This is a genomic window from Pseudomonas sp. LBUM1648, assembly GCF_059716145.1.
The window spans coordinates 2,590,649-2,704,412 of sequence record NZ_CP166808.1 but is presented as its reverse complement, the minus strand read 5'-3'; the positions used below and the strand labels follow the sequence as shown (position 1 = coordinate 2,704,412).

The following is a 113,764-nucleotide window of genomic DNA, read 5'->3' as shown; positions in this document are numbered from 1 at the left end:
CGCATGGCGCGGCGTGTGCTCACGCACGAACTGCTTGCCGCTGCCCGGTGGCGCCGGCGTGCTCCAGCCGAGGGCATTGAATTCATGGTTGCCCATGATGCACAAGGCCTGACCGGCCTCGACCATGTCGTGGACGATGTGCAGCGCCTCGCGAATCCGCGGGCCACGGTCGATGATGTCACCGACGAACACGGCCATGCGCGATGGATGCCGCCAGACCCCGCCCTGCTTGTGATAACCGAGACGGTCAAGCAGATGTTCGAGGGTCAAGGCGCATCCGTGCACGTCACCAATCAGGTCATAACTGCGCGCGGGATCGAGCATCAGTCGCCTCCACCGCCCAGCTTGCTGCCCCAGCCGAGCTTAGTGCGGCAGACTTCGTAGTAGTTGTGGTCGAGCGGGTGGATCAATCGCAGTTTCTGCGCTTTCTTGCTGACGGTGATGGTGTCGCCCGGCGCGCAGGTGAAGTGGTTCTGCCCGTCGCAGGAGACTTGCGGATAGATCTGCATGTTTTTCGACACGACGATTTTCAGCTCACTGTTGCCATCGACCACAATTGGCCTGCTCGACAACATATGGGGGTACATCGGCACGATCACAATGGCGTCGAGCTTGGGATGCATGATCGGCCCGCCGGCAGACAACGCATAAGCAGTGGAACCGGTCGGGGTGGCGACGATCAGGCCGTCGGCCTTCTGGCTGCAGACGAACTGGCCGTCAATGTACAGCTCGAACTCGATCATCCGCGTCGACTTGCCCGGGTGCAGCACCACATCGTTGAGCGCATCACCCTGACCGATGGCCTCGCCGTGGCGGCGGACTTCGGCTTGCAGCAGGAAGCGGTTTTCCACCAGATAGTGGCCGTCGAGGACCTTGGCGACTTCGACTTCCAGCTCGTCAGGGCGAATGTCGGTGAGAAAACCGAGGCTGCCACGGTTGATCCCCAGCACCGGAATATTGTGTTTTGCCAGCGCACGGGCGGCCCCGAGCAGGCTGCCGTCACCGCCGACGACGATGACCATGTCGCAGACTTCACCGAGCATCTTGCGCGACGAGGTTTGCAGGCCGTGGCCCGGCAGGACTTCGGCGATGGTGTCTTCAAGGATCACATGCAGGTGACGATCGAGCAGAAACCGTTTCAGTCGGCGGACGGTATCCAGCACCTGGGAACTGCCCAGGCGACCGATGATGCCGATATTACGAAATTGCTCCATGGGACCTCTGCGGACAATCGAAAACGCGAAAACCACGATTATGGGCGAAAGCCTGCGATAGACAAAATCCTTTCAGCCTCAAGGGTGGGCTCGTGTTTAAGGCTATGCTCGCAAGATGATCCTATTTCCCGACCTGCTGCAGTTGCCCCATCAATTACGCCATCCCGAAGTGCGTGATCTGGCGTGGGTGATCCTCGCCCCGCCGATGCTTGCGACTACACCGTGGCCGCAGCGTCATCCATTGGCCGGTAGCGACTGGGTTGCCGATCCCGAGCGTCTGGAGCAATGGCTACGTCAGCTTGATCGTGACAGTTACGAACTGCTGCACTGGTTGTCGCAGGCGCGCACCCGGCGTCTGGGCCTGTATTACGAGCGTTTGTGGCAGTTTGCCGTGGAGCATGCGCCGGGGATTGAGCTGATCGCAGCGAACCTGCCGATCCGTCGCGAAGGCCATACCCTGGGCGAGTTGGACATGCTGCTGCGTGACCGCGATGGCGTGCATCACCTCGAACTGGCGATCAAACTCTATCTCGGCCCGCAACAGGGTGACGGCCATGACCCGGCGCAATGGCTGGGGCCGGGCTGTCACGATCGGCTGGATCGCAAACTGGCGCATCTGGTCGAGCATCAACTGCCGATTTCAGCGCGCCCGGAAAGCCGCGAAGTCTTGGCGAAACTGGATATCGAAGTATTCAGTGCGCAACTGTGGCTGGGCGGGTATTTGCTGTATCCGTGGCCCGGCCCTTCGCAGTCGCCGGATGGCGCCCACCCGCAGCATTTACGTGGCAGTTGGTTGCATCAGAAGGATTGGCCGGCGTTCGTCGCGCAGCGTCCGGCAGGCCGTTGGCAACCCCTGCCCCGTCATGCCTGGCTGGCGCCGGCGCACTACCCGGCGGATCAGACCTGGGCTCCCGAGCATTTGCAGATGTGGCTGGAAGGCTTGGAACCGCTAGCCCCGGCGCAGTTGATGGTGCGCCTGACCGAGAATGCACAGGGCGAATGGGAAGAGGCGGAGCGCTTGTTTCTGGTGTCCGACCTTTGGCCGAATGTCCCTGGCCAAGCTTAAAGATCGCAGCCTTCGGCAGCGCCTACATTTGGAATGCGTGCACCCTGTAGGAACTGCCGAAGGCTGCGATCTTTTGATCTTGCTTCTAAAAAGATAACCGCACAGCCAAAGCCGCCAACGTCAGCAATAACACCGGCACCGTCAGCACAATCCCCACCCTGAAGTAATACCCCCAGCCAATGTGAATCCCCTTGCGCTCCAGCACATGCAGCCACAGCAACGTCGCCAGACTGCCAATCGGCGTGATCTTCGGCCCCAGATCGCTGCCGATCACGTTGGCGTAGATCATCGCCTCCTTGACCACCCCGCTTGCCTGACTGGCATCGATCGACAGCAAGCCGATCAGCACGGTGGGCAAATTGTTCATGATCGACGACAACAGCGCCGTCAGCACGCCAGTGCCCATGGCCGCGCCCCACACGCCATGACCGGCGAAGATATCCAGCCAACCGGCGAGATAGCCGGTCAAACCGGCATTGCGCAGACCGTAGACCACCAGATACATGCCCAGCGAGAAAATCACGATCTGCCACGGCGCTTCTTTCATCACTTTGCGCGTGGAAATCTTGTGTCCACGGGCGGCGATGCCCAGCAGCAATGCTGCGCACACGGCGGAAATCGCGCTGATCGGAATGCCCAGCGGCTCGAGGGCAAAGCAACCCACCAACAAGATCGCCAACACCGCCCAACCGGCATAAAACGTGGCTTTGTCGTGAATCGCGGTTTCTGGATGTTCGAGCTGTTCGGGGTCGTAAGCCTTGGGAATGTCGCGACGGAAAAACCACAGCAACATGCCCAGCGTCGCGGCGACGCTGACGAAATTCACCGGTACCATCACCGCTGCATAGCGATTGAAGCCGATGTGAAAGAAGTCCGCCGAGACGATGTTGACCAGGTTCGACACCACCAGCGGCAGGCTCGCGGTGTCGGCAATAAACCCTGCGCCCATGACAAAAGCCAGCGTCGCCGCCGGCGAGAAGCGCAGCGCCAGCAGCATCGAGATGACGATGGGCGTGAGGATCAGCGCTGCACCGTCATTGGCAAACAGTGCCGAAACCAGCGCACCAAGCAGCACCATGAAGGCAAACAACTTGCGCCCACTGCCTCGTCCCCACCGCGCCACATGCAATGCGGCCCAAGCGAAAAAACCCGCCTCGTCGAGCAACAGACTGATGATGATCAGCGCGACGAAGGTGCCGGTGGCGTTCCAGATGATTTGCCAGACCAGCGGGATGTCGCTCAGGTGTACCACACCGAAGATCAGCGCCAGCACGGCGCCCAACGTCGCACTCCAGCCGACACCGAGGCCTTTGGGTTGCCAGATAACGAGGGTAATGGTCAGCAGGAAAATAAGTGACGCAGCGAGCATCCGCGAAAACCTTCAATTGAAATGCAGTAATGAAGTGAACACAAAACCTGTAGGAGTGAGCCTGCTCGCGATAGCGGTATGTCAGTCGACTGATTGACATGCTATCGCGAGCAGGCTCACTCCTACATTTGTCCCATATAAGAATTACTTTTTGTGTTGTTCTACGAATTGTCCGTAAGCATCTATGAATTTTTGCAGGAACGGCTTCACCGATTCACTCAGTTTGCCCGCCTCATCGAACGCCGAACCCGCGCCACCCAGATACGCTTCAGGCTGCTGCATGCACGGCACATCGAGAAACACAAAGGACTGGCGCAGATGCTGGTTGGCGCCAAATCCGCCGATGGCGCCCGGCGATACGCTCATCACCGCACCCGGCTTGCCGCTCCAGACGCTCTTGCCGTAAGGCCGCGAACCAACATCGATGGCATTCTTCAAGGGTGCGGGCACCGAACGGTTGTATTCCGGCGTCACAAACAGCACCGCGTCGGATGAACCCACTTTTTGCCGGAAAGTGCTGTAGGCTGCCGGCGGAGATTCGCCGTCAATGTCTTCGTTATAGAGTGGCAGATCACCAATCTCGACAATCTCAAGCTTGAGGTTGGCCGGGGCCAGTTCCGCCAGCGCCAGAGCGACTTTGCGATTGATCGAAGCTTTACGCAGGCTGCCGACCACTACGGCGACGTTGTAGACATTGCTCATGGAAGACTCTCGATGTCCGTGGGAGGAGCCACAAGTTATAGATGATCCGGTGCCGGTTCCACCAGCAAACGAGGGAAATTCCCGCATGCTGATTATTTTTTTCCTGTAGGAAAACTTACAGGCCTTGATGAAGGTCTACCAAGCCGCAAATCAAGCGTTTTATCTCCAGAGGTTCTAAGCAGATGGCAGCAGTACTCGTCGGTCAGTTCCATGCAAGAGATGCGGAAGGCCGCGTTTATTCCGTGCATGAATTCCAGGAATCCAACCCGTCGGTAGACGGTCTCGCTGGCATGGAGCCTGTTACCACTTACAAACTGGCCATTGGCGATCGTGTCAACAAGGTCAGTGACAACGAGTTTTTGCTGGTTCAATCGGGCGTCACGATCGTTCGCGAGCCCGACACCTACGTCGGCAGCCTGACGGAAACCACCGTCGCCTCATAACCCTGTGTTATGAGCAGAAGTCATATGCGCAGACTTGGGGTAGGATTCAGCCTGCCCCCACCTGCTGAACATGGACTTCACGCATGCGTTTACGTCATATCGAAGTGATTCAGGCGCTCTTGCAGACCGGTCACCTGGGCACCGCCGCCGAATGGCTGCAGTTGCCGGTTACCGAAGTCGAAGAGCGCTTGCGCGAAGCCGAAAGTCAGTTGGGGTTCATGCTGTTCGCCAGCGTTCGCGGGCGTCTGCAATCGACGCCAGAAGCCCGGGCGTTGCAGGTTGAAATCGCGCACGTTTACGAAGCACTGGAGCCGGTGCAACGATTGGCCAGTAGCCTCAAGCAATACCTCGCCCCGCCCGTATGCATCATCGGCACTCCGCCGCTCACCCAGCAGTTGTTGCCGCAAAGCCTGGCCGCCCTGCGCCGGCGCTTGCCCGATGCACCTTGCAGCCTGCTCAGCGCACCGACCCGCGACATCGTCCGCAGCCTGTTGCTGCGCGAGAGTGACCTGGGCCTGAGTCTGCATGATCCTGAGCACCCCGACATTGATTGCCAGCCGCTGGCACAGGGCAAACTGCAACTGCTGGCACCCCACGGCTGGCTGCAACCGAAGCAGAAATACATTTCCCTGCAGGATCTGGCCGGGCAAGCGATGGTCGGCCTCGAAGGTCAGGACCCGCTGAGCCCGGCGCTGGAAAACAAACTCCAGGCACTGCGCCCCGCCCCAAGCATCCAGACCCGGGTACAAACCCACCAGATGATGCGCAGCATGGTCGAGGCCGGTGAAGGGCTGGCCATTGTCGATCCGTTTACCGCGTTAGGCGCCCGCGCTGCCGGGCTGGATGTCTGTCCGCTGTCCCCCGCCGTGCCAATCAGCCTCTATGCCTTGACCTTCAAGCACGCAGCGCCGTCTTCGGCGATTCAGACGTTACTGGCCATCCTCACGGAACAAGCCGAGGCGATGCTGTCGAGCTGAGCGGGTTTTCCAGCGGGTTATCGAACAATCGATACCAGAACAGCGCCACTTCAGCGGTGTTCGGATCAATGCCGCGATAACGCAACTGGTCGACACCGCCGATCACATAGCCACAACGCTCATACAACCGACAAGCCCCGAGGTTGTTGTTCTGGGTTTCCAGCATGATGCCGGGCAACTTCTTCTTGCGGCTCCAGAACTGCGCCACATCGAGCAACGCCTTGGCGACGCCATGACGGCGGGCCGGTGCGTGCACCGCCAGCTCATCGATATGGGCAAAGCCGTTCCAGTTGGTGCTGATCACCAGATGGCCGACCGGTTCGTCATCGAGGTAGGCCATGAAAATCGCGCTGTCGGCGGCATTATGAAAACTGCTGAACTCCTCGGGATCAATGCCGTAGCACTTGCGGTAAGGCACGATCGGCGTTACCAGCCACTGTTCAACGGGCTTGCCGATGACCGCGGCGCCATAGGCGGCGACCTCGAAACTGAAGTCGCTGCCCCAGATATAAGGCGCAAAGCCTTCATCGGCAACCCGCACCGACAGACCTGGATATTTCGGATTCATGACCGGTTGCATACTGGGATAAGTCCTCATTCCTTGACGCAATCGACGGTGTACTGCCGTCCATTGCCTTCATCTTCATGTTGCAGTCCATGCACATCCGCGACAAAACCGGGAAAGCTGCTATCGAACGTGCGGGCAAATTTCAGGTAATCGATGATCGAGCGCGTCGATTCGGTAAAGCGCTCGCCGGGCATGATCAGGGGGATCCCTGGGGGATACGGCACCAGCATCACGGCAGCAATCCTTCCTTCCAGCCTATCAATCGGCACAGCCTCGACCTCCCCACGCACCAAATGATCGTAGGCGTGAGCCGGTTTCATGGCGATCTCCGGTAGTACCGTGTACATGCGTTTGAGATGTTTGGCCGTCGCGTTGCTGCGATAGCAGGCGTGCAGTTGATCGCATAAGTCTCGCAGGCCCATGCCGCGATAGCGCGCCGTGTCTTCTTGCGCGACACATGGCAGGCACGTCGCCAGACTGACGTTGGCGTCGTAACTGCGCTTGAACTCCAGCAACTCGGTGAGCAGCGTACTCCATTTGCCTTTGGTGATGCCCATGGAGAACAGCACCAGAAATGAATACAGCCCGGTCTTCTCTACCACCAGCCCGCGCTCCCAAAGGAACTTGCTGACCACGGCTGCCGGTATGCCCTTCTCGCTCAACGCGCCACCGGCGTTCAGACCTGGCATCACCAGCGTGACCTTGATTGGGTCGAGCAATACGTAATCGTCGCTGACTTCACCGAACCCGTGCCATTCGGCATCCGGTTGCAGCAGCCAGTCTTCCGTTTGCACACGGTCAATGCCTTCGACGCCCGGTGGCTGCCAGATCGAAAACCACCAGTCATCAGCGGCAATGTGCTGCCGCAAATTGGCCAGCGCACGGCGGAAACTCAGGGCTTCATCAAAGGTTTCCTGCAACAGCGAGCGCCCGGCCGGGCCTTCCATCATGGCCGAGGCCACATCCAGCGAGGCGATGATGCTGTATTGCGGCGAAGTGGAGATGTGCATCATGAACGCTTCGTTGAACCGATCCCGGTCCAGTTGCCGCGCGCCGCCGTCCTGCACATGGATCATCGACGCCTGACTGAACGCGGCGAGCAGCTTATGGGTGGAATGGGTGGTAAACACCAGCGGACTGTCTTCGCTGCGCGAGGTGGCCATGCCATAGCGCCCCGCGAAGAATTCATGAAACGCCGCATAGGCGTACCAGGCCTCGTCGAAATGCAGCACTTCGACGCTGTTGCCCAGATTCTGCTTGATCAGTTCGGCGTTGTAACAGAGGCCGTCGTAGGTCGAGTTGGTGACCACCGCCAGTTTGACTTTAGGTGCGCGGCCCTTGGTCAAAGGACTCGCGTCGATCTTGGCCTGGATCGATTCGCGGCTGAATTCGCTCAGCGGAATCGGACCGATGATCCCCAGTTCATTGCGCTCCGGGCACAGGTACAACGGAATTGCACCGGTCATGATGATCGCGTGCAGCACCGACTTGTGGCAGTTGCGATCCACCAGCACCAGATCATCGCGAGCGACCATGGAATGCCAGACGATCTTGTTGGCGGTCGAGGTGCCATTGATCACGAAAAAGGTGTGATCAGCACCAAAATTGCGCGCCGCCCGAGCCTCGGCTTCGGCGAGCGGGCCGGTGTGGTCGAGCAGCGAACCGAGTTCCGGCACCGACACCGACAAGTCCGAGCGCAGGGTGTTTTCCCCAAAGAACTGATGAAACGCCTGCCCCACCGGGCTTTTGTGATACGCCACGCCACCGCCGTGACCGGGGGTGTGCCAGGAATAGTTGGAATCGGCGGTGTGTTGCACCAGCGCCTTGAAAAACGGCGGCAGCAAACCGTCCAGATACTTTCGCGCCGCCCGTGCGACTTGCCGGGCCAGAAACGGCACGGTGTCTTCGAACAGGTAAAGGATCCCGCGCAATTGATTGAGTTCGGCCATGGCATCGGCCGGGGCGTTTTCCAGAGTGACCTGTTCGCCCAGGGCAAAGATCGGCAGATCAGGCGCACGCACCCGAGCCAGGCCGATCAGTTCGGCCATGTTCTGCAAAAGATGCGAGTTGGTGCTGGCATCCTCGGCGGCGATCAGCATGCACGCGAGGCCATGGTGGGTCGAAGCCACCAGACGCCCTTCGGTGTAGTCGGTGGCCGAAACGATACTGAAACCTTCCTGCTCCAACTCCCGGGCGATGCCACGGATACGATCACCGGCGACGGTATCGGCCTTGATGTCGCGATGGACGATCAACACCGGAAACTTCAAATCTTTGTACATGGGGCTCAGTGTCCTGAGGCAGCAGCGGATTCAAATCCGCCAATGCACTCAGCGTAGAGGGTTGCAGTGAAAGTGGCGAGGGTGGCCACTTGTCAGTACTGCCAAAAGTAAAAGATCTTTTGCTCTTCAGGCCTGCGCGTCGGCTTCTGCGATCTGCGTCCACAGCGCCGGACCGCCAGCGGATTTGGCGATGATTTCCAGACGCACCAAGTGAGCAGCCAGTTCATCCTCCGTCGCGCGAATGATCCGCGCTGGCTGGCGATCGGCCGGCAAGCGACGGATTTCCGTGGCGGAGTTATCCGCGCCTTCCCCAGTACCATTACCGTCGGAAGCGTTGCCGGCCAACGACAGGCTGGTCTGGCCCCCGGTCATGGTCAGGTAAACGTCGGCGAGAATCTCCGAGTCGAGCAAAGCGCCGTGCAGTTCACGGCCGGAGTTGTCGACGCCATAACGTTTGCACAACGCATCGAGGCTGTTGCGCTGCCCCGGGTGACGCTCCCGGGCCATCATCAGGGTATCGAGGATCGAGCAGTGCTGCGTGATGTCGGCGCGATCCTGCTGGCCCATCAAGGCGAATTCGTTGTTGATGAAGCCAACGTCGAACGCCGCGTTATGGATGATCAGCTGCGCGCCCTTGATGAACTCGAAGAACTCATCAGCGACTTCAGCAAAGCGCGGCTTGCCCACCAGGAATTCGTTGGTGATGCCGTGGACGCCGATGGCGCCTTCATCACTCTCGCGATCCGGTTGCAGGTAAACGTGAAAGTGCCGGCCCGTCAGGCGCCGACCGATCAGTTCGACACAGCCGATTTCGATAATCCGGTGACCATCGGTCACCGGCATGCCGGTGGTTTCGGTATCGAGTACAACGGATCTGGTGGCCATCAGTGCTCAGCTCTCAACGGGTCTATCGTGCAAAAACGCGGATGTTAACACGCTCGCGGCACACGTCGCGCGCCGCCGGGTGATCGGCACTCACGCAGTTTTTAACAATCATTGGCAAAGTTCATAAAGTCTGCGGGGAATCGGCTTGATAGCGTTCGCGGCTGGTTTCCCACGGATTTGAATGCGTCATGAAGACTGCACAGGTTTTACTGCTTGGCGGCTGCTTGCTGGCGGCCGAAGCACATGCCACCAGTTTCGTCATCAGCACCGACATCACCCTGAGCCTGACGCTCAGCTCGAGTAAAGGGACGAGCGGATCGTTCAAGGACGACAAGGTTGTGCTGGCGGCCAAGGACGATGCGGCGGCGTTTGTGGCCAGTGCCGGAGAGATTCGCGGGGCGCGAATGGAGGCGGCATTTTTGCGGATTCGCGAAGTGCTCAAGGATTCGGATTACACCGATCAGCAGTTGGCTCAAGCCATATTGATCCTGTGAATCGGCGTTATTGTCGTGATCCGCTGCCAAACCCGCTACGCGGCTCTGCGGGAGAAGCCCAGAGCGCGAGAGTCGCGCTCTAGTCTGCATGCAGATAGAAGAGTTGCCGGTATTACTTATCGGACTTGATGCTGGTCCAGACCCGCGTGCGTACACGCTCAAGCTTCTGCGGCAATGGCTGAACCACGTAGAGGGTTTTCAGCGCTTCAGGGGTCGGCGTCAGATTCGGGTTGCCGGTAATCTCTTTGTTGATCAGCGCCATTGAATCCTTGTTCGCGTTCGGGTAACCGAGGAAATCACTGATCGGCGCAATCACCTTCGGATCGAGCAAGGTGTTGAGGAATTCGTGGGCTTCAGCGACGTTCTTCGCGCTCTTCGGAATCGCGAACGTGTCGAACCAGATCGGAGCGCCCTCCTTCGGCAAGCGCCAGTCGACCACCACGCCGTTGCCCGCCTCTTTGGCGCGGTTGCCGAACTGGTAGAAGCTGCCCGAGTAACCGATGGCCACGCAGATGTCGCCGTTGGCGATGTCGGTCATGTATTTGGCCGAGTTGAAATAGGTCACGTATGGACGAACCTTGAGCATTAACTCCTTGGCTTTTTCATAGTCGGCGGGGTTCTGGCTGTTCGGGTCGAGACCGAGATAATGCAGGGCCAGCGGCAGAATCTCCGTCGGCGAATCGAGCATCGCCACGCCGCAGGATTTGAGTTTTTCCATGTTCTCGGGTTTGAACACCAGATCCCAGCTGTCGACTGGAGCGTTCTCGCCCAGCGCAGCCTTGACCTTGGCCGGGTTGAAGCCGATCAGCACGGTACCGACCATGTACGGCACGCCGTACTGGTTACCCGGATCGTTCTTGCCCAGCAGCTTCAACAGTTCCGGATCCTGGTGGCTCCAGTTCGGTAGCTTGGACTTGTCGAGTTTCTGGAAAACACCAGCCTTGATCTGCGTATCGAGGAACTGGTTCGAAGGCACCACCAGATCGTAACCGGAGTTACCGGTCAGCAGTTTGGCTTCCAGGGATTCGTTGGTATCGAAGGTGTCCCAGGTCACTTTGATGCCGTTTTTTGCGGCGAAATCCTTGGGCACGGACGGCAGGATGTAATCCGCCCAGTTGTACACCCGCAGCTCGCGCTGCTCAGCCTGGACGGCGCTGGCCAGCAGCGTCAGCCCACACACGGTGGCACCCAGTATGCGTTTCATCGTGACCATGGTTGTTTCCCCAGAATGCGACGTGAGTTCGATGGTTTTTATGTTCTGTACACGGCAGCGGCTTTAAAGGTAGCCGAGGGCAAAAAAGGTCTGGCGTCTCGTTATGGCCCTGATTCTTGCTGACAGCGTAGACGGATCACAGAGGGCGATTGGCCAAAAGGGGATCGATGTGGCCAATTTGAATGTCCGCCAGAATGCGGAAACAATAATGCCCGGCGATTGGCCGGGCATTGTTTGTACTGCAGACGCAGATCAGTCGGTGTAACCCAACCTCGCAGCCCTGCTCTGCTGAGTCTGGCCGCGCGTCGCGAGGCAGTAATACAGCGGAACCGTCACCACCAGGCCGACCAGCCACGACAGGTCCGCACCCTCCACCAGATTGGCGTAAGGCCCGATGTACAGCGAAGTGTTGGCAAACGGCAACTGCACGAGGATGCCGATGAAATAGGCAATGATCGCGTGCAGGTTGAAGCGCCCGTAAATTCCACCGTCAGCACGGAAGATCGAGGTGATGTCGTAGCAGCCTCGCTTGATCAGGTAGAAGTCGATCAGATTGATCGTCGCCCACGGCACCAGTACCAGCAACAGCGCGAGAATCAGACTGATGAACTCGGAAATGAAATCCGCCGACGCGCCGAGTGCGACCACGCAGCAACCGGCCAATATCACACTCGACAGCACCACGCGTACCTTGATGCTCGGTGTCCATTGGCTGGCGAAGGTCTGGATAGACGTAATGATCGACAGCACCGCACCATACAGATTGAGCGCGTTGTGGCTGATGATATTGAGCAGGAACAGCACCATCAGAATCGGCCCCAGCCACCCAGTGGACTGCTTCACCGCGACCATCGCTTCAGTGCCTTCCGGCGTTGCCAGCACCGCCACCGCGCCGAAGCTGAACGACAGAATCGTGCCCAGCGTTGCGCCCAGATACGTAGCCCAAAACGGCTTGGCGATGCCGATGTCCGCCGGCAGATAACGCGAATAGTCGGACACGTACGGGGAAAAACTGATCTGCCAGATAATCCCCAGCGACACCGTCGCCAGCCAGCCGGACAGATTGAAACTGCCGCGCGTTAAAAAGTCCGCCGGCAAGTCATGGGCAAAGATGTAGATGAAACCGGCCAGCAACGCGCTGCCCATCACCCAGGTACCGATGCGGTTCAACGTATGAATGAAGTTGTAGCCGATCACGCCAATCGCCGTGGCGGCCAGCGCACCGATCAGAATGCTCAGCGGTGCCGGCACTGACGGCGCGATGCCGACAATGGATTTGCCCGCCAGCACGATGTTGGAAATGAAGAACCCGATGTAGATGATCGCCGCGAAGAACACGATCAACAGCGCACCGTAGCGTCCGAACTGACCGCGACTCTGGACCATTTGCGGAATGCCCATGCGCGGGCCTTGCGCCGACGCCAGCGCAATCACCACGCCACCGACCATGTGCCCCAGCGCAATCGCCAACAGCCCCCAGAGCAAATCGAGATGGAACACCTGAACCACCATGGCGCCGGTGACAATGGGCAGTGGCGCAATGTTGGTGCTGAACCAAAGGGTGAAAAGGTCGCGGGCCTTCCCGTGGCGTTCCGCGAGTGGAACGTAGTCGACCGTGTGATTCTCGATCAACGGATCTTGCCGGGACATCTGGGACATATGCATGAACTCGAGTTTGTCTGTTCTTATCGTTGTATGAAGCCAAACCGGGAGGACTCTCTGGTCGCCCCTCAGATGCGAACCATATTATGGTATTCCAAACATTTCACAAGACTGATCCGCAGTTTGCGGCGCTATCTGATCCGTCATCCTCGCTGAAACAGCGGCTTCTAGAACAGCCGAAAGCCCCGTAGATACACAGTTTCCGACGAACGCAGCACGTTTATCGGTTCAGCTTAAAAGCTCTTGCAAAGATTATTTTGTGGTATACCATCAGACCAACAAACACATAAAAACAGCGTCACACCACCCGAGGACTGTCCAATGATCGATGCCGCCATCTACAAACAAGTCATGGGCTCGTTCCCGTCCGGCGTAACCGTTATCACCACGCTGGATGATGACGGTCAGATTGTCGGCCTGACCGCCAGCGCCTTCAGTTCGTTATCGATGGACCCGGCGCTGGTGCTGTTCTGCCCCAACTACAGCTCCGACTCCTACCCTGTGCTGATCAAGAACAAGCGTTTTGCGATCCACTTTCTGTCCGGCGGCCAGCAAAACGAAGCCTACGCCTTCGCCCGTAAAGGCAAAGACAAGGCACAAGGCATCGAGTGGACGTTGAGCGAACTGGGCAACCCGATCCTGGCCAACGCGACGGCTATCATCGAGTGTGAGTTGTGGCGCGAATACGAAGGCGGCGACCACGCCATCATGGTCGGCGCCGTGAAAAATCTGATCGTCCCCGAGCAGCACACCGGGCCGCTGGTGTACTGCCACGGCAAGATGGGCGCCCTGCCCGCTTTCGCCTGATCCCTACGATTACCACTCAGTCAGGTCCGCACACGACCGGCCAATAACAAAAGATCCGAGGTAGCGTCATGAAATTTTCCCTGTTCATCCACATGGAACGCTGGGACGAAAGCGTCAGCCACCGCCAACTGTTCGAAGATCTGACCGAACTGACCCTGATGGCCGAGGCCGGCGGTTTCAGCACCGTGTGGATCGGCGAACACCACGCCATGGAATACACCATCTCGCCAAGCCCGATGCCACTGCTCGCCTACCTCGCGGCCAAAACCACCACCATTCACCTCGGCGCCGGCACCATCATCGCGCCGTTCTGGCACCCGCTGCGGGTCGCCGGTGAATGCGCCTTGCTCGACGTGATCAGCAACGGCCGCATGGAAGTCGGTCTGGCACGCGGCGCTTATCAAGTTGAATTCGATCGCATGGCCGGCGGCATGCCAGCATCAAGCGGTGGCCAGGCCCTGCGGGAAATGGTCCCGGTAGTCCGCGCCCTGTGGCAAGGCGACTACGCCCACGACGGCGACATCTGGAAATTCCCCACCTCCACCAGCGTGCCGAAGCCAATCCAGAAGCCCAACCCGCCGATGTGGATCGCCGCCCGCGACCCGGACTCACACAACTTCGCCGTGGCCAACGGCTGCAACGTCATGGTCACGCCGCTGATGAAGGGCGACGAAGAAGTCCTCGACCTGAAGAACAAATTCCAGACAGCGCTGGACAACAACCCCGACGTACCGCGCCCGCAATTGATGGTGCTGCGCCATACCCACGTTCACACCGCTGATAATCCGGACGGCTGGAAAGTTGGCGCGAAAGCGATCTCACGCTTCTATCGCACGTTCGATGCATGGTTTGGGAACAAGGAGACACCGGTCAACGGCTTCCTCGCCCCGAGCCCGGAAGAGAAGTTTGCCGGGCGTCCGGAGTTTGAGCTGGAAAGTCTGCACAAAACCGCGATGATTGGTACGCCGGAAGAGATCATTCCGCGGATCAAGTACTACCAGGAACTGGGCGTGGATGAGTTCAGTTTCTGGTGCGATAACAGCTTGCCGCATGAGGAGAAGAAGAAGTCGCTGGAGTTGTTTATCAGGGATGTGGTGCCGGCGTTTCGCTAAATGCCTTACTGATTGAACACGGCACATAAAAACGCCCCGACAGTGTTCGGGGCGTTTTCATTGTTTTAGCCTGACTGGATTTCAATCCGGAATCACATCCTACGCCTTTCTCAATGATGCTTAAATGTGGCCACTCCTATTCGCGGATTATTGGTCGCTTCAAATCACAGACCACTATACGGATCAGCGATATTATCACCCAGCTCAGCAATTGCCTCTTTAATCTCGACAGCTACTTCAGGTGAAAGCTCGGCAACACTTCGATTTGATATAAAATCAAAAAGTTCAACCAACCCAAGCATTGCAGCAACGATGATCGAGCCCTCAGCAAAATCGAAATCGTATCCATCCCACCAATTGATCAAGATTTTCTCGATCTGAGTCTTCAGTGGCTGGTCCATCCCTTTATAGGTGTGCCACTGACGATCGCTGAGCTCTAACAGAGCCTGGAGAAAATCATGTTTCAACCGCTCAGAACCAGGTACTTCTTGCAGAAGTTCATGAAATTCCTTTGTCACATCTTCTTCAGGCATCGAGTCCGGGAGCGAACGATAATAAGAAACGGCTTTCATGATTATTATTCAAACTCGATAGAGTCCAAAATGGATTGTAGTTTGACGGGATCGGCCACACCACCAAAAAAATACTCATTGCCACCCAAATCCTTTAAATCGTCCGGAGTTCCTTTCCAGTAGAGCACGAAAAATTTTTCATCCAGCAGGTCTTCCAGAGCCCCTCCGTCCTGAAATGATGACACCCGAATGTAGGGCCCATAAACATTGTCGATACAGACAAGAATGCGCTCACCTGTTACTGCGTTAATCATATTCTTTATACCGTTGAACCATTCGAGTTCCTCCTTCGTTGGAGCCCAAGGAAAAAAGGCAGAAAAAAAGGGGACAGATTTATTTTCAACCTTTTAAGTCAGCATAGGTAAAAATAGGTAAAAATAAATCAGCCCCCTTTTTCTCCAACACATGATTCAGCCATCTACGTACGGGAAAGACTTTAGCACGGCATCAACTTCCTGCCTTGCAAGCTCCGCCCATTCAGGCTTTATTTCACCAAGCAGTTGTACCAATCTGGAAAAATAAACTCTTCTCGTATCGCAATTACCCACTCTATTATCAAGCTCATACTTAACAGCCATCTGTCGCACGGCCCTGTTCACAACCCAATAAAGCAACTCATCCAAGGACTCAGTCGATTTATTATATATCTCAAAACCTCTCTCAGAAGACACATAGCTAAAGCCATTGTCATGAAGTTCGACATAAGGCGCCCCGTCATCTGCGGGAGCTGACAAGACGATCAACAATGATTTTGGTACATTAACTCTTCTTCCAAGCTCATCAACTATAGATTGTATTTCATGAATAGAGGCAACCATTTTTACCGCACCTCTCTTATAAAGTGATTATCAATAAGCCATTGCACGTTAACCCTCTCGGAAAAAGCCGGCAGAATTTGTATTCCTCCACCCGGCTGATTGAATGCATGGGCAATTTTCCCCTGTATTACAGGTAACGGTTTAAGTACTTCATATTCGTAGTATCCCCCAGCCCTTGAGCCGGGTGCCAATGCTCTTTGATCAAATGGAGTGCCTTTGGGCGACAAAATGAGCCATCTGGTCCGCCATAGCGGTCCAGCCTGGAGCCAACTTGTAACGTATTTTTAACAGGATCTTCAGCGAATCCGAGGTTTTTCGGCCAATCCCACCCCTCCATCGGCTTTCTTAAACTGATCGTAGTAGGAAAATCCTCCAGCCTCACTATCGGCTATAGCACCAATTGAGTCTGGACTCTTGGCAGTGCTGCCTTTTGCATCAACCCACTTTCCTCCAACCCACTCAACAGCTTTCCCACCAACGTAAGCAGATCCACGCTGCCTGCCCGCCAAGCGTTACACCCGGTTAAACAGGAAAGGAAATCCGCCGGGCGCCGAGAGCAGAGGCACTGGGGCTGTTTATCAAACATGCGGTGCCGGCGTTTCGGTAGACGCTGTGCTGGCTAAGTCCGATAAATGAAAACGCCCCGACAGGGTTCGGGGCGTGTTAGTTTTGAGCGGGCTCTTCGTCCCAGAAATTTCCGGGGGGGCGTATTGTCCATCTCGGAGAACAGCGCACCAACCAAAGCTTCGGTAGAACATTTCAAGATCAATGATCTCGTAAAGATCTTCGCCAATTTTGCTTAAGGTGATCAGGCTATTGGCATAGTGGGTGTATTGACCCCCCACCCCGGCGACCGCGCGTCGCTCCAGTTCCTCACGATTCCAGCCTGAGACGATCCCGGATGATTCAGGGACCGTGTCCGAGAAGACAATTTCGAACTGCGTTGAAACCTTGCAAAGGCATGGAATCCGTTGCTGTCTGAGCAAGTCGTCGGTGATCAGGTTGGCAGGGAAATCAATGCTTAATTTCAAGTGGTTCAAGCCCCGATGAGACTGCGTTGACCCGGCCGGGTGACATCGTAAACATGCTGCTCGCAACCCTGCCCGACAAACTGGAACTCCACCAGATAGACCTTGCTTCGTTCCGGCGTAAAGGTACTGTTCAGTGGCCCGCAGCTATAGGTATTCCCGGTACCCATGCCGTTCGAACGCCCCGACACCTCGAACGGTTCATCGGCATTGGCTTGCGTTTCCAACTGCGGGAAATGTTTTAACGTGGCGCTATTGGCCGCTTCGCTGAGCTTGGCGATCCAGCCGAACACCTTGCCCCGCCCCGAATCCACCACGGTGCCCAGCATTTCCATTCGCCGGTCAGGATCTGCCGCACGGCGGACCGAGAACTCGACGGGGTATGTGTAGCCCGACGCTTTCATGATGACTTTGGCGTGTTGTGCATCTTCCGTGACCATTTTTTGCTGCAACTGGATGCCATCGTTCAGGAGACTGGGGGAAGCGTCTCGGACGTTGGAATGGCAGCCCGACAGTATGAAAAATAACGTAAACAACAGACCGGTTCTGGCCACTTTTTACTATCCTGTGCAAGACGTAGCGGGCGGATTAATCGACTTAATAAACCTGCCGGGCTACAGAAACCATTAAATAATGTCCAACAACTGCAAGTCCGACTTGACCTGCTGAGCATCTTGATCAGACAACTGCGACATAAGGAACGCCAATCCATGCGCATCAATAATCTTCTTTATATCTGCAGAAGCAATATCGAAAGCAACCTCGGGTTCCCTTCCTGCCGACAGCACAAGCCCTGCAGTTTGCAGCATAAGATTTTCCACTGGATTAACAAAACTGTCTTCCATCTCATTTAACGCATAGCCGACTTCAAGCTCCCCTTCAACCCAGGACAAACCGGCTTTTTTGTTCTTCCTGATCTTATTCCGACAGTAAACAGGATAGTAGTAAAACATCCGCTGCATTATTTCTTTATAGCTTAAAACCACCGACATGATCAATCCCTCAAAATTCTATGGCCATTGGGGTTAGCCATCACATTCACATTGATATTTGGAAAGCGTTCCTTGAATTGCGAAATAGCGTTACTACAACTGGCGCAGACCTTTAGCTCGCTAAAAATGTCTATCGTCCCGCTGGCGTTTTTATAGCCTCCTAACATGTCAGAAATATTGTCAAGTATTTTGTACTCAGCATCTGTGTCTCTATCGATAGGGCGACCGGTTGCATTATTAACAACCTTAGACTCCAGGCTTCCGCTACCTCTACCCACGAAACCGCTCATGGCATCATCCACCCCACTGTGAGCAGCCATATTTGCAGGTAGGCCATCAATATGCACGTCTGCCACCGCCACGTTACCTTCGCGTTTGAGATTATCAGGTAGCAAAGCCCTTAGATCCGCAACTTGATCTTGCTTCACTTCCAACCATTTAGGATTACTAGGCCCCAGATTTTCAGCTCCGTACAGAATTCTATTGATCTCAACCCTTTGATCGACAGTTGCCGGATGATAAGGATCGCCTTCGACTGTTGGTTTTCCGCCGCTAAATCCATTCGGTTTGTCCTTTGCAACAACTTCGGCAATCGACTTTTTCGCCGCCTCCTTCTTCGCCAGCATCTCCAAAACCGCATCAATAACGGCCTTACCACCTCGAAGGCCGGTCATTGAAAGGATCGCGTCATCGATCGCGCTGACCGACAGGATTCCTTTACCCGCTATTGCCGACAATCGCTCCGCTGCATCCGCCACATCAGACGCGTAAGTGGAGATTTTGGTCAGATCATTTTCATACTGAGTCGTCTGAGACTTACCAAACTGACTCCAGTGCTGGTAAACCGCTCCCGGCCCATAAGTCCCTGCAGCGTTGAACAAAGTGGAGTCGTTGAATTGTGCATCTGTCGCATTGAACGCATAAACCGGTGCACCGTTGGCGATGATCGGTCGACCATCACTCCAAGTCAGCGGGATTTTCTGATCGGACAGTTGGGTGATTGCTGCATACGCATCGCCCATATCTTCAGCGAAGTTCCTTGACTCAGGATCATTGCCGACAGTTTTCTGCATGACGCTTTTCAAGTGCTCCAGACCCGCCGCATCTACTTCAGCACCCGCGGCGAGCAGCAGCAAATCTTCCCAACGAGCACCCGAGCGCGAGGCCCCATGCGCTTGCAAATCCTCTGCTTTTTTCTTCAGCAGCGGGATCTCCTGCTGCTTGTGCAATTGGCGGTTGAACATATCAACGCTGGAGGCAGCGTTAATCGCAGTGGTCGCGCCCGTTGCTCCACCACCAGACCCCGCTGCTGCGCCAAGACCCGAAGCAATCAAGGTGGCCAACGCATCCTGCTGCTTATCGTTCAGACCGCTATCTTTCAGTGCCTTGGCAATCATCGGCATCAAAGCAGCAGAGACGCCTGCGCCTAACGCTCCGGCTGCGACGCTGCTGCCCGACAACCCCATCACCGCACCAACCAGCGAGTGCAGCATGACGCGTGCAACCCCGCCTTCGGCCCACGCCGCTCGAGTGACGGCATCGGTAGCGTTGTGTTCTTGCTGCGTGGCGTAATCGCCGATTTTTTTGAACGCATCGTTAGCCGTGGTGTTGGCGATGACACCGATGGCTGTCGTACCGCCCACGCCTCCGAGGCCCACAGCAATCAAACCTGCCGCGACATCCGCCATGATGCGTTTATCACCGCCCACTCCCCAACTGATGTACTCATCGAGCGCGGCCTTACGCTCCTCGTCGGTCGTAGCTGACTTCAATTTGTCAGCGGCCGCTTGCTGCTGGGCGTTGGCCACTTTGCCGATGATGTTTCTCGACAGCGAGACCGTGCTCTGAATCAGATCAATCCGCTCTTGAATGGCTTTTTGATCAGGTTTGTCCAGAGTTTCATTGGCATTTGCGGTATCGCGATTCAGCCCGACCAGATCGTTTACGCCTGCCGAATTGCGAACGATGATGGTGCCTTCGCTAACGGCGCTGCGAGTCTTGCTCTGATCCGAATCTTCAAGCGCCAGCGGAATACTGCCGCCGACACTGGTGCCGGACTTGCCGCCATAAGACAGGGAAATGCCGGCCGACTGGGCACTGATATCACTCGTGTTTTTGATGTCACTGACGAACAGGCGATCAGTGCTGAGCAGGTTCTTGTCCGGTGTCGCTTCACTGGCAATGACCGCGCCTTGCAGGGTCGTATTTTTGCCAACGGTGATGTCGTAACCACCTTGGCCGGCGAACAGACCGCTCTGATCGGTCACGGCCTTGTAGTCGCTGTTCATGTTGCCCGCGGCAAGGCTTGCAGACCCAGTCACGGTTGCGCCATAGCAGAACGGCGGGATACAGATGCTCGCGCCGATACCGGCACTGCCCTGCTTGCTGCTCTGGGTCTCGGTGTCCTGACGCGAGGTAATGTTGAGGTTACCGTCAATCAGCGCCTTGATACTGTCGGCGCGGACTTGCGCACCCGCTAACGTTGTGTCGTTGCCGCTGTGCAACGAGAGAGATCCGGTATCAAGGGTTGTATTGACCTGGGTGACCGAGCTTCCGGTTCCTTTGCTCTTGGCAACAGACGCTCCGAGATCAAGGGTAAATCCGTTTTGCTCGCCCAGGTTAAAGCTAGCGCCGATGGCGGTTTTGTTATTGCTGCCGTTGTTGGCCCAGTCAGCCGTGTTCTGCGCGCTCTCCAGAACGATGTCGTTCTTGGCAATCAACGCAGTGTCGGCGGCTTTCAAGCTGCTTCCGATGACGTGAATATCACCGACAGTTCCCGGCGCACCGCCATCAGCGATGATCAACAGGTTCTGGCCGGCATTAATCGTGCTCTGTTTGGCGGTCTGACTGTTGTACTCGCTGGTGCTCTTGCTGTGGGTATTCGCCAGTTCCGTACCGATTTTTATCAACGAGCCATTGCTGGCGGAACCCTGTTTTTTCCCATAGTCGGAGCCTGCACCTTCAGCACTTCCCGCCATACCGCCAAGGTCGTTCAACGCCATGGCGGCTTGAGCGTATTTGACCGCTTTAAGGCGCGGATCATCGGCGTTTTTCGCTGCTTCGACCGAGTTGTGAATCGTGTTGACCGTATCAACGATCATGCCACCAATAACCCGGCCTACCCCCAGGCTGCTGGATTTGTCGGTACTGCTTTGGCTCGAGCTTTCCATGCCCGCAGCAATGGCCACCTTGGAGCCGGTCAGGCTCATGTTTTTAGTGCTGACCAGATCGCTGGCGATCACGCTAAGCTCACGACCACTGGAAAGGCTGACGTTGCCAGCACTAGAGCCAATGGTGCTGCCAGTCAAAGTGGTCTGGGACGATTGGCCAGTATGATTCTGACTACCGACAGACAGATGCTGGTTACCGGTGATGTCATCGACCCCAAGGTTGTTAGCGGTCAATATACCGGTCAGGTCGCGGTTCTTTTCCTTGTGCAGTTCATTACGGGTAAACGTGTTTTCCGCGGCGTTGATGGTCAAGTCGCGACCGGCCTGTACCTTTAGATCCTGGGTGCTGACCAAGGCTGAACCGGTAATCGTCGCGTCTCGACTGGCCACCACATCTACAGTGTTACCCGAAATCATGCTGCCGACTGCCGTCGTTTGCGTTTCGGAAACCTGATCCTTGACCTTGCTCGACTTCAAGCCGCCCCAACTACTTTTGCTGGAGCTGCTTTCATGGCGGACGCTTTGTGAGTCAGTGACAGCAACGATTTGCATGTCATTGCCTGCGACCAGTTTCACACCACCTTTTTCAGAGGCAACTTCACTGCCCTTGATGAGCATGTCGTTATTGGCAACCAGCGTTGCATTGCCCCCCGACGTTACCGAGCTGGCGATATTGGTGGTGCTGGATTGCTCGTCAAGGCGGCTTTTCTTACCGGAAGAGCTTTTCTTGGTCTTGCTGTAGAAGCTGTAATCCGTGTCTTGCGCCGATTGCAGCGCCAGATTGGCACCCGCCGTCAGATAAGCCTCATTCCCTGCACTGACCCGACTGGCAATCAGGCTCAAGTCTTTACCGGCGTTGAGCAAGACAGTCCCGCCAGCAGTCAGGGTTGTGGAAACCTGACTGACATGATCCTCCTGACTGGTCACCTTTTTGGTCTTGGTGTATGAGTGCTCTTCATCCGCCGCCGAGGCCAGGGTCAGGTCACCCACGGCGCTCATATCTACGTCGCGTTTGGCGCCGATCTGGCTGGCAATGGCGGTGACATCGCGACCTGCACTTACGATCAGACTCTGACCGGCATTAATGGCCGAACCATACTGAGTAATATTCTGATCCGTGTGCAGACCACGTTGCCCGCCTGAGACCTGCTCGGCCGAAACGAGGTTGACGTCACGCCCGGCATTGATCGTGGTGTCCAAGCCGCTTTTCAGAACGCCACCGGTGTTGTTGAAGTCCTGTCCAGCCTTGATGGTCAGACTGTTGGCCGCTTCGATACGCGCAGCACTGTCCACAAAGTCGCTGCGCTCACTGCGGTAGCCGCTGTCGCTTTCGTGGGTGGTGACGGTGCGCTCGTTGATGATGTCGCCACGGGTGGCGGTCAACGAGACTTCTTTACCGGCAATGACGCCGCCGGATTTGTTGATCAGGTTGTTGCCGGCCAGCAGGTCGAGGCGATTGCCTGCCTCGATCAGGCCGCTGTTGACCAGGTCGTTGGTGGCGCTGGCCGAAAGGTTGTTGTTTGCCTTCAAGGTACCGGCGTTGTTCAGGTCCTTGCCGGCGATCAGCGTCACGTCGCTGCCCTGGATCAGGGCGCCATTAGGGGCCAGGCGATTGTTGGCATTGGCCAGGTACAGCACTGGCACCAGTACTTGCTCGCCGTTCACTTCGGCGTTTTCCATCCAGACGATGTCGTGGGTCAGCGCCGCGACTTGTTCGGAGGTCAGGCTGACGCCCACCGAAAGATTGAGCTCGTTTTTGCTGGTGAGCGCGTTGTCCATCAGGTATTTGAACAACTCGCTGTTAGACGTTTTACCGTCGATAAAACGCTGACCGGTACGGGCGACCACGGCTTGCTGGATCAGGGTCTGCTCGTAGAGGCCATCACCCAGACGTTTGGCACTTTGATCAGGGTCGTAGCCGAGATTGGACAGCAGGTAGTCCGAACTCATGAACTGCTTGAGGTCGGTCAGTACCGGGTTGGTTTCAACCAGGTATTTCTGCGGATTGGATTTGCCCGTACTGGTCGGAACGCCCTGCACCCGGTTGATGGTGAACGCGGTGGAGCGACCCGGCAGGGTCGCGCCGCTGACGTCAGCTGCCGGCGTGCTGACGTCGATCGCACTGGCACCAACCCCCTGTTGCTGGGCCTGGTGATCGACGGTGCTCAGGTTGACGCTGCTGGCAGAGGCCGAAGCATTGTTGGTCAGGAGAATGTTGCGCGTCTGCACGCCTGGCAACGTTTGATCGCGCTGGCTCGGGTTGACGCTGGCGCCGCCCATGGTCCAGCTCTGCGGGCCGGTCGCTACCGGGGCGGTGCTTTCCTGACCGCTCAGGCGGAACAGGCCGTTCTGCCCGGTCGGCAGCGCGAAGCCCGGCAACACCACCGGATTGACCTGCTGCTGGGCGAGGTTCGGCGGCAGTTGCTGATTGACGGTGACGCGCGTTGAGAACTGGCTGCCACCCGCACCGGTGCCGGTGCGCGGACCGCTGCCGATATAGGTGTAGCCCGGGCGTACAACACTGTTATCAATGTTGTTCTGGGCGGTGATGTTGACCGCGCCTGCGGCCTGGATCACGGCGGCGTAGCTCTGGTCGCTGCCGGCGATTTTGCGGGTGCTGCCCAGCCCCGGGATTTCCCGTTCAGTCATGCCGATGAAGTTGGCGATACCGCCCTGCAGACCACCCAGATTATTGGCGTCGTAGCCGCTGCTTTCATACCAGTACTGGTTGGTGAAGGCGCTTGCGGCGTTGTACCAGGCACCGGCGCCGCGGGTGCGCTCGGACATGTAGATGCGGGTGGTTTCGGTTTCACCGGTTTCCACGCCACTGTTGGTCAGGTTCGCCACGTTGGCATTGAAGTTGCCCGCCGTGGCGATGGTGCTGCTCTGGTTGAGCAGGTCACCGCCATTGATGATCAGGTTGCTACCCGCGGTGATGCTGGACGCAGCGCTGGCCGCAGTGACCTCGAGTTTTTCGCGCTGCACGATTTCCCACGCGTGGTTCTGCTTGCCGCTGCAGTCACCGGCGTTGACCCCTTCGATACAGGTGACTTCACCGATGCGCGCGGTGTAGATGCCGGCGTTGTTGACCGTGAGCACGTCGCGGATGTTCTGGATCGAGCTCGCCGCCAAGGTCATGCTGCCGTCGCTTTGCAGCGATGCGGAGCGGTTGACGATAGTGTTGGCCAGCCCGCCCTGGCCATCGCGGTCAATCATCAGATTGCCGAGGCTGTAGACGTTGCCGTAGTAGTTATTGAAATCGGCGACCCGCAGCGACATGTTCCTGCCGCTGAAAATCAGGCCCTTGGCGTTGACCAGATTACCGGTGGTCAGAGTCAGGTCAGTGCCGGCAGCCGTGGTGCCGTAGTTGCGCACGCTGCCGGCATTGATGGTCATGCCCGCGCCGGAAGTCAGGCGACCGGCGTTGTCCAGTTGGCCACCGACATTGAGCGTGGTCTGGCCACCCCCGGCGATGCTGGAGGTGGCGCCCGTAAGGCTGACTTGCGCCGCGTTCAGGGTCAGGTTGCCCTGACTGGTGAGGCGCCCCGCGCCCCAATAAGCGGCACCTAGGCCGACGTTCATGCTGCCGTCACTGGCCAGCAGACCTTCGTTGAACCAATTGACGCCGTTGCCGGTGAAGCTGTCGGAGGCGAGCAACTGGCCGCTGGCGGTCTGGGTCAGGTTGTTGACGTTGACGGTCAGGCGCCCGGCCTGAATCGAACTGCTGTTGGTCCAGGTGTCGGTGTTGATGGTCAGGCCACCACGGGTCACGAGTGTGCCGCCGGCGTTGATGACGTTGTTGGTGGAGATGTCGAACATGCCGGTGCCGACGTGCAACAGGCTGCCACCGGTATTGAGGAAGCTGCCGGCGCCGAGCATCAGGTCGGTGTTGGCGGTTTCCAGCGTGCCATTGCGGTTGTCGAACAGGCCGCCAATCTGGAAGTTGGTTTTGCCGCTGGTGCCGAGGGCACGCAACTGGCCGGTCTGGTTGTCGAGGCTGGCGGCCTTGATGGCCAGGGTGCTGTCGCTCTCGATGATGCCCAGGCGGTTGTTCAGTGCTCCGGTCAGGTTGAGGTCGATCTGTTGGCCGGCGATTTGGCCGTCGTTGTCGCCGCTGTTGTCAAAGTTATTGCCGGTGACGTTGATTTTGCCTTTGGCGTAGAGCCCGCCATTGCGGTTATCGAAGTTTCCGGTGACGACGATAGCGTCGCCGCTTTGTGCGGAAATGCGGCCGCCATAGTTGTCGAGGCCCATCGCCGCATTGAGGTTCAAGCGCTGGCCCTGGATCACCCCACCCTGACGATTGTTGTTCAGGTCATAGCCGTTTTTCAGTACACCGGTCAGGCGTGCGGTGAACGCCGCTTGCAGGCTGGCGAGGACACCGCCACGGCTATCGAGATGATCGGCTTTGATGGAAAGATCACCGTTGGTAGCGAGGATCCGGCCGCTCTGGTTATCGATATCGCCGTTGCTGACAACGGTGACTGCGCCTTGGGCCTGTACGGTGCCCTTGGCGTTGGCAAGGCTGGCGGCCTGGACTTGGAGGTCGCCGTTCTGGCTGTAGATCAAGCCGTCGGCGCTGTTCTGAATGGCGCCCGGCGTGGTGATCGTCAACAGGCCGCTGGCGGCGACGGTGCCACGATTGCGGTTGTCCAGACCACCGCTCAACAGGGTCATCAGGCCCTGGCTGGCCAGTTGGCCGCCCTGGTTGTTGATCTGCGTGGCGCGTTGCAGCAGCAGCGCGCCACCACTGGCGAGTTTGCCGTTGGTGTTGGTCAGGGCACCAAGCAGGTCGAGGGTAACGGCGGCATTTCCGGCCAGACTGCCACCGGTGTTATCCAGGGTGGTGCCGGTGAAGCTCAAATCCTGCGTGGCGTTGACGGTGCCGCCGGCGTTGCCCAGCGTCATGGCTTGCATTGCCAAGGTCGCATCGGTGGCGATTAGACCACCCGCCGCATTGTTCAGCAGACCGCTGACAGTCAGGGTTTGCGCACCGGTGCTGGAGACCACGCCGTTGTTGCTGTTATCCAGATTCGCTGCGGTGACGCTGAGGTTCTTCTGGGTAACCAGTGCTCCGGCGCCGCTGTTGAGCAAGTCCCCGCTCAACGTCACGCTGAGGTTGCCATCACTGGCAGACAGCGTGCCCTTGTTGCGGTTATCGAGGCTGGCAGCGTTGACCGTCAGTCCTTGTACACCGGAGATCACCCCGTTCTGGTTGACCAGTGCACCGGTGTTGATATTCAGCAGATGATTGCTCACCAGCTTGCCGCCGCTGTTGTCGAGGCTGCGGGCGACAAGATCGATACTTTGGCTGCTGGCGATCTTGCCGCTGCGGTTGGTCAGGTCACGCAGGTGTTGAATGCTCAGCTGGCCTTCGGTGGTGATCAGGCCACCGTCGTTGTTCAGGTCAGCAGTGGTCGCGCCGAAATCAATGGCGATGGCACTGCCCAACAGGGAACCGCTCTGGTTGTTCAGGCCATTGCTGTTGACGGTCAGGCCAGTGGTGGCATTGATCAGCCCCTGGTTCTGGTTGGTGAGCAAGCCGTCGACGTTCAAGTCAAGATTCGCGCGGCTGGTCAGTGTGCCGCCGCTGTTGTCGAGGCTGGCGGCTTTAATGTCCAGCGCGGCGGCGGCAATCAGGCCTTTGATGTTGGTCAGCGCCTGATCGATGCGCAGTGTCACCGCCTGATTGCTGAGCAGTTTGCCGTTGCTGTTGTCGAGGCTACGCGCCGTCACGGTGAACGCCTGGGTGCTGGAGATCTCACCGCCGTTGTTGTTGACGTCTTGAAGATTCTTGAGCATCAGCAACGGCGCGCCGATCAGGCCGTTCTGGTTGTTCAGTTGACCGTGATTCAGATCCAGCGCCAGCGAGGTATTGCTGAACAGCTGGCCGCCCTGTTGATCCAGACCGGTAACGTTCGCGGTCAGCGCGGCGACGCTCGCGATGCGCCCGCCGTCCTGGTTGGTCAACTGGGTCGCCTTCAGGTCCAGCGTATCGCCACTGTTCAGCTTGCCGTTGTGGCTGTTATCGAGCGTACCGGTCTGCACCACTACCGCGCCTTTGGCGCTGAGGCTGCCACCGTTGCTGTTGTCGAGGCTGGCACTGGTGAGGTTGAGGCTGGCGTCGGTGACGATCTGGCCCCCGCGGTTGAGCACCACGCCGGTGGTGGTCAATGTCAACGGCCCGGCAATGGACAGGCTGCCGAGGTTGTTGGTCACACTCGCCGCCGTCACGCCAAGGCTGCCCTCGGCACTGATCAGGCCCTGACTGTTATTCAGGTCGCCGCTCAGGTCGAGTTTCAGATTGCTCTGGCTCAGGAGCGCGCCCGCAGTGCTGTCGAGGCTGCGTCCGGTCAGCGTCAGGTCGGTCTTGCCCGAAAGCAGGCCTTTGGCGCGGTTGAGCACTTCATCAACGGTCAGGCTCAACGCACCTTGCGCAATCAGCTTGCCGCCATCGCTGTTGTCCAGACGACTGCCGACCAGCGTCACGTCAGCCTGGCTGGACAGCTCGCCGCCACGGTTATCGACGGCAGCGACCGTCAGTTGCAGCGCATTATTCGCGCCGACGAGGCCGCCGTTACGGTTGTCGAGGCTGCTGCCGGTGAGCTTCAGCCCAGCGGTTGCCACCAACTCACCATGCTGGTTATTGAGAGTCGCCACGCTGGCGATAACCTCGGCTTTACCGGCGATGTGCCCTTCGCTGTTGTCGACGCTGTCGGCTTTCAGGTTCAGTTCATCATCAGCGATCAGCGTACCGCCTTGGTTGACCAGTTGACCGTCCACCGTCACCCCGAGGGTGCCACGGCTGGTGATCAGGCCGCCGCCGTTGTCCAGGCGAGCGCTTTTGACATCCACGCTCTGCGCGGAAATCAGGCCTTTGACGCTGGCCAGCAGTTGTTCGATGCGCAGGGTCAGGCCCTGATTACTGATCAACTTGCCGTTGCTGTTATCGAGGTTTTGCGCGGTCAAGGTGAACGCCTGGGCGCTGGAAATTTCACCGCCCTGGTTATCGACATCCTTGAGGTTTTTCAGCACCAGCAGCGGTGCGTTGATCAGGCCGTTACGGTTGTTCAACTGGCCGTGATTGAGGTCGAGGCTCAGGGACGTTTTGCTGAACAGTTGACCGCCCTGCTGATCGAATCCGGTAACGGTCGCGGTCAGTGCTTTTTCGCTGGCGATCCGGCTACCGGTGCCGTTGCTCACTCCAGTCGCGTCAAGGTCCAGGGTGTCGCCGCTGATCAAACTGCCGCCGGACGCGTTGTTGAAGACACCGGTGGTCAGCGCGGTCGCTTTCTTGCCGCTGATCAAGCCGCCCTGACTGTTATCCAGACTTTGTGAGCCAAGGATCAGTCCGCTGTCGGTGGCGATCAAACCCGCCTGGTTATTCAGGTTGCCCGTGGTGGTCAGCGCCAAGGCGCCGGCGCTCGCTAGGTGACCGCGCGTGTTATCGAGACTGCCCGCGTTTACAGTCAGCGTCCCCTCGCTGCTGATCAGACCCTCGATATTGCTCAAGGCGTTGTCGAGACGAATGTCCAGATTGCCCTGTCGAGTAACGAAGCTGCCGCCGCTGTTGTCCAGGCTCTGCCCGACCAGCGTCGAGGTGCCCACACTGAACAGTTGTCCGAGTGTCTGATTGATGACCCGGGCCACGGTCAGGCCAAGGGTGGTCCCGGCCAGGATCTTGCCGCTGTCGCTGTTGTTCAGGCTTTGACCGGTGACGGTCACATCGACGGTGCTGGAGATTTCACCACCGCGGTTGTCGACATCATCGACCGTCAGTTTCAGCGCGTTTGTGGCGGCTACCAGACCGCCCTTACGGTTATCCAGTGACTGGCCGGTGAGCAACAAGGTGCCCGGGGCTACCAGCTTACCGCCCTGGTTGACGAACTGCGCCACGTTGGCGGTGAGATCGGATTGGCTGGAAATGCGCCCGGCGCTGTTATCGATGCGCGTAACGCCGATAATCATCGGCCCTGTCGCACTGAGCAAGCCACCACGGTTATCCAGTTGCGTGCCGCTGTAGTTGACGGCGGCCTGGCTATCGAGCAGGCCCGTGTCGCGGTTGTCGAGTGTGCCAACGCTGAGTTGCAGGTCTTTGGTCGCGCGAACTTTACCGCCGCGGTTGTCCACGGAATCGCTGCGCAGGGTCAGGCGATCCTTGCCGACCACTCTGCCGCCGCGGTTGTCGAGGCTGCCACTCTGGACATCGACCAGCCCTTTGGCGCTCAGGTCGCCGTTCTGGTTGTCGAACACGCCAGTGATGCGCGCGGTCAGACTGCCGTCGCTGACGAGACTGCCCTCGTGGCTATTGTCCAGGCTGGCGGCGGTAATGCTGACGTTCGCAGCGGAACCCAACACACCGTTGCGGTTGTTCAGCGCACCGATCAAACCGATGTTCAGCGCCACGTCACCCGTGACCTGGCCGTCGCTGTTGTCGAGGGTGACCGCGTTGATACCGAGGGTACCCGTACTGGAAATCTCGCCATCGTGGTTGTTCAGCTCGCCGATATCGGCCTTCAGGTTGCCACTGCTGGTAATCACGCCCTGCGTGTTGAGAACTTTTCCGGCGCTCAGTTGCACGGTGGTATTAGCGAGGACGCTGCCGTTGTTCTGGTTGTCCAGCGTGCCGGCAACGATGTCGACGGATTGCGCGGCGTTCAAAGCGCCGCCCTGATTGTTCAGGGTTTGCGTTACGTTCGCCGTTACGTTGCGACTGGCGATCACGCTTTTGCCACTGTTGTTGAGATTCTGCGCACGCAGGCTCACATCGCCCGTGCTGTTGCGGCTGTTGTCGGCGTTGACCCCGGCTTCGATGATGCCGTTGTTGATCAGGGTGCCGCCGGCGCTGAGGCTGATGCTGTCGCGCGCGGCGAGGCTTTGCTGGTTGCTCAGGTCGCCCTGGGTTCGTACGTTCAGCGCGGTGCCGGCGTAGACCGGACCGTGGGCATCAAGGCTGCTGGCCTTGACGTTCACGGCAGTGGCCGCCGAAGTCTGCGCGAGGGTCAATTGACCGTTGGCATCGATCTGGATATCACCACCACTGGCGGCCAGATTGCCCGCCAGTTTCACCCCGACCCCGGCCTCGGTACCGACCAGTTTGATCGCCCCGGCGTACATGCCGCCCAGCGCCGAGGAGTCGATGGCCAATTGCGGTTTGACGCTGCCATCATCGGCGCGCGCCGTGGCATTGAGGGTTTGCGCGTTGACGTCGTTGCGCCCGGCGACGATGGTCAGGTTCTGCGCCTGAATCTCGGCGTTGATCTTCGCGCTGCGGGTGATGATTTCGAAGCGGTCGACGTTATTCGCGTTGAGGCCGGAACCTTCGATGACCACAGAGCCCTGATCGACCTGGAAGCGATCCAGGTGGCCGTTATCGAGCACCGGTTTACCGGTGGTCAACGTCACCCGTGGCGCGTTGATGAAACCGCAGCCATTACAGGTGATGCCATACGGGTTGGCGACGATCACCCGTGCCGACTGCCCCGCTACCTCGGTATAACCGCGCAACTGGCTCGGATTGCCGCTGACGACTTCGTTGAGAATCGCCTGCGCCGAACCGCTGTTTTTCAGGTTCGGGTTGCCGATGATGTGCCCCCCCAACTGGGTGTTCGACGTCTGGGTCGCACCGTTGTTGAGAATCACGCCCTGAGCGCCGACGTTGTAATCGTGAAACTGGTTGTGCGACAGCCCGCTGCCATTGGGCGTGGCGATGTTAATGATCGGCACGCCGTTGCCGGCCCGATCCAGCGAGGTGTTCGGGTTGGCCACGACAATTCCATCCGCCTGCGCCCACATCGGTTGCCAGAACATGACGTTCGCCAGCAGGAACGCCAGACCGCGTTTTGGCATGCCCAGGAAGTGTTCGCGGTGTTTTACGGCAGCAGAAGGCTGACCGGCCGGGTAGGCGAATTGACGGATGTCCATGTCAGAATCTCGGGGCAGGCAAAAATTAGATGAAGAAATCCAGGCGGAAATAGATCGGTGCTTCGCGCTCGGTCAGCGCATCCGGTCGTTCCAGGGAATGGGCGAACGTCACGCTGGCGGCGACGTGCTGGCCACGGGCGAACAACTCCAGCGAGTTGCTCGACATGCGCCCGTGCTGATCGCCGTTGTAACGATCGCCACGAATCACGCCTTGGTCGTAACCGAGGCTGGTGCCGTATTCAGCGAACACAGGTTGCAGCCATTCGAGGGTGACCGGACGCGCCCAGCGCAGGTCGTTTCGCCAGTAACCGCCGCTGTCGCCGGACAACGATTGGTCCTTGTAGCCACGGATCGACGACGACCCGCCAAGGCTGGTGCGCTGCGAGCTGAACAGCACGTCTTCGCTGCGCTGGCCGGTCATCAGGCTGCTGAAGCTGAAGGACTCACCCCACACCTTGAATGGCTGCAAGTAGCTCAGGGTGGCGGTGTATTTGCGGTAGCGTGCGTTCGGTTCGCCGGGACCTGGATCGTGGCTGCCCTGCGCATCGAATGCGCCGATGCCTTCCTGCATGCCGGCGTCGAAGTTGACGAACGCACTGCCGACACGGCGGCCGTGGTTGAAGCCGAACTGCGCTTCGCTGATGCGGTTGCTGCTCAGCTTGAGTTTGCTGTCTTCGATATAGGCGTTGGTGCGCAGGTAAGACAGGCCGGCGTTGAGCGAGGTCTTGCTGACGGCGTCGCGGTGGATCACACGCTCAGCGCGGATCTGATGGTTTTCGCTGTCGCCGGTCTGCTTGAAGTTGTAGCCGTTGGCAGCGATCTGCGAGCGGTATTCGCTCTGGCTGTAGGTGTAGCTGAAGTTCCACCAACCCCATGGCAGGTTGTAATTGAGCATGGCGTTGTTGGAGGTGTGCTGGTGATCGGTCATCGCGTCGTGACCGCCACGCAGGCTCAACTGATCGGCCAGACCCAACGGGCTGTCCCAATCGAACGTCGTGCCCCACTGTTGCTCGCCGGTGCTGCGCTGGCCGTCGTTGTTACGCGACAAGCCTGCACGCCAGGGTTTTTGTGGAGTGTTGTTGACCAGCACGGTGCTGCCGCCGACGTTCTGGCCCGGCGCCAGTTCCATTTTTGCCTGATTGGACGGCAGGCGATTGAGCTGATCGACCATCTGCTCGATCTCGCGCAGGTTGACCAGTTCGCCCGACTTGCCGGGAAACGCCATGGCCAGTTCGCGCTCCGACAGCTTGCTGTTCTCGGCGCCTTTCATGCCTTCAAGCTTGCCCTCGACCACCAGCACCTTCAGATGTCCGCCGGACAGATCCTGTTGCGGCAGGTAGGCACGGCTGGTGACCAGACCTTTCTCGATGTAGTAATCGGTGATGACTTTGAGCAACTCGTTGAGCTGCGGCACACCGAGGCATTCGCCGATGTAGGGTTTGAGCAGGCGAGCCTTGTCGCGCTCGGAAAGGCTGTCGGCGCCCTTGAGCTCGATGTCCTTGATCGGGAAGCAGCGGGTGTCGGTCGGCGCTGCCGGTTGTGCGGGTTTGACGTCCTTGCCGGGCAGGTCCTTGAGTTCTTCGAGACGCCGTTGCTGCTCTTCGAGCAGACGGTTCTGGCGTTCGCGGATCAAATCGGTGTCGCCGGGGGTGGGTGCAGCGGCGGCGAATTGGAGCGGAGACAGGCACAGCAAAGCTACGCACAACCTCGCCATGAGGGCGGGTGGGTACATGTTCGATCCCTCGAGACGGAGAATGACATCAAAATAGTGGCGCGATATTAGATGGCCATCATTTTGACGTCAAATCTATGTTGCAACCTTCCGTCAGTGCTCAACGCTCAATCGGGTGGCTACGTCCTCGGGTGCCAGCAAACGTCCGTCCTCGGCCATCAATTGCAGCTTGCGAATCGGCTGACGATGCTTCGCATCAACCATCACCGAGCCCGGCTCACCCGGCGCGTACATGAACTCGCCGCCCCATTGCGACAGCGCGACGATCACGGTCTGTAACGCCTTGCCGCGTTCCGTCAGCACGTATTCCTTGTAGGCTCCACCATCGGCCGCCGGCACCGTTTGCAGAATGCCCTGCTCAACCAATGCTTTGAGGCGAGCGCTGAGCATGTTCTTGGCGATATCGAGGCTCTTCTGAAAATCACTGAACCGGCGAATCCCGTCCAGCGCATCGCGAATGATCAACAACGACCACCAGTCGCCGATCAGGTCCAGTGTCCGGGCGACCGGGCAGGCATTGCCCTGCAGGCTTTTGCGCTTCACGTCTAAGTACTCCATCGAATCGGTGATCAGCCTCGCGGCTCAGGGTTGCATCATACAACCCTGAACGGCAATCGAACCCAGCACCTGCATACAAGTGGTTCGTCATGATTGCGCGGATAGTGAACGCTGCCATTTCGGCATGTCTTTCAAAAGAATCCTGACCCAAGGAGCTTCCATGAGCACGTTCACCACGCAAGACGGCACCGAGATCTATTACAAGGACTGGGGCAGCGGTAAGCCCGTGCTGTTCAGCCACGGCTGGCCGCTGGATGCCGACATGTGGGAATACCAGATGGAATACCTGAGCAGCCGCGGCTACCGCACCATCGCTTTCGACCGCCGCGGTTTCGGCCGTTCCGATCAGCCGTGGACCGGTTATGACTACGACACCTTTGCCGATGACATCGCGCAATTGATCAATCATCTGGACCTGCGTGAAGTGACACTGGTGGGCTTCTCCATGGGCGGCGGCGACGTCAGCCGCTACATCGCCCGTCACGGTAGCGAGCGCGTTGCAGGGCTGGTGTTGCTGGGCGCCGTGACGCCACTGTTCGGCCAGAAGCCGGACTTCCCGCAAGGCGTCGAGAAATCGGTGTTCGATGGCATCAAGTCTGGCCTGCTCAAGGATCGTGCGCAGTTCATCGCGGATTTCGCTGCGCCGTTCTACGGCACCAATCAGGGCCAGAAGGTCTCCGACGGCGTACTGACCCAGACGCTGAACGTCGCCCTGTTGGCCTCGCTCAAAGGCACCGTGGATTGCGTCACCGCGTTCTCGGAAACCGACTTCCGCCCGGACATGGCCAAGATCGATGTACCGACCTTGGTGATTCATGGTGACGGCGATCAGATCGTGCCGTTCGAAACCACTGGCAAGCAGGCGGCTGCGCAGATCAAGGGTGCCGAGTTGAAGGTCTACGCGGGCGCACCGCACGGTTTTGCGGTGACTCACGCGCAAGCGTTGAATGAGGATCTGTTGGCATTCCTTAACCGCTGACAGCAGGCACTGTTTTTTCGTCAATCAGGCCGGGCATGTCCCGGCCTTTTTCCGCCTACAGGCTGCAAACGTGGTCGACAGTGTTCCGGTGCCGGTCGGCATCGTCATCGGTGCCCTCGGTTCGGGGATCATCGGCATCATCGGCTATCGCTTCATCCATGCGCTCAACCGCATCGGTACGTGGGTGCAGGGGATCGGCATCGTCGTCGGCTTCGGCTATATCTTCACGCACATTCAGACCGATGATTTCCTCACCCGTGGCAGCTTCAACCTCTCCGTTGGCGAGCAGTCATTGAGGTTGCTTTGATGAAAACGGAAGGCCCGCCGTGTGCGGGCCTTCTGCATTGGAGTGTGGTATTTGTTTGCGACCAATCACTACCGGACAGGGAAATCCAATGCTGCGAATACTGGGCAGAGCTTCGTCGATCAACGTGCGCAAAGTGCTCTGGGCCTGCGCTGAACTGGACATTGCGTTCGAGCGTGAGGACTGGGGCACAGGCTTTCGGTCGACCGAGTCAGCGGAGTTTCTCGCCTTGAATCCCTGCGCCATGGTGCCGGTGATTCAGGACGGTGATTTCACCCTGTGGGAATCGAACACGATCATTCGTTATCTGGCGGCTAATTTCCAATGCTTGCACCTCTATCCAGCCGAACCACAAGTCCGGGCGCGGGTTGATCAGTGGATTGACTGGCAGGCTTCGGAACTGAACCGCTCGTGGTCGTATCCCTTCATGTCGTTGGTGCGCCACTCGCCGGACTATCAGGACAGCACCGCGCTGGCCGCCGGGATCGAGCAGTGGTCGAAGAACATGGAAATCCTCGACCGACAGCTGGAAAAAACCGGCGCCTACGTCAGCGGCGAGCAGTTTTCTCTCGCTGATATCCCCATCGGGCTGTCGGTCAATCGCTGGTTCGAAACCCCGCTCAAGCATCCGCACCTGTCGGCGGTTAACGCCTATTACGAGCGTTTGAGCCAACGGCCCGGCTTTCTGCTGCACGGACGCAACGGCACGCCGTGATCGACGCTATTTCGCCTTGAACGCCTCACGCCGTGCCTGCCGTTCGGCGGCGTAGGCTTCTTGCGGCTGGCTGATCAGATCTTCACGCCGCAACGGCTCGCCACAGTGATCACACAGCGGACCGAGACCTGCGCTGTGATTACAATTCTTGTGGGTCATGTTCACCGCCAGCCCTTCCTCCGGTGCCTTGCACCAGGTTTCTCCCCACTTTCGCAAAGCAATGACCACCGGGTAGAACGCCTCGCCTTTCGCGGTGAGGTGGTACTCGTAGCGTTTCGGCCGCTCGTTGTACAAGCGACGCTCGACCAGTCCGTCCGCCTCCAGGCTTTTCAGACGAGCGGCGACCATTTGCGGGGTGCCCCCGGTCTGCGCCTGGATCTCGTCATAACGATGGTTGCCCATGAACAACTCGCGCAAAACAAGCACCGTCCAGCGGTCGCCGACGATCGCCTCAGCCCGGTCAATCGGGCAAAGGGTCTGCGCAGGAGAGCTATCGTTTACAACCATCAGGGCTTGCCTCATTTACATTTACTATGATTATCATATCAACTCGATGTCGGGAGAAGTCCTGCGCAACGATCAATCCAATTGCCGGAGCAACAGCCATGTCGAATTCTCTCTATCCACTCGACCGCACCGCTTACCTGCTGGTCGATCCGTACAACGACTTTCTCTCGGACGGTGGCAAGATCTTCCCGCTGATCAAACCGATGGCCGAGCAGAATGGCTTGCTCGATAACCTGCGCAAACTCGACCGCGCGGTGCGCGAGCTCGACATTCCGGTGGTCATCGTACCCCATCACCGCTGGGAAAAAGGTGACTACGAAAACTGGGATCACCCCACACCGACCCAATGCAAGATCATGCACATGCACCATTTTGCCCGTGGCGAATGGGGCGGCGAATGGCACCCGGATTTCGCACCGAAGGATGGCGACATCGTCGTGCAGGAACACTGGGGCTCCAGTGGTTTCGCCAACACCGACCTGGATTTTCGGCTGAAGCAGAAAGGCATCACCCACGTGATCATCGTCGGCCTGCTGGCCAACACCTGCATCGAGGCCACCGCCCGCTATGCGTCGGAGTTGGGTTACCACGTGACCCTGGTGCGCGATGCCACCGCCGCTTTCAAAGCGGAGATGATGCACGCCGCCCACGAGCTCAACGGCCCGACCTTCGCCCACGTCATCGCCAGCACCGACGAACTGATCGCCAGCCTCAAGCCACAGGGTGGATCGAAATGAGTCTGGTGGGCGCTGCGTAGGTCGTTGCGGACTGCGAGGCGCCAGTCACTCCCCTGCCCGCACCACCCCACGCTCCTCCAGCAAGCGCACAAACATGCTCAAACTGCGCGACACCGTCCCGCGCCGCCACACCAGCCAGGTGGTCAGATAACGAAAATCTGCCGTCAGCGGCCAGACACTGACCGTTGCGCTGCCGGGCATGCTCTGCAGCATTTTGCGCGGCATCAGGGCCAGTCCGGCGCCCGCGCTGACGCAAGCGAGCATGCCGTGGTAGGACTCCATTTCGAAGATCTTGCCAGGCACCGCAGCGTCGGTGCTGAACCATTTTTCGAAGTGATGACGGTAAGAGCAGTTGGAGCGGAATGCATAAATGTTCTCGCCGTTCACATCCGCCGCACGCTGCACTGCGGCGTGATGGAGCGGCGCGATAATGACCATCTCTTCTTCAAACGCCGGCACGCCTTCCAGCGCCGGATGCAGCACCGGGCCGTCAACGAACGCGGCCGCAAGACGCCCGGACAGTACGCCTTCGATCATCGTCCCGGACGGCCCGGTGGACAGGTCCAGATCGACTTTCGGATGCAGTTGGTTGTACGCCGCCAGAAGTTCGGGGATGCGCACCGCCGCCGTGCTCTCCAGCGAACCCAGGGGAAACGCGCCTTGCGGTTCTTCACCTGCCACCGTGGCCCGTGCCTCTTGAACCAGATCGAGAATGCGCCGTGCGTATTCAAGAAAACTCCAGCCAGCAGGCGACAGTCGCAAACGACTTTTCTCGCGAATAAACAGGTCGACACCCAGATCCTGCTCCAGCTGCTTGATGCGCGTGGTCAGGTTCGACGGCACGCGATGGATCTGCGCCGCGGCGGCGCTGATGCTGCCGTGTTCGGCAACGGCTTTGAAGATTTCCAGCTGCACCAGATCCACAGTCATTCTCCAATCGTGAAAGAAACGATCTTTATTATTCAGTTTCCAGAAAACAAACACCACCCTACTCTAGGCCCATCACATTCGACACGCAGGACGAAAGCCATGAGCCAGATTTCCAGCCAGACCCACGCCATCTCGATCAACCCTGCCACCGGCGAGCAGATCGGTCAGTACGCCTTTGAATCCGCCCAAGCCCTCGATGCCGCGCTGACCCGGGCCGCGTTCGGCTTCTCGAAATGGAAGCGCAAGCCGCTGCAGGATCGCTCCCGCGCGCTGACCGCCCTTGCCGGCGCTCTGCGTGAAGGCGCCGAAGCCATGGCCACCATGATCACCCTGGAAATGGGCAAGCCCATTGCCCAGGCTCGTGGCGAAATCGAAAAATGCGCCAAGCTCTGCGAGTGGTACGCCGAACACGGCCCGGCCATGCTTGACGCCGAGGCGACCCAGGTCGAAGGCGGCAAGGCGCGCATCGAATACCGTCCGCTCGGCCCGATTCTGGCGGTGATGCCGTGGAACTTCCCGATCTGGCAAGTGCTGCGCGGCGCAGTACCGACGCTCCTCGCCGGCAACACCTACGTGCTCAAGCATGCGCCGAACGTGATGGGGAGCGCCTATCTGCTACGTGATGCCTTCAAGCGCGCCGGTTTCGCCGATGGCGTGTTTGAAGTGCTCAACGTCACCCCGGAAGGCGTTTCCACCGCCATTGCTGACCCGCGCATTGCCGCCGTCACCCTGACCGGTAGCGTGCGCGCCGGCATGGCGATCGGCGCCCAGGCCGGCGCTGCGTTGAAAAAATGCGTGCTGGAACTCGGCGGCTCCGATCCGTTTATCGTGCTCAACGACGCTGATATCGACGAAGCGGTGCAAGCCGCCGTGATCGGTCGCTACCAGAACTCCGGCCAGGTCTGCGCCGCAGCCAAGCGTTTGATTATCGAGCAAGGCGTGGTCGAAGAGTTCACCCGCAAGTTCGTCGAAGCCACGCGCAAGCTGAAAGTCGGCGATCCACTGTCCGCCGACACGTACATCGGCCCGATGGCGCGTTTCGATCTGCGTGACGAACTGGATCAACAAGTGCGCGATACCCTCGAAGAAGGCGCGACCCTGCTGCTGGGTGGCGGCAAGGCTGAAGGTGCGGGCAACTACTACGAACCGACCGTGCTGGCCGACGTCACCGATCGCATGACCTCGTTCAAACAGGAACTGTTCGGCCCGGTCGCCTCGATCATCACCGCCCGTGACTGCGCGCATGCCATCGCTTTGGCCAACGACAGCGAGTTCGGCCTGACCGCGACGATCTACACCGCCAATGTGCAACTGGCCCAGCAACTGACCAGCGAACTGGAAACCGGCGGCGTGTTCATCAACGGCTACTCCGCCAGTGACCCTCGCGTGACCTTCGGTGGCGTGAAGAAAAGCGGTTTCGGCCGTGAGCTGTCGCACTTCGGTGTGCGCGAGTTCTGCAATGCGCAAACTGTATGGCTGGATCGCAAATAATCCGGACACCTAAAACCCTGTAGGAGCTGCCGCAGGCTGCGATCTTTTGATCTTGTTTTTTAGGACAAGAGCAAAAGATCGCAGCCTGCGGCAGCTCCTACACAGGTTCGTCAGTTTTTGAAGTCGGTAGACAGTGCCAACTCGTTCCACTCGGCGAGTTCTTGCGCCACCAACCGATTCTTCGCCTCGATTCGCGCAACCGTGTCGCTACCCAACGCCAGGCGTTGTGGCGGATTCGGTGCGTTGACCAGCGCGAGGATCGCCTCGGCAAACTGCAGTGGATCACCCGGCTGCGAGTGGTTCGCGGCCTCGGCTAAGGTGCGCATTTTGCCCACGGTTTCGTCGTAATCCGGCAGCACCAGTGCGGTTTTGATCAGCGACTGTTCATCCAAAAAGTCTGTGCGGAAGAAACCCGGTTCGACCACCGTGGCATGGATGCCCAGCGGTGCCAGTTCCTGATGCAGCGCTTCGCTGATGCCTTCCACCGCAAACTTGGTGGAACCGTAAACGCCCCAGCCCATGTACGCCTGATAGCCGCCAATTGACGAGATATTGATCACATGGCCACTGCGTTGCGAGCGCATATGTGGCAGAACGGCGCGGGTGACGTTGAGCAGGCCAAACACGTTGGTGGCGAACAGGCGCTCGGTCTCGCTCGCGCTGGTTTCTTCCACCGCGCCCAGCACACCAAACCCGGCGTTGTTGATCAGTACATCGATGCGGCCGAACCGCTTGATCCCTTCCGCGACCGCTTGATGCGCTTCCTCTTCTCGGGTCACGTCGAGACGCACCGCCAGCAGATTCGGGTGATCGCCGAGGCGATCAGTGATGTCTTGTGGGTTACGGGCAGTGGCAATCACGGCGTCACCAAAACGCAAGGCGCGTTCTGCGATGAGAGTGCCAAAACCACGGGAAGCTCCAGTAATAAACCAGGTACGCATAGCAACTCCTCCTGTCAGCGACCCTTGGCGATGGTGCCGGGTCTTCTCGATGAGTTGATGCGACTTTAAGCGCGTGCTACTGATGTGATAATCCCAGCAATTTTGCATGACTTTGTGAAAGGTATTCACAGATGAAATCACCCTCAGCGGCAGACCTCTCGGTATTCCTATGCACGGCGCAGCATTTGAATTTCAGCAAAGCAGCGATTGAACTTGGCCTGACGCCGTCGGCCCTGAGCCACTCGGTCAAAGCGCTGGAGAATCGTCTCGGCGTGCGACTGTTCAACCGCACAACCCGCAGCGTGGCGTTGACCGAGGCTGGCGAACGCCTCTATGCGCGCCTGAAACCGGCGTTTCGCGACATCGATGATGCACTGGAAGACCTCAACCATTTTCGCGACAAACCCTCCGGCAACCTGCGTATCACCGCCGGCCGCCAGGCCTGTGAGCTGGTGCTGCTGCCAATTGCCAGTGAGTTTTTGCAGGTCTATGGGGATATTCGTCTGGAAGTAGTCGAAAGCGATGCACTGCTGGATATCGTCGCTGGCGGTTTCGATGCCGGCGTGCGCTTTGGCAATCGACTGGAGGCCGACATGGTTTCCCTGCCGATTGGTCCGACGATGCGCTCGGTGGTGGTCGGTTCGCCGGCATTTTTTCAGCGCCACGCCACGCCACAAAAACCCGAGGAGTTGCATGATCTGCCGTGCATCCTCCACCGCTTCCCCAGCGGCGCGATGTACCGCTGGGAGTTCGAACGCGGCGGCATCACCCAGGAAATCGAAGTCAATGGCCCGCTGACCCTGGGCGATGTCAGCCTGATGGTCGGCCCCGCGCTGCAAGGATTGGGGCTGGCCTATGTGTTCGAAGAAATGGTCAGCGAACATCTGCGTTCCGGGCGTCTGGTCCAGGTACTGGCAGACTGGTGCCCCTACTACCCCGGCCTGCATCTGTACTACCCGAGCCGCCGCCATGTGCCGGGACCGCTCAAGGCTTTCATCGACTTCGCCCGCAATCGCCCCCAAACCAGCCAGGAGCTGTAACAGGCTGCGATCTTTTGATCTTCGAACAGTGAAAAGCCCGCCCCTTCACATGACGGGGCTTTGGGTTCAGCAACCGCTTACTCAGACTTTCTGAGCAATCAGACCGCGGGCGACACACGGCACTTGTTGACCATCGACGGTGGCAGCTCCGAAGAACAGCAACGTGTCGTCAGTGAACAAGGCCGAAGCCATCCCGGCGGGGCTGACACTGAATTGCAACCAACCTTTACCCCCACCGAAGGTGTTATCCAGAACTCCCGCATCAGTGAATTTCGCGACCACTACCTGGCCGGGATCATAAAGATGTCCGTACACCAGAATGCTGCCATCTTTCTGGACACAAGCGTTATGCCAACTGGTTTCGCGGTCGCCCAGTTTCACCAGCAATGGTTTGCCGCGATTGAACTGGATGTTTGCACTGCCATCAGACTCCCGGCTGATCAATAGACCGCAATCATCCTCATCAGAGGTGTAACCAATCCCCAATAGACGTTTGTTCGTCTGCTTAACAAGGTTTTCCATCAGAAAGTTCATTTCGCCACTTCGCGGTTCAATCAACAGATAACCATTGTCGGCAAATGAGGTGTCGGTTTTACCCGTGGAATGCAATCTCGTGAACAGTGCCCGGGCATGCGGGATATACATTTCCTGGCAGTTACCGACCAGCACATACTTCCCATCGTCCGCCAGCAGAATGTCCGTGACTTGGGTATGGGTAAAGTCCGGATGAGCGACCCAGACGATGCCGCTCTCGTTGAAATCCGGATCAAGTACGCCATCAGGTGTCAGTCGAATGATCGCGGTTTGAGTTTCTTCTATGCCGTCATAAATCAGCTCATGCAACAGGATTCTACCGTCGGGCAGAATCGCGCTGTTGCCGGTGGCTCGCGCCATGGACGAACTGTGCAAGCTACCGAAACTGTCATCCTGCCCCTCACCGATACTGCCGAGCGCGATCAGCACTGTCCCGTTTTTGCCAAACGTCTGGTCCGGACTGCCATCAGGGTGCAGACGGATCAGGCCTTTCCAGGTATTGAAAGTGCCGTCGTGGTAGTTGCCGATCAGCAATAGCTTTCCGTCGCGCAACTCGACCACTTCGTTGATCTGTGAATAAGCGCGCCCACCGTTATTTTGCACAAACTCTGCGATCACATAGCCCGCCTGACCGAATGTCGGGTCGATCGCCCCGCTTGCCTTCAGCCTGACGCAGTAGTAGGCAAATCGCCTGGTAGAGGTGCGGATACTGCCGCAGACGTAAAAACGACCCGCAGAATCGACAGCCATACCTCGGGGGGAAATGTTGTCTCCTGGCTCATCGGGTCCTTTCAACAACACCAACCCGCCCTCCCCGAACGTCGGGTCGAGCTGACCTTCATCGCGCAAAAACAAGGCGTCGATTTTCATGCTGATTGCTCCTTGTGCGTTTAGCCGACGCGATGATCTGTCCTGATTCAATTTCGCCCGTGATAACGGAGTACCAGGCCTTGGGAATCTGGCGTGGATAGAAAGCCTGCGATCACGATTTTTCCATCGCCCTGCAGGTCTATGCCGTCAAAAGAGCCGACCCGCTCCAGTGAAGTGCTGACCCAGCCGACGCCGTTGAACGTGGTATCAAGCGAACCATCGCTAAGCAGTCTGGCCACAACCAATTCCCCTTGCTCTTCTGACCGTTGGATCTTGCCAAGCAAAACAAGGGTTCCGTCAGGTTGCATGGCGGCGCGGCGCCAGAGGGTGTCGACGTTATCCAGTCGGGTCAGCAACGGTTGACCACGGTTGAACTGAATATTGGGGCTGCCATCCGGCTCGAGGCTGATCAGCAGGCCTTGACCCGCAGCCGTTCTGCCGATCGCCAATAGCCGTTTGTTCGGTTGCCCGATCATCGCGTTGATCGTAGGGGTCTGCAGTGTCGGCGATGACACAACGACAAACCCGTCATCGCCAAAGGTTCGATCAAGGTGGCCATCGATGTTATAGCGCGCGAAAAATGGCGCCGGCGTACCTGAACGGGGCGCCAGATTGCCGCCGACCACGATCTTGCCGTCGGGATCAATGAAGCCGTTGCGCAGTTTCACATCCGCCGGGACGCCTCCCGGGTAAACCACTTGGACATGGCCTTTCTGATTGAAAGATTCGTCCGCAGAGCCATCGCTGTTCAGCAAAAAGATCAACGCACGGGTGTCCGCCTCATGAGAGACGACATAGTTGTGCACGACCAGGATTTTTCCGCTATCCAGTGCCGTGAGGCTACACGCATGGTCTTGAGTCTCGCCTTGCGATTGCGGGGCGCGTTGCGCCTGAATGTCTTCGGGCAATCGGAGAATAACCAAGCCTTCAGAGCCAAAATCGCTGTCCAGCGTGCCGTCGCAGAGGAAACGGGCCAGTGTGGGGATTGTGCCCACCTGTCCTGTCAGGAGAATTTTGCCGTCAGCGAGCAACGCGATGGATCTACCCGCAGAGTTCATGTTGAGGGCAAATGAGCCGCTGGAAATGCCCTCCACACCGAAGGATTCATCCAGTGTTCCATCCGGCATCAAGCGGCCCAATACGTACGGATAACCGAAAGCGCCTCCGATCGCATAGCCCGCAAAATAAAGGTATTCAAGGTTTGCAGAGCGTTGCACTGCGACGTCATGGATTAAGGTTTGCGACCCTACACGAGGAATATCCAGGCGAAAAATACCGGCATCGGCAAAGCTTTCATCAAGCGACCCGGGGGTCCGCACAGTGTTGTTCGAGTGGCTCATGGAGCGTTCCTTGAGGGGGATCTCGACTCAAGTAGCTACCCATCAGTCTTTTCCGTCTACTGTAAGGTCTGACAGTAGACACCGAATTTTATCTGTGTGTGCCGACGCTGCACCTACCGTCAAGTGAAGGTCTATAGTGGATTAATCCATTGCCCTCGTGGCCTGCTGTCGAGCGCTGTCCATGGTCAACACCGAACACCTGATCATTTGCGAACACTGCGATTGCGTGTATGAAAAAGTCGCGCTCGCCAAACATCAGAAAACCCTGTGCCAACGTTGCGGCGGGGTGCTCCAGCGCTACAACGGCCTGACGGTTGAACAACGTCTGGCCCTGACGTTCACGGCGGCGATGCTGTGGCTGTTCGCCAATTTCTATCCGGTGATGAGCATCAGCCTCAAAGGCCTGAAAAACAGTGCGACGCTGTGGGATTCGGTGCTCGCGCTGAGTCAGGGGCCGATCACGTTCATGGCGATGGTCGCGGCGATCTCGATCATCATTGCTCCGGCCTTTCAATTGGTGCTGCTGATCTGGGTGCTGAGTTTCGCCCTGTCGTCGCGCCGCGCACCGGGATTCAAGGTGTGCATGCGCTGGCTGGAAACCCTGCGTCCGTGGAGCATGCTTGAAGTGTGTTTGCTGGGAGCGATGGTGGCAGTGTTCAAACTCGCCGGACTGCTCGATGTCTTGCCCGGTATCGGCCTTTTTGCGCTGGCCGTGCTGAGCCTGATGATGATCCGTATTGCCGGCCGCGATATCCGTGACCTCTGGGACATGCCATGAATCGACCAGCGACCGCCAGCGAACTCAATCTGTGCCTGTGCCACAGCTGCGGCCTGGCCTGCGACATGACCGACGAACCGCATGAATGCCCGCGCTGCGACGCCCCCTTGCACCGGCGCAAGACCAATTCACTGACGCGCACCTGGGCCTATTTACTCGCTGCGCTGGTGTTTTATATCCCGGCCAATCTGCTGCCGGTGATGAACACCACCATGCTTGGCAGTGGCTCCGACAGCACGATCATGAGCGGCGTGCTCGAGTTCTGGCAGCACGGCGCCTGGGACATCGCCCTGATCATCTTCATCGCCAGTATCGCCGTGCCGGGCGTCAAGTTCGTCGCCCTGTCGCTGCTGCTGATTACTGTGCAGCGCGACAGTGGCTGGGCCCGCCGCGAGCGCTCGAAAATGTTCCGTTTCGTCGAGTTGATCGGCTACTGGTCGATGCTCGACGTGCTGGTGGTCGCACTGGTCGCGGCGCTGGTGAAATTCCAGGCGCTGGGCGATATCGAGCCACGCCCGGGCATCCTGTTTTTCGGCATGGTGGTGGTGTTCACCATGCTCTCGGCAATGAGCTTTGACCCGCGGCTGATCTGGGACAACGCCCCCGACGACGAACCGCTCAGCGATGAACAACCTCCAGCAGCACCTGCAATGGATGGCGTAGCGCCCGATCCGACTGGCGCTTGACCTGGCTGCGGCACGAATAACCGGTTGCCAATGCCTCGCCCTTCTCTGCCGGTGCATCGACTTGACGCGCCCACGATTGTTCGTAGATCACCGCCGAGGTTTCGCGGTTACGCGCCTCGTGACCATAGGTGCCGGACATCCCGCAGCAACCGGTGGCCTGAGTGGCCAGTTTCAACCCCACGCGCTCGAACACTTGCTCCCATTGCCGAGTGGCAGCCGGGGCATTGGTTTTCTCGGTGCAGTGCGCCAGCAAACGGAAGGTCTCGGCCCTGCTCTGGCTGGTCTGTTCCGGCATGACGTCGAGCAGCCATTCCTGCAACAACGCGACCTCCGGGCATTGCTCCATGCCCGGCACTTTCTGATATTCCTGGCGATAAACCAGTGTCATCGCCGGATCCAGACCTAACAGCGGCACGCCGACATCCGCCAGCGCTCGCAATTGCTGCGCGTTGCGCACCGCCGCACGGTTGAATGCCGACAGAAAGCCCTGCACATGCAGCGGTTTGCCGTTGGCACTGAACGGCGCCAGATACACCTGATAACCCAGACGCGAAATCAGCTCGACCAGATCCGCCAGCAGCGGCGCTTCGAAATAGCGGGTAAACGCATCCTGCACCAGCACCACGCTGCGTTCACGCTGTGCCTGGGTCAGGCCAGACAGGGTCGACACCGTCGCCGGTTGCACCTGCCAACGACGCATCGCCGCGTGGAAATCAAAGCGACTGAGCAACGGCACATCGACCATTCCACCGACACGCTCAAGCATGCCGCGAACCCACGAGGCGCCCATTAAACCGTTGTACAACGCCGGAATTCGCGCCATCCAGGGGATGGTGTACTCCAGCGAGGCGATCAGATAGTCCCGCGCCGGGCGCAGATACCGGCTGTGATACAGCTCAAGAAAGCGTGAGCGAAACTCCGGCACATTGACCTTCACCGGGCATTGCCCCGCGCAGGACTTGCACGCCAGGCAACCGGCCATGGCGTCGTAGACCTCATGGGAGAAGTCTTCGGACTGCGCGCGGCTATTGCGCCAGCGCTGCCACAACGAAGAGAAAAATGCCGGTCGGCGAACGGCATCCGACAATACATCTACACCCGCCTCGCCCTGCAACCGCAGCCACTCACGGATCAACGATGCCCGCCCCTTGGGCGATTGCGCGCGTTCGCGGGTGGCTTTCCATGACGGGCACATCGCATCGTCAGGGTCAAAGTTGTAGCAGGCGCCGTTGCCATTGCAGTGCATGGCCGCGCCGTAGCTCTGCCAGACTTTTTCGTCGATCTGCCGATCCAGTTCGCCACGCAGAGTCACTTCGTCAATTTTCAACAACGCCGCGCCGGTGTTGGCTGGGGTGGCGATCTTGCCCGGGTTGAACTGATTGAACGGGTCAAACGCCGCCTTCAACGCTTGCAGGGCCGGATACAGTTCACCGAAAAACGCCGGCGCGTATTCCGAGCGCAGGCCTTTGCCGTGCTCACCCCAGAGCAGGCCGCCGTAACGTTGGGTCAGCGCCGCAACGCCATCGGACACTGGACGCACCAGCGCCGCTTGCTGTGGATCTTTCATGTCGAGAATCGGCCGAACGTGCAGCACGCCGGCGTCAACATGGCCGAACATGCCGTACTGCAAACCGTGGCTGTCGAGAAGTTCGCGCAACTCGGCGATGTATTCGGCCAGGTGCTGCGGCGGGACGGCGGTGTCTTCGACAAACGGCTGCGGCCGGGCTTCACCGGCGACGTTGCCGAGTAGACCGACCGCACGTTTGCGCATGCCATAGACCTTGTTCACTGCCGCGTGACCGACGGCCAGGGTGTGGCCGAGTCGCTCGACAGTGCGGTCACTGGCCAGGTGCTCGATGAAGGCTTCGACCCTTTTCTGCAAATCCTCGGGATCATCACCGCAAAATTCGACGAGGTTGATCCCCAGGGGCGGTCGCTCGGCGCTCTGCGGAAAATACTCGGCAACGCCGTGCCAGACGATGTCCTGCATTGCCAGCAGCAACACCTTCGAGTCCACGGTTTCAATCGATAGCGGCTTGAGTGCCATCAAGGCGCGAGCGTCGCGCAGCGCGTCCATGAACCCGGCGTAGCGGATGTTCACCAGCATGGTGTGCTTGGGAATCGGCAGCACGTTGAGCCTGGCCTCGACCACAAAACCCAGCGAACCTTCGGCGCCACACAACACGCTGTTGAGGTTGAAACGATTGTCTGCCTCGCGCAGATGTGCGAGGTCGTAACCGGTCAGGCATCGATTCAGGTCGGGAAAGCGCTCTTTGATCAGTGCGCCCTGCTCATCAATGATCTGCCGCGCACAACGATAGACTTCGCCCACCCGATCCTCGCGCGCGCACTGTGTCTCAAGTTCGCTGTCCTCAAGCGGCAAACCGTGCAGACGCTCACCGCCGCGCAGAATCATGTCGAGCTCGAGTACGTGGTCGCGGGTCTTGCCGTAGGTGCAACTGCCCTGGCCGCTGGCGTCGGTGTTGATCATGCCGCCGACGGTGGCACGGTTGGATGTCGACAATTCTGGAGCGAAAAACAGTCCGGCGGACTTCAGCGCGGCGTTGAGCTGATCCTTGACCACCCCGGCCTGCACCCGCGCCCAGCGCTCTTCAACATTGATTTCCAGAATACGGTTCATGTGCCGCGACAAGTCGACCACGATGCCGTCTGTCAACGATTGGCCATTGGTGCCGGTGCCACCGCCACGCGGGGTGATGACCACTTGTTGGTAGGCCGGTTCGGCAATCAGTCGTGCAACGCGCGCCACATCGTCGGCGTCCATGGGAAACACCGCAGCTTGCGGCAAGCGCTGATAGATTGAGTTGTCGGTGGCCAGCACCACGCGACTGGCGTAGTCGGCGCTGATTTCACCGCGAAATCCACTGGCCTTCAGGGCTTTGAGGAACTGCTGATAATCGGAGGTCAGAGCGGTAGCGGGCGACAGCTGGGCAATCATCGGTCAGGGTATCTCGGGTCAAAATCAGGCCGTGTGGCGGTGAACAGTTGTACGCAACGAATGATTGCGTCAGGCTCCGCCATCTCATGTTGTCCATATTCATTGCTGAAGGATCTTGGGACAACCGTAAATTCGACCCGCTATTAATGACTTTTACGAATGAATCCGCGAACGCTCACCCCGTCCATGTCGCTATTGCTCGCCTTCGAGGCTGCCGCGCGCCACGAAAGCTATACCCGTGCCGCCCATGAACTGTCGCTGACGCAAAGTGCGGTCAGCCGTCAGGTGCAGATTCTGGAGAAAATGCTCGGCATGCGCCTGTTCAATCGGGAGGGCCGCAAAGTGGTCCTGACGGATGTCGGACGCATGTATCAACGCGAACTCGCCGAGGCCCTCGGGCAAATTCGCAGCGCGACCCTGCAAGCCATGGCGTTTGGTTCGGGCATCCACAGCTTGCGGCTGGCGACGCTGCCGACTTTCGGTTCGAAATGGTTGCTGCCGCGACTCAAGGACTTCTACACAGCCCACCCGGGCATGACCGTGCACCTTCATTCACGCATTGAAGCCATCGACTTTGATACCAGTGAAATCGATGCGGCGATTTGTGTGGGCGCGGGGGAATGGCCGGGGCTGAGCGCCCTGCCCCTGCACACTGAAGAACTGGTAGTTATTGCCAGTGCGCAATTGTCCGTCGCCGAGCGCGATGACGCCGAAAAGCACGTCGCCGGGCAATTGCTGCTCAATGTCAGCAGTAACGCCCAAGCCTGGACCGAGTGGTTCACTCATCACGGGTTGCCGCATCGGAGCATGCGCATCGGCCCAAGTTTTGAAATGACTGCGCATTTGATTCAGGCGGTGCGAGCGAATATTGGTGTCGGCTTGGTGCCGCGCATTCTGGTCGAGGATGAATTGCTCAGCGGTGAGCTGCTGCAACTCGGAGAACCGATCACCAGTCGTCGCAGCTATTATCTGGTGTATCCGCCGCGCAATGAAGCGCTGCCATCGCTGAAGGCGTTTCGGGATTGGTTGGTGGATACGCTCTGACCCGCATCAGCGCTTTAGCGGTGGAGGCGCACTCGGCCCCTTGAACAGTGGTTTCTCCAACGGCTTTCCGTCGGGCCCAAAGAATAGATATTCGTATTTCTTTGGCATTAACTGCATAGCTCTGGCGGTCATGACGAACCCTCTGATGCCGGGCTGAACTCAACCCATTTAACCTTCGCGGAATCTATCAGCAAAAACTCAGCGCCAAAAGGCACCGTTTGGCCATTGCCATCGAGCCAACGCGGATTATGGATCAGGAACTGCCCATTGGCTGACTCCGGCGGCCACTCGGCCGGCCAGCCAGCGACGCGCCTTTCGTCATGCAAATGCAGGGTGATGAGCCGATCAAATTGCGCAAATGCGCAGAACCATTCACTCGGGTAGGAAGATTGTTTCGTTACGTTTCTGCGACGCAACCAGCCATGCAACCTGTCATTGGTAGCAAAATAACAGGACAGCAATCCAAGTAACAGCGAAGAAAGGAATGCCCATGACGTCTGCGCCTTGCCATCCCATATTCCTACAGAAAGTCCCTTCGCCCCCAACCACAAACAGACCACACCAATACCTGTTACCGCCCCATGAATCACAAACGTAAATATCAACGCCTGCACAATCTGCCCGAAGGTATCAGGCCGCTTGAATGCGGTAAGCGTGTAAAAAATCCAGGTTGAGACAAATCCGGGGATGAGGTACTGCAGCAACGGAATAACTTCTTTGACCAGATCATCCATGATCTGCGGCTCCTTGAAAGATATGCCGCCCTCGATTGAGGGCCGGCACTCAAAAGCCTAGTGCACGCTGAAAAAATGCTCGCCGCCAACTGTCACAGGTCATTACCCGAGACTGAAAAACCTAAGCATCCTGCAAGATCAGATCGGCTCCCTTCTCCGCCACCATCAGCACGGCCGCGTGAGTATTGCCCGACGTCACATTCGGGAAAATCGACGCATCGACAATCCGCAACCCTTCAAAACCATGCACCTTGAGACGGTTGTCGACCACTGAAGTCTGCTCGTCCGCGCCCATCGCGCAAGAGCCGCACAGGTGATAGATCGAGCCGCAGTTGTCGCGGAAGTACTGCAACATCTGTTCGTCGGTCTCTACTGCAGGTCCCGGCAGAACTTCGTCGACGGTGATGCTCTTGAGCGCCGGGGCGTTCATGATTTTGCGCATCAGGCGACTGCCCTGGATGACTTCGTCGATGTCCTTCTGCGTGCTCAGATAATTCGGATCGATCAGCGCCGCATCACGGGGATTTTTTGAAGCTATCTCGATGTGCCCACGACTGGTCGGGCGGCACGGGTTGAAACACAACAGGAAACCGGAATACGGCTCGGGCTTGAGACTGGCCTTGTTGTTTTTCGGGATCTGGTACGAAAGCGGATTGAAATAGAGCTGCAAATTCGGATGATTCTGTTGCTCGTCGCCACGGAAGAAACCGCCTGCCTGATTGACGCTCATCGCCAGTGCACCTTTGCGCGTCAGCAGGTACTTCACACCGAGCTTGAGCTGGCCGAACAGCGAACTCAGTTCATCGTTGAGCGTCGGGATATTGGCCTTGTAGTAGTAACTGGCGCACAAGTGATCCTGCAGGTTCTGCCCGACCGCCGGCAGATGTTTGACCAGAGGAATCTGGTGCCTGGCCAGCAACGCGCGGTCAGCCACACCGGACAGTTGCAGAATTTTTGGTGTATCGACTGCTCCCGCGCAGAGGATCACTTCCTTGCGCGCTGTGAAGGTTCGCACCACGCCGTGCTGGGTAATGGCAATGCCCGTCGCGCGCTGCCGGGTTTCGTCGAACAACACCCGATCCACCAACGCGTAATGCTCAACCGTCAGGTTCGCACGCTTCAGTGCCGGATGCAGGTGGGCGAAGCTGCTGGAGCAGCGCTGCCCATTTTTGGTGTTGACGTCATAAAGGCCGGCGCCTTCGAATTTCGCACCGTTGAAATCTTCGCTACGCGGATAGCCGAGCTCAGAGCAGCCCTCAAGGAATACATCACAAATCGGATGAGTCTGGCCCTTCATCGGCGTAATGCTGATCGGGCCGCTGCCGCCGTGGTATTCGCTGTCGCCCAGCGGATGGTTTTCCAGTTTGCGGAAGTACGGCAGCACATCCTTGAAGCCCCAACCGTCATTGCCATTGGCTGCCCAATCGTCGAAATCATGAGCCTGGCCGCGCACATAGATCATGGCATTGATCGAGCCCGAACCGCCCTGGACCTTGCCGCGTGGTGCATAGATTTCGCGGTTGCCCAACTGCTTCTGTGGCTGGCTGTAATACATCCAGTTGAAGGTCGGGTTGTAATACATTTTGGCGAACCCGACCGGGATCTTGAACCACAGGGAGCTGTCCTTGCCGCCCGCTTCCAGCAGCAGCACGGTGTGTTTGCCAGAGGCCGAGAGCCGGTTGGCCAGCACGCAACCCGCGGCGCCTGCGCCAGCGATGATGTAGTCGTATGTCATGCACGGTTACCGCGTAAGTCGTTGTACAAAAATCGGAATGAACACTGCGATCCCCTGTAGGAGCGAGCCTGCTCGCGATGGCGGCGTGTCAGTCGACATTTGCATGTCTGGCACACAGCTATCGCGAGCAGGCGAAGGCCTACAGGAACCGTGTCAGCCTCGGGCCGGCGATGTGTCTTTGACATCCACCGGCGTCGGCGCCATTTGCAGGTGCAGACGTTCGCCGGTGTAAGGCGAATGCTTGCGCACCACGTCCATGTTCAGCTCAACCCCAAGGCCCGGCTCGGTGGACGGGATGATGTAGCCGTCCTCCCACTGCAACGGTTTGGTCAGCACCTCGGCGTGGAAACCGCCCCAGGTCTCGATGCTTTCCTGAATCAGGAAGTTCGGCGTGCAAGTCGCTAACTGGAAACTTGCCGCTGCACCGATCGGCCCGTTGTAAAGGTGCGGGGCGATTTGCGCGTAATAGGCCTCGGCCATGCTGGCGATCTTTTTGGCCTCGAGCAGGCCGCCGCAGCGTGCGACGTTCATCTGCAAAATCGACGCACCGCCCGCCTGCAACAATTTGAAGAATTCGTACTTGGTGGTCAGACGCTCGCCGGTAGCAATCGGGATGCTGGTCTTGGCCGCGACTTGCGCCATGGCCTCTTCCTGGCCCGGCGGTACGGGCTCTTCGAACCACAGCGGATCGTATTTTTCCAGGCGCTTGGCCAAACGGATCGCCGACGACGGCACCATCTGCCCGTGGGTGCCGAACAGCAGGTCACACTTGTCACCCACTGCTTCGCGAATCTTGCGGCAGAAGGTTTCGCAGCGCTCCAGCACTTCCAGTGAGATCTGGTGCCCGGAGTACGCGGTATACGGCCCGGCCGGGTCGAATTTCACGGCGGTGAAGCCTTTGTTCATATTCTCGATGGCGCATTCGGCCGCCAGATCCGCATCGTCGTAGTCGTATTCGCCGCGACTGTTGAGCGGGTACAGATAGGTGTAGGAACGCAGGCGCTCGTTGACTTTGCCGCCTAACAATTCGTAAACCGGCTTGTTCGCCGCCTTGCCGATGATGTCCCAGCAAGCCATCTCCAGGCCGCTGACCACGCCCATCATGGTCAGGTCGGGACGCTGGGTGAAACCGCTGGAATAGGCCTGACGGAAGAAGCGTTCGATATGGTGCGGATCCTGATTGAGCAGATAGCGCTCGAACACGTCCTCAATGATCGGCAGCATGGCTTTGGGACCGAAAGTAGCGGCGTAGATCTCGCCGACGCCTTCGATACCGCAATCGGTCTTGAGTTTGACGAACAGCCAATACATGCCGCCAATGTGCGGCGGTGGTACGGCGACGATGTGAGTTTCAAGGGCGATGACTTTCATCTCAGGCACCTGTCTTTTTCAGTGATTTGCGGTTGATCCGGGCACGCAGGGTCAGCGCGGCAAAAGTGCCGAGCAGACCGACGAAGGCGATGTAGCCGAAATACAGCTGGTAGCCGAGGGCGCCCGGGTAGTGTTCGGTGAGGTAGCCATTGATCAGCGGAATAAAGGCATCCGGCATGTAACCCACTACCGAGACGATGCCGATGGCCAGGCCTGTGATGCGCAGCGGAATGTCACAGCTGTCGAGGATCGCCCAGTACAGACCACGAATCGCGTAGGTCATCAAACCGATGAAAATCACCGTGGCAATCAACAAGCCCATGCTGTTGAGTGCCGGAAACACGATCAGCCCGATCATCGCCAGCGAGGCCAGCAGCAGAGCAACGATCAGCACCGAGATGTTGGAAAACTTGTCGCCCAACCAGCCCCCGCCAATGCCACCCAGCGGGCGCATCCACAACTTGATCGTGGTGATGGTGCCCGCCATGACCGCCGTCAGACCGCCACCTTGCAGGTAATCCGAGAAGCTGTAGGTGGCCCAGAAGATGTGGTAACCGCAGAACACGATGGCGGTGACGAGCCACAACTCAGGGATTTTCACCAGCGTCGTCAGATCCTGGAGCAGGTTGAACTTGCCCTTCTCCACCGCTGGCGTGTCCTCCATCGATTTCGGATCCTTGATCAACACCAGCACACAGCCGATGGCGATACAGGTAAAGGCGTAGAGATAGACCACATGCTTGAAGCCTTCGGCAGTGGACTCGCCACGGGTCTCGGTGGCGAACGCAAACAGTGCCAATGCAACCGTCGCCAGCAACGCTTCAACCAGACCGCGACCACCATCAAGGATGCCGAAGAAACGCCCCTGCTCGGTGTGGTGAGCAATCATCTTCACCCGCTTGAGCACCGAGGCCCAAAAGGTCAAACCGGTGGTCAGGCCCCAGCAACCAAAGATGATCATCAGCCCGGTCATCGACGGCGCGGTCGAATACCAGAGCCCCAAGGCGCCGGTGGCAACCAGCGAGAAGAAAATCAGAAAGCGTGGCGCAATTCGGTCGGCCAGCCAGCCGCTCGGCAAATAGCTGAGCAGGAAGATCGTGCCGAGCATCGAGTACAGATAGCCCAGTTCACTGTGGCTGATCTGAAACACCTCGAGCATCGTGGTCTGGTAGACCTGGCGCAGGTACAGAATCGGATAGATCGCGCCGGCGGCGAGCACCAGCAACATCAATTGGAAATAGCGACTTCCCTTGTCACTTTGGCTTTTCACAGCCGAATTGGAACCCTGAACAGCGGCAGCAGAGGATGCATGCTTGGACATTGAAGTGACCTCGGGCAACCCGGTGCTCCGGGCGCCCCTGATAATTGTTTTTATAGGTGCAGCGTGAGGCGTGTTGCGGTGGATCAGTACTTCATGACCACGAGTCGGGTCTGGGTAAATTCGAGCATGCCGTGCTTGCCGTCATCGCCGCCCAGACCGGAACGTTTCCAGCCGGCGTGGTAGCCCTGATACGGATCGGCCGGGGTGCGATTGACGTACAACTCGCCTGCCTCGATGGCGTTGGCAACTTTCTGCGCGGTGCGATAGTTCTCGGTGTAGAGCACCGACGCCAGGCCGAACTGGTGGTCGTTGGCCATGGCCAGCGCCTCGTCGATATCCCGATACTTGAGCACCGGCAGCACCGGGCCGAAGATTTCTTCCTGAACGATTTCCATGTCCTGACGGCAGCCGCTCAGCAGCGTTGGCGGGTAGAAATGCCCCGGCCCTTGCGGCAGTACACCGCCACTTTCGAGGATCGCGCCTTGTGCAACGGCGCGCTGGACCATGGCGTGGATGTTCTTCTGCGAACTGGCGTTGACCAGCGGGCCCATGAGGTTTGCGTCGGTCGCGCGATCGCCGAATTTGACGTTGGCGATTTTGGCCTTGAGCAGACCAAGGAACTGCTCATAGATGCTTTCCTGCACATAGACACGCTCCACCGCCGTGCACAACTGGCCGCAATGGGTGGTCTTGGAGGCAATGATCGCGCTCGCGGCAGCTTCCAGATCGGCATCCGCCTCGATGATCGCCGGGGTCTTGCCGCCCAACTCCAGCGACGGCTTGGCGATGTTGGTCTTGCAGTAGTCGAGCACGATACGCCCGGCGTTGACGCTGCCGGTCAGGGTAATCAGGCCCACCGCTTTATGAGTGCAAACCGCCGCTGCGGTGGCGTGATCCATGGTCAGGATATTGATGACACCCGCCGGCATGCCCGACTGCTGCACCGCTTTGGCGATTTCGAACGCCGAAGTCGGTGTGTTGTTGCTCGGACGCACCACCACGGTATTGCCGGCAATCAGCGCCGGGGCGATTTTGCGCAGCAAGGTATAAACCGGGTAGTTGAACGGGATCAGGCAGGCCACGACACCAATGGGCTCGCGGTGTAGAAACAGGTTCTCGTCGGGACTGTCGCTGGGGATGATTTCGCCTTCAATACGCCGCGCCCACTCGGCGTGGTAGCGGGTGATCTGTGCGGCGTAGCGGGCTTCGTTGCTGGCATCGCTGATGCTTTTGCCGGACTCCGCTGCCAACGCGGCGCCGATGGCCTCGGCGCGATCCTCAAGAGCCGTGGCGAGCGCTCGCAGATGTTCGCCGCGTTCGATGCTGGTGAGTTTGCCCCAGACCTTTTGCGCCGCTGCGGCGGCGTCGACGGCGGCGGTGGCCTCTTCAGCAGTGGCGCCCGACACATGGCCGAGCAGCGCTTCGGTGGCCGGGTTGTAGACCGCGATCAGCGCCGCGCTGGCAGGCTCGATGAATTGGCCGTTAACAAAATTTCGCTCGGTTCGCATGTGCATCGCCCATCGTTGTTTTTATCAATGCCACCAGTCTTGTCATCGATGGCAGGTTGAACAAACGATTTATCGGGCGCCAGAACATTCGAAAAATGCAGGTTACTCCCAATAGCGATGTCTCAGATGGCCGCAGTCGAAGGCTCCAACTGGCGCTGGGCCAACCAGATCTCTTCCTGCAACCACTGACTGAACACCTGCAACTGCGGCAGTTCAGTCTGCTCCGGCCGGGTTACCAGCCAATACGACTGATGCCCCTCAACATGCACGTTCAGCACTTGGGTCAACTGACCGCTGGCCAACTCTGCGGCGACCATGTGCCAGTCGGCAATGGTAATCCCCAGCCCATCGGTCGCCGCTTGTATCGCCAGATCCAGCAGGTCGAACTCATAGCCGCCCTGGGTATCGACACCGCTGATACGTGCCGCGTCGAGCCAGTGTTTCCAGGTCAGGTAACGCTGATCTTCCTTGGCCAACACATGCAGCAGTGTCAGGCGATTGAGATCGATGCCCTGCTCGCTACCCTCGCGGGTGTATAGAAAAGGCGCACACACGGCGATATGTCGCTCCTGGATCAGCAAAGAGCTGTCGAGCCCGTCCCACTCGCCGTCGCCAAAACGGATCGCACAGTCCAGGTTGCTGGTTTCCGCCAGGCTGTCCTGCAAGCGCGTGGTGATGCTCAACTCGAGTTCCGGGTGCTGCTCGCGCAAACGCCCCAGCCGCGGCATCAACCAGCGACTGGTAAAGGTTGGCGGCGCGTTGATGTGCAGACGATTGGAGTGGGTTTTCTGCTGGATGCTGCGCACCGTCAGCTCAATCTTGTCGAATGACTGATGCAGTGCCCGCAGCAGAACCTTGCCGGCACTGGTCAGCTCCAGATGATGATGGCGACGCTCCAGCAGGCTTTCGCCGAGCTGCTCTTCCAACTGCCGGACCTGACGGCTCACTGCGCTTTGGGTGACATTGAGCAACTCGGCGGCGCGGGTGAAGCTGCCGGTGCTACCGGCCACTTCGAACGCTTTGAGCGCATTCAGGCCGGGCATTTTGCGTTTCATATCAAGGCACTCGAAAACCACTGACAAGACGCGAAGCATCCCACGAGTTTGACGGACTGTCCTACAGGAATTTCCGAGTAACATGCATTCGACGCAGGTTCTTCCGTCGTTTTTATCGTTTGTTCAAGATCTGTCGGATGGCAAAACTGCGCGGCATCTCTAATAAAAACAATCGAGAGCCGCTCCATGCCCTTCCCCTCTTTGTTTCGCCTGCGCACGACTTCCATCGCTCTGTTCTGCAGCTTTGCCGCTCCGGCAATGGCGGTGCAGGTCACCGATAATCTTGACCTGGGCGGCGCCATTCGCGCGCGCTGGGATGTCGATCCTGATCGCGACATTCAAAAGTTCGGCCTCGACACGGTGTTCCTCAGCGCCAAGTACAACTCCGATACCTGGATCGGCGAGGCGCAGTATCGCTTCTACGGTCGCTCCTACCCTTACCAGTACAGCAAAAACTACGGCGACATCCGCTTCGCCAAGTTCGCGTGGGCCGGGTACAAATTCAATCCCGATCAGCAAGTGCAGGTGGGGTTGAACACGGTGCCGTTCGGTTTGCAGCCCTACTTCGGCAGCACCTTTTACGAAACCCTGGGCAACGTCATCGGCCTGGAAGATGTGCAGCAGGTCGGCGCCAAATACATCCAGCAAAGTGGCGACTGGAATTTCCAGGCCGGTTACTACCTGCGTCCTGCCTGGCAAGGCAAAGGCACCAGCAATGGCGTGACCTATTCCAGCGTGGTGTCCGAGGCTGACAGCTACGTCGCTGACGGCAGCGACAACCAGGAGCGCAACACCCTGGTGCTGCGAGTGGCCAAGGCCATGGATCTTGGCCCCTGGAAATCCGAAGTCGGCGTCTCGGGTCTGACTTCAAGCCTTCAGAACAGAGACACCGACAACGATGGGCGACGCAACGCCGTCGCCGTCCACTATCTGGGCAAGAACGGCCCGTGGGGCGTGCAACTTCAGGCGGCGCGACAGCAGATGTCGCCGCGCAACCCCGGCAGCGATGAAGTGGTAACGCTCGGCGGTTACGACGGCACCTACAACGTTGCCAGTCGCGGCAATTTGTACGTCGCGGATGTGAGTTATGACGTCGCCGGCAAGTACCTTTTCGATCAAGTCAGCGGGATCAAGCTCTACGCCAACTACAGCGCTTTCGACAAGTCTGCCAGCGGCTTCAAGACGTCGGAACGAATGATCCTCGGCAGCTCGTTTTCGGTCAGCAAGTTGTGGGTGGCCGCCGAATGGCTGATCGGCAAGAACGATCCCTACATCGGCGGCAGCAGTTACACCCAGAGCCTGGGTGCCGGCGGACTGGATCAGTGGGAGAACCAGATGTATGTGAACATTGGGTATTACTTCTGATCCGGGATTGACTGCGTATCAAAGTCAGCCTTCGCGAGCAAGCTCGCGAAGGCGTCCTGCCAAACACCACTTGCATCCGCCCCTCACCAATAGTCAGATAGGCCCTACAAACCAAACTTACAAAAATAAAACCGAGCTAAACGCTCGATCCGGGGTTCTGCCTCCATGCGTCAACTGCCCTCGCTCAACACCCTGCGCGTGTTCGAAGAAGTCGCGCGCCATCGCAGTTTCAGTCAAGCCGCACAAGGACTGAACGTCACTCAGGGCGCAGTCAGTCGCCAGATCAAACAACTCGAAGACTACCTGGGCGTGGCGCTGTTCGTCCGCACCCCGCAAGGCCTGTCACTGACCGAAGCCGGTAGCAACCTCAAACCGCATCTGGCCGAAGCGTTCGACCACATGGAACGTGCGCTGCAAGCGGTGCGCGTGCCCAACCTGCGTCAACGCCTGCGCGTGCTCGCACCGCCAACCTGGGCGACACGCTGGCTATCGCCGCACTTGCGTGCGTTCTGTCAGCGCTATCCAGACATCAGCCTGAGCGTGACCAATCAGGCCAGCCACGACAGCGCCGCAGAAATCGACTGCCACATCCGTTTCGGCCTTTGCGCCTCTACGCATTGCGCCAGTCAATTGTTGGTGATGGAACGGCACATCGCAGTGGCCAGCCCTGAGTTATTCAATGGCGATCAAGCGCCGGATTTGAGGGAGTTTCCACTGTTGCACATCCTCCACGACGGCAAGCGCCTGAAGGTTTGGGAGAACTGGCTGGCGGCCATGGGCCGGGAGGACATCGATGCCGGGCAGGGACTGGAATTCAGCACACTGGATCAGGTGATCCACACCGCGCTGTCCGGAGGTGGCCTGGCGGTGATCGATCGGCAGATGATCGAGAAGGAACTGGCTAACGGCAGCCTGTTACCGATCACCCCGATTGAAGTGATCGGCCCCTACGGTTACTGGCTGGATGTGGCGAATGACAAGCAAGGCTTGTCGAAAGTGAAGCTGTTTACTGACTGGTTGAGTCTGGTCAGTAATCCTTGAACATCTCACATCATCTGTAGGAGCTGCCGCAGGCTGCGATCTTTTGATCTTGAAAGTCAAAATATCGCAGCCAGCGGCAACTCCTGCAGAGTGGTTTGTCAGATCGGGGTGGCGACCTTGGTCACGACAACCGCGCTGCCCTCCACCGGACTCTGCGCCTTGCACGCCTGACTCAACGTCAACGACTTGGTCTCCGGCGCCCATGCCCACGACAGCAACGCACCGATCGCCAGAATCGCTGCCAGAATGCCCATGGTCGGACTCAGGCCAATCCCCGCAACACTGACCGGCAACAGGAACGTACTCACTGCCGAGCCCAAGCGACTCACTGCTGTTGCCAGGCCAATACCGCTAGCGCGCACTTCGGTCGGGAAACTCTCTGCCGGGAACACCCCGACCAGATTGCTCACCGCCGACAACACCAGTGTGAACACGCCGAACACCAGCACCATCAGCCACGCCGCGCTGCCCGGCAACACCGCCAGCAGGAGCAACGCCACCGCAAGGATGATGAACGAGTTGATCAGAAATCCGCGGCGGGTGAACTTGATCGTGCACCAGATGCCGATCAGCGCACCGAGGATCAACAGCATGTTCAGCATCAGTTCGGTGCCAAAGCCTTCCGCCAGGCCCATCTGCTGCAGGATCGACGGCAGAAATGTGTAGATCGCAAAGTACGGCATCACGATGCACACGAAAAACAGGCAGTTGAACGCGGTGCGTTTGCGGTACTCGCGGCTGAACAACACCGCATAGCCGGAACGGGTTTCCGTGGAGCGGGTTTCATCCAGCTCTACGTTATCGCCCAGATGTTTTTTGACGATCGCCCGCGCCTCGTCCACCCGCCCTTGATTGACCAACCAGCGTGGCGACTCCGGCGTGCCGATCCGCGCAATCAGAATCAACGCAGCGGGGATCGCTGACGAGGCCAGCATCCAGCGCCAGGCATCGTCGCCAAGGCTGAGCATCGCGGTGCCGACGAAGGTGGCGGCAACGTAACCAAACGTCCAGATCACGCTGAACGACCCGAGCAACACGCCACGATGCTTCTTCGGCGAGAACTCGGCCAGCATCGCGTGACCGACGCTGAAATCACCGCCCAACCCAATGCCGATCAGCACGCGGCAGAGAAACAGGCTCATCGCCGTTTCAACGTAGAACTGCATCACCGAGGCAACAGTGATGAGCACGAAACTGACCAGGAAGATTTTCTGCCGGCCGACCTTGTCCGAGATCCAGCCGAAAAACAGACTGCCGAAAAACAGCCCGATCAACGCCGAAGCGCCAATCAATCCCTGCCAGAACGCATCCAGTTGCATTTGCGGGCTGAGCAAGGTGAACGCAATGCCGATCAGGCCAAGGATATAGCCGTCGGTGAAGTGCGCGCCGAAGGTCAGGCCGGCGATTTTGATGTGGAAGCGACCGATGGGCAGGTCGTCGATTTTTATCGGTTGAGCGGACATGTTCATCTCCAATTGTTGTTATTGACGGAGAAATCGATTGCTCTTGTTTTTACGGTGGACGCGATCCCTGTGGCGAGGGGATTCATCCCCGATGGGGTGCGAAGCAGCCCTTCTTTTGAATCAAAAAGCAGGGGAGTACTGCGCAACTCATCGGGGGATAAATCCCCTCGCCACATAACGCCTCACAAGGTTTCATCAGGAGAAGTCAGAGACCGCCCATCAACAAGTATTTGATCTCCAGATAGTCATCCAGACCGTACTTCGAACCTTCGCGCCCGAGGCCCGATTCCTTGATCCCGCCGAACGGCGCTACTTCCGTAGAAATGATCCCTTCGTTGATCCCGACCATCCCGGCCTCAAGTCCTTCGGCCATGCGCCACACCCGGCCAATGTCGCGACTGTAGAAATACGCCGACAGCCCGAATGGCGTGTCATTGGCGCGCTGCAATACTTCGGCTTCATCCTTGAAGCGGAAACACGCGGCGACCGGCCCGAAGGTTTCGTCCTGCGCGATCAGCATGTCGCCATTGACCTCGGTGAGGATGGTTGGCTCGTAGAACGTGCCACCCAAGGCATGACGACGCCCGCCGCACAACAGCGTGGCGCCCTTCTCCAGTGCATCGCTGACATGGCTTTCAACCTTGGCCAGCGCGGCAGCGTTGATCAATGGGCCTTGCTCGGTATCACCTTCCAACGCACTGCCGACTCGCATCGCCGCAACGGCTTCAGCCAGTTTGCCGGTGAAGGCCTCGTACACACTGTCTTGAATGAAGAAGCGGTTGACGCACACACAGGTCTGCCCGGTGTTGCGAAATTTGGAGGCCATCGCACCTTTGACGGCAGCGTCCAGATCGGCATCGTCGAAGACAATGAACGGCGCGTTGCCGCCCAGCTCCAGCGAGACCTTTTTCAACGTGTCGGCGGCCTGCCGCATCAGCAATTTGCCAGTGCGCGTAGAACCGGTGAACGACAGTTTGCGCACCACGCTGGAAGCTTGCAGCGCGCCACCAATAGCGACGGCATCGCCGGACACTATATTGAGCACACCCGCCGGAATGCCGGCCTGTTCAGCCAGTACCGCCAGGGCGAACGCCGACAATGGCGTCTCTTCCGAAGGTTTGAGAATCATCGTGCAACCCGCCGCCAACGCCGGCCCCACCTTGCGGGTGACCATTGCCAACGGGAAGTTCCACGGGGTAATCGCCGCAACCACGCCGATGGCTTCCTTGACCACAATGATCCGAGCATCGGCCTTGTGGCTCGGGATCACATCACCGTAGGCACGCTTGGCCTCTTCGCCGAACCATTCGAGGAAGCTTGCGGCATACACTACTTCGCCCATAGCCTCGGCCAACGGCTTGCCCTGTTCACGACTGAGCAGTGTCGCCAGATCTTTCTGGTTGGCGAGCATCAAGTCACTCCAACGCTTGAGCCGTTGGCTGCGCTCCTTCGCCGTCAGTTTTCGCCACGCCGGCAACGCACGGTTGGCAGCCTCGATGGCCAGAACGGTTTCCTCGGCACCGGCCTTTTGCACCTCGGCAATCAACTCGCCATTGGCCGGATTGCGCACCGGATAAGCCGAGCCACCCCTGCCCCATTGGCCATCGATGAAGTTGCCGTACCGGATCAAATCGCTCATGCCACCGCTCCTTGCAGGGTGAACCGCTCCAGCCCCGGACGGGCCATGCGCAAGATGCGTTTGCCAGCGGTGTAATCGTTGATCACGTCGCACGGCGTGTAATTGCGTTCCAGTTCATGCAACTCGTCAGCGTCGAGCCTGGTTTCCAGCGCGGCCAGCGCACTGTCGAACTGCGCCGTGGTATCAGCGCCGACCAGCATGCAGTCGACACCGGGGTGATTGGCCACCCAGGCCTGGGCGATTTGCGCATTCGACACGCCGCGAGCCCGGGCTACGCGCTGCACCGAATGGGCGATCTCGAACGAGGCTTCGTCGCTGTACATCTGCTGGGTAAAGAAGTCGGTCTGGTTGCGGGTCGACTGCACGTCACCGGTCAGCAAGCCGCGAGCCAGCGGACTGAACACCGAGACGCCAATACCCTGGTCGCGGCAGAACGGAATCATCTCGCGCTCTTCTTCGCGGTAGGCGCAATTCAATTGCAGCTGCATGTTGATCGGCTTGACCCAACCATTGCGCTCGCAAGCCATGAGGATCTTCGCCAGTTGCCCGGTGAGCATGGTGGATACGCCGATATAGCGAGCCTTGCCCGAGCGCACGATATCGTTCAATGCGCTCATGGTTTCTTCGACCGGGGTATTCACGTCGAAGTAATGCAGCATGAACACGTCGACGTAATCCATGTCCAGACGCTTCAGCGACGCATCAATGCTGTCCATGATGTGCTTGCGCGAATGGCCGCTGGCATTGATGCCGGTGCGAGTGCCGTAACCGACCTTAGTGGTAATCACCAGGTCTTCCCGGCGAGCCAGACGCTTGACGATACGCCCGACCACCTCTTCACCGACACCGGCGGAATAGAAGTCTGCGAGGTCGATGAAATTCACGCCGTTATCCAGTGCGTGCGCGACGATCGGCTCGCTCTGCTTTTCATTGAAGATCCACGGTTTCCAGTCCGGCGTGCCCATGTTCATGGTGCCCAGGCACAAGCGGGAAACTTGCAGGCCGGAGTTGCCCAAACGAATGTATTGCATGGCTCTGACCTCAGGCTTTCGGCGTGTAGAAAGGGTTGCTGATGTGCGCGACAACATCTTTGAGTTGCGCGGTTTCCGGCTTGCCGGTCAGGGCTGCGCGAATCGCAGTGCGGCAGGCGTTGTAGTTGTTCAGATACACAGCGTCGAGATCGTCGCAGGCCGGGTTGACCCAATTGGCCGTGACGATCGCCCACTCATCTTCGGCTTCCGGTGGCAGCGTGCCGTCGAGCAATGCTTCAAGTACTGCTTTAGCGATCCCGGCTTGCGAAGCGCCCCACGTTGCGTTGCCGTGCAGGTCGCTACTGATCGCGGCTTTGTTCACATACAGGGTCATCGGCTTGACTGGAATGTTTGGCTGCGCAATCACCATGAACGGGCAATGGCCCTGGCTCGGCGACGCGAGGCTGTTGGCGAAAGCCTGCCCCGCCGGACCATTGCGCGGGCCGATCAGAATATTGATGTGCGCGGCGTTCACGCCCGGGCCTTCGAAACCTTCACCGATGTACAGGTCGAGTTCTTTCATCAGTCATTACTCTTTGTGGTGCAGAGGGATTGTTCGGGTGATCGGCAACTCACGCGGGCCGGATGGCGAGCGTGATCAATAACGGGCATGGGGAGGTGCGACGGGGAAGATGCGACATGGCTGCAAACGCTCTCTGGTTGTTATTGATGAGCTGTGTTTGCGATTTTTTAACACCGGGCCATGAGCCGGCTGTAACCATTAAAAATCATGGGGCAATGACTTTTAGTCATGGCCCCTTGAAGACGACTGGAGAAAGGTTGCTAGCGACGCAAGCCCTGGCTCACGGGCCTGAAGGCATTCACAGCGAGCCAGGCAAAGCCGATGCGGCTTTCGATCTGGTTCATACACACTGAAGGTCAACGCCGACCTGCACAACCCGTTGCTGTGCGTCAGCAGCGTCTATGACATTGCCTCTGGCGACCTCTCGCTGCCGGGCACCTGGAAAATGAAGGAGGGTAAATAATGTTCGTCAACGTGTTCGATACCCACGTGCGGACCAAAGATGGCCGCTACCTGCACTTCGATGTGCTCACCGATCGCCAGGCAGACGCGGCGAAGTCCTACGCCCGGCAGTTTCTGATCGACAACGGCTTGCAAGACGAGGACATTTCCCAGAGCCAGTGCCAGTTCTGTCACAGCGAACCGGCCAATCCGCAGGTCGCTGCGGCGATCAACGAAAAAGGCTATTTCATCATCACTCTGCAAGGCTTCGAGGAGTAACGCCATGACCCGCTATCAGCCACTGAACTGCGATTTGCACGACTATCTGGAAATCGCCTGCATGCGCGGCTATCAATTGGATATCGAGTTGATCGATGGTCAGCGGCTGGTTGCCCGGGCCATCACCACTCGCACCTCCAGCGACAAAGAGGAGTTCCTGGTTATCGAACAGGCAGGTGCGCAACAGGACATCCGTCTCGACCAACTCTTCGCAATCACGCCGCAGGATGCCAATGCCGAGTTCGGTCGGATCGTGCTCAGCGAAGCATCTTGCGGCATCTGAGAAAAAATCCCGTCCGGATTGAACCGGCGCGGGATTTTTTTGAAACGAAGAGGCTTTACGCAACCACAGGAATCATCGGATCGGCAGCCGCCAGAGCGCTCACCCGATCAGCCGCCGGCGGATAGATCCACTGAGTGTTGATCTGGGTTTTCAAAGCTTTGCCTTCCTGTTTAACCAGTTTCACCTGACGATCCCAGCCTTCGGTGTACACCGCGCCCCACGCACCAAGGTCCAGACACGTTACGTATTTCGGCTGGCTGTACGGCGTCGGGTCAACCCCGAGAATCTGCGCCGCAACGTTATTGCCGGCGTGACGACCGAGCGAGATCGCATGCTGGCAGGTCATCAGCGCGTAGTTGCCGATATCGTCGGTAGCGGCGTAGGCCACATCGCCGGTGGCGAAGATATCGTCCTGCCCGATGACTTTCAGGTGCGCGTCGACGTGCAGGCGCCCTTGCTTATCGCGTTCGGCGGGGATTTGTTCAGTCAGAGAGCTGGCGCGCACACCGGTGGTCCAGATGACGGTTTTCGCGTCGATGTGCTGACCGTCCGACAGGGTCGCACCGTTAGCGTCGATTGATTGCACCGAAACGCCCAAGCGCCATTCAACCCCCAGCTCCTCGCTGGCTTCGACGATGGATTTACTGATTTCTTCGCCCATCGAGGCACCGATCTTCTGTCCACGATCGACGACGATAACCTTGATATCAGCCTGCTCACCGAGAATCTCGCGCAGACGCGCCGGCATTTCCGTCGCCGTTTCAATGCCAGTGAAACCGCCACCTGCGACCACGACGGTATTGCGCGCCTGGTTTTCCGGCAGATTTTTCAGGGCTTTCAGGTGAGTTTCCAGGTGAATGGCCGCTTCGATCCGGTCCACATCAAAGGCGTGCTGGCTGACACCAGGTGTGTCTGATTGTGCCAGGCCACTGCCGGCCGCCAACACCAGTTTGTCGTAGTGAAACACTTGCTTCACGCCAGAGGCATCGGTGTAGCCGACCGTTTTTTGCGCGACATCGATGGTCTCGGCCGCGCCTTTGATGAAGTGAACGCCGACCACTTCGAACAGTTCATCCAGCGGTGCAGCCAGTTGATGAGCATTCGGTTCGTAGAATCGCGGACGTACACGCAACTCGGCCTGCGGCGCGAGAACGCTGACTTCGACGTCATCACGACCGTGAAGATCCACCAGACGCGTCGCACTCAACGCCGACCACATACCGCCAAAACCCGCGCCGATAACCAGAATCTGCTGCTTCATTGTGTTTCTCCAGAAAAAGCCAAACCGCTGAAAGAGAGGTGATCGATGTTGCCGAAAGCCACACGCTGCCAACCCTATAGCGCCGACTCTATTGGTCGGACATAAATCCAACAAGTCAGATTTACTGATAGATTTAAACGAAATATTAGATATTGATCGCGCTTGATAACCTACCAATAACCTAAGATTTATTGGAGAAATGACACAGAAGGATGCAACTGCATTTGATCTGACAGATTGCCGAGTCGGCATCAGACTGTTAGCATTTACGACAAATCAAGTCGGACTTATATATGTCTCTTTACAGCGCAGGCGTCGAATACGGCATTCATTGCCTGACTTTTCTGGTGGGTAACGGAGGCGACAGCCGCGAAGCCAGCGTGCGTGACCTGGCAGAATTGCAAGGCGTGCCAGTGGAATATCTGGCGAAGATCTTCACCAAACTGGCCAAAGGCAAACTGGTAGTGGCGTCTGAAGGCGTGCGCGGCGGGTTCAGCCTGGCGCGGCCGGCCGACGAAATCACCCTGCTCGATATCGTCAAAGCCATCGATGGTCGCAAGAATATTTTCGAATGCCGGGACATTCGCGGGCGTTGCGCGCTGTTTGAAGGCAGTCCCCCGGAGTGGGCGATTGAAGGCACCTGCTCGATCCACGCGGCCATGATGACCGCGCAAAACCGCATGGAAGAAGCGCTTTCGCAGCAAACCATTCTCGACATTGCGAGAAAAGTCGGACGCAAAGCACCAGCGGAGTTCGGCCAGCAAGTGGAGGACTGGATTCAGGATCGCCGCGAGAAAAAGGGCAATTTCGGTACTATCCCACTGACCGACATTTCAGACTGACCGCCCCGAAAGCCAAAAAAAAGCAGAAACCGTTGATGCGGCTTCTGCTTTTTTTACGCTCATAAATGGCGTTACAGGCAATCGCGCACCGATTTGCGCAACGACCCGGATTTTGCCCATGGCGGCCCCTGGTACAACGACACGCGGCTACCGTCCTTGTACTTCACGATATCGAGAATCTCGTCAGCCGTGATAATGCTTGGCGCAGTAATACGATAGCCGTTGGAAATCGAAGTCTGCGAGGTCTTGGCGACATCCTGTTGCCATAACGGTAATACACAAGCGGCATAGTCCCTTGGCGTCTTGTCACTGGTTTTGCTCACGTTGGGCTCACCCGGCACCAACGATGTCGGCAGCGAGCATCCCGCCAACATGGCCAACGCCAGACTCCCGATCCATATTCGCATGGTGTTCCCTTAATCAAAAAAAGCGAATGTAACGCCTAACCGTAGTACACATCCATCGTGGCACCGCGCCCTCAATGAACATAGGACAATTTTTTACATCGATCAGGCCAATGACAGACCAGCTACGCGCGACAGCTGAAAAATGCGGCTACTCTTTTCTACCGAGAATGTTCAGGAGGTGATCATGCGGCTCAACGAATACGAACACGAACTTCAGCGCGACCTGCAGAGTGTCGCATCGGATCTGCGCTGGTCGGCAGTCGACCTTAAACGCATCGCCGAACAGTTGCGCAAGTCCGGTAACGAAGCGGACGCCCAGACAGTCCTGAGATCCTGCGAGGTTTTGCAAAGCGATGAAGAGCGACTGCAGTTGTACGCCAGAGAAGTGAAGGCGCGCGCCATCAGCCGAATCAAAGTCCACTGATACTGACTCGCCCCACCCAACACGAGCCCCGGCGTAAACCGGGGCTTTTTCATTATTGCCTCCTGCAGGAACCTTTAAAGAATGGCTCGGCTCGAATATTGCAGTTTTATTACCAATTCGTGACAGGCAGTTAACAGGTAACAGATGAAAGTACGAGCAACCGTCATTTGCGAACAGGACCGTCACATTCTCCTGGTGCGCAAACCTCGATGCCGCTGGACTTTGCCCGGAGGCAAAGTGGAGCCCGGTGAAACCCGAGCGAATGCAGCCGTGCGCGAATTGCGCGAAGAAACAGGGCTGAAGGCCGACGACGTGCTTTACCTGATGGAACTACAAAGCGGCAGCACCCGGCATCACGTCTATGAGGCCTCAGTGCTGAATATTGATCAGGCACGCCCGCAGAACGAGATCATCGACTGCATCTGGCACCCGCTGAATGCCGTGCACAATCTGCATACCAGCGACGCGACCTTGCGCATCGTCCAGGCTTTTCAACGACGTTTATGAGGTTCAGCCGGCGAAAGCCCTGCGGCCCGCGCTTATTTCCGTGCGTAATTCACCGATGAAATTGGAAATGTCACGGATCGTGACGAGATGTTCCGGGGAAACGCCATTGAGCAGTAACTCGACGCGCCCGCTGTCCGGCTCATAAACCTTGATCCGCAATAACCCCTGCCCTACTTGCGTGCAGTCGCACTTCAGCGCAGGGAAGCCGGATTCGACAATGCGGCAAATGTCGGCAATGGCGAGCATGAGCGGACGCCTCACAGGCGCGGGATCGATCCGATGAGCATAGATGAGCGATTACCGCCCCGCTCGCCCGAAAAACGCCAACTTGATCACATATTCCATCTGTCTCTCAGTGGGCGTCATGGCCCCAGATCCAGTTCCAGAGCCCCGGCAACTGCACCGACTCAGAGCTTTGCTGAACAGTACGCGCCAGTGCAGCCTTCTCCAATGCAGCGCGGTCATCATAGAACGGCTTGTCCGCCAGCCTCACGCCGGTAGCCGCAGCGCTATCAAGCAGGATTTGCAGGTATTCACGCGTATGCCGCGCGGTATAGCGGTTGAGGTCATGGAAGGTCACTACCACCGGAATCACCCCGTCCACGGTTGGAATTTCGCCTTGGGCAATGCGCTCGCGGACTTCCGATAACTGCCGAAGCATGTTCGCCCGTCGACGCGGGCTGGCATTGAAACCCCAGATCTTGCCGTCATTGGCACTCAAATCGGTCAACAAAACGTGCAGCCCGTGTTGCTGATAGGCGGCGAAAGTACGTTTGTCGTAGTTCCAGAATGGCGGGCGCAACAACTTGGGCGGCGCTCCGGTAATGGCCGCGATGTCCGCTGTGCCGTTGCTCAGCGACTCTTCGAGTTGTTGTGGGTCGAGCGAGCGATGGTTGGTGTGCCAGTGAGTGGCGGTATGAAACGCGAGAATATGCCCCTCATTGTGCTCACGTTGCATGATGCTACGGCCGATCTCGCTATGACCGGCCCGAGGCGCACGAGTCTGGACGAAAAACACGGCTTTGATGTCCGGTTGCAGCGGATTGTCCTTCAGACTGTCGAGCACCGTGGCCGATGGGTTCCAGAAACTTGAAGCGCTGGGGCCGTCATCGAACGTCAGCAGAAAACGAACCGGCGCTTGATCCTTCAGCCGTGTTTCGGTTTTCGCAGTCATTTCGATGGGCGCGGCGATACAGCCTGCCAGTCCGAAAACGATGGCCGTCGCACAAAGAAGCTTGAATCCGGATGTCATGTTTTGCCTTGAGCCCGACCACTGCGGTCATATTGTCGATCGGCAAAGCTCCCTCGCCCTTATCCATCCCTGCGCTCGGTTCTGCGAGCTGAGGTTGGATAAGGTACACAGGGTTTGGTTCCGGCGCTCGTTCAGCGAGTCAACGCCTGCTCGAACGAGGTGTCGATAATCCCCGACGTGGCCAGCGGTGCCGGCAACGCTTTAACTTTAAACAGGAAATCCGCAGTGCTTTGCAGGTCGGTCGCGGCTTGTTGATCGACCGGTCCGACCGTCATGTGCGCCTGGCGCAGCCAGTGCCGCGAAACCTCCTGATCAAGATTGGCCTTCTTCGCCCACAAGTCAGCGTACTCGTCGGTATGGCTATCGACCCACGCGCGCGCCTGCTTTAAACGCCCGAGAAAATCGGCTATCGCCTCACGTTTACTATCGACAGACGGTGTTGATGCTGCAATCGCACTAAGCCCCGGCATCAGATTCTTCGCGGTCAGAATCGGACGAGCGCCGGAGAACAGAATCTGCTGGGAAATGTACGGTTCCCACACCGGAAAGGCATCGATGCTGCCCTGGGGCAAAGCAGCAGCCGCATCAATCGGCATCAGCTTGACGAAGTCAACGTAGCTCTCTGGCAGACCACTCTGCTCCAGTGCGCGCAAGGTCAGTTGCTGGCTCCATGCGCCGGGCCAGTAAGCGACTTTCTTGCCCTTCAGGTCAGCGATGGTTTTTACCGGCGAATCCTTTGGCACCAGCAACGCGATGGTGTCCGGGTTCTGCCGTGACACGCCGATCAGTTTCACGGGCGCCTGTTTCGCAGCGAGAAACAGAAAACCTGAATCGCCGAGGAATCCCAGATCGAGAGAACCTGTCTGCAAGGCCTCAGCCAACGGTGCGGCTGCCTGGAAATGCTTCCAGTCCACCGTATACGGCGCGTCTTTCAACACGCCCGATGCTTCCACCGAGGCGCGGATGTTGTAGTAATTCTGGTCGCCGACATGCAGGACCACAGGCTCGGCAGCGTAGGACAAAGGCGATGCGAGCAATGCAACGGTCAGCGCGTTGCGGAGGAAACGGGAAAGCTTCATGGCGAGTCCTGCAAATGAAGGATGCATAGACCATAACGCTCTTAACTACCGAATTTTAAATTCGATTAATGCATAAGCTCATCACTGCAAATACCGAGAGCCAACTAAGCTGATATTTCCTACAGGAGATTCAGCCCATGTGCGGAAGACTCTCGCAATACCGTGGCATTCACGACTTCGTCGCGGTGCTGAGCATTCCCGATGCGTTGATCAACCATGTCGGCGACGCACCACTGGCACACTACAACGCTGCGCCAACCACTTCGCTGGCCATCCTTCAGCAACACAATCACCAGGTTCATGCGCAAAATCTGCGCTGGGGCTGGCGCCCGCATTGGGCCAAGGACCGAGCACCGCCCATCAATGCGCGCGTTGAAAAAGTTGCCCACGGGCCGTTCTTCCGGTCGATCTGGCGTCATCGCCTGATCGTGCCTGTCGACAACTGGTTTGAGTGGGTGGATGCAGAGGATCACACCCGACAACCCTGGCTGATTCGTAGGGCCGATCACGGGCCGGTTTTCTGCGCCGGCATCGGTCAATTTCCGACACCCGATACGCAAGCACTGGATGACGATGGCTTCGTGATCATCACCGCCGACAGCGAGGGCGGCATGCTCGACATCCACGACCGCCGCCCGGTGGTGTTTTGCGCAGAACTGGCACGCGAATGGCTCGACACGGCCACACCGCTGGAGCGGGCCGAACAAATGCTGTTGTTCGAAGGTGAAAAAACCGAGGTGTTCGAATGGCACAAGGTCGACAGAGCCGTGGGCAATTCACGCAATCAAGGCGCAGGCTTGATTGATGAAGTGGCCTAAAGATTTCTTGCCGTGGCGCGTTATCAAAAGGCACCAACCGAGAGTGATTCCGTTTCGTTACAACGACTGTTTCAACAAAGAAACAGCAACCCGCTAAACAGTCGTTTGAGTGAATTAACCGCCTGTCTGACACTTCAACCGTCATACATACATTTAGATGCGCTACGGATAGCATGCGCGCCGCATTTCCATTTGGTATACCAGTTGACCAAAGAGTCAACAAACAAGGAAATTCCCTACAACTCTTTTTAAGCCTTGCAGAGAACTAAGTTGCGCGACGATTTTGCAATCAAACAGGCCAAGGGCCTGGAGTGTGTCTATCTGTCCACGACAGAACGCTTTCAACTCGACTGTTTTATCGGCCATTACATCAAGACCCGAAACCTGAGTTCAGTCCCTGACATCGAACGTATCTTGCGCACCACCCTCGAGGGGTATCCCGGTCATGCGCCGGTGATGGTCAACGAACTCAACGCGTGGATCGACAGAACCTTGGGATATCGGGCAACACATCCGGACTTCACACAGTTGGAAGACCTTTAAAATGCAAAAAAGCCCCGTTTGATACGGGGCTTTTTGTATGGGGCATTCAGGGTTTCAGCGGACGCTCCTGATCCCGATCCGACAACTCTCTGCTGTCATCATGTTTCCAGGTCTGTTCTTGTCGTCTTTTTTGCTCCTCTATCTCAGCTTCCGTTGGCTCATCGTCATCATCATCCGGACGTGTCTGCTCGATTGCCATGCCCACCTCGCTTTTGGAAGAAATCATCATCCTTAGAGCGTAGAACAGTTTCATCGACCCACTTAAAACCACCAATGCAGCAAAGCGAAGAAACCAGCCAAAGACTCTGCCAGCAAATGCCGTTGGAAAGCATGAACAATCTTGCGCAATTGCCCCAGCCCTGCGCGTAACATAGCGCCATTCACAATCGCGTCAGGGAAACGACATGCTGTACCGAATCGCAGCCGATGGGCTGGTGCTGTTTCATTTGCTATTCATTCTGTTCGTGCTGTTCGGCGGGCTGCTGGTGCTCAAGTGGCCGCGGCTGATGTGGCTGCATATACCCGCCGCCGCGTGGGGCTTTGCGGTCGAGATGTTGCACCTGACCTGCCCACTGACCTACTGGGAAAACCTCATGCGCCACGCCGCCGGGCAAACCGAATACGCCGGCGGTTTCATCGAGCATTACATCTGGCCGATCATCTACCCCGCCGGGCTCACCCCGCAGATTCAACTGGCGCTGGGCAGTGTGGTACTGGCGGTTAACCTGCTGGTCTACGGGCGGTTGATTCGCTCGTGGAAACTTCGCCGAGCCGCTGCACACTCTTAACTTGTCTCACCCTCGCGGACTGATGTGAAGCGCGCATCGAAATCTGCCGCCAAATCCGCCAGGGTGATGCCGCCCAACCTCGACAGCAACAGCGCCTGCGCCTCATCGAAGGTGCGCGTCAGCGCGGCATTCACCGCTTGCTCGACCAGACACTCCGGATGATCCGTCGACAAGCCGATGGCAAAAATCGACTGCGTGCCCAGCGCCTGATGAATCTCCAACAGCGAGATCTGCCCCAAAGGTTTGGCCAGCGCCCAACCACCCTGATGCCCCTTCTCCGACGTCACGAACCCCTGCTCCTTGAGCAAGCCCATGGTGCGCCGCACCACCACCGGATTGGTGCCCAGCATGCCGGCGATGGTTTCCGAGGTCGCACGTTTTTCGTGGCGATCCATGTGAATCAATACGTGAAGCATGCGCGACAGCCGAGTGTCATTTCTCATCGATGATCCTTTTCAAGCCCTTGCCAAGACGCGCCGAGTATCGCTTGCAATGTCTGAAGTTACGAGACTATTGACAGGCATATTTCACGTAACTTACGGTGTACCGTGAAAATCACACGGAGATTTGATCATGGTGTACGACGTCATCATCGTCGGCGGCAGCTATGCCGGACTGTCTGCAGGCCTGCAATTGGCCCGCGCCCGACGCAAAGTGCTGGTGATGGATTCGGGCCTGCGTCGCAACCGATTTGCCGAAACTTCCCACGGATTTCTCGGACAGGACGGACGTGCGCCAGGCGATATCGCCCAAGATGCCCGGGCGCAACTGCTGGCTTATCCGACGGTGCAATGGCTGGCAGATACCGCGCTGGAAGCACGTCAGACAGACCAAGGCTTCCAGGTGCACACCACCACCGGCCAGCTAGCCAGCGCCAGACGACTGATCATCGCCAGCGGTGTCATCGATGAATTACCCGCCATCGAGGGTCTTCAAGAGCGCTGGGGTAAAAGCGTGTTTCATTGTCCGTACTGCCACGGCTATGAACTGAATCAAGGCGCAATTGGCGTGCTGGCGACGTCACCGCTGTCGATCCACCACGCCTTGCTCTTGCCGGATTGGGGCCAGACCACTTTCTTCACCAACGGCGTGTTCGAGCCGGACGCCGAACAACTGGCAGAACTCGATCGACGCGGCGTGACGCTGGAATCTCAAACGGTCAGCCATATCAGCGGTAAGCGAGCAGATGTAGTGCTCAGCGATGGCCGGGTGATCAGCGTTGCCGGTCTGTTCGCCATGCCGCGCACTCGAATGGCCAGCCCGTTGGCCGAGCAACTGGGCTGTGTTTTTGAAGACGGTCCGATGGGCCCGTTCATTCAAACCGACGCCATGCAACAGACCAGCATACCGGGCGCGTTTGCATGCGGTGACGCAGCGCTCGCCGCCGGTTCGGTTGCCGTCTCGGTAGGTGATGGCGCACGCGCGGGAGCCGGCACTCACCGCTCACTGGTTTTTGTCTGATACAGACTAACGAGACGTCTGCTTGAGAACTTCCAGCCACGCCGGATCAAGGCGTGGCTGATCGATATCAAAACCAAGCGCCTGCATCCGCTCCTTGTGCGCTTCGACTTCACGGTGCAGTTGCGCATGATCGCTGGAGTTACCGTCCAGCTCATGCATCTGCGTCAGTCCCAAGTGATAGAAACGCAATACCTTCATCGCCGTCGGATCATTTTTCTGCACTGCCGCCGTCACCTGATGCATCACATTGGTGACGCTCATAAGATTGCGCTTGAGCCGCCAGCTATAAACAGCCGGGGCCATCCAGGTCTGATTCCAGAAGCGCCCGCGCAACAAAGCCGCCGTCAGCAGGAACGCCGCAAACACTCCGCCGACATTGAAGCGCAGGTTATCGCCGCCGGGCTCGCCAAACAGTGCCACCGCCACCGTCGAAAACAACATCGCCAGCACCAGGAACAGCACGGCGATGATCATTGTGCTGCGCCGCGTCTGCTGGCGAAAAGTAACGGCGTCCATCGGCTGAATCTCGAACATCACGACTGACTTCCTTGAATGACAAAAAGGGCAACGGAAAAAACTGGCCCGCGCATTATCGCCTCTACCAAGGATTTAGCTATGCTGGGGCTCCTTTTCATCTTTTCACCAATCAACGGGGACATGGCGGTACAGCGCAGATCGTGCCATCTTCATTCATGGATACACACTATTCGGATGCCATTCGCCTGGTTTGGGGATGACATCGTTTTAAGGATCATTGCATGACCCAACGACACGTAATCAACGCCTCGGTCAGCCCTAAAGGCAGCCTGGAAACCCTTTCTCAACGTGAAGTTCAGCAACTGAGCGAAGCCGGATCCGGCAGCACCTACACCCTCTTTCGCCAGTGCGCCCTGGCCATCCTCAACACTGGCGCCCATGTCGATAACGCCAAGACCATCCTCGAAGCCTACAAGGACTTCGAAATCCGCATTCACCAACAGGATCGCGGTGTGCGCCTGGAGCTCTTGAACGCTCCGGCCGATGCTTTCGTCGATGGCGAAATGATCGCCAGTACCCGGGAAATGCTGTTCAGCGCCCTGCGCGACATCGTCTACACCGAAAACGAACTCGATAGCCAACGCATCGACCTGAGCACCTCGCAAGGCATCAGCGACTACGTCTTTCATCTCCTGCGCAACGCCCGCACGTTGCGCCCGGGCGTCGAGCCGAAGATCGTCGTGTGCTGGGGCGGCCACTCGATCAACACCGAAGAATACAAATACACCAAGAAAGTCGGCCACGAACTGGGCCTGCGCAGCCTCGACATCTGCACCGGCTGCGGCCCCGGCGTGATGAAAGGCCCGATGAAGGGCGCGACCATCGCCCACGCCAAACAGCGGATACATGGCGGTCGCTACCTGGGCCTGACCGAGCCAGGCATCATCGCCGCCGAAGCGCCGAACCCGATCGTCAACGAGCTGGTGATCCTGCCGGACATCGAAAAACGCCTGGAAGCATTCGTCCGCGTTGGCCACGGCATCATCATCTTCCCGGGCGGCGCCGGGACCGCTGAAGAGTTCCTGTACTTGCTGGGCATCCTGATGCACCCGGATAACGCCGGTCTGCCGTTCCCGGTGATCCTGACCGGGCCGAAACATGCCGCACCGTATCTGGAGCAGCTCGACGCCTTCGTCATCGCCACCCTCGGCGAAGCGGCCAAGCAGCACTACGAAATCATCATCGACGACCCGGCTGAAGTCGCGCGCCAGATGACTCAGGGTCTGAAAGCCGTTAAGCAGTTCCGCCGCGAGCGCAACGATGCGTTCCACTTCAACTGGCTGTTGAAAATCGACGAAGGCTTCCAGCGTCCGTTCGATCCGACCCACGAAAACATGGCCAACCTGAAACTCAACCGCGACCAGCCACCGCACGAACTCGCGGCCAACCTGCGCCGGGCGTTCTCCGGGATCGTTGCCGGCAACGTCAAGGACAAGGGTATTCGCCTGATCGAAGAACACGGTCCGTATCAGATCCGTGGTGATGCGGTGATCATGCAACCGCTGGATGCTCTGCTCAAAGCCTTCGTCGCCCAGCACCGGATGAAACTGCCGGGCGGCGCGGCGTATGTGCCGTGTTATCGAGTGGTGGCGTAAGCGTTCAAACCTTCACGCCCTCTTGCGGGAACCAGAAAGTTGGCTTCCACAAGTGGGCATTCCTGCGAGGTAAGTATCAATCAGGCCGAAACCGTACCTCGCGATAACGAGGTACTGCCAGATGCCAACCAATGTTGCCGATCCATTGCACCCTGAATGCTTCGGCGCACTGTACGGCCTGCTCGCGAATGACCACATCACAGCCCAATCGATCCAGCTCATCAGGCAGCCGCGCCTGAAGATCGAAAAACATCAAGGCCCATGCTTCGATCCGTTGCCTCACTTCAGTCGCCGCCTGATCAGGGCTCAAGCCTTGATGATGGCGCAGGTGGGTCAGCAGGTTGTAAACATCCTCGTCGGGATTTTCCATAATGCGGAATGACAGAAGATCATTGACCGCCTTCATTAAGTTCAGGGTAATCCTGCGAAGCGTCTGCCATGGCGTGCTGTAGTAGACCGCCGAGGGAAGCTCGATCCGGGTTGCAAAATAGGTGAACTCGAAACAAACCTGAAAACCGCCAGCGTTGCGCCAGATGCTTTCATAATCATCAAGCATCGGTTGAGTTCCTTCAACTCGATGAACGGCAGCACACATACAGGCGTGAATGTAGCTGGTGTATTGATCGAGCGTCCGACATCTCCATTGCTCGGTCATGGACAACCCTGCCCGAGCAATGATGTTTGCCAGTCCCCCTGCCAACCCTTCGCACGTCCGAAAAGCCCCACCAAGCGCAACGTCATGCACCTTGCGCAGTACCTTTTCCAGTGCTTCGGGTGATCGGCTCAGGTCTTCGTCAGCCAAGTCATCCACGCGACTGAACCAACCCGTCAGATCAGAAAGGATATACAAATCTTCACGCTCAGCATCGGGCCACATGTAGCCCCCGTATTTGCCTGGAAGATAGATATCAAGTTGATGCGTCGCACGCGCGGAAGCCTCAAGCCCAAGGCCTTTGAGCCACTGACGAGTATGTTGCTCGGCCTCTTCACTCAGAGGGCTTAATGTAATCTCAAGCCCCTGTAAACAGGGAGGGAGGCAGTAGGTCACAGTGCACCTCGTGGATTTTTCTCATGGCGGAGGGAAACGTGGGGGTTGAGATTTGGCTGTCCTAGAAACTTCGTGACTGAAAGCGCAATACCCTTTGCATCAAGCGCACATTGCTGAAGGACTTCTTCCGGTGTGGCGTGCTCGATAAAGTCGTCCTCGAATCCAAGTTGCAAGGTTGGACGGAACAAGCCAGCGCTGTTCAAATACTCAAGACACGCCGAGCCGGCGCCACCTTTGATACAACCCTCCTCGACAGTAATCAGCACATCGTGACCACGCGCCAGTTCATCCAGTAAGGAATGATCCAGTGGCTTGATGAACCGCATATTGGCCAAGGTCGCATCCAGCGTTATTGCAGCCTCCAGAGAAGCAGCCACAACTGAACCGAAAGCAAGGATGGCAACTCTCGGGTAATCGAGGTGCGTGGACAAACGACAAACCTCACCTCGACCTACAGGAAGGCTTGCCAATGGCTCTCCATCGGGAACACCAACAACCCGCCCCCTTGGATATCGCACTGCAGCCGGCCCATCGTGCATGAGCGCGGTATTCAACATCTGTCGACACTCGTTTTCATCCGCCGGCGCCATCAACACCAAGCCGGGAATACAGCGCAGATAAGCAATATCAAAGGCTCCGGTATGCGTTGCACCGTCCGCCCCAACGACGCCAGCCCTGTCGATAGCCAATACGACTGGCAAATGCTGGATCGCTATGTCGTGGATCAATTGGTCGTAGGCACGCTGCAGAAAGGTCGAGTAGATCACCACCACCGGTTTGAGTCCCTCTACTGCCAAACCTGCGGCAAAAGTCAGGGCATGTTGTTCGGCAATCCCGACATCGAAACACCGACCCGGAAAGCGCCGCTGAAACTCGACAAGCCCCGAGCCTTCGCACATGGCCGGGGATATGACCATCACTCGCGAGTCGTACTCGGCGACCTCGCATAACCATTGCCCAACGACGTCCGCATAAGTCCGAAGCGAAGTTTTCCCGACCTTGAATCCGCATGCAGGATCAAACTTTCCCGGTGCGTGATAGAGCACCGGGTCATGAACCGCAGGCGCATACCCGTAACCTTTGCGGGTGACAACGTGCAGCACTCTGGGTCCTGGGCGCTTGGCGTACACGCGCAAGGCTGAAACCAGTTGATCGAGATCATGCCCATCGATCGGTCCTGAATAGTCAAAACCCAATGCCTGAAAAAAACCGGAAATTGCCTGCTTGCCTTCGCTGCGAGCCAACACCTGAAGGTGCTCACACAAAGCGCCGACCGGCTTGGAAATGGACATGTGGTTGTCATTAAGAATGACTAGCAAGGGCAGGTGCGTGTGCATTCCCGCATTGTTCAACGCCTCGAATGCCATCCCACCGCTCAGCGCCCCGTCGCCAATCACCGCAATACAGTGCCTTGATTCACCCTTGTATTGTGCAGAGACAGCCATGCCTAGTACGGCTGACAGGGAAGTACTGGCATGAGCAGTGCCAAAGCAATCGAATTCAGACTCCTGGCGGCGAGGAAAGCCAGAAATGCCACCCCGCTGCCTGATCCCGGCCATCGCTTTGCGGCGACCAGTCAAAATCTTGTGCGCATAGGCTTGGTGTCCAACATCCCAGACGATACGGTCAGCAGGTGTTTGAAAAACGTAGTGCAAGGCGATGGTTAGCTCAATCGTCCCTAGATTTGCCGAGAGATGACCGCCAGTTGCAGCCACGCTTTTCAAGACGAACATACGCAATTCCTCAGCCAATCGAGGTAATGCTGATCGATGCAGACGACGCAGATCAGCGGGCGAGTCAATCAGGGCGAGCAGACCCGCCCTGGGTAATACGCAAGCTCTCGATAAGTCGCTCCATGCCTGAATACGTGCAATACCTTGCTGTTGAACAATCATCTGAAACCAAGCGGTGTACACCGAAGGACGAGCCTCCAGGTCCCGTTCAAGATCGGCGAGCGTCACCCACCTCCAATCAAGTGCCTCTTCGGGATTGGCCAAAGGGTCAAACGAACTGAAACCGACCAAAACGTGATCGTATTCATGCTCTGTCAGTTGATGGGAGACGCTGGCTCGATAGATAAACGCATGAACTTCGGCCAGGGCTTCACACGCCAGCCCCATTTCTTCATGCAGCCTTCGATTGGCCGCGTCAATGGTGATTTCACCCCATCGCGGATGGCCACAGCAGGTATTGGTCCAAAGTCCTTGCGAATGATATTTGCCCAGCGCTCTGCGCTGTAACAGCAGGCGACCCTCAATATCAAAAATAAATATTGAAAAGGCGCGATGCAAAATGCCGCGTTCGTGAATCTCCATTTTCCCTGCATGACCGACGATATTGTCCTGCTGATCGACAAGAATGAGTTGTTCCACGATAAACCTCGCCACACCCTCGACACTGGAAATAGTACGAACGAGAACCTGAATGCAAGCAATCGATATTAAATAACGCTAGTTGAATATAAAAAAAACTCAAAGATACAAACCGCCGTTCGTCACAACAATGCCTATACCTGTCATAGAATGCAATCCGGAAAAATCTATAACAAATAATTCTTTAAACAGTCTCGCAATGGCTAGAGGTCAACGCTATGGTGCAAAAGACATCGACTTATACATCAGCCCCCATGGACGGGTCGGAAGACGGAAACCATTATGCGCCCGATGTCCATACAGCAATACGAAGCCGCCAAACATAGCTGGGTAATGCCCTTCAACTATCAGGAACAACATGCTGGCATGAAAGTCAGGACTTCCCTGACTCATGCACTGGCTGCGCTGTATGGAATCGACCGCGATCAGACCCAGGCTATTTGTCACTGCGTCGAGCGCTTCAATACCGCCTCCCTGATACACGACGACATCGTCGACGAGGATCGGGTTCGTCGCGGAGCGCCGTCGGTCTGGGTCCAGTATGGTGTTGCCACGGCGATTATCTCAGGTATGTATGGATACATTGATGGCTTGCAGAAGCTGTGTCACACGCAAAACATTGCACTGGTGAAGGCGGGGCTGGAAAGTCTGGAGGCATTGCACATTGGCCAGTATCTCGACACACAGATCAGTGAAGGAGCGATGTTACCCACACTGGACGAATACCGATTTATCGCTGAAACCAATACCGGGTGTTTCTTCCTTTTCATCCTTGAAGCTTGCCAGCACATTAATCCGCTACCCGGGCACTGCTATCTTGAGTTGAAAAAAATGTTATTGGAGCTAGCGGTTTACTACCGCTTCATCAACGACTACTGCGACATCAATCACATCCCTCATTTCAAAAAGAAAGGTTTCGCCCCCGACCTTGAAGGCGGCCCAAAGTCCTTCCTGATGATTCTCGCAAAAGAGACATTGATTAAAAAACAAATAAGCAAACTGCAAAAAAAGAAAATCATTATCGCCTGGGGAAATGCCGGCATATTCTCCCGGGCGCTCCAACTAATGGAGGACAGCTATGAACAAATAGAACAGCACTTATATAATTTACAAAAAAACATAGATAATCGAGACTTCCGCCAACTTGAAGGTTTCTTGCAAAGCATTCATTTCCAGCAAAACTTGCAAGATAACTTCTACGAGAACTTGATTCGCTGACACCCGATGAGTCAAGAACTGTGCGGCCATTACCGATAAGCTAGGCTTCTGATACAAAAGCCAGTACTTTCCAGGGTACTAGGCTCCGTTGATGAAACAGGACGCTGTTAGATGCGATACCACGATAGTCATTGGCTGAACCGGCCTCTTCGCGGGCAAGCCCGCTCCCACAGGTTTCAGTGTTGTTCACACACCACATGTACGACTCGGACACTGTGGGAGCGGGCTTGCCCGCGAAGAGGCCCTGATCAGCAACGTTAATCCTCAGCCTTGCTCAGCACCCAATCGCCCCGCCAACGCCTTGGCCTGTAACGCCACATCCGTCACCGCCGTACTCTCCCACCACATTCCGCGCAACGGCGGGCCCATGGCGAACAACCGATCTGCCGCGTGTCCGTGTTGGTTCAGCACTGCGCCATCAATCGCAGCCGCAATTCCCAACGCCAGCGGCCCCGGTTTAACCAGCCCACGCGTCAATAACTGCTGCGGTAACGGCCTCGCGACCCGCCGCCAGTCGTACTCAATACCGCTTGAATTAATCAACGCCGCGCCACGAACTAAGCAGGTTTCCGCTTCACCACGGCGACGAATGCGAATACTCACCTCACCCTCCGCGCACGGCTCAAGCCCTTTGAAAGAAGCGGCCTGAATCCGCATACGTCCCTCGTCATGCAGACGCTCAACCAGCTGCGCACTCAGAGGCGGCGAACGATGGTGATGGCTTTCCCACCAGGGCCGAACATGACGTACGAATTGTCGACGCTGCACGTCAGTCGCCTTACTCCACAACCGTCCGATGTGCGCGCGCACCGTGTCCAGCGGTGCTTGCCAGTCGATGCCTTGGGCGATGGCATCGCGGCAATGTCGACGCAATTCGTGCAGCAACTGCCGGGGCGAATGAATGTTGTGATCTTCAGCGAGGAAATCCACCCAAACCGGTGGTTGGCGCCGCACATGGGGCAGCAGCCCATGACGGGAAAACACTTCAATCGGCCCCCGATGCCCGGCCTGCTCCAGCGAGACCACGGCATCAACCATGGTCAGGCCGGAGCCGATAATCAGCACGGTCGATTGTGGATCGAGTTGACGCATGGCCGTGACATCCCACGGATCAAGTGCCGCGGCATTAACGCCACTGGATTGCTTTTGCGGCGTGCGCGCGGCGGGGAACATACCGGTGGCGAGCACCGCGTATGTGCCCCGTAAGTGCTGGCCATCGCTCAGAGTGAGTTGTACCGAATCGGTATCGGTTTGCAGGTCGACGACCTCTGCGCGTACATGCTCGACGGTCGAGCCTTGTTGCGCACCGACACTGCGCGCCTCGGCCAACCGCTGCTGCACGTAAATGCCAAACAACCCACGAGGCGGGAACAGTTCACTGACAGGCACATCTTGCTCAGCCGACTCTGGCCAGCCACCGGCGGTAATATGCTCGGTCAGCCACTGCGTAAGGTCATTCGGGTTATCCGGGTCAACGCTCATCCGCGCAGCGTTGCCATTAAGCGTATGGCCCAATTCGACAGCGCTGTAAGCCTCGCCCCGCCCCAGTTCGGCTCGCGGTTCAATGATCAGAATCTTGCGCTGACCGGGCAGACGCAGCAATTGCACCGCCAGCATCGTGCCGCTGAGGCCACCACCAATAATCAGGATATCTGCGCGCTGACTCATTCAAATCACCACATTACGGACAAACCGCGCCGCGACATCCCCGTCATTGCGATAGGCATGCGGCTGATTGCTGGCAAACATGAAGAACTCCCCTGCACCGATGGGCTGCGACTGATCGCCCAGCATTAACGTCAGGCAGCCTTCAAACACGTAGATCTGTTCGCTCCAGCCGTCGGCATCCGGCTGCGAGGGATAGACCTCACCGGGTTGCAGGCACCATTCCCACTGTTCGACTTCACGGGTCGCGGTAGCCTTCGACAGCAATACCGCTTTGCTACCGGGAATCACGCCGGCCCACGCCACCTCGTTGATGCGGCTCGGATCACGAGCATCGGGCGCCTGAATCAGATCGCTGAAAGCGACGTCGAGCGCTTCGGCGACACGGTCGAGGGTGGTCAGGCTGACATTCTTTTCGCCCGCCTCGATCGCCACCAGCATGCGCCGGCTCACCCCGGATTTTTCCGCCAGCGCGGTCTGGCTCATGTCGGCCGCGTGGCGCAGGCGTCGGACATTTTGGCTGACGTGTTGCAGGACGGAGGTTCGTTGGCTGGAATCTTTGGGCACTATATTGCTCACTCGGTGGGGTTGGGCAGTATACTGCGCAACGTTGGGCGCATTGTGCGTCCTGCCTTTTATAGTGCGCAAGGTTATGACGTCAGTGAATCGCCCCGACACCTCCCTCCGTTTCTCCCGTTTCAGCAAAGCCGAGTGCGTCCTGGTGCTGATCACCATGGTCTGGGGCGGCACCTTTCTGCTGGTGCAACACGCGATGACCGTCAGTGGGCCGATGTTTTTTGTCGGTCTGCGATTCGCAGCGGCGGCAGCCATCGTCACCTTGTTCTCGTGGCGCCATTTGCGCGAACTGACCCTGTTCGAACTCAAGGCCGGCGCCTTCATCGGCGTGGCGATCATGCTCGGTTACGGCTTGCAGACAGTCGGACTGCAAACGATTCCGAGCAGTCAATCGGCATTCATTACCGCGCTTTATGTTCCATTCGTGCCGTTGCTGCAATGGCTGGTGCTGGGGCGCCGACCGGGGTTGATGCCGAGCATCGGGATCATGCTGGCGTTTACCGGGTTGATGCTGTTGTCTGGACCGTCCGGCGCTTCACTGAATTTCAGCCCGGGCGAGATTGCCACGCTGATCAGCGCCATTGCCATTGCGGCCGAGATCATTCTGATCAGCAATTACGCAGGCCAGGTTGATGTACGCCGGGTGACCGTGGTGCAACTGGCGACGACTTCGGTGTTGTCATTCTTGATGGTGGTACCGACAGGTGAAGCGATTCCGGACTTCTCCTGGCTGTTGCTGGCGTCAGCGCTGGGCCTGGGCGCGGCGAGTGCGGCGATTCAAGTGGCGATGAACTGGGCGCAGAAGAGTGTTTCGCCGACCCGGGCGACGTTGATCTATGCCGGTGAGCCGGTGTGGGCCGGGATAGTCGGGCGGATCGCCGGTGAGCGGTTGCCGGCGATTGCGCTGGTGGGGGCCGGTTTGATTGTGGCGGCGGTGATTGTCAGTGAGTTGAAGACCAAGGGTAAAGCTGCCGTTGAAACTGAGGGCGCGCTGGAGAACGACAACGGCAATTGAAAGCAAAGATCAAAAGATCGCAGCCTTCGGCAGCTCCTGCATTGGAATGCGTTTTCCTGCAGGAACTGCCGAAGGCTGCGATCTTTTTTCGCCGTTGAAACAAGGCCAAACACAAATATCCAGACTACTTTGTAGGATTCTGAGACATCCTCGCGTTTGGTGATCAGGGAGCTGGCACGTATGATGCTTCACAAACTTCCGCAGATTAGAAGCCTATGTCCCTGATAGTTCTACTGCTTCTGCCATTCATTGGCAGCTGTCTGGCAGCGATGCTGCCACACAACGCGCGTAATACCGAATCCCTGTTGGCTGGTCTGGTCGCTCTGATCGGCACCGTCCAGGTGGCAATGTTGTACCCGCAAATCGCCCACGGCGGCGTGATCCGCGAAGAATTCATGTGGCTGCCCAGCCTCGGCTTGAACTTCGTCCTGCGCATGGACGGCTTCGCCTGGCTGTTCTCGATGCTGGTATTGGGCATCGGCACACTCGTTTCCTTATATGCCCGCTATTACATGTCGCCGGATGATCCGGTGCCGCGTTTCTTCGCGTTTTTCCTGGCATTCATGGGCGCCATGCTGGGTCTGGTGATCTCCGGCAACCTGATCCAGATCGTGTTTTTCTGGGAACTCACCAGCCTTTTCTCCTTCCTGCTGATCGGCTACTGGCACCACCGCGCCGACGCTCGTCGCGGCGCCTATATGGCGTTGATGGTTACTGGTGCTGGTGGACTATGCCTGCTGGCGGGGGTCATGATCCTCGGCCATGTCGTCGGCAGCTATGACCTGGACAAGGTCCTGGCCGCCGGCGATCAGATTCGCGCACATGCCCTCTACCCTATTCTGCTACCCCTCATTCTTGTCGGCGCACTCAGCAAAAGCGCCCAGTTCCCGTTCCACTTCTGGCTGCCCCACGCGATGGCGGCGCCAACGCCCGTCTCCGCGTACCTGCACTCGGCAACCATGGTCAAGGCCGGGGTGTTCCTGCTAGCGCGCCTGTGGCCGTCGCTGTCCGGCAGTGAAGAATGGTTCTACATCGTCAGCGGCGCAGGCGCCTGTACGCTGTTGCTCGGCGCGTATTGCGCGATGTTCCAGAACGATCTCAAGGGTCTGCTGGCCTACTCGACCATCAGCCATCTCGGCCTGATCACCTTGCTGCTGGGGCTGAACAGTCCGCTGGCCGCCGTCGCTGCGGTATTCCACATCCTCAACCACGCCACGTTCAAGGCCTCGCTGTTCATGGCCGCGGGCATCATCGACCACGAAAGTGGCACCCGCGACATCCGCAAACTCAGCGGACTGATCAAGCTGATTCCGTTCACCGCAACACTGGCCATGGTCGCCAGTGCCTCGATGGCCGGCGTGCCGTTGCTCAACGGCTTCCTCTCGAAAGAAATGTTCTTCGCCGAAACCGTATTCATCAACGCCACGGCGTGGGTTGAAGCGGCATTGCCGATTGTCGCGACCATCGCCGGCACGTTCAGCGTCGCTTACTCGCTGCGCTTCACTGTCGATGTGTTCTTCGGCCCGACAGCCACCGACCTGCCGCACACCCCGCACGAACCGCCACGCTGGATGCGTGCGCCGGTGGAATTGCTGGTGTTCACCTGCCTGTTGGTGGGGATTTTCCCGGCACAAATCGTCGGACCATTATTGGCCGCTGCGGCGTTGCCGGTAGTCGGCGGCACCCTTCCCGAATACAGCCTGGCAATCTGGCATGGTTTGAACGCGCCCATGATCATGAGCCTGATCGCCATGTCCGGCGGCATCGTGCTCTACCTGTTGCTGCGCAATCAGTTCAGACAGGGCCGCTTCAAATATCCGCCACTGGTGGGCCGCTTCAACGGCAAACGCCTGTTCGAGCGCAGCCTGGTGGTGATGATGCGCATGGCCCGTCGGGTAGAACGCCGACTCGGCACCCGACGCCTGCAAATGCAGCTGTTCCTTATGGTGTTGGCGGCCGTGCTCGCCGGCCTGATTCCGATGCTGCACAGCAGCCTGAGTTGGGGCGACCGGCCGAAGATTCCTGGTTCCATTGTTTTCGTGACTCTGTGGCTGCTGGCAATTGCCTGCGCTCTCGGTGCCGCGTGGCAGGCCAAGTATCACCGTCTCGCAGCTCTGACGATGGTCAGTGTCTGCGGGCTGATGACTTGCGTGACATTCGTCTGGTTCTCAGCACCGGATCTGGCGCTGACGCAACTGGCGGTCGAAGTGGTGACCACCGTGCTGATCCTGCTGGGTCTGCGCTGGTTGCCACGTCGGATCGAAGAAGTCTCGCCATTGCCGAGCAGCCTGCGCAAGGCGCGCATTCGTCGTCTGCGCGACTTGCTGCTTTCGATTGCGGTCGGTGGCGGCATGGCACTGCTGTCCTACGCCATGCTGACGCGGCAGACGCCAAACAATATCTCCTCGTTCTACCTCAGCCGCGCCATGCCCGAGGGCGGTGGCAGCAACGTGGTCAACGTGATGCTGGTGGACTTCCGTGGCTTCGATACCCTTGGTGAAATCACCGTACTGGTCGCCGTGGCGCTGACTGTATTCGCGCTGCTGCGCCGCTTCCGCCCGCCGAAAGAAAGCCTGCAACTGCCAGCCCAGCAACGCCTGCTGGCGCCGGACGTGGTCACCGATCTGGTCAACCCGCGCTCGGCCAGCGACACCGCGCTCGGTTTCATGATGGTGCCGGCGGTACTGGTGCGCCTGTTGCTGCCGATTGCGCTGGTGGTGTCGTGCTATCTGTTCATGCGCGGGCACAACCAGCCGGGCGGCGGTTTTGTCGCCGGTTTGGTGATGTCGGTGGCGTTCATCCTGCAATACATGGTCGCCGGCACGCAGTGGGTCGAGGCGCAAATGAGTCTGCGGCCCCTGCGCTGGATGGGCACCGGGTTGCTGTTCGCTACCGCCACCGGTCTCGGTGCTATGGCCGTCGGTTACCCGTTCCTCACCACCCACACCTGGCATTTCACCCTGCCGCTGCTGGGTGACATCCATATCGCCAGTGCGCTGTTCTTTGATATCGGCGTGTACGCGGTGGTCGTGGGCTCGACGCTGTTGATCCTCACCGCCCTCGCCCACCAATCGGTGCGTGGTCACAAGACTGCAGCGCTGCCCAAGTCCGTCGCCAGCAAAGGAGCCGTCTGATGGAAGAAGTCATCGCAATCGCCATCGGCGTCCTCGCCGCATCCGGCGTCTGGCTGATCCTGCGGCCACGGACATTCCAGGTGGTCATGGGCCTGTGCCTGCTGTCCTACGGCGTCAACCTGTTCATCTTCAGCATGGGCAGCCTGTTCATCGGCAAGGAACCGGTGATCAAGGACGGCGTGACGCAAGACTTGCTGCACTACACCGACCCGCTGCCACAGGCACTGGTACTCACTGCAATCGTCATCAGCTTCGCCATGACCGCGCTGTTCCTAGTCGTTCTGCTCGCCTCGCGCGGCTTGACCGGCACTGACCATGTCGACGGCCGGGAGCCTAAAGAATGATGGCGATGACTCACCTGATCGCCGCACCGATTCTGCTGCCGCTGCTGACCGCCGCCATCATGCTGATGCTCGGCGAGAAGCACCGGCCGCTGAAGGCGAAAATCAATCTGTTCTCCAGCCTCATCGGCCTGTTCATTTCCGTGATGCTGCTGCAATGGACGCAGACCACCGGCGTGCCCGGCTCCATCGGCGTATACCTGCCCGGCAACTGGCAGGCGCCGTTCGGCATCGTGCTGGTGGTCGATCGCCTGTCGGCACTGATGCTGGTGCTGACCGGGATCATCGGCGTCAGTGCCCTGCTCTTTGCGATGGCGCGCTGGGACGGCGCGGGATCGAGCTTCCATGCGTTGTTCCAGATTCAGTTGATGGGTCTGTATGGCGCGTTCCTGACCGCAGATCTGTTCAACCTGTTCGTGTTCTTCGAAGTGCTGCTCGCCGCTTCTTATGGCCTGTTGCTGCACGGCTCCGGTCGGGCACGGGTGTCGTCGGGGCTGCATTACATCTCGATCAACCTGCTCGCCTCGTCGCTGTTTCTGATCGGCGCGGCATTGATCTATGGTGTCACCGGCACCCTGAACATGGCTGATCTGGCGCTGAAAATTCCGCTGGTGCCGGAAGCCGACCGAGGCTTGCTGCACGCCGGCGCAGGAATTCTCGCGGTAGCGTTCCTGGCCAAGGCCGGCATGTGGCCGCTGAACTTCTGGCTGGTACCGGCCTACTCTTCGGCCAGCGCACCGGTGGCGGCAATGTTCGCGATCATGACCAAGGTCGGCGTCTACACCCTGCTGCGCCTGTGGACGCTGCTGTTTTCCGGGCAAGCAGGGGCTTCGGCGTTCTTTGGTGCTGACTGGCTGATCTACGGCGGCATGGCGACCATGGCCTGCGCGGCACTGGCGATTATTGCCGCCCAACGCCTGGAACGCATGGCCAGCCTGAGCATTCTGGTGTCGGCGGGGATTCTGCTGTCGGCCGTTGGTTTCGCCCAGCCGAACCTGATTGGCGCCGCGCTGTTCTATCTGGTCAGCTCGACACTGGCATTGAGTGCGCTGTTTCTTCTTTCCGAGTTGATCGAACGTTCGCGCTCGGCCAATGAGATCCCGCTGGAAGACGAAAGCGAATTGCTGCCTCGTCCGCAGGAATCACTGCAACCGCCCAAAGGCATCAACCTCGACGACGAGCAGAAAGCCGTGGTCGGTCAGGTCATTCCGTGGACCATGGCGTTTCTCGGCTTGAGCTTCATTGCCTGCGCCCTGCTGATCATCGGCATGCCGCCGCTGTCCGGCTTCATCGGCAAACTCAGCCTGATCGGTGCGTTGCTCAATCCACTGGGCCTCGGTACCGACGCGCAAATTTCAAACGCGGCGTGGGCGCTGCTGGCACTGCTGATCCTGTCCGGACTGGCCTCGTTGATGGCGTTCTCGCGCCTCGGTATCCAACGCTTCTGGACACCGGAGGAGCGCCCATCACCGTTGCTGCGCAAACTCGAATGCGTGCCGATCTTCCTGCTGCTGGGATTGAGCATCGCCCTGACCTTCAAGGCCGAACCGCTGCTGCGCTATACCCAGGCCACCGCCGATGCCCTGAACAACCCGCAGCAATACGTGATGGCGGTGCTCGGCACCCGCGCCGTACCGAGTCCGGAAGCCAAGACAGCCCAGTTGGAGGTACAGCCATGAAGCGCGTATTTCCTGCACCGTTACTGTCGTTCGCGCTATGGGCATTGTGGTTGACGCTGAACCTGTCGATCAGCCCGGGCAATCTGCTGCTCGGCGCAATATTGGGTTTTGCTGCACCGCTGATGATGCGCAAGTTACGCCCGAAACAAGTGCGCATCCGCCGCCCGGGGACGATGCTGCGCCTGTTCCTCCTCGTCGGTCGTGACGTGGTGATGTCCAATCTGATCGTCGCCTGGGGTGTGCTCAATGCCGGCCGCCGCCCACCTCGTTCGTGCTTCGTCAAAGTGCCGCTCGACCTGCGCGATGCTCACGGTCTGGCGACGCTGGCGATGATCTGCACGGTGGTGCCCGGCACGGTGTGGTCGGAATTGGCACTGGATCGCAGCATTTTGTTGCTGCACGTTTGGGATCTGGATGACGAAGCGCAGTTCATTGAGCACTTCAAGACTGCTTACGAACGACCGCTGATGGAGATTTTCGAATGAGCCCATTACTGTCGAACGCAATTTTGCTGACGCTGTTTCTGTTCTCGCTGGCGATGGTGCTGACGCTGGTTCGGCTGTTCAAAGGACCCTCGGCTCAGGATCGGGTTCTGGCGCTGGATTACCTCTACATCGTCGCCATGTTGATGATGCTGACGCTGGGCATTCGTTATTCAAGTGACACCTACTTCGAGGCGGCGCTGCTGATTGCGCTGTTCGGCTTCGTCGGCTCGTTTGCCCTGGCGAAATTCCTGCTGCGTGGCGAGGTGATCGAATGAACGCTGAATTGTCTCTATGGGTTGAGATTCCGGTGGCGATCCTGCTGGTACTCAGCGGCATTTTTGCGCTGATCGGCGCGACCGGTTTGTTGCGAATGAAGGACTACTTCCAGCGCATGCATCCGCCGGCACTGGCCTCGACGCTGGGAGCGTGGTGCGTGGCGCTGGCTTCGATTATCTGCTTCTCGGCGCTGAAGTCCGGGCCGGTGATACATGCATGGCTGATTCCGATTCTGTTGGCGATCACGGTGCCGGTGACCACTTTGCTGCTGGCGCGGGCGGCGTTGTTCCGCAAGCGCATGGCTGGGGATGATGTGCCGGCCGAGGTCAGCAGTCGGCGGACTGAGAGCGGAAGCTAACCCTTTAAAAGATCGCAGCCTGCGGCTGCGATCTTTTGATACTGCTTTTCAGATCCAAGCCACGGCCAACAACCCCGCTCCCAACGCCAGACACAACGGCGAATACACCCACGTATCCAGCCGCGCAAACCGCGAGCCTTTCACCTCCTTGAAGAATCCCACCAGATTCGAATCACCAATCGCCCGGGCAAACATCAACAGCGCAATCGCACTGATCACCCATTGCAGCGCCTTGTGATGCACCGCCGGCATTCCCCACCCGACCCGCAGACACACCAAAGCGGCAATCGCCAATAACGCAGCCGCCACCACCAAAGTAATCCACCCCGACGGTTTGAACGCCGGTCGCACCGTTTTCACAAAACCTTCCACCGGTACTTGCGGCACCGCCGCCACCGCCGCCCATTGCCCACCCAGCGCCCAATACACATGTACCAGGGCGATTACCGCGAACGTTGTCACCAGCCATTGAGCCAACACAAAGGTCATGGTTGAAATCCTTGAAAGGGATTTGAACAAATCATCCTAGTCGCATTTTTTTCAAGTGCACGACCGATCAGCGGTACGGTAAAGTGCCGCCCCATGAAATTCTCCCGTTCCGATCGCTCACTGCTGGCCTGGATGCTCTATTGCTGCGTCCTGTTCAACGTGTTCGTCTGCAGCATCGGACACGGACAGATGGTCGGCATGCAGCTCAACGGTATCGGCGGCCAGTTCTGTACCGTGGACCCGGCGACGCAAGCGCCGCTCGCTGCCAACCCGTCCGAAGAAAAACTGCCAACCCTGTCCAAAGCCTTCGGTTGCCCACTTTGCTCAACAGGCGGCATGGGCCCGGCGTTCAATTCCAGCCTGACCCTGGCGATCCTGCCGGAACAACACAGTCCGCCACTGGCGCCGATCGTCAGCGCCGACCTCCCAGCCCGCTCCACCTGGCCCTCGGCCAACCCTCGCGCCCCACCGCTCGCCTGAGTGTTCTTGCCTTTTTGATTTGTCAGCCCACTGCGCCAACGCGCGGCGTTCGCCTGTGCGCTGACTCCTAGACAAGCATTCAGGATTCAACAATGAAACAACTCACTCTGCTGGCGAGCCTGTGCGGCTGCCTGTCCGTTAACGTCTGGGCGCAATCCACTGTGGATCTGGCGCCGATCACCATCGACGGCGAGTCCGGCACCGAACCGGGCCTAAACATCGACCAATCCAGCGGCATGGCCTCGCGCCTCGGCTTGAGCGTGCGCGATACGCCCGCCTCGGTGGCCATCGCCAATCGCAACGACATCGAACGCCACGGCGCACAGAACTTCCAGGACGCCGCCAACACCCTGCCCGGCGTCAATGCCAGCGCACCGCCAGGCTTTGGCGGCTTCGTCTCCTATCGCGGCTTCACCAGCAGCCAGATCACCCAGATGTTCAACGGCATCAACGTGTCCGGCGGACTCGCCCGCCCGGTAGATGCGTGGATTTACGATCGAGTGGAACTGGTCGGTGGCCCGTCATCGCTGATCAACGGCGCAGGCTCTGTGGGTGGTTCGTTGAACTACGTGACCAAACTGGCAACCCGCGACGAACAGGCTGTTGAAGGCAGGGTCAGCTACGGCACTTACGACACCACCGAAACCGCGTTCGGCCTCAACCATGCCCTGACCGACCCGAGCAGCGAGATGCAGCACTACGCACGTCTCGACGTCAGCCACAACACCAGTAACGGCTACATCGACCGCCAGGAACGCGATGCCTGGAGCGTGGCGTTCTCATTGCTCAGCGACCTCACGCCGAACCTGTCGCACACCCTGGCGCTGGAATATCAGGACGAACACGAAGACAGTCCGTATTGGGGCACCCCGGTGCTCAACCCCAAGGCCGGCGAGTTGAAGATCGATAAACACAATCGCTTCAACAACTACAACGTCGAAGACGGTCGATATGAACAGCGGACGATCTGGGTGCGCTCGATCATCGACTACCGGATCAACGACAACATCACCCTGCGCAATACCCTGTATCACCTCGACAGCCAGCGCGATTACCGCAACCTGGAAACCTACCAGTACAACGCCGACAACACGGCGGTGAATCGCTCGACGGCGTATCAGGTACGGCATCAGGGCGAGCAGAACGGCAACCAGTTCGAACTGCGCCACGACAACACGCTGCTGGGTCTGGATACAACGTGGTCAGGCGGCTTCGAGTACAAAGTCAATCAAACCACCAACTCGCCGCTCAACATCAAAGACGTGAGCACGGTTGACCCGAACAACTACCGGCCGGGGCATTTCTATGACATTCCCGGCACCAATCCCAAGCTGATCAGCGACAAGACCAACGAAGTCACCACCAAAGCGCTGTTCGTGGAAAACCGGCTGGCGCTCACCGACAAACTGTCACTGCTCACCGGCCTGCGTTATGACGACATCGATCTCGACGTGACCAACCACCGCACCGTAACCGCCACCAACCCCAAGCACCTCAAGCGCAGTTGGGAGCCAATCACCGGTCGCGCGGGTCTGACCTATCAGTTCATCCCATCGGCTAACGTCTACGTGCAATACAGCACCGCCGCCGAGCAGCCCAACGGCACGCAAGACTTCGACGTCTCGACCGGCAAGCAATGGGAAATCGGCAGCAAGTTCGATTATCTGAACGGGCGCGGCTCGGCGACGTTGGCGGCTTACACGATTGAACGAAAGGACTTTGCCGTCACCGACCCACTGGACCCGACCAGCAGCATCCCGGTCGGTCAGCAGACGTCTAAAGGGATCGAGATTGCCAGCTCGTTGCGGATCACCGACAAACTGCTGGCCGAGGGTAACTTCGCCTGGGTCGACGCGCAGTACGATGACTTCACTGAAAAGAATGCGGCTGGCGTGGTCGTGTCGCGCAAAGGCAACACACCGACCAACGTTCCGGACCGGGTCGGCAATCTGTGGCTGACCTATGATTTCTCGCCGCAGTGGCAAGGCGGGGTCGATGCGCGTTACGTGGCGTCGGTGTTTGCCGATAACGCCAACACCATGACCGTGCCGTCGTACACGCTGTTCGGCAGTTTCCTCAGTTACAAGGTTGATTCGCACACCACCGTTACCGGGCGAGTGCGCAATTTGACCAATGAGGTGTATGCCGAATTTGCGCATGTTTCGCCGGCGTACTATTTGGGTACGCCGCGAACCTTTGAGCTAGCAGTGCAAACTCGATTCTAAAAGCATCGCGGGCAAGCCCGCTCCCACAGTGTTTTGTGTCGTACACATATTTTGCATCCGACGATAAACCTGTGGGAGCGGGCTTGCACGCGATAAGGCCAGTGGCCGCGGCCCTCTATTTCAAATCAGCCGAAACCTTGTCCGCCACATCCTTCGGCAACCACGCCTGCCACACATCCGGATGCGCCTTCATGAATGCCACCGCCGCATCACGGGGCGCGGTGTGTTTCTCACTCATCTCAGCCAACGCCTTGTTCAGCGGCCCGATCGGAAAATCAACCTTGCTGAAGAACTCGGCAATCTGCGGATACTGCTTCTGAAACGGCGTCGACACGCCAATCGACAGCTTCGAGGCCAGCGAGCGGGTCGGTTTCGGATCGGGATTATCGGCGTCGGTCAGCGTCTTCCACGCCTCGGCGTCAAACGGCGGCTCTTCCAGTTGCACCAGTTTGAATTTGCCCAGCAACGGTGTTGGCGACCAGTAATAGAACAGCACCGGTTTGCCCCGTCGAATCGAAGAACTGATCTCAGCGTCCAGCGCTGCACCGGAACCACTGCGGAAATTGGTGTAGTCGTCCTGCAATCCGTACGCGGTCAGCTTCTGCTTATTGACCACTTCCGACGTCCAGCCGATCGGGCTGTTGAGAAAACGCCCCTTGCTCGGGTTTTCCGGGTCCTTGAACACATCTTTGTATTTCTTCAAATCACTGACACTGCGCAGGTCCGGTGCGAGCGGCTTGATGCCCTTGGCCGGGTCGCCCTTGATCACGTATTCCGGCACCCACCAACCTTCGGTAGCGCCCTTGACCGTATCGCCCAGGCTCACGACCTTGCCTTCGGCCTCGGCCTTGACCCACACCGGACTGCGCCCGGCCCATTCTTCGCCAATGACCTGAATGTCATTGTTGGCCAGCGCGGTTTCCAGGGTGATGGTGGTGCCAGGCAAGGTGTCGGTCGGCAATCCGTAGCCCTTCTCGACGATGATCCGCAAGACATCGGTGATCAGGCTGCCGCTTTCCCAGTTCAGGTCGGCAAAATGGATCGGCGCTTGTGCCGCCATGACCGATGGCACTGAAGTCAGCAAACCGAATGTGGCCACGCTGGCGGCCAATAACCGTCGAAATCCGTTCATGCATTGCACCTCGTGCTGTTCACAGCAATGGCAGGATGGCCTGGGAGAAGACCGCAAGCCTCTGCATACTCAGTCAACTGACTGTAGCCGAGGTTCCTGCTTTTTCAGGGCCAGACCCTGGACGAGGTCAGGTTTCAGACTTTTCCTGCATGCTTTGCAGCTCGCGTCTGACCATGCTGGCGTATTCCGCCGGGCGCAACGTGTAGATCTGCGCGGCGACCCAACCGAGCCAGGCGCCTTGTAACTCGGCCTTCGCGGCGAACAACCGCCGGGCCTCATCGCGCGCACTGTCGAGGTTTTGCGAATGGAAATCGGCGCGGCTCAAACCACCGATCACTCGCTGGCCTTGAAAGTCACCAGTTCACCCTTGCGCCATTTCGCGGCTTTGGCGGTGACGGCTTTCAGGGTCTTGGTCAGACCTTCCTGCAACTGCGCATGGGCGGCGAACACGGTCACCACGCTATGACCTTCCTTGAACAGGATCGCGTGGCCATCCGCCGTCTCGACGAAGGCGTAGTCGCCGATGCCATAGACCGTCAGTTTGATTTCGCGAAAACGGATATCCATCTTGCCGCCTTCACGGCTGGGCAACACCGACGCACTGAAATGATCGCCAACCTTGAGCTTCAGGCCCGGTTTGTCATCGACCACCAAAGCGCTTTCAGTGTCGATTTCGGCAACGTAGATGCCTTCAGCGTTTTGCTCGGTGATGTAAACAAAACGTGATTGGAACAGCTTGACCAGCTTTGCACGCAAATCACCCAACACGAACAAAGCATGCATATCGAGATTACTGACTGCCAAAGAAACATCCCCACATCTGAATAAACCGCACACGGAAAACGCGCACGACAAAAAACGGCCAGGCCGATGGAACTGCCAAATGACTCAAATAAAAGCCCGAACTGAGCAGACTGCTCATTCAACGCGAGGTTCGTAAGACTACTGGAATGTCACTCGCGAAACTCACTCCAATGTCGCCAAAGCTCGAAGGAATAATCCTTACCGGCGACCAAAGAAAGCTGATTACGAACTTTAGGGAAAATTCTCACGAAAAAAAGCATTTTTCCGACATATCACTCGCGAAAAATTGCTTTAGATAAGCCCTGTCGTCAACAAGCACTGGCGATTCTAGAGCAGCGATGCTCATTACGACTACCCGAAACGGCCTGTAAATATCGGCCAACCGATGAAAAGGACTTCATATGTGCACTCTGACTCACTTCGCCATGCCCACTGACGCCCGACTCAAATCGCCCCTTATCCTGCATGTCGCCGATATGAACGATCTGCAGGAACACCAACAAAAGGATATGGCTCCGCGCTTTCAAGTCGTACCGGCGGGCAACGCTTTCTTCCACATCAAGGAAAAATCGACCGGCCGCGTAAGAGGTTTCCGCGAAGATCACAACGAAGCGTGCGCCCTCGCCCGCTCACTCGAAATGCAAATCGAACTCCTGGCCAGTGCCTGCCTCAGATAAAGAGAGCGATCGACTGCGCCATACCGGCGCACATCAGAAGGAGCAAATGATGGATCTTGAAGGTTATAACTTGAAAACCCTGTTCGATCAGTTGGGTCTGCCTTCAGAGGAAACTGATATCGATGATTTCATCGATGGGCATTCACTGGACGCTGACACCAAATTAGTCGATGCGCCCTTCTGGTCAGAATCTCAGAAGCAAACGCTTCAAGAGTGGATTGGCAAAGACGATGACAGGGCAATAGTCTTCGACGAACTGAACGTACGCCTTCACGACGGCAAGTAACCTCGATCAGTGCAGGCTGTCTCCAGGCGCGGCCTGCAACTGCGCGAGCCACGCAGCCCTGCACTCCTCGGCCTCGTCACGACTGGCAAACGCAGTACCGCGCCGCTCACCATTGAGCAAAACCACCCAGCAAACACTTCGGCCCATCGCGCGTAAACCGGCGGGCACACCGCTGCCAATCATCACGGCAACATCAACTCTGCACTGCATGCAGACCTCCCCAAATCATTAGCTACCTAACTATGTAGGCATGTTAATGATTTACTCGCGGAGGAAACAGCAACGCCCGTGCACAGATTCATTGCATCAATCGCAAGAATCGATCAGCGCGGGCTTTCCGGTTTGTAGCCCAAACGCAATCCGCCCCAGTGCCGACCCTTGATCGTGATCGGCACCGACAAGTCGTGCATCAACTCACCGGTATCGCGCGTGTAAGTCTGCAACAACACCGGTTGCTGATGACTGCCACAGCGAATCCCGGTGCGGTCGGCAAACTTGCGTTTAGTGCGATTGTTAACCGCATCGACCTGCGCATCTCCGGTCAACGGCTGACTGAACACCTGATTATGCGTCGGCACGTAACCCTGCTGTGTGCAGGCAATAGCAAACACCAATCCCTCATGACGCGGCAGCAACGGCTCCTGAATCGCCGGCAGCACCTGATCGGTGTAACGATCAAAACGAGTTTGAAATTTCGCCGGTTGCGTATTCGCGATCGGCTGATACTGACGGTCGAACAAATCGTCGAGGCTGATCCGCCCTTGCTCGATATCCGCCTCGAAACGCGCGGCAATCTGGCTCGCCCCTTCGCGCGCCAAGTCATAGATGCGCTGGTGATAGTCATCCAGCCCGACTTCGGCCAGACGCTCACTGATGGTTTCCGCCTGCCCTTCCATCTGCACCGCCGCTTCGGCGAGGCGACGGGTCTGCTGATCGCTGACCGCCAAATCGCTGCGCATCTGCTCGATGGCTATGAACAGACTGTCGAGTTGCTCCCGGTTGGTCTCCGCACCCCGGGCGATCTCGCCGACCTGACTTTCCACCCCCGCCGCCAATCGCGCGATATTCTCCAGGTGCTGGCCGGTGTGTTCGACCTGTTCGACGCCGCTGCTCAAATCGCTGGATAGTTCGCGGATCTGCTCCACAACCTGGGCGGTGCGCTGTTGAATGTCAGCGACCATCTCGCCGACCTCGCCCGTCGCCGACGCCGTTCGCGCCGCCAAGCCGCGCACCTCATCCGCCACCACTGCAAATCCGCGACCGTGCTCACCGGCCCGCGCCGCTTCAATCGCCGCGTTCAACGCCAGCAGATTGGTCTGGCTGGCAATCGACTGAATCACCAGCGTCACCCGCTGAATGTCATCGCTGCGCAGACTCAAGGCCTCGATCAATTCACGGCTGGCATTGGCGCGCTGGCTGAGCTGATGCATGCGCGAGATCGAATCGACCAATTCGGTTCGCCCCGCTGCACTGCTGTGATGCGCCTCGCTGGCAGCGGCCAACGCTTCACGGCTGAGCTGCGAAGTGGCGTGTTCAGTGGCGATCATCACCTCGGCATTGCTGACAATCCGCGCTGCCGCATCGAGTTGCGATTCAAGTTTGCTCGCCAGTTCCTTGACCGAAAACGCCACCCCGGCCGCCGACAAGGCGTTATGGCTGGTGGTGTAGGAAAGATCGCGAGTGAGTTCGGAAATCGCACTACCGGAGTCGGCAGGCGTTACATCGGGGACGGCTCGGGAGCGCAGGCGCGGCAGCCAGACAATCAGCACCGCCAAGGGCATGCCGACGTAAAGCGACCATCCACCCAGCGTCATGCCGGCGAGCAACAGCATCAGGGCGATGCTTTGCAGAGTCGGTGCGACCCAGCGGTTTTTTGGCAAAAGCACTGGTGCAGGCAAAGCCCCAACCAGAGATCCGTCTCTCGTCATATCAACACCCCACGCTTGTTCTCATTATTGTGACTGCATTAAACGCCACTACAACGCCATTATCTATGGTCCGTTAGTCGTGGGGTCTTGCAGCAGGTCAATGGAACGGCTCGGGATATCGCAGACGAGCAAAAACAAAGATCGCAGCCCCTGCAACCCCATATAGGAGCTGCCGAAGGCTGCGATCTTTTCAGAACGACCCGCAATCGGCGGGTCGCCTCAGGAATCAGGCCTGACGCTGGTGCTTGTCGATCTGCTCGTGACGCTCTTGAGCTTCGATGCAGTACTTGGTGGTCGGGCTGATCAGCAGGCGTTTCAGGCCAATGGCCTCGCCGCTGTCGTCGCACCAGCCAAAGCTGTCTTCCTTGATGCGCTCAAGGGCTTGTTCCAATTGCGGCAGCATGCGCTGGTCGCGATCGATCGCGTTTACCAGCCAGGTGCGCTCTTCTTCAACCGAAGCCGCGTCCGCCGGGTCAGCCGGGGTGTCCAGGCTTTCGATGGCGATACGGTTTTGCTCAATGCGCTCGTGGGTTTCGACTTTCATGTTCTGCAACAGCTCAGCGAAGAAAGCGTGTTGCTCTGCATTCATGTAGTCATCTGCCGGCATCGCCAGCAACTTGTCCTTTGTCATTGATATCTCTATAAAAAAACGTGCATTAAGGCGAAATAGGGAGCGTTCCGGCGAACCGTGTCCGGTCGACGAAAAGGCATCGTTTATTGCAAACGCCACCCGGCACTCAATTTACGAGGGGCGGCAGTCTAAGGCCCGTTTCAGGCATCAGCAACTGTAAATACAGGGAATTTGTCCGACAAAGCCCGGAAACTGCTCTGACACAAGCTTCACAACGGTCATCGGAGTGCGTTTATAGCAAGAAATTCAGTCGAGCGGCTGTATATAGAAGACAAACGGCTATCAACGACCTGCGAGCAAGGTTATCGGCAGGCTGGAGCTTTTATACAGAAATACTCTGTAGGCTTTGCCCCGGCCCGAAATCAAGGGCGCTCTGCAGCCACCTCTCGCCCCTGGGCAAACGAGCAAATAGCGTGTGACTGGTGAATGAACGCAGTGCCCTCGCCCAACAAACCGGATTCGACGACTGACAAAATGACCACATCGCCGATCTGCCCGGACCGGCGGCGATGTGGTCTACCGCAGACTACTCAAAATCAATCTTGATCTGATGCTTCAACGGATAGGTATCAATACCCACCGCTTCGCTGACTTTGCCTGTTGCGACCAATTTATCGATATCAATGTTGATACCCGAATAACCAATCGCCACCGGCGTGTCGAACACTTGGCGTAACGTCAGGCCGGACGCTGAAGATTTCACCACCGAACCGGTCACCCCCGGCATTGCCGGCGTTACGAACTCCACCCGTTTGCGGATATCAGCGTTAACCTGCGCCAGCTCCGCTTCCTTCTGCTTAATGATTGCCTGATTGGTAGCCGAGATGACCACTGGTTTATCGGCCTCCGTCTTGGCGGGCGTGCCAGTTTTCGCCGCATCCGCATTGGCCTCGGCCACCTTTCCGTCAGCCCCACCATCACCCTTCGCGGCCGGATTCAAAGCCCGGAGCTGAGTTTCAATGGCGGTCTTGCGCTCATCCAGATCCGTCAATGCCCGTGTTACTGCGGAAAATTGCGCACCATTGCTTTCAGTAGACGAAATCACCACATCCAGCGACCGCGCGAGGTAAACCTGCGTGACCAGCACGAGCACCGAAGTCGTGGTGTTCTTGTCATCGGCCTTCGCATCGTTCTTCAGCGACACCACTGCCTCCTGCAATTTTTCGCGTTTCGTTTTTGTGTACTTGCTCAAATAGGTGTCAGCGGCGATATGAGCATCGCCATAAAGCACACCGTAGGTTTCTGCCAGAGGCACCGAATACGCAACTGAATACGCAGACTTGCGTGCCCCACCAATCAATGCGCCGATCGCACTGTTGCTGACCCCAAGCCCGATATCACTCTCCGCCAGCGAAGCGAAGGTGAATCCGGGAAACGCCACCAGTGCATTCATTTTCGTTGTTGTGTTGGGTACAAACAGATCCGGCACACTGGTCGCCACCACCAGACCAGACTTGTCCGCCGGCGTTTGCTTTGCGGTGATGTAAGGCGCGGCCTTCTTCAATTCCTCATCCAGTTTCATTCGATCGAACCAAACGGAACCCATGTAGTAGTCGACGGTTTTCATTTTGGCCCCAGCCTTCGCAGCTCGAACCACATACAAATCGCCAACCTCAAAGTTGCCTCGCGGAGGGAAAATAGGTTTGAAATTCAACTGCTCCGTATTAGCCGACCATTGCTGCACAACAGCACCTCGCTCCGGACGGTTGCTGCAAGCCACCAAACCAATACACAACGCACATATCGTCAAGCGGTGAAAAGAGTTCATGACATGACCCTCGTGCCCTTCCTGTGTGGCCGACGCGGCAAGCTGGTTTTTTTGGCGCGCACGTCGGCGCCTCAACGATCTCGGGGTCATGGACTACAAGGGAGTAATACAAACGAGTACTGAATCAGAGGGTCTGAGCTCGCTTAACTGTTCCATCCCTGGTCGGTGCTGGCACTTTGACTATAGATTCACTGGCGCAACTGGCAAGGCCGGTTTGGCCCTTTATTTTCGGGTGTTTCATGACCGTTACAGCTTGTGCCGGGAAGACCGGCAGTGCCGAGCAGTAGTCAATCGACAACCTTTCCCGCTACATTCGTCACCCATCGACGGTAGCAATCAGTCACGCCAAGGAGTTGCACATGAAACTGATCGGAATGCTCGACTCACCTTACGTGCGCCGCGTGGCGATCTCCGCCAAACGCCTGGATATCGACCTCGAACACGAGTCAGTCTCGGTGTTCCGCCACTTCGAGCAATTCCAGCAGATCAACCCGGTGGTCAAGGCGCCAACCCTGATCCTCGACGACGGCGTCGTCCTCATGGACTCGACCCTCATCCTCGACTACCTCGAAACCGTCGCCGGCAAAAGCCTGCTGCCGAAAGAGTTGAGCCAGCGCGCCCACGCCCTGCGCCTGATCGGCCTCAGCCTCGCCGCCTGCGAAAAAGCCGTGCAGCTCTACTACGAACGCAACCTGCGCCCGGCCGACAATCAATATCAACCGTGGATCGAACGCGTCGAAGGCCAACTCGCCGCCGCCTTCACCGCCCTCGAACACGAACTCGAAAAACACGGCCTCCCCACCGACGGCACCCTGAGCCAGGCCGGCATCAGCCTCGCTGTCGCCTGGAGCTTCACCGACCTCGTCGTCCCCGACCAGATCGACACCCGACGCTACCCCCACATCGCCCAATACACCGCCTACGCCGAAACCCTCGAAGCGTTCGTCAGCACCCCGATGACCTGAACATGAGCACAACTGAAACCACCGCACCGGCCCTCAAAGAAATCTTCAACGCCGAGCGATTGCGCCACATCGCCACCGAAATGAGCGCTGTGTATCCGGCATTCAAAACCAAAGCATTCCTTCAACATGCCAACGACGGACTCGCCGACCTGTCCGTCATGCAACGCATGGCCCGCGTCAGCGAAAGCCTGCACGCCGTGCTGCCGCTGGACTACGAAGATTCCCTCGAAGTCCTGCGCGAACTCGCCCCACGGCTGAACAGCGGATTCGTCAGCATCTGCCTGCCGCACTACGTCGCCAGCTACGGCGCGCACGCCTTCGACACCTCCATGGACGCCCTGAAATACTTCACCACCTTCGGCTCCTCCGAATTCGCCATCCGCCACTTTCTGCGCAGCGACCTGGAACGCTCGCTGGAATGGATGCACGACTGGACCCAAGACGAAAACCACCACGTCCGCCGACTCGCCAGCGAAGGCAGCCGCCCTCGCCTGCCGTGGTCATTTCGGCTGGAAGCGATGCAGGCTGACCCGCAATTGGCCGCCGGGATACTCGACCGGTTGAAGGCGGATGAGAGCCTATACGTGCGCAAGTCCGTGGCGAATCATTTGAATGACGTGACGAAAGTGCATCCGGAATGGGTGCTCGACACGATTGAAGGTTGGTCGCTGGAAAAAAAACACACAGCCTGGATTGCGAAACATGCGCTGCGCAGTTTGATCAAGCAGGGGGATTTGCGGGCGTTGACGGTGATTGGCGCTGGCGGGAAGCCTGAGGTTGAGTTGCTGGATGTGAAGGTTGAGCCGGCGGTGGTAAGGCTTGGGGAAGCGATTACGTTGTCGTTTGTGGTGAAGTCGACGGTGGCTGAAGAGCAAAGGCTAGTGATTGATTATGCGATTGACTATGTGAAGGCGAATGGCGGGGTATCGGGGAAGGTTTTTAAGTTGAAGACGGTGGTGTTGGCGGGGTTTGGAGAGGTGGTTGTGCGAAGGCGGCAGGTGATGAAGGATTTTACGACGCGGAAGCATTTTGTGGGGCTGCATGGGGTTCGGGTGATGGTTAATGGGGAGGTGTTGGCAGCAACCGCGTTCAACATCATCGCGGGATGACGCCATAAATAGATTCAGTAGATCTGGCGAAGGTTGAACAGGTGCGAAATCAAGGGTGGACCAGATTCAGCCCATAAAAAACAACCACTCATGAAGGGCTGCTATCGGCCACAAGCCGCCCCTAGATGTTCATTTAACTGGCCGACTTCGCCGGTCCCGACAAGCGATTAGAGATACTGATTAGAATAATTTAATTTGGCGCAAATGTTCAGGACTCGCTTATCTAACAGCAAAGGTCCTCGCATATGCAAGATATGGCCATTCACATGCGCTCTATACGAGCCATACTCTGAAATTACAGAGTGTGGGATTAGGTACGCCTCAATTATATCGAATTCTTCGTTGAAAATTACGGCTATTAGTTCATCGAAGTCTTTCTTTTCAAGGTTGCGTATTACGCCTAACTGCCTCGATCGGTTATTTGCAGTTATACGGCGTCCTTTAATTTGGATCTTCTTGCCATCGCTAGACTCTGCGTCGTGACCAGCGGCTGAATTCTTAGCCAAGGTTAGATTTAAAGCAGATGAAACTACCCATTCGGCGTAATCCCCAACAGGATTGTTTTTTGTTCTAAGTATGCCGCGAATCCTAAGCTCATCAATCGCCGCAGCGTGTAATTTTAGTAGTTCAGATATTGACAGGCTGGCTAGGTTCATCATGCTAAATTCTTTTTAGGTAAAAATATAAGCGCAAAGGGCAAAGTAATCGGCTCAGGCACATAGTCAGGAGTACTGACGCAATATTATTGACGCCTTTTTTCTAATGGACTTGATTGGAAGCTTGGCTTGGATGCTGAAATTTTTTCGTAAACACTGGCCATTTGCAATAGAAACTGAGATCTGAATCCCGGTTTTTTTTGGGTCCATTTCTCTGATTCTATTAGCTGAATTGCGGTTTCTAACCTCTTTGCCAGATCAATAACTGACCCTTTACGTGGCGGAATTGTAGGCCCAATATTTTCTTTTTGAGCCCGATCATTGCGATTAGCGCACTCCCAGTCCAAGGCACGAGCCATATTGCCTCCTAGCTATAAATAGGTAACACAAATGGGGGGTTTCCCTCCAATTGTGCCCGATTATGTTCATTTTCTATGTGTAACACCTTAATAAGCACGAGTGTCGAGTCAAAAGCGACAAACTCTGCACATTGCATAGTCATTGTAGCGCATCCATGGGCGGCGGTTATTGCCCGCTGCCTGTCACAATCGGGCAGCAATTAGCGGATATTTGCCTATCGCCACCGTCAGCTATGGGTTGATAGCGGTCACCAGCGACAGGCAGCTTTCAACCATAGCAGTCTCCTGCCCTTGCCGCCTGTTGATCTATAAATTCAGTATCTGGCAAAATCTGGGTAGGAGAAAAGTTCGCCACTCCTAGATCTTTCAAGCCATTTGAGTGATGAATCAACTTGATATCTATCAACAATAGCTTCAGCCAAAACATTGTGACCTAACGCAAAAAGCGAAGTTACCATGTTAGACATTGCATTCGTTTTATCAAAAACATGCATAAAGCTTTCTTTCACGCTTTGAATGCCAAGTCTAAAATTTCGATTAATTTCCGGGATCGCACTTTCATATAGCTCGTCGTAAAACTCTATGTACAACCTGTCGCGCGCAAAATAAAACAAAGTATGTAATCCTGCGAGATATTCAGGAGTCAGCCTCGCTTCAAATTCACTCCAAACTAAACTCCTAGTGCTGGCTCTTTCCTTTATGCTGTCAAGCATTGACCCCGTTCGATCCCAGTAATCTAGACCAAGACTTGGTGCTTCTGGGATTAAGCTCTTGGCATTCTGAGGTGCCCACTGATCAAAGAAGAAAAATAGCTGATCTGGGATTATGCCTTTAAGTGGTAACGGCTCGCCTATCATAGAAGAAAGAAAATAATGTGATTTTATTTTTTCAACAGCTTTCGACAAATCTCTGCTACCAATGGCGTACTTACACATAATCTGTTGTTTGATATCTTTAAATCCTGGTGTTGCCCATTCAGATTTCGGAGGTAGATCTCTGGCCAGTCTATAAATCATTGGGCGTGAAAGCCTTGATGTAAAAGTTCCTTGAGCATATTCATCCTTAAGCCACAGATTCAAATTATGTAGCTTATCCAAGTTGCTTTCTAGCTGCCCAAATTTTTCTTTTAAACGAAAAAAATTAATAGATGCGACGTCAGTCAGGTGTTTTTTGCTTTCATTGCTTAAAGGGTAACGAAACGTCTGCCCGGTGGCGTCTACCTCTGCAATATCTGAGATGGTTTCGGCAATTAGGTTGTTAATATCTTCATAACGGCCATCCAGAATCTCAGAGTTAAGCTTGAAAAAGCCCCAAATGTTTCCAATATCATGCGACCCGGATAAATCGAACGAAAATTCGTATTTTTTCGCTTTGGCTACGAACGACAGTTCCTGAATTGCTCCTTTCAGCCTTAACTCCACCGAATGGCGCATATTAAAACACACGGGATATACTAGATCATCAATTTCCATATCCATTTCCTTGGAAAGAACTTGATCAATCAGTAAGTTAGCAGCGGTGGAAAAACCTTTGGAATACTCAAAATAGCCTGGGCTGCCGTTGTCTCCTACGCAGGCATTTGCCCATGTAGGCTCCGAACCACAGAAAGTTGAATTTTTATTTCCGACCATGATTAAACCCTATTTTTACTTCGGCGCGTGTGGACAGTGCTCAGCTAATGATTTTGCCGAAAACAGCTAGCCGTGACTATGATTCCGTTCAGTGCTTGCGATGGTCAGCAGCGTAGCTGACTCTGCCCTGTAGCGGTCACCCGTGAGAGGCAGCTATTGGCCGAAAGCAGTCATTCACTAACGCCCGCTTTTTGCAGAACGTGACCATTCGATAAATGGTTGCACTGACAGAATATAGGAAAAATGCCCCTGCTCCTGACTCCTACCAACTCCCATATGGAATGCCGAATTTCTCGATGTAACGCTTGGACTTCTCACTAACAGGATACGCGTAGCGCCCTTCGTTCTTACCCTGGCTAGGCCCTAACGTTTCGATATCTGCTTGGCCTCTGCCCACCTTGACCGGTCGGTGACAAGCATCTCGAACAAAAATTTGCACAACGCCCCCGGGAGCCAAGCCCAGGTAAATAGAAGCGCTGTAACTAGCCTGTTGCTCCGGAGTTTCAGGGCATCGCTGACTAACGGAAGCCGTCATCAGTTGTCTCGCCTCTTCGGGCACATCCACCCAACCCTGATAGGTCTGCGGCTCAACAATGGATTGTCAACGCACGTAGATGCGTTTTGGTAGATCAGCGCCAATCACAGCTTTTGAGGCAGCACCGACAGCATGCCAGCCTCGGGCAGATTCCTTTCCATTTTCTGGCTCCCCGCCTGCGGCCGTACCTCCTCCCGTGCGCTTGAACAACTTGCCGTTTATATCCTCGACGGCGCTGTCTTCAACCCACACCTTCATGCAATAGGGTTCGGTGAACGCTAGTTCCCACGATTCGGCACTGGGATCATTTTTGCCTGATAGCAGATCGTTTGACTGACAACTGGCGCACAACAGCGCACAAAGCAGAGTTAGGAGTCGTTTCATCGGTGATGGGCTACCAACTTCCATACGGAATGCCGTACTTATCGATGTAACGCTTGGCCTTTTCACTCACTGGATAAGCATATTGACCGCCGTTCTTTCCCTGCTCCGGCCCTAACGGCTCCAACTCTGCTTGGGCGCGAGCGACTTTAACCGGACGTCGACATAAATCTCTCACCCAGACCTGTACGACCCCACCGGGTGCAAGTCCCAAGTAAACCGATGCCATAAACCGTGCGGTCTTTTCAGGTGTTTCGGGGCAACGTTGATGAGTGGATGTCTCCATCACTTGCCTAGCCTCTTCTGGGATATCGACCCAAGCCCGGTAGGTTTTTTGTTCTGGTATTGATTGCCAACGTACAAAAATACGCTTTGGTAGACCTGCCCCAATCACGGGCTTTCCTGTACCACCAACACCAATCCATCCACGGGCAGACTCTTTTCCATCATCAGGTTCGGCACCACTTGCATTGCCTCCCCCTGCACGCAAGAAGGTTTTGCCGTTGATGTCTTCCACCGAGCTGTCTTCAACCCACACGTTCATGAAATTGGGTTTGATGAACGCCAGCTCCCACCAAGGATACTTGGGGTCACTCTCGCCCGAGTTGGCGTTTGTGACCTGACATCCCGTGAAGAGTAAAACGCCCATTAGGACTAAGTTTAATTTCATTAACTGAGTGTCCAACAGGCAACGGGCGACGACTACCAACTACCGTACGGAATCCCATACTTGTCGACGTATCGCTTGGCCTTCTCACTAACTGGATAGGCATAACGACCGCCGTTTTTACCCTGTTGGGCACCCAAGGGCTCAATCTCGCCTTGGCTTCGAGCTACCTTCACCGGATCATTGCAGGAGTCTTTTACCCACGCCTGTAGTACGCCACCTGGCGCAAGCCCCACGTAAAGTGAAGCCATAAATCGAGCGGTTTTCTCAGGCGTTTCCGGACAACGCTGATGAGTAGATTTCAACATTAGTTGCCTGGCTTCTTCTGGAATATCGATGGAACCCCGATAGGTTTTTTGCTCTGTTATGGACTGCCAGCGTACGGAAATGCGTTTTGGAAGGTTGGCACCCGTGACAGGCATCCCGGATCCAGTAATAACTCCCCAGCCTCTAGCAGATTCGGTGCCCATGTCGGGTTCTCCCGAAGCCGCTGTGCTCTTGCCTGCTCTGAGAGAGACCTTGTCATTGATATCTTGGACAGAGCTGTCCTCAACCCAGACTTTCATGTAGTTCGGCTCAACGAACACTAATTCCCACGAGGAATATTTAGGGTCGTTTTCGCCGCTATCGGCGCCGCCAGTCTGGCATCCCGCCAATAATAAAGCGCCCAGCAGGGCAATCATTGCCTTCATTACCAAAGCTTCCAGTCAGGTACGTGTGGATGTTGTACGCGGATCCCGTCGGGGCATTGATATACACCGCTTCGATGCCACTCCCATCCCTTCTACCGAGAGGATGATTCCAGTTTGCGGAGGTATGAATGTACTTCAGTTTAAGAAGCGCCTCTTCCTCTGGAGTGGTTTTGTAGTCACCAGCGACAAAGCGATCACATAGTGATTGGAGCTCCTCCGGCACGGAATACTCGCCATCGTCGGGCATGTCGATGAAGCGAACACCCTTTTCTTTCGCCAACTGATACATGACTTTCAAATAAATCCTCGAAAGTTTGCCGCTGACCGGACGTTTGAGTTGTAGAGCGGCAAATACACGCTTCTGACCGGGAGACAGCCTGTCTTGATGTTCTTTGGGGAGCTCAATAGATGCAGGGGTGACAATTTCCAGTAAATGAGCAGGCCATCCTTTAGCGACCCACTCGCTTTTCACGCGTGCAGCATCACGGTAGATAGACGTAGTTGAAACGTCGGTATAAGTAGAAACGGCTAGGGTTTGCATTGGGCTGACCAGAACGCACTCCTCGACTTCGTCTAGGTAGCTGCCGCCAATATCCGAGTGGACGCCTGGAAAACTGTACTCCGGATAATCGGGTTTCACTCGACTGAGCGCGAAGTTTGCGCGGCATTCATCTCGAGCTACAAGATGGACAACATCCTTGAAGAACCGGCGGTCCAAGTAAAGTTTCACACCGGGAGCGATAGAACTTTTCACCCGACCGAAATTCGTGAAGCCAGCGATTGAGGGAACTGTATCGAATAGCCCGATAAACCCCATGTTGATGCCGCTTCCATACTGACTATCAAAGCTGCGACTGAAATCTCTGACGCGAATGTTTATTAAATTCCCTAACGGCCCTTGCTTACCCCTGACGACTTCGTTTGAAAAATGTCTCGCAGCCGCAGCTCCACGGCTAAAACCAAACGTATCAAAAGTCAGAGAGACAATTTCGCTGTTTGAGTTCTCCTTTAACGCATCTTCAATAATTCGGTTGATCTGCGTGAATGATGCCTGCACGCGGCCGGCTACACCTGTTTCACCACGCCCCATTCCTGAGCCAAGCACGCTGTCTTTTTGATCATTTTGGGTACCGATACCGTCGATGTAGAGAGCACGCGATACGCGCGTGAAGGGCCCGTCACCCTCGGCTTGTTTGATCTCTTCATACAGTGAATATAATTTTTTTACATTGGTAGGCCCGGCGCCATAGCTGCTATCCGGATCCCCCATATAGGGTGTGCAACTCGCAGGAATATCCTCTGGCGCAATCGGATGCTGCGCACCACACAGCAACCCAGCGGCCGTGTTATTCGCATTATTCCCAGTGCCATCAAAGAAAACCCCAATCCGCAGCGCGATGCCGATTTTCTCAGGCGCGGGCGCGGGTTCTTTCCCGTGTTTTTCGTATTCCGCCCAGCGCTGGGCGTGGATATCGACGGGTTTGGCTTCTTCGTAGCGGTGGTTTTTCGGGGGGTTGGGGACGTAGCCGCTCATCCTTGATTCCTTGTTCTGATCCTTGAGAACGGCCCGAAGGGTGACAGCCGAGGCTTGGGGGCGCAAGGCGTGGCCGTGTGCCAGCCCGGTTGAGACAGCGTGGTTTGACGAGGGTTTCCCCTCGTCGTGGTGGTTGGGTTATTTGGGGATTTCGACGTTGTCCAGCGCCTGGTTGACGGCCAATTCGGCAAGCATCACGACTTGCGCGATGCCTAGCGCGTTTTTGCGGTGGGAGGTGTCGAGTATGGCGGCGAAGTTGTTGAGCATTTCGCTGGCGGAGCCGAGGGTTTCGCTGGCGTTGGCCAGGAGGGATTCGGTGTCGTACTTCGGGTTGGCGAAGTACATGCGCTCGGGTTCGTTGGTGCTGGCCATGATGTGGTCGGCGGGTTTGAGGTAGTGGTCGAGGGCGCGCTCGGCGGCTTCGTGGAATTTCTTGGAGTTGGGGGATTCGTAGGGGGATGCGGGGTCGGTTACTGGCGGGTTCGGCGTTACTTTGAACATGATGAAACTCCTAGTTAGTAAAAAGGAGCCATCACCTTCGCTACCAAACGAGGGTGGCGGCCATACGCGGGTTGGTAGACCGGTAACTAGGACCCGGCACACCCGAAGGTGTCCTGCGCATGGCCACCATTGAGCAGAGACCCGACTGGGTCTGCTAATGATGCGCGATGCGACTAGTTATGGCGGGCTACCAAACCCGATCACTGTTTTTCAGTGACCGACAAACGATAGAACCCGCGACCTAGACGCACAAGCCGGCGGATTCTGGCGTAGTCGTAGGCGATGGCGCAAGACGTTGTAGGGCATGGATGGCGACAGGAGGTTTCTTTTAAACAGTGACGTTATTTTCTGTTTAGTTAGCTTGGGGAGTGAGGGGGTGACTTGGCTGACGCCTTCGCGGGCAAGCCCGCGCCCACAGGGTTTGTGGATGGCGTTGGATTTTTCGTGGCTGGGCGGGCGTCATCGCGAGCAGGCTCACTCCTACAGGGGAATGTGTTCTGAGTTACCTGCTTTGTTCAGGCTGAATTGCGTTGAATGCATGCTTAATGCTCAGTTCTGATTGCTGATCGCTAGAAGAGGTAAAGAATCCATCGAATCCGGCGCAGGATTAACTTGTAGGACATCCTGAACAACATCATCCAGGTCATGGACGGCCAGTTCCACGTAGCGTTTGATGCGCAGTCTTTCGTAAGCCGCACTTTGAATACCATCCCAGACAAGCCAGTAAATGAACAACACAACAGCGACCAGCATGAGAGCAACAGCGCCCTTTCCCCATAAGAAAAATGACGTGGCTTTGATCACTTCAGTGGAGAGCGCAATCATCAAACCAAAGAGAGAAACAAAGCCCAGATTTTGCGAAAGCGCAGGTTTGGCGGGTGCTACGGTCAGATCCGAATAGGCAGACAACTTTCGCAGTTTGTCAGTTGTGTAACCTTCGTTGCGGATAATTTGCAGAAAGAATGCATAACAAAGAATGTTTTCTTGTTCCGCCCAAGACTGCCGGTCTATGGCATGCGCATCAAATTGCGCGGGATACACCGTGTGGAATGCTTTGAGTCGAGTGAAAAAGAGCCCGCCCGCCCACAAGGCAAGTGCTACGTAGGACATCGGAACTACCATCGGATACTTGATTCCGAAGCCTGCGAATACCAGCAGGGGTAGTGTTGTTGCCGCAGCAGCCCACATCGGCCATAACTTGCGGGCATTTTCCAGTCTGAATAGCTGTTTGTTTGGCTGTTTACGGCTCTGTTTGTACAGAACCTTCAAATCAGCCCAATCCTTGAATGTCATGACGAGTGCGTATCCTTGAGCTCGATAAGAAAAGTATCCGTGCGCCGATAGGCTATGTGACTCAGCCTGCATTTGCAGCCAGCCTGGTGCGCGACAAGGGTTCTGGAGTCCGCGAACAAGATCAAAACCTCGCAGCCTTCGGCAGCGTCAGAGAATAAGGGTGAGCAGAACTATCGCGAAGGCCACTAAAGAACTGTCAGCTCTTACAGGTCACTTTCAGTTTGAGCAGGACTAGTCTGGCCTGACTGAAAGCTTCCTGAGGATTTGACCATGAGCCGTATTCGTTATCTGTTGCCGCTGGGTTTTGTGCTCTCGGCAATGCTGCCCGTCGTTTCCAATGCCGGCGCCACCTGGACGTATCTTTTTCTCGAAGCGACATTTCAATGTGATAACGGCGTCACTACGCAGGGCTACAGCGTCTACGTAGTGGGCGATCGTCCAGAATTGGGGAGTTGGGATCCGGCCAAGGCAGTTAAACTCACCCCTTCGCCCTACCCCTCCTGGTCCGGACCGATAAAATTCAGTAATGCGAAGCCCGGTGATCTTATTGAATGGAAATGCATCGTTCGCAACGAAAACAACCCTGCCGACGTACAAACCTGGCAGCCAGGCCCTAACAATCAGGTGACCATGACTTTTAGTGCAGCGCTTAAGACCACCGGCACGTTCTGAGGCGCTAGTGGACCCAGTCAACAATCAGGGAGTAACGCTCATCGCTGCCCTGCTCTCAATTTTTGCTGTTAGCCAGATGATGCGCGACCAACGCATTGGCATGCCCATGGCCCATGCCATGTTCATCCTTGAGTAAAGCCACCAGTTCCATGTGTTTTTTATCACCGACACTGGCGAGCAGTTTCAGCCAGTGGTCGATGGGTTGGCCGTACTTTTTCTCGATGGAGGGGAAGTACGAGGCCGGGCCTTTTACTTTGTTGTCTTCGGTCATGCTGCACGCTCCTTGTCGGCAAGGCCTAAGAGTGGACGCGAAGTGCGGTTCCGGCAACTATCGCGCTCTGCCAGACAACACAAAAACTGTAGGAGTGAGCCTGCTCGCGATCGCGGTGGTTCAGTCAAAATCGATGCTGACTGAACAGGCGTCATCGCGAGCAAGCTCACTCCTACAGGGGGTCAGCGTGAACCTGTGCGCCCCGACAGCATCCGTACCAGCGTGTTATCGCGCACCCAATAGTGGTGAAACAACCCCGCCGCCGCGTGCAGACCGATCACCCAATAACCGCTGCTGCCGATCAGTTCGTGCCAGTACTTGAGGCGTTTGGCGAGGTCCGGGTCGATGGCGACCGGCGCCGGTACGTGGAAGCCGAAGTACGGGAACGGTTTGTCGCCGGCGGCGAGCATCAGCCAGGCGAGGATCGGCGTGGCGATCATCAGGCCGTAGAGAGCCAGGTGCGTCAGGTGCGCGATGCCGGTCTGCCAGGCTGGGGGTTTGGGGGTGATCGGTGGGCGCGGGGTCAGGCGGCCGATGAGGCGCAGCCACACCAAGGCGAAGATGCTCGCGCCGAACAGGCCATGAAAGCCCATCAGCAGGCCGCGCGCTTCGCTGCCCTTGGGCATGTAGCCTTTGATTTCGACGCAGGCATAGACGCCGACGAACAGCGCCAGCATCAGCCAGTGCATCGTGATCGAGAGTTTTCCATAACGGGTTGCGGCGTTGTCGCGGGTCATAAAGATGCGCCTCGTGATTGTCGTGGGTGACGGTCGATGCGGTCGACGGTCACGTTCCTTTGGCCGGGCGAACCGACGGTGTCACCCTGCCCGGCCAGTCTTAAGACAGTCTGAAGATCGGCTTGCAGGTTAACCTTTTTTCACCTTCAGACTTCGTTAAGAAATGGCTCGGATACTTCGCTCAAATCTTTGAGGGAGGCGTTCTGCCCATGCCCGATTTCGACTGGAACATCCCCCTGCCCCTGCATTTCGGCCAGGCCGAAACGCCGCAGATGACGCTGACCCATGCGTTGCCCGACGACGCACAACGAACGGCGTTCGAAGCGTTCATTCAGCAACGCTTTCGCAAGGCCCACGGTGCCGATATCCGCCACTTCATGCCCGAGCTGTTCGGCATGCACAACGCCGACGGTGTGCTGAGTGCTGTG

General features: G+C 57.5%; 107 protein-coding genes and 4 pseudogenes (2 of these 111 cut by a window edge). 44 read left to right on the top strand and 67 right to left on the bottom strand.

Annotation, left to right across the window (positions count from 1 at the left end; genetic code table 11):
- A protein-coding gene (locus tag ACA043_RS12525; RefSeq protein ID WP_370872657.1) for a metallophosphoesterase crosses the window boundary here: on the bottom strand, positions 1-327 show its start. 648 nt of this gene lie to the left of the window's left edge; only the first 327 of its 975 coding nucleotides appear in the window; its start codon is at positions 325-327; the stop codon falls past the left edge of the window.
- Positions 324-1,214, bottom strand: a complete 891-nt coding sequence (locus tag ACA043_RS12520) for an NAD(+) kinase (protein ID WP_187678751.1) — start codon at positions 1,212-1,214, stop codon at positions 324-326. The genes ACA043_RS12525 and ACA043_RS12520 overlap by 4 nt, the downstream gene beginning before the upstream one ends.
- Before the next feature lie 115 nt (positions 1,215-1,329).
- Here ACA043_RS12520 and ACA043_RS12515 point away from each other — a divergent pair, with 115 nt between their 5' ends.
- On the top strand, positions 1,330-2,280 hold the full coding sequence (locus ACA043_RS12515) for a DUF1853 family protein (protein WP_187678752.1): 951 nt from the start codon (positions 1,330-1,332) through the stop codon (positions 2,278-2,280).
- 85 nt (positions 2,281-2,365) lie between these two features.
- On the opposite strand, the gene ACA043_RS12510 is transcribed toward ACA043_RS12515, so the two are convergent.
- Both ACA043_RS12510 and ACA043_RS12505 read right to left on the bottom strand, forming a co-directional pair.
- Complete coding sequence (locus ACA043_RS12510) at positions 2,366-3,649, bottom strand: arsenic transporter (RefSeq protein WP_497659343.1); 1,284 nt, start codon at positions 3,647-3,649, stop codon at positions 2,366-2,368.
- A gap of 144 nt (positions 3,650-3,793) precedes the next feature.
- Entirely contained in the window at positions 3,794-4,351 is a 558-nt protein-coding gene (locus ACA043_RS12505; RefSeq protein ID WP_489880914.1) for an NADPH-dependent FMN reductase, read from the bottom strand.
- A gap of 182 nt (positions 4,352-4,533) precedes the next feature.
- Here ACA043_RS12505 and ACA043_RS12500 point away from each other — a divergent pair, with 182 nt between their 5' ends.
- Positions 4,534-4,794: a hypothetical protein gene (locus tag ACA043_RS12500; RefSeq protein ID WP_401265312.1), complete on the top strand. Its 261-nt coding sequence runs from the start codon at positions 4,534-4,536 to the stop codon at positions 4,792-4,794.
- A gap of 83 nt (positions 4,795-4,877) precedes the next feature.
- Entirely contained in the window at positions 4,878-5,771 is an 894-nt protein-coding gene (locus ACA043_RS12495; RefSeq protein WP_489880915.1) for a LysR substrate-binding domain-containing protein, read from the top strand.
- Here ACA043_RS12495 and ACA043_RS12490 read toward each other — a convergent pair.
- The 3 genes from ACA043_RS12490 to dnaQ form a co-directional block, all read right to left on the bottom strand.
- The gene (locus tag ACA043_RS12490) at positions 5,737-6,351 is read right to left on the bottom strand and encodes a GNAT family N-acetyltransferase (protein WP_187681011.1); all 615 of its coding nucleotides are present in this window, start codon (positions 6,349-6,351) and stop codon (positions 5,737-5,739) included. The genes ACA043_RS12495 and ACA043_RS12490 overlap by 35 nt on opposite strands.
- A gap of 14 nt (positions 6,352-6,365) precedes the next feature.
- Complete coding sequence (locus ACA043_RS12485; protein WP_497659342.1) at positions 6,366-8,621, bottom strand: Orn/Lys/Arg family decarboxylase; 2,256 nt, start codon at positions 8,619-8,621, stop codon at positions 6,366-6,368.
- Between the two features lie 126 nt (positions 8,622-8,747).
- The gene (gene dnaQ, locus ACA043_RS12480) at positions 8,748-9,506 is read right to left on the bottom strand and encodes a DNA polymerase III subunit epsilon (RefSeq protein WP_401265319.1); all 759 of its coding nucleotides are present in this window, start codon (positions 9,504-9,506) and stop codon (positions 8,748-8,750) included.
- Between the two features lie 188 nt (positions 9,507-9,694).
- Between dnaQ and ACA043_RS12475 the strand changes: the two genes are divergently transcribed.
- The gene (locus ACA043_RS12475) at positions 9,695-10,000 is read left to right on the top strand and encodes a DUF2388 domain-containing protein (RefSeq protein ID WP_489880917.1); all 306 of its coding nucleotides are present in this window, start codon (positions 9,695-9,697) and stop codon (positions 9,998-10,000) included.
- A 112-nt stretch (positions 10,001-10,112) separates the two neighbouring features.
- Here the strand turns inward: ACA043_RS12475 and ACA043_RS12470 are convergent, their stop codons facing one another.
- Together ACA043_RS12470 and ACA043_RS12465 are read right to left on the bottom strand one after the other, a co-directional pair.
- On the bottom strand, positions 10,113-11,213 hold the full coding sequence (locus tag ACA043_RS12470; RefSeq protein ID WP_187681007.1) for a polyamine ABC transporter substrate-binding protein: 1,101 nt from the start codon (positions 11,211-11,213) through the stop codon (positions 10,113-10,115).
- Between the two features lie 252 nt (positions 11,214-11,465).
- Positions 11,466-12,872 (bottom strand): purine-cytosine permease family protein, encoded by a 1,407-nt coding sequence (locus tag ACA043_RS12465; protein WP_497659341.1) that lies wholly within the window; start codon positions 12,870-12,872, stop codon positions 11,466-11,468.
- Positions 12,873-13,196: 324 nt separating this feature from the next.
- Here ACA043_RS12465 and ACA043_RS12460 point away from each other — a divergent pair, with 324 nt between their 5' ends.
- The gene (locus tag ACA043_RS12460) at positions 13,197-13,682 is read left to right on the top strand and encodes a flavin reductase family protein (protein ID WP_187681005.1); all 486 of its coding nucleotides are present in this window, start codon (positions 13,197-13,199) and stop codon (positions 13,680-13,682) included.
- A gap of 68 nt (positions 13,683-13,750) precedes the next feature.
- A complete protein-coding gene (locus ACA043_RS12455) occupies positions 13,751-14,794 on the top strand; it encodes an LLM class flavin-dependent oxidoreductase (protein WP_497659340.1) in 1,044 nt (347 codons plus the stop codon).
- Positions 14,795-14,958: 164 nt separating this feature from the next.
- On the opposite strand, the gene ACA043_RS12450 is transcribed toward ACA043_RS12455, so the two are convergent.
- From ACA043_RS12450 to ACA043_RS12405, 10 genes are all read right to left on the bottom strand, one after another.
- Positions 14,959-15,366 (bottom strand): hypothetical protein, encoded by a 408-nt coding sequence (locus tag ACA043_RS12450; RefSeq protein ID WP_497659339.1) that lies wholly within the window; start codon positions 15,364-15,366, stop codon positions 14,959-14,961.
- 5 nt (positions 15,367-15,371) lie between these two features.
- Complete coding sequence (locus ACA043_RS12445; protein ID WP_497659338.1) at positions 15,372-15,620, bottom strand: hypothetical protein; 249 nt, start codon at positions 15,618-15,620, stop codon at positions 15,372-15,374.
- A 156-nt stretch (positions 15,621-15,776) separates the two neighbouring features.
- Entirely contained in the window at positions 15,777-16,184 is a 408-nt protein-coding gene (locus tag ACA043_RS12440; protein WP_497659337.1) for an Imm63 family immunity protein, read from the bottom strand.
- A gap of 2 nt (positions 16,185-16,186) precedes the next feature.
- Complete coding sequence (locus ACA043_RS12435; protein ID WP_497659336.1) at positions 16,187-16,411, bottom strand: TNT domain-containing protein; 225 nt, start codon at positions 16,409-16,411, stop codon at positions 16,187-16,189.
- 351 nt (positions 16,412-16,762) lie between these two features.
- Complete coding sequence (locus ACA043_RS12430; protein ID WP_497659335.1) at positions 16,763-17,215, bottom strand: hypothetical protein; 453 nt, start codon at positions 17,213-17,215, stop codon at positions 16,763-16,765.
- A gap of 5 nt (positions 17,216-17,220) precedes the next feature.
- Positions 17,221-17,766 (bottom strand): hypothetical protein, encoded by a 546-nt coding sequence (locus ACA043_RS12425; RefSeq protein WP_497659334.1) that lies wholly within the window; start codon positions 17,764-17,766, stop codon positions 17,221-17,223.
- Between the two features lie 72 nt (positions 17,767-17,838).
- Positions 17,839-18,204 (bottom strand): hypothetical protein, encoded by a 366-nt coding sequence (locus ACA043_RS12420; protein WP_497659333.1) that lies wholly within the window; start codon positions 18,202-18,204, stop codon positions 17,839-17,841.
- A 2-nt stretch (positions 18,205-18,206) separates the two neighbouring features.
- Entirely contained in the window at positions 18,207-31,298 is a 13,092-nt protein-coding gene (locus ACA043_RS12415) for a two-partner secretion domain-containing protein (RefSeq protein ID WP_497659332.1), read from the bottom strand.
- Positions 31,299-31,323: 25 nt separating this feature from the next.
- Entirely contained in the window at positions 31,324-33,030 is a 1,707-nt protein-coding gene (locus ACA043_RS12410) for a ShlB/FhaC/HecB family hemolysin secretion/activation protein (RefSeq protein WP_497659331.1), read from the bottom strand.
- Positions 33,031-33,123: 93 nt separating this feature from the next.
- Positions 33,124-33,573: a winged helix-turn-helix transcriptional regulator gene (locus ACA043_RS12405; protein WP_497659330.1), complete on the bottom strand. Its 450-nt coding sequence runs from the start codon at positions 33,571-33,573 to the stop codon at positions 33,124-33,126.
- Between the two features lie 175 nt (positions 33,574-33,748).
- Here ACA043_RS12405 and ACA043_RS12400 point away from each other — a divergent pair, with 175 nt between their 5' ends.
- The 3 genes and pseudogenes from ACA043_RS12400 to ACA043_RS12390 all read left to right on the top strand — a co-directional run bounded on the left by ACA043_RS12400 (position 33,749) and on the right by ACA043_RS12390 (position 35,586).
- Positions 33,749-34,567, top strand: coding sequence for an alpha/beta fold hydrolase (locus tag ACA043_RS12400; RefSeq protein WP_497617760.1), 819 nt, complete (start codon positions 33,749-33,751; stop codon positions 34,565-34,567).
- Between the two features lie 70 nt (positions 34,568-34,637).
- Positions 34,638-34,844, top strand: a pseudogene (locus tag ACA043_RS12395) (cytosine permease); the annotation flags it as partial.
- 118 nt (positions 34,845-34,962) lie between these two features.
- Positions 34,963-35,586: a glutathione S-transferase family protein gene (locus tag ACA043_RS12390; protein WP_497659329.1), complete on the top strand. Its 624-nt coding sequence runs from the start codon at positions 34,963-34,965 to the stop codon at positions 35,584-35,586.
- Positions 35,587-35,592: 6 nt separating this feature from the next.
- Here the strand turns inward: ACA043_RS12390 and ACA043_RS12385 are convergent, their stop codons facing one another.
- Complete coding sequence (locus ACA043_RS12385; RefSeq protein WP_497659328.1) at positions 35,593-36,093, bottom strand: winged helix-turn-helix transcriptional regulator; 501 nt, start codon at positions 36,091-36,093, stop codon at positions 35,593-35,595.
- Positions 36,094-36,191: 98 nt separating this feature from the next.
- Here ACA043_RS12385 and ACA043_RS12380 point away from each other — a divergent pair, with 98 nt between their 5' ends.
- Entirely contained in the window at positions 36,192-36,830 is a 639-nt protein-coding gene (locus ACA043_RS12380; protein WP_497659327.1) for a cysteine hydrolase family protein, read from the top strand.
- Positions 36,831-36,875: 45 nt separating this feature from the next.
- On the opposite strand, the gene ptrR is transcribed toward ACA043_RS12380, so the two are convergent.
- Positions 36,876-37,754, bottom strand: a complete 879-nt coding sequence (gene ptrR / locus ACA043_RS12375; protein ID WP_489880128.1) for a putrescine utilization regulator PtrR — start codon at positions 37,752-37,754, stop codon at positions 36,876-36,878.
- A 105-nt stretch (positions 37,755-37,859) separates the two neighbouring features.
- Here ptrR and ACA043_RS12370 point away from each other — a divergent pair, with 105 nt between their 5' ends.
- Positions 37,860-39,251 carry an aldehyde dehydrogenase family protein gene (locus tag ACA043_RS12370; RefSeq protein ID WP_497659326.1) on the top strand — a complete coding sequence of 464 codons (1,392 nt, stop codon included), beginning with the start codon at positions 37,860-37,862 and terminating at the stop codon, positions 39,249-39,251.
- 110 nt (positions 39,252-39,361) lie between these two features.
- Here ACA043_RS12370 and ACA043_RS12365 read toward each other — a convergent pair whose 3' ends face one another.
- On the bottom strand, positions 39,362-40,192 hold the full coding sequence (locus ACA043_RS12365; protein ID WP_497617752.1) for an oxidoreductase: 831 nt from the start codon (positions 40,190-40,192) through the stop codon (positions 39,362-39,364).
- A gap of 131 nt (positions 40,193-40,323) precedes the next feature.
- On the opposite strand from ACA043_RS12365, the gene ACA043_RS12360 reads away from it, so the two are divergent.
- Positions 40,324-41,232 carry a LysR family transcriptional regulator gene (locus tag ACA043_RS12360; protein WP_497659325.1) on the top strand — a complete coding sequence of 303 codons (909 nt, stop codon included), beginning with the start codon at positions 40,324-40,326 and terminating at the stop codon, positions 41,230-41,232.
- An 81-nt stretch (positions 41,233-41,313) separates the two neighbouring features.
- On the opposite strand, the gene ACA043_RS12355 is transcribed toward ACA043_RS12360, so the two are convergent.
- Together ACA043_RS12355 and ACA043_RS12350 are read right to left on the bottom strand one after the other, a co-directional pair.
- Entirely contained in the window at positions 41,314-42,636 is a 1,323-nt protein-coding gene (locus ACA043_RS12355) for an NHL repeat-containing protein (RefSeq protein WP_489880099.1), read from the bottom strand.
- A 47-nt stretch (positions 42,637-42,683) separates the two neighbouring features.
- Positions 42,684-43,976 carry a hypothetical protein gene (locus ACA043_RS12350; protein ID WP_497659324.1) on the bottom strand — a complete coding sequence of 431 codons (1,293 nt, stop codon included), beginning with the start codon at positions 43,974-43,976 and terminating at the stop codon, positions 42,684-42,686.
- Positions 43,977-44,157: 181 nt separating this feature from the next.
- On the opposite strand from ACA043_RS12350, the gene ACA043_RS12345 reads away from it, so the two are divergent.
- Positions 44,158-44,754: a paraquat-inducible protein A gene (locus tag ACA043_RS12345; protein ID WP_401265361.1), complete on the top strand. Its 597-nt coding sequence runs from the start codon at positions 44,158-44,160 to the stop codon at positions 44,752-44,754.
- Entirely contained in the window at positions 44,751-45,440 is a 690-nt protein-coding gene (locus ACA043_RS12340) for a paraquat-inducible protein A (protein WP_401265362.1), read from the top strand. The genes ACA043_RS12345 and ACA043_RS12340 overlap by 4 nt, the downstream gene beginning before the upstream one ends.
- Here the strand turns inward: ACA043_RS12340 and ydiJ are convergent.
- The gene (gene ydiJ / locus ACA043_RS12335; RefSeq protein WP_497659323.1) at positions 45,373-48,399 is read right to left on the bottom strand and encodes a D-2-hydroxyglutarate dehydrogenase YdiJ; all 3,027 of its coding nucleotides are present in this window, start codon (positions 48,397-48,399) and stop codon (positions 45,373-45,375) included. The two genes, ACA043_RS12340 and ydiJ, sit on opposite strands and share 68 nt — an antisense overlap.
- 159 nt (positions 48,400-48,558) lie before the next feature.
- Between ydiJ and ACA043_RS12330 the strand changes: the two genes are divergently transcribed.
- Entirely contained in the window at positions 48,559-49,443 is an 885-nt protein-coding gene (locus ACA043_RS12330; protein WP_497659322.1) for a LysR substrate-binding domain-containing protein, read from the top strand.
- Between the two features lie 128 nt (positions 49,444-49,571).
- Here the strand turns inward: ACA043_RS12330 and ACA043_RS12325 are convergent, their stop codons facing one another.
- The 6 genes from ACA043_RS12325 to ACA043_RS12300 form a co-directional block, all read right to left on the bottom strand.
- Complete coding sequence (locus ACA043_RS12325; RefSeq protein WP_497659321.1) at positions 49,572-50,177, bottom strand: DUF6338 family protein; 606 nt, start codon at positions 50,175-50,177, stop codon at positions 49,572-49,574.
- A gap of 121 nt (positions 50,178-50,298) precedes the next feature.
- Positions 50,299-51,912 (bottom strand): GMC family oxidoreductase, encoded by a 1,614-nt coding sequence (locus ACA043_RS12320; protein ID WP_497659320.1) that lies wholly within the window; start codon positions 51,910-51,912, stop codon positions 50,299-50,301.
- A gap of 153 nt (positions 51,913-52,065) precedes the next feature.
- Entirely contained in the window at positions 52,066-53,283 is a 1,218-nt protein-coding gene (locus ACA043_RS12315) for a mandelate racemase/muconate lactonizing enzyme family protein (RefSeq protein WP_497659319.1), read from the bottom strand.
- A gap of 1 nt (position 53,284) precedes the next feature.
- Complete coding sequence (locus ACA043_RS12310; RefSeq protein ID WP_401265374.1) at positions 53,285-54,604, bottom strand: MFS transporter; 1,320 nt, start codon at positions 54,602-54,604, stop codon at positions 53,285-53,287.
- Between the two features lie 83 nt (positions 54,605-54,687).
- Positions 54,688-56,112, bottom strand: a complete 1,425-nt coding sequence (gene aldA / locus ACA043_RS12305) for an aldehyde dehydrogenase (RefSeq protein ID WP_497659641.1) — start codon at positions 56,110-56,112, stop codon at positions 54,688-54,690.
- A gap of 122 nt (positions 56,113-56,234) precedes the next feature.
- Entirely contained in the window at positions 56,235-57,167 is a 933-nt protein-coding gene (locus tag ACA043_RS12300) for a LysR substrate-binding domain-containing protein (protein WP_497659318.1), read from the bottom strand.
- Between the two features lie 186 nt (positions 57,168-57,353).
- Here ACA043_RS12300 and ACA043_RS12295 point away from each other — a divergent pair, with 186 nt between their 5' ends.
- Positions 57,354-58,532 (top strand): hypothetical protein, encoded by a 1,179-nt coding sequence (locus ACA043_RS12295; protein WP_497659317.1) that lies wholly within the window; start codon positions 57,354-57,356, stop codon positions 58,530-58,532.
- A gap of 165 nt (positions 58,533-58,697) precedes the next feature.
- Complete coding sequence (locus tag ACA043_RS12290) at positions 58,698-59,573, top strand: LysR substrate-binding domain-containing protein (RefSeq protein ID WP_489880090.1); 876 nt, start codon at positions 58,698-58,700, stop codon at positions 59,571-59,573.
- Positions 59,574-59,671: 98 nt separating this feature from the next.
- On the opposite strand, the gene ACA043_RS12285 is transcribed toward ACA043_RS12290, so the two are convergent.
- The 4 genes from ACA043_RS12285 to fae all read right to left on the bottom strand — a co-directional run bounded on the left by ACA043_RS12285 (position 59,672) and on the right by fae (position 64,229).
- Positions 59,672-61,036 (bottom strand): MFS transporter, encoded by a 1,365-nt coding sequence (locus ACA043_RS12285; RefSeq protein ID WP_497659316.1) that lies wholly within the window; start codon positions 61,034-61,036, stop codon positions 59,672-59,674.
- 205 nt (positions 61,037-61,241) lie between these two features.
- Positions 61,242-62,675 carry an NAD-dependent succinate-semialdehyde dehydrogenase gene (locus ACA043_RS12280; protein WP_497659315.1) on the bottom strand — a complete coding sequence of 478 codons (1,434 nt, stop codon included), beginning with the start codon at positions 62,673-62,675 and terminating at the stop codon, positions 61,242-61,244.
- Entirely contained in the window at positions 62,672-63,706 is a 1,035-nt protein-coding gene (locus ACA043_RS12275; RefSeq protein ID WP_497659314.1) for an aldo/keto reductase, read from the bottom strand. Before ACA043_RS12275 ends, ACA043_RS12280 begins: the two co-directional genes overlap by 4 nt.
- Positions 63,707-63,716: 10 nt before the next feature.
- The gene (gene fae, locus ACA043_RS12270; RefSeq protein ID WP_093437400.1) at positions 63,717-64,229 is read right to left on the bottom strand and encodes a formaldehyde-activating enzyme; all 513 of its coding nucleotides are present in this window, start codon (positions 64,227-64,229) and stop codon (positions 63,717-63,719) included.
- Positions 64,230-64,345: 116 nt separating this feature from the next.
- On the opposite strand from fae, the gene ACA043_RS12265 reads away from it, so the two are divergent.
- From ACA043_RS12265 to ACA043_RS12255, 3 genes are all read left to right on the top strand, one after another.
- Positions 64,346-64,582: a hypothetical protein gene (locus ACA043_RS12265; RefSeq protein ID WP_497659313.1), complete on the top strand. Its 237-nt coding sequence runs from the start codon at positions 64,346-64,348 to the stop codon at positions 64,580-64,582.
- Between the two features lie 109 nt (positions 64,583-64,691).
- The gene (locus ACA043_RS12260; RefSeq protein WP_497659312.1) at positions 64,692-64,949 is read left to right on the top strand and encodes a DUF2024 family protein; all 258 of its coding nucleotides are present in this window, start codon (positions 64,692-64,694) and stop codon (positions 64,947-64,949) included.
- A gap of 4 nt (positions 64,950-64,953) precedes the next feature.
- Positions 64,954-65,232, top strand: a complete 279-nt coding sequence (locus ACA043_RS12255) for a Rho-binding antiterminator (protein WP_489880087.1) — start codon at positions 64,954-64,956, stop codon at positions 65,230-65,232.
- 55 nt (positions 65,233-65,287) lie between these two features.
- Here the strand turns inward: ACA043_RS12255 and ACA043_RS12250 are convergent, their stop codons facing one another.
- Positions 65,288-66,493 carry an NAD(P)/FAD-dependent oxidoreductase gene (locus ACA043_RS12250; protein ID WP_497659311.1) on the bottom strand — a complete coding sequence of 402 codons (1,206 nt, stop codon included), beginning with the start codon at positions 66,491-66,493 and terminating at the stop codon, positions 65,288-65,290.
- Between the two features lie 293 nt (positions 66,494-66,786).
- Between ACA043_RS12250 and ACA043_RS12245 the strand changes: the two genes are divergently transcribed.
- Positions 66,787-67,335: an RrF2 family transcriptional regulator gene (locus ACA043_RS12245; protein WP_497659310.1), complete on the top strand. Its 549-nt coding sequence runs from the start codon at positions 66,787-66,789 to the stop codon at positions 67,333-67,335.
- A 71-nt stretch (positions 67,336-67,406) separates the two neighbouring features.
- Here the strand turns inward: ACA043_RS12245 and ACA043_RS12240 are convergent, their stop codons facing one another.
- Positions 67,407-67,742: a hypothetical protein gene (locus ACA043_RS12240; protein ID WP_187680696.1), complete on the bottom strand. Its 336-nt coding sequence runs from the start codon at positions 67,740-67,742 to the stop codon at positions 67,407-67,409.
- Between the two features lie 184 nt (positions 67,743-67,926).
- Here ACA043_RS12240 and ACA043_RS12235 point away from each other — a divergent pair, with 184 nt between their 5' ends.
- Together ACA043_RS12235 and ACA043_RS12230 are read left to right on the top strand one after the other, a co-directional pair.
- Positions 67,927-68,166 (top strand): hypothetical protein, encoded by a 240-nt coding sequence (locus ACA043_RS12235; RefSeq protein WP_187680697.1) that lies wholly within the window; start codon positions 67,927-67,929, stop codon positions 68,164-68,166.
- Positions 68,167-68,310: 144 nt separating this feature from the next.
- Positions 68,311-68,673 (top strand): NUDIX hydrolase, encoded by a 363-nt coding sequence (locus tag ACA043_RS12230; RefSeq protein ID WP_401265397.1) that lies wholly within the window; start codon positions 68,311-68,313, stop codon positions 68,671-68,673.
- A gap of 3 nt (positions 68,674-68,676) precedes the next feature.
- Here ACA043_RS12230 and ACA043_RS12225 read toward each other — a convergent pair whose 3' ends face one another.
- From ACA043_RS12225 to ACA043_RS12215, 3 genes are all read right to left on the bottom strand, one after another.
- Positions 68,677-68,919: a DUF1652 domain-containing protein gene (locus ACA043_RS12225; protein WP_187680699.1), complete on the bottom strand. Its 243-nt coding sequence runs from the start codon at positions 68,917-68,919 to the stop codon at positions 68,677-68,679.
- Between the two features lie 106 nt (positions 68,920-69,025).
- The gene (locus ACA043_RS12220; RefSeq protein WP_497659309.1) at positions 69,026-69,925 is read right to left on the bottom strand and encodes a polysaccharide deacetylase family protein; all 900 of its coding nucleotides are present in this window, start codon (positions 69,923-69,925) and stop codon (positions 69,026-69,028) included.
- Between the two features lie 131 nt (positions 69,926-70,056).
- Entirely contained in the window at positions 70,057-71,004 is a 948-nt protein-coding gene (locus ACA043_RS12215) for an ABC transporter substrate-binding protein (RefSeq protein WP_401265403.1), read from the bottom strand.
- Positions 71,005-71,141: 137 nt separating this feature from the next.
- On the opposite strand from ACA043_RS12215, the gene ACA043_RS12210 reads away from it, so the two are divergent.
- Both ACA043_RS12210 and ACA043_RS12205 read left to right on the top strand, forming a co-directional pair.
- Positions 71,142-71,822 (top strand): SOS response-associated peptidase, encoded by a 681-nt coding sequence (locus ACA043_RS12210; RefSeq protein WP_497617725.1) that lies wholly within the window; start codon positions 71,142-71,144, stop codon positions 71,820-71,822.
- Between the two features lie 270 nt (positions 71,823-72,092).
- Positions 72,093-72,365: a hypothetical protein gene (locus ACA043_RS12205; protein ID WP_187680703.1), complete on the top strand. Its 273-nt coding sequence runs from the start codon at positions 72,093-72,095 to the stop codon at positions 72,363-72,365.
- A gap of 46 nt (positions 72,366-72,411) precedes the next feature.
- Here the strand turns inward: ACA043_RS12205 and ACA043_RS12200 are convergent, their stop codons facing one another.
- A complete protein-coding gene (locus tag ACA043_RS12200; protein WP_187680720.1) occupies positions 72,412-72,618 on the bottom strand; it encodes a hypothetical protein in 207 nt (68 codons plus the stop codon).
- Between the two features lie 151 nt (positions 72,619-72,769).
- On the opposite strand from ACA043_RS12200, the gene ACA043_RS12195 reads away from it, so the two are divergent.
- Positions 72,770-73,153, top strand: a complete 384-nt coding sequence (locus ACA043_RS12195) for a DUF2784 domain-containing protein (RefSeq protein ID WP_187680704.1) — start codon at positions 72,770-72,772, stop codon at positions 73,151-73,153.
- Here ACA043_RS12195 and ACA043_RS12190 read toward each other — a convergent pair.
- Positions 73,150-73,596 (bottom strand): Rrf2 family transcriptional regulator, encoded by a 447-nt coding sequence (locus ACA043_RS12190; RefSeq protein WP_497617723.1) that lies wholly within the window; start codon positions 73,594-73,596, stop codon positions 73,150-73,152. The genes ACA043_RS12195 and ACA043_RS12190 overlap by 4 nt on opposite strands.
- Before the next feature lie 130 nt (positions 73,597-73,726).
- Between ACA043_RS12190 and ACA043_RS12185 the strand changes: the two genes are divergently transcribed.
- Positions 73,727-74,614: an NAD(P)/FAD-dependent oxidoreductase gene (locus ACA043_RS12185; protein WP_497659308.1), complete on the top strand. Its 888-nt coding sequence runs from the start codon at positions 73,727-73,729 to the stop codon at positions 74,612-74,614.
- A 6-nt stretch (positions 74,615-74,620) separates the two neighbouring features.
- Here ACA043_RS12185 and ACA043_RS12180 read toward each other — a convergent pair whose 3' ends face one another.
- On the bottom strand, positions 74,621-75,148 hold the full coding sequence (locus ACA043_RS12180) for a DUF3087 family protein (RefSeq protein WP_497659307.1): 528 nt from the start codon (positions 75,146-75,148) through the stop codon (positions 74,621-74,623).
- A 224-nt stretch (positions 75,149-75,372) separates the two neighbouring features.
- On the opposite strand from ACA043_RS12180, the gene ppnN reads away from it, so the two are divergent.
- The gene (ppnN, locus tag ACA043_RS12175) at positions 75,373-76,746 is read left to right on the top strand and encodes a nucleotide 5'-monophosphate nucleosidase PpnN (RefSeq protein ID WP_187680707.1); all 1,374 of its coding nucleotides are present in this window, start codon (positions 75,373-75,375) and stop codon (positions 76,744-76,746) included.
- A gap of 76 nt (positions 76,747-76,822) precedes the next feature.
- Here ppnN and ACA043_RS12170 read toward each other — a convergent pair whose 3' ends face one another.
- From ACA043_RS12170 to idi, 3 genes and pseudogenes are all read right to left on the bottom strand, one after another.
- On the bottom strand, positions 76,823-77,794 hold the full coding sequence (locus ACA043_RS12170; RefSeq protein ID WP_497659306.1) for a terpene synthase family protein: 972 nt from the start codon (positions 77,792-77,794) through the stop codon (positions 76,823-76,825).
- Entirely contained in the window at positions 77,791-79,608 is a 1,818-nt protein-coding gene (gene dxs, locus ACA043_RS12165; protein WP_497659640.1) for a 1-deoxy-D-xylulose-5-phosphate synthase, read from the bottom strand. Before dxs ends, ACA043_RS12170 begins: the two co-directional genes overlap by 4 nt.
- Positions 79,609-79,683: 75 nt before the next feature.
- A pseudogene (gene idi, locus ACA043_RS12160) lies at positions 79,684-80,166 on the bottom strand (isopentenyl-diphosphate Delta-isomerase); the annotation flags it as partial.
- Positions 80,167-80,448: 282 nt separating this feature from the next.
- Between idi and ACA043_RS12155 the strand changes: the two are divergent.
- On the top strand, positions 80,449-81,384 hold the full coding sequence (locus tag ACA043_RS12155; protein WP_401265418.1) for a polyprenyl synthetase family protein: 936 nt from the start codon (positions 80,449-80,451) through the stop codon (positions 81,382-81,384).
- A 264-nt stretch (positions 81,385-81,648) separates the two neighbouring features.
- On the opposite strand, the gene ACA043_RS12150 is transcribed toward ACA043_RS12155, so the two are convergent.
- Both ACA043_RS12150 and ACA043_RS12145 read right to left on the bottom strand, forming a co-directional pair.
- The gene (locus tag ACA043_RS12150) at positions 81,649-83,052 is read right to left on the bottom strand and encodes an FAD/NAD(P)-binding protein (RefSeq protein ID WP_497659305.1); all 1,404 of its coding nucleotides are present in this window, start codon (positions 83,050-83,052) and stop codon (positions 81,649-81,651) included.
- Positions 83,053-83,616, bottom strand: coding sequence for a helix-turn-helix domain-containing protein (locus ACA043_RS12145; RefSeq protein WP_497659304.1), 564 nt, complete (start codon positions 83,614-83,616; stop codon positions 83,053-83,055).
- Between the two features lie 85 nt (positions 83,617-83,701).
- Here ACA043_RS12145 and ACA043_RS12140 point away from each other — a divergent pair, with 85 nt between their 5' ends.
- The 7 genes from ACA043_RS12140 to ACA043_RS12110 all read left to right on the top strand — a co-directional run bounded on the left by ACA043_RS12140 (position 83,702) and on the right by ACA043_RS12110 (position 90,913).
- Positions 83,702-84,640 carry a DMT family transporter gene (locus tag ACA043_RS12140; protein WP_489880077.1) on the top strand — a complete coding sequence of 313 codons (939 nt, stop codon included), beginning with the start codon at positions 83,702-83,704 and terminating at the stop codon, positions 84,638-84,640.
- Positions 84,641-84,855: 215 nt separating this feature from the next.
- Positions 84,856-87,774: a monovalent cation/H+ antiporter subunit A gene (locus ACA043_RS12135; protein WP_497617714.1), complete on the top strand. Its 2,919-nt coding sequence runs from the start codon at positions 84,856-84,858 to the stop codon at positions 87,772-87,774.
- Positions 87,774-88,118: a Na+/H+ antiporter subunit C gene (locus tag ACA043_RS12130; RefSeq protein WP_007910763.1), complete on the top strand. Its 345-nt coding sequence runs from the start codon at positions 87,774-87,776 to the stop codon at positions 88,116-88,118. Before ACA043_RS12135 ends, ACA043_RS12130 begins: the two co-directional genes overlap by 1 nt.
- Positions 88,115-89,794 (top strand): monovalent cation/H+ antiporter subunit D, encoded by a 1,680-nt coding sequence (locus tag ACA043_RS12125; protein ID WP_497659303.1) that lies wholly within the window; start codon positions 88,115-88,117, stop codon positions 89,792-89,794. Before ACA043_RS12130 ends, ACA043_RS12125 begins: the two co-directional genes overlap by 4 nt.
- Entirely contained in the window at positions 89,791-90,279 is a 489-nt protein-coding gene (locus ACA043_RS12120) for a Na+/H+ antiporter subunit E (RefSeq protein WP_497617713.1), read from the top strand. Before ACA043_RS12125 ends, ACA043_RS12120 begins: the two co-directional genes overlap by 4 nt.
- Complete coding sequence (locus tag ACA043_RS12115; protein ID WP_007910754.1) at positions 90,276-90,554, top strand: K+/H+ antiporter subunit F; 279 nt, start codon at positions 90,276-90,278, stop codon at positions 90,552-90,554. The genes ACA043_RS12120 and ACA043_RS12115 overlap by 4 nt, the downstream gene beginning before the upstream one ends.
- Positions 90,551-90,913 (top strand): Na+/H+ antiporter subunit G, encoded by a 363-nt coding sequence (locus ACA043_RS12110; RefSeq protein WP_187680714.1) that lies wholly within the window; start codon positions 90,551-90,553, stop codon positions 90,911-90,913. Before ACA043_RS12115 ends, ACA043_RS12110 begins: the two co-directional genes overlap by 4 nt.
- Positions 90,914-90,961: 48 nt before the next feature.
- On the opposite strand, the gene ACA043_RS12105 is transcribed toward ACA043_RS12110, so the two are convergent.
- Complete coding sequence (locus ACA043_RS12105; protein ID WP_497659302.1) at positions 90,962-91,402, bottom strand: DUF3995 domain-containing protein; 441 nt, start codon at positions 91,400-91,402, stop codon at positions 90,962-90,964.
- A 93-nt stretch (positions 91,403-91,495) separates the two neighbouring features.
- Here ACA043_RS12105 and ACA043_RS12100 point away from each other — a divergent pair, with 93 nt between their 5' ends.
- The gene (locus ACA043_RS12100) at positions 91,496-91,882 is read left to right on the top strand and encodes a DUF2946 domain-containing protein (protein WP_187680716.1); all 387 of its coding nucleotides are present in this window, start codon (positions 91,496-91,498) and stop codon (positions 91,880-91,882) included.
- Between the two features lie 92 nt (positions 91,883-91,974).
- Positions 91,975-94,107: a TonB-dependent receptor gene (locus ACA043_RS12095; RefSeq protein ID WP_497659301.1), complete on the top strand. Its 2,133-nt coding sequence runs from the start codon at positions 91,975-91,977 to the stop codon at positions 94,105-94,107.
- 115 nt (positions 94,108-94,222) lie between these two features.
- Here ACA043_RS12095 and ACA043_RS12090 read toward each other — a convergent pair whose 3' ends face one another.
- The 3 genes from ACA043_RS12090 to ACA043_RS12080 all read right to left on the bottom strand — a co-directional run bounded on the left by ACA043_RS12090 (position 94,223) and on the right by ACA043_RS12080 (position 96,022).
- Entirely contained in the window at positions 94,223-95,239 is a 1,017-nt protein-coding gene (locus ACA043_RS12090; protein ID WP_497659300.1) for an ABC transporter substrate-binding protein, read from the bottom strand.
- A gap of 127 nt (positions 95,240-95,366) precedes the next feature.
- Positions 95,367-95,564, bottom strand: a complete 198-nt coding sequence (locus ACA043_RS12085) for a hypothetical protein (protein ID WP_401265437.1) — start codon at positions 95,562-95,564, stop codon at positions 95,367-95,369.
- Positions 95,565-95,572: 8 nt separating this feature from the next.
- Positions 95,573-96,022 (bottom strand): hypothetical protein, encoded by a 450-nt coding sequence (locus ACA043_RS12080; protein WP_187681289.1) that lies wholly within the window; start codon positions 96,020-96,022, stop codon positions 95,573-95,575.
- A gap of 422 nt (positions 96,023-96,444) precedes the next feature.
- Here ACA043_RS12080 and ACA043_RS12075 point away from each other — a divergent pair, with 422 nt between their 5' ends.
- Both ACA043_RS12075 and ACA043_RS12070 read left to right on the top strand, forming a co-directional pair.
- Positions 96,445-96,720 carry a hypothetical protein gene (locus ACA043_RS12075; protein WP_401265439.1) on the top strand — a complete coding sequence of 92 codons (276 nt, stop codon included), beginning with the start codon at positions 96,445-96,447 and terminating at the stop codon, positions 96,718-96,720.
- 49 nt (positions 96,721-96,769) lie between these two features.
- Positions 96,770-97,006, top strand: coding sequence for a DUF2789 family protein (locus ACA043_RS12070; protein ID WP_489880076.1), 237 nt, complete (start codon positions 96,770-96,772; stop codon positions 97,004-97,006).
- A gap of 6 nt (positions 97,007-97,012) precedes the next feature.
- Here ACA043_RS12070 and ACA043_RS12065 read toward each other — a convergent pair whose 3' ends face one another.
- The 4 genes from ACA043_RS12065 to ACA043_RS12050 form a co-directional block, all read right to left on the bottom strand.
- Positions 97,013-97,216: a hypothetical protein gene (locus ACA043_RS12065; protein WP_187681284.1), complete on the bottom strand. Its 204-nt coding sequence runs from the start codon at positions 97,214-97,216 to the stop codon at positions 97,013-97,015.
- A gap of 113 nt (positions 97,217-97,329) precedes the next feature.
- The gene (locus tag ACA043_RS12060; RefSeq protein WP_497659639.1) at positions 97,330-98,553 is read right to left on the bottom strand and encodes a methyl-accepting chemotaxis protein; all 1,224 of its coding nucleotides are present in this window, start codon (positions 98,551-98,553) and stop codon (positions 97,330-97,332) included.
- Positions 98,554-99,160: 607 nt separating this feature from the next.
- On the bottom strand, positions 99,161-99,565 hold the full coding sequence (locus ACA043_RS12055; RefSeq protein ID WP_047301757.1) for a TraR/DksA family transcriptional regulator: 405 nt from the start codon (positions 99,563-99,565) through the stop codon (positions 99,161-99,163).
- Between the two features lie 526 nt (positions 99,566-100,091).
- Positions 100,092-101,333: a hypothetical protein gene (locus ACA043_RS12050; protein ID WP_497659299.1), complete on the bottom strand. Its 1,242-nt coding sequence runs from the start codon at positions 101,331-101,333 to the stop codon at positions 100,092-100,094.
- Positions 101,334-101,692: 359 nt separating this feature from the next.
- On the opposite strand from ACA043_RS12050, the gene ACA043_RS12045 reads away from it, so the two are divergent.
- Positions 101,693-102,298, top strand: coding sequence for a glutathione S-transferase (locus ACA043_RS12045; RefSeq protein ID WP_497659298.1), 606 nt, complete (start codon positions 101,693-101,695; stop codon positions 102,296-102,298).
- Positions 102,299-102,300: 2 nt separating this feature from the next.
- Entirely contained in the window at positions 102,301-103,407 is a 1,107-nt protein-coding gene (locus ACA043_RS12040; protein WP_497659297.1) for a DNA alkylation repair protein, read from the top strand.
- 167 nt (positions 103,408-103,574) lie between these two features.
- Here the strand turns inward: ACA043_RS12040 and ACA043_RS12035 are convergent, their stop codons facing one another.
- The 9 genes and pseudogenes from ACA043_RS12035 to ACA043_RS11995 all read right to left on the bottom strand — a co-directional run bounded on the left by ACA043_RS12035 (position 103,575) and on the right by ACA043_RS11995 (position 111,656).
- Positions 103,575-104,066, bottom strand: coding sequence for a DUF6998 domain-containing protein (locus ACA043_RS12035; RefSeq protein WP_497659296.1), 492 nt, complete (start codon positions 104,064-104,066; stop codon positions 103,575-103,577).
- A gap of 83 nt (positions 104,067-104,149) precedes the next feature.
- On the bottom strand, positions 104,150-104,422 hold the full coding sequence (locus ACA043_RS12030; RefSeq protein ID WP_497659295.1) for a hypothetical protein: 273 nt from the start codon (positions 104,420-104,422) through the stop codon (positions 104,150-104,152).
- A 314-nt stretch (positions 104,423-104,736) separates the two neighbouring features.
- Positions 104,737-106,053: a hypothetical protein gene (locus ACA043_RS12025; RefSeq protein WP_497659294.1), complete on the bottom strand. Its 1,317-nt coding sequence runs from the start codon at positions 106,051-106,053 to the stop codon at positions 104,737-104,739.
- 262 nt (positions 106,054-106,315) lie between these two features.
- Positions 106,316-106,972: pseudogene (locus ACA043_RS12020) on the bottom strand (DUF2931 family protein).
- 10 nt (positions 106,973-106,982) lie between these two features.
- Positions 106,983-107,639: a DUF2931 family protein gene (locus ACA043_RS12015; RefSeq protein ID WP_497659293.1), complete on the bottom strand. Its 657-nt coding sequence runs from the start codon at positions 107,637-107,639 to the stop codon at positions 106,983-106,985.
- Positions 107,640-107,671: 32 nt separating this feature from the next.
- Entirely contained in the window at positions 107,672-108,328 is a 657-nt protein-coding gene (locus ACA043_RS12010; RefSeq protein ID WP_497659292.1) for a DUF2931 family protein, read from the bottom strand.
- Positions 108,328-109,862 (bottom strand): annotated as a pseudogene (locus ACA043_RS12005) (phospholipase effector Tle1 domain-containing protein). Before ACA043_RS12005 ends, ACA043_RS12010 begins: the two are co-directional and overlap by 1 nt.
- 138 nt (positions 109,863-110,000) lie before the next feature.
- On the bottom strand, positions 110,001-110,363 hold the full coding sequence (locus ACA043_RS12000) for a DUF6124 family protein (RefSeq protein WP_401265461.1): 363 nt from the start codon (positions 110,361-110,363) through the stop codon (positions 110,001-110,003).
- A gap of 549 nt (positions 110,364-110,912) precedes the next feature.
- The gene (locus ACA043_RS11995) at positions 110,913-111,656 is read right to left on the bottom strand and encodes a hypothetical protein (protein WP_497659291.1); all 744 of its coding nucleotides are present in this window, start codon (positions 111,654-111,656) and stop codon (positions 110,913-110,915) included.
- 270 nt (positions 111,657-111,926) lie between these two features.
- On the opposite strand from ACA043_RS11995, the gene ACA043_RS11990 reads away from it, so the two are divergent.
- On the top strand, positions 111,927-112,328 hold the full coding sequence (locus ACA043_RS11990) for a carbohydrate-binding module family 20 domain-containing protein (RefSeq protein WP_497659290.1): 402 nt from the start codon (positions 111,927-111,929) through the stop codon (positions 112,326-112,328).
- Between the two features lie 55 nt (positions 112,329-112,383).
- Here ACA043_RS11990 and ACA043_RS11985 read toward each other — a convergent pair whose 3' ends face one another.
- Together ACA043_RS11985 and ACA043_RS11980 are read right to left on the bottom strand one after the other, a co-directional pair.
- Positions 112,384-112,599: a DUF4287 domain-containing protein gene (locus ACA043_RS11985; RefSeq protein WP_497659289.1), complete on the bottom strand. Its 216-nt coding sequence runs from the start codon at positions 112,597-112,599 to the stop codon at positions 112,384-112,386.
- 182 nt (positions 112,600-112,781) lie between these two features.
- Entirely contained in the window at positions 112,782-113,336 is a 555-nt protein-coding gene (locus tag ACA043_RS11980; protein WP_497659288.1) for a cytochrome b, read from the bottom strand.
- A 209-nt stretch (positions 113,337-113,545) separates the two neighbouring features.
- Here ACA043_RS11980 and ACA043_RS11975 point away from each other — a divergent pair, with 209 nt between their 5' ends.
- Positions 113,546-113,764: the 5' end (the start) of a thermostable hemolysin gene (locus ACA043_RS11975; RefSeq protein ID WP_497659287.1), read on the top strand. The gene runs 459 nt beyond the window's last position; only the first 219 of its 678 coding nucleotides appear in the window; the start codon lies at positions 113,546-113,548; the stop codon falls past the right edge of the window.

What these genes read in the sequence shown, in the direction of transcription:
- ACA043_RS12520 (WP_187678751.1), bottom strand. Translation starts at nt 1,214, where the DNA reads ATGGAGCAATTTCGTAATATCGGCATCATCGGTCGCCTGGGCAGTTCC.
- ACA043_RS12515 (WP_187678752.1), top strand. Translation starts at nt 1,330, where the DNA reads ATGATCCTATTTCCCGACCTGCTGCAGTTGCCCCATCAATTACGCCAT.
- ACA043_RS12510 (WP_497659343.1), bottom strand. Translation starts at nt 3,649, where the DNA reads ATGCTCGCTGCGTCACTTATTTTCCTGCTGACCATTACCCTCGTTATC.
- ACA043_RS12505 (WP_489880914.1), bottom strand. Translation starts at nt 4,351, where the DNA reads ATGAGCAATGTCTACAACGTCGCCGTAGTGGTCGGCAGCCTGCGTAAA.
- ACA043_RS12500 (WP_401265312.1), top strand. Translation starts at nt 4,534, where the DNA reads ATGGCAGCAGTACTCGTCGGTCAGTTCCATGCAAGAGATGCGGAAGGC.
- ACA043_RS12495 (WP_489880915.1), top strand. Translation starts at nt 4,878, where the DNA reads ATGCGTTTACGTCATATCGAAGTGATTCAGGCGCTCTTGCAGACCGGT.
- ACA043_RS12490 (WP_187681011.1), bottom strand. Translation starts at nt 6,351, where the DNA reads ATGCAACCGGTCATGAATCCGAAATATCCAGGTCTGTCGGTGCGGGTT.
- ACA043_RS12485 (WP_497659342.1), bottom strand. Translation starts at nt 8,621, where the DNA reads ATGTACAAAGATTTGAAGTTTCCGGTGTTGATCGTCCATCGCGACATC.
- dnaQ (WP_401265319.1), bottom strand. Translation starts at nt 9,506, where the DNA reads ATGGCCACCAGATCCGTTGTACTCGATACCGAAACCACCGGCATGCCG.
- ACA043_RS12475 (WP_489880917.1), top strand. Translation starts at nt 9,695, where the DNA reads ATGAAGACTGCACAGGTTTTACTGCTTGGCGGCTGCTTGCTGGCGGCC.
- ACA043_RS12470 (WP_187681007.1), bottom strand. Translation starts at nt 11,213, where the DNA reads ATGGTCACGATGAAACGCATACTGGGTGCCACCGTGTGTGGGCTGACG.
- ACA043_RS12465 (WP_497659341.1), bottom strand. Translation starts at nt 12,872, where the DNA reads ATGTCCCAGATGTCCCGGCAAGATCCGTTGATCGAGAATCACACGGTC.
- ACA043_RS12460 (WP_187681005.1), top strand. Translation starts at nt 13,197, where the DNA reads ATGATCGATGCCGCCATCTACAAACAAGTCATGGGCTCGTTCCCGTCC.
- ACA043_RS12455 (WP_497659340.1), top strand. Translation starts at nt 13,751, where the DNA reads ATGAAATTTTCCCTGTTCATCCACATGGAACGCTGGGACGAAAGCGTC.
- ACA043_RS12450 (WP_497659339.1), bottom strand. Translation starts at nt 15,366, where the DNA reads ATGAAAGCCGTTTCTTATTATCGTTCGCTCCCGGACTCGATGCCTGAA.
- ACA043_RS12445 (WP_497659338.1), bottom strand. Translation starts at nt 15,620, where the DNA reads ATGATTAACGCAGTAACAGGTGAGCGCATTCTTGTCTGTATCGACAAT.
- ACA043_RS12440 (WP_497659337.1), bottom strand. Translation starts at nt 16,184, where the DNA reads ATGGTTGCCTCTATTCATGAAATACAATCTATAGTTGATGAGCTTGGA.
- ACA043_RS12420 (WP_497659333.1), bottom strand. Translation starts at nt 18,204, where the DNA reads ATGTCGGTGGTTTTAAGCTATAAAGAAATAATGCAGCGGATGTTTTAC.
- ACA043_RS12415 (WP_497659332.1), bottom strand. Translation starts at nt 31,298, where the DNA reads ATGGACATCCGTCAATTCGCCTACCCGGCCGGTCAGCCTTCTGCTGCC.
- ACA043_RS12410 (WP_497659331.1), bottom strand. Translation starts at nt 33,030, where the DNA reads ATGTACCCACCCGCCCTCATGGCGAGGTTGTGCGTAGCTTTGCTGTGC.
- ACA043_RS12400 (WP_497617760.1), top strand. Translation starts at nt 33,749, where the DNA reads ATGAGCACGTTCACCACGCAAGACGGCACCGAGATCTATTACAAGGAC.
- ACA043_RS12390 (WP_497659329.1), top strand. Translation starts at nt 34,963, where the DNA reads ATGCTGCGAATACTGGGCAGAGCTTCGTCGATCAACGTGCGCAAAGTG.
- ACA043_RS12385 (WP_497659328.1), bottom strand. Translation starts at nt 36,093, where the DNA reads ATGGTTGTAAACGATAGCTCTCCTGCGCAGACCCTTTGCCCGATTGAC.
- ACA043_RS12380 (WP_497659327.1), top strand. Translation starts at nt 36,192, where the DNA reads ATGTCGAATTCTCTCTATCCACTCGACCGCACCGCTTACCTGCTGGTC.
- ACA043_RS12370 (WP_497659326.1), top strand. Translation starts at nt 37,860, where the DNA reads ATGAGCCAGATTTCCAGCCAGACCCACGCCATCTCGATCAACCCTGCC.
- ACA043_RS12365 (WP_497617752.1), bottom strand. Translation starts at nt 40,192, where the DNA reads ATGCGTACCTGGTTTATTACTGGAGCTTCCCGTGGTTTTGGCACTCTC.
- ACA043_RS12360 (WP_497659325.1), top strand. Translation starts at nt 40,324, where the DNA reads ATGAAATCACCCTCAGCGGCAGACCTCTCGGTATTCCTATGCACGGCG.
- ACA043_RS12355 (WP_489880099.1), bottom strand. Translation starts at nt 42,636, where the DNA reads ATGAAAATCGACGCCTTGTTTTTGCGCGATGAAGGTCAGCTCGACCCG.
- ACA043_RS12350 (WP_497659324.1), bottom strand. Translation starts at nt 43,976, where the DNA reads ATGAGCCACTCGAACAACACTGTGCGGACCCCCGGGTCGCTTGATGAA.
- ACA043_RS12345 (WP_401265361.1), top strand. Translation starts at nt 44,158, where the DNA reads ATGGTCAACACCGAACACCTGATCATTTGCGAACACTGCGATTGCGTG.
- ACA043_RS12340 (WP_401265362.1), top strand. Translation starts at nt 44,751, where the DNA reads ATGAATCGACCAGCGACCGCCAGCGAACTCAATCTGTGCCTGTGCCAC.
- ydiJ (WP_497659323.1), bottom strand. Translation starts at nt 48,399, where the DNA reads ATGATTGCCCAGCTGTCGCCCGCTACCGCTCTGACCTCCGATTATCAG.
- ACA043_RS12330 (WP_497659322.1), top strand. Translation starts at nt 48,559, where the DNA reads ATGAATCCGCGAACGCTCACCCCGTCCATGTCGCTATTGCTCGCCTTC.
- ACA043_RS12325 (WP_497659321.1), bottom strand. Translation starts at nt 50,177, where the DNA reads ATGGATGATCTGGTCAAAGAAGTTATTCCGTTGCTGCAGTACCTCATC.
- ACA043_RS12320 (WP_497659320.1), bottom strand. Translation starts at nt 51,912, where the DNA reads ATGACATACGACTACATCATCGCTGGCGCAGGCGCCGCGGGTTGCGTG.
- ACA043_RS12315 (WP_497659319.1), bottom strand. Translation starts at nt 53,283, where the DNA reads ATGAAAGTCATCGCCCTTGAAACTCACATCGTCGCCGTACCACCGCCG.
- ACA043_RS12310 (WP_401265374.1), bottom strand. Translation starts at nt 54,604, where the DNA reads ATGTCCAAGCATGCATCCTCTGCTGCCGCTGTTCAGGGTTCCAATTCG.
- aldA (WP_497659641.1), bottom strand. Translation starts at nt 56,112, where the DNA reads ATGCGAACCGAGCGAAATTTTGTTAACGGCCAATTCATCGAGCCTGCC.
- ACA043_RS12300 (WP_497659318.1), bottom strand. Translation starts at nt 57,167, where the DNA reads ATGAAACGCAAAATGCCCGGCCTGAATGCGCTCAAAGCGTTCGAAGTG.
- ACA043_RS12295 (WP_497659317.1), top strand. Translation starts at nt 57,354, where the DNA reads ATGCCCTTCCCCTCTTTGTTTCGCCTGCGCACGACTTCCATCGCTCTG.
- ACA043_RS12290 (WP_489880090.1), top strand. Translation starts at nt 58,698, where the DNA reads ATGCGTCAACTGCCCTCGCTCAACACCCTGCGCGTGTTCGAAGAAGTC.
- ACA043_RS12285 (WP_497659316.1), bottom strand. Translation starts at nt 61,036, where the DNA reads ATGTCCGCTCAACCGATAAAAATCGACGACCTGCCCATCGGTCGCTTC.
- ACA043_RS12280 (WP_497659315.1), bottom strand. Translation starts at nt 62,675, where the DNA reads ATGAGCGATTTGATCCGGTACGGCAACTTCATCGATGGCCAATGGGGC.
- ACA043_RS12275 (WP_497659314.1), bottom strand. Translation starts at nt 63,706, where the DNA reads ATGCAATACATTCGTTTGGGCAACTCCGGCCTGCAAGTTTCCCGCTTG.
- fae (WP_093437400.1), bottom strand. Translation starts at nt 64,229, where the DNA reads ATGAAAGAACTCGACCTGTACATCGGTGAAGGTTTCGAAGGCCCGGGC.
- ACA043_RS12265 (WP_497659313.1), top strand. Translation starts at nt 64,346, where the DNA reads ATGGCTGCAAACGCTCTCTGGTTGTTATTGATGAGCTGTGTTTGCGAT.
- ACA043_RS12260 (WP_497659312.1), top strand. Translation starts at nt 64,692, where the DNA reads ATGTTCGTCAACGTGTTCGATACCCACGTGCGGACCAAAGATGGCCGC.
- ACA043_RS12255 (WP_489880087.1), top strand. Translation starts at nt 64,954, where the DNA reads ATGACCCGCTATCAGCCACTGAACTGCGATTTGCACGACTATCTGGAA.
- ACA043_RS12250 (WP_497659311.1), bottom strand. Translation starts at nt 66,493, where the DNA reads ATGAAGCAGCAGATTCTGGTTATCGGCGCGGGTTTTGGCGGTATGTGG.
- ACA043_RS12245 (WP_497659310.1), top strand. Translation starts at nt 66,787, where the DNA reads ATGTCTCTTTACAGCGCAGGCGTCGAATACGGCATTCATTGCCTGACT.
- ACA043_RS12240 (WP_187680696.1), bottom strand. Translation starts at nt 67,742, where the DNA reads ATGCGAATATGGATCGGGAGTCTGGCGTTGGCCATGTTGGCGGGATGC.
- ACA043_RS12235 (WP_187680697.1), top strand. Translation starts at nt 67,927, where the DNA reads ATGCGGCTCAACGAATACGAACACGAACTTCAGCGCGACCTGCAGAGT.
- ACA043_RS12230 (WP_401265397.1), top strand. Translation starts at nt 68,311, where the DNA reads ATGAAAGTACGAGCAACCGTCATTTGCGAACAGGACCGTCACATTCTC.
- ACA043_RS12225 (WP_187680699.1), bottom strand. Translation starts at nt 68,919, where the DNA reads ATGCTCGCCATTGCCGACATTTGCCGCATTGTCGAATCCGGCTTCCCT.
- ACA043_RS12220 (WP_497659309.1), bottom strand. Translation starts at nt 69,925, where the DNA reads ATGACATCCGGATTCAAGCTTCTTTGTGCGACGGCCATCGTTTTCGGA.
- ACA043_RS12215 (WP_401265403.1), bottom strand. Translation starts at nt 71,004, where the DNA reads ATGAAGCTTTCCCGTTTCCTCCGCAACGCGCTGACCGTTGCATTGCTC.
- ACA043_RS12210 (WP_497617725.1), top strand. Translation starts at nt 71,142, where the DNA reads ATGTGCGGAAGACTCTCGCAATACCGTGGCATTCACGACTTCGTCGCG.
- ACA043_RS12200 (WP_187680720.1), bottom strand. Translation starts at nt 72,618, where the DNA reads ATGAAACTGTTCTACGCTCTAAGGATGATGATTTCTTCCAAAAGCGAG.
- ACA043_RS12195 (WP_187680704.1), top strand. Translation starts at nt 72,770, where the DNA reads ATGCTGTACCGAATCGCAGCCGATGGGCTGGTGCTGTTTCATTTGCTA.
- ACA043_RS12190 (WP_497617723.1), bottom strand. Translation starts at nt 73,596, where the DNA reads ATGAGAAATGACACTCGGCTGTCGCGCATGCTTCACGTATTGATTCAC.
- ACA043_RS12185 (WP_497659308.1), top strand. Translation starts at nt 73,727, where the DNA reads ATGGTGTACGACGTCATCATCGTCGGCGGCAGCTATGCCGGACTGTCT.
- ACA043_RS12180 (WP_497659307.1), bottom strand. Translation starts at nt 75,148, where the DNA reads ATGTTCGAGATTCAGCCGATGGACGCCGTTACTTTTCGCCAGCAGACG.
- ppnN (WP_187680707.1), top strand. Translation starts at nt 75,373, where the DNA reads ATGACCCAACGACACGTAATCAACGCCTCGGTCAGCCCTAAAGGCAGC.
- ACA043_RS12155 (WP_401265418.1), top strand. Translation starts at nt 80,449, where the DNA reads ATGCGCCCGATGTCCATACAGCAATACGAAGCCGCCAAACATAGCTGG.
- ACA043_RS12150 (WP_497659305.1), bottom strand. Translation starts at nt 83,052, where the DNA reads ATGAGTCAGCGCGCAGATATCCTGATTATTGGTGGTGGCCTCAGCGGC.
- ACA043_RS12140 (WP_489880077.1), top strand. Translation starts at nt 83,702, where the DNA reads ATGACGTCAGTGAATCGCCCCGACACCTCCCTCCGTTTCTCCCGTTTC.
- ACA043_RS12135 (WP_497617714.1), top strand. Translation starts at nt 84,856, where the DNA reads ATGTCCCTGATAGTTCTACTGCTTCTGCCATTCATTGGCAGCTGTCTG.
- ACA043_RS12130 (WP_007910763.1), top strand. Translation starts at nt 87,774, where the DNA reads ATGGAAGAAGTCATCGCAATCGCCATCGGCGTCCTCGCCGCATCCGGC.
- ACA043_RS12125 (WP_497659303.1), top strand. Translation starts at nt 88,115, where the DNA reads ATGATGGCGATGACTCACCTGATCGCCGCACCGATTCTGCTGCCGCTG.
- ACA043_RS12120 (WP_497617713.1), top strand. Translation starts at nt 89,791, where the DNA reads ATGAAGCGCGTATTTCCTGCACCGTTACTGTCGTTCGCGCTATGGGCA.
- ACA043_RS12115 (WP_007910754.1), top strand. Translation starts at nt 90,276, where the DNA reads ATGAGCCCATTACTGTCGAACGCAATTTTGCTGACGCTGTTTCTGTTC.
- ACA043_RS12110 (WP_187680714.1), top strand. Translation starts at nt 90,551, where the DNA reads ATGAACGCTGAATTGTCTCTATGGGTTGAGATTCCGGTGGCGATCCTG.
- ACA043_RS12105 (WP_497659302.1), bottom strand. Translation starts at nt 91,402, where the DNA reads ATGACCTTTGTGTTGGCTCAATGGCTGGTGACAACGTTCGCGGTAATC.
- ACA043_RS12100 (WP_187680716.1), top strand. Translation starts at nt 91,496, where the DNA reads ATGAAATTCTCCCGTTCCGATCGCTCACTGCTGGCCTGGATGCTCTAT.
- ACA043_RS12095 (WP_497659301.1), top strand. Translation starts at nt 91,975, where the DNA reads ATGAAACAACTCACTCTGCTGGCGAGCCTGTGCGGCTGCCTGTCCGTT.
- ACA043_RS12090 (WP_497659300.1), bottom strand. Translation starts at nt 95,239, where the DNA reads ATGAACGGATTTCGACGGTTATTGGCCGCCAGCGTGGCCACATTCGGT.
- ACA043_RS12080 (WP_187681289.1), bottom strand. Translation starts at nt 96,022, where the DNA reads ATGCATGCTTTGTTCGTGTTGGGTGATTTGCGTGCAAAGCTGGTCAAG.
- ACA043_RS12075 (WP_401265439.1), top strand. Translation starts at nt 96,445, where the DNA reads ATGTGCACTCTGACTCACTTCGCCATGCCCACTGACGCCCGACTCAAA.
- ACA043_RS12070 (WP_489880076.1), top strand. Translation starts at nt 96,770, where the DNA reads ATGGATCTTGAAGGTTATAACTTGAAAACCCTGTTCGATCAGTTGGGT.
- ACA043_RS12065 (WP_187681284.1), bottom strand. Translation starts at nt 97,216, where the DNA reads ATGCAGTGCAGAGTTGATGTTGCCGTGATGATTGGCAGCGGTGTGCCC.
- ACA043_RS12060 (WP_497659639.1), bottom strand. Translation starts at nt 98,553, where the DNA reads ATGATCGCCACTGAACACGCCACTTCGCAGCTCAGCCGTGAAGCGTTG.
- ACA043_RS12055 (WP_047301757.1), bottom strand. Translation starts at nt 99,565, where the DNA reads ATGACAAAGGACAAGTTGCTGGCGATGCCGGCAGATGACTACATGAAT.
- ACA043_RS12050 (WP_497659299.1), bottom strand. Translation starts at nt 101,333, where the DNA reads ATGAACTCTTTTCACCGCTTGACGATATGTGCGTTGTGTATTGGTTTG.
- ACA043_RS12045 (WP_497659298.1), top strand. Translation starts at nt 101,693, where the DNA reads ATGAAACTGATCGGAATGCTCGACTCACCTTACGTGCGCCGCGTGGCG.
- ACA043_RS12040 (WP_497659297.1), top strand. Translation starts at nt 102,301, where the DNA reads ATGAGCACAACTGAAACCACCGCACCGGCCCTCAAAGAAATCTTCAAC.
- ACA043_RS12035 (WP_497659296.1), bottom strand. Translation starts at nt 104,066, where the DNA reads ATGATGAACCTAGCCAGCCTGTCAATATCTGAACTACTAAAATTACAC.
- ACA043_RS12030 (WP_497659295.1), bottom strand. Translation starts at nt 104,422, where the DNA reads ATGGCTCGTGCCTTGGACTGGGAGTGCGCTAATCGCAATGATCGGGCT.
- ACA043_RS12025 (WP_497659294.1), bottom strand. Translation starts at nt 106,053, where the DNA reads ATGGTCGGAAATAAAAATTCAACTTTCTGTGGTTCGGAGCCTACATGG.
- ACA043_RS12015 (WP_497659293.1), bottom strand. Translation starts at nt 107,639, where the DNA reads ATGAAATTAAACTTAGTCCTAATGGGCGTTTTACTCTTCACGGGATGT.
- ACA043_RS12010 (WP_497659292.1), bottom strand. Translation starts at nt 108,328, where the DNA reads ATGAAGGCAATGATTGCCCTGCTGGGCGCTTTATTATTGGCGGGATGC.
- ACA043_RS12000 (WP_401265461.1), bottom strand. Translation starts at nt 110,363, where the DNA reads ATGTTCAAAGTAACGCCGAACCCGCCAGTAACCGACCCCGCATCCCCC.
- ACA043_RS11995 (WP_497659291.1), bottom strand. Translation starts at nt 111,656, where the DNA reads ATGACATTCAAGGATTGGGCTGATTTGAAGGTTCTGTACAAACAGAGC.
- ACA043_RS11990 (WP_497659290.1), top strand. Translation starts at nt 111,927, where the DNA reads ATGAGCCGTATTCGTTATCTGTTGCCGCTGGGTTTTGTGCTCTCGGCA.
- ACA043_RS11985 (WP_497659289.1), bottom strand. Translation starts at nt 112,599, where the DNA reads ATGACCGAAGACAACAAAGTAAAAGGCCCGGCCTCGTACTTCCCCTCC.
- ACA043_RS11980 (WP_497659288.1), bottom strand. Translation starts at nt 113,336, where the DNA reads ATGACCCGCGACAACGCCGCAACCCGTTATGGAAAACTCTCGATCACG.